100 protein-coding genes (1 of these 100 running past the window's edge) are annotated in these 115343 nt (G+C 38.2%); 40 read left to right on the top strand and 60 right to left on the bottom strand.

The window, feature by feature from the left end; genetic code table 11:
- The 6 genes from J8L70_RS03490 to J8L70_RS03465 form a co-directional block, all read right to left on the bottom strand.
- A protein-coding gene (locus tag J8L70_RS03490; RefSeq protein WP_211054091.1) for a glucan biosynthesis protein D crosses the window boundary here: on the bottom strand, window positions 1-427 show its start. Its footprint begins 1112 nt before the window's first position; 427 of the gene's 1539 nt are visible here — the first part of the coding sequence; the start codon lies at window positions 425-427; its stop codon lies beyond the left edge, outside the window.
- A 221-nt stretch (window positions 428-648) separates the two neighbouring features.
- Window positions 649-1077, bottom strand: coding sequence for a hypothetical protein (locus J8L70_RS03485; protein ID WP_211054090.1), 429 nt, complete (start codon window positions 1075-1077; stop codon window positions 649-651).
- A 256-nt stretch (window positions 1078-1333) separates the two neighbouring features.
- Window positions 1334-1810, bottom strand: coding sequence for a GreA/GreB family elongation factor (locus J8L70_RS03480; protein ID WP_211054089.1), 477 nt, complete (start codon window positions 1808-1810; stop codon window positions 1334-1336).
- A 100-nt stretch (window positions 1811-1910) separates the two neighbouring features.
- A complete protein-coding gene (gene secF, locus J8L70_RS03475; protein WP_211054088.1) occupies window positions 1911-2846 on the bottom strand; it encodes a protein translocase subunit SecF in 936 nt (311 codons plus the stop codon).
- On the bottom strand, window positions 2839-4668 hold the full coding sequence (secD, locus tag J8L70_RS03470) for a protein translocase subunit SecD (protein ID WP_211054087.1): 1830 nt from the start codon (window positions 4666-4668) through the stop codon (window positions 2839-2841). The genes secF and secD overlap by 8 nt, the downstream gene beginning before the upstream one ends.
- A 227-nt stretch (window positions 4669-4895) precedes the next feature.
- Window positions 4896-5390, bottom strand: coding sequence for a hypothetical protein (locus J8L70_RS03465; protein WP_211054086.1), 495 nt, complete (start codon window positions 5388-5390; stop codon window positions 4896-4898).
- Window positions 5391-5568: 178 nt separating this feature from the next.
- On the opposite strand from J8L70_RS03465, the gene J8L70_RS03460 reads away from it, so the two are divergent.
- Both J8L70_RS03460 and J8L70_RS03455 read left to right on the top strand, forming a co-directional pair.
- The gene (locus tag J8L70_RS03460; protein ID WP_211054085.1) at window positions 5569-6282 is read left to right on the top strand and encodes a YebC/PmpR family DNA-binding transcriptional regulator; all 714 of its coding nucleotides are present in this window, start codon (window positions 5569-5571) and stop codon (window positions 6280-6282) included.
- Window positions 6283-6361: 79 nt separating this feature from the next.
- A complete protein-coding gene (locus J8L70_RS03455) occupies window positions 6362-7660 on the top strand; it encodes a leucine-rich repeat-containing protein kinase family protein (RefSeq protein ID WP_211054084.1) in 1299 nt (432 codons plus the stop codon).
- A gap of 108 nt (window positions 7661-7768) precedes the next feature.
- Here J8L70_RS03455 and gap read toward each other — a convergent pair whose 3' ends face one another.
- From gap to J8L70_RS03425, 6 genes are all read right to left on the bottom strand, one after another.
- Window positions 7769-8773, bottom strand: a complete 1005-nt coding sequence (gene gap / locus J8L70_RS03450; RefSeq protein WP_211054083.1) for a type I glyceraldehyde-3-phosphate dehydrogenase — start codon at window positions 8771-8773, stop codon at window positions 7769-7771.
- A gap of 9 nt (window positions 8774-8782) precedes the next feature.
- Complete coding sequence (eda, locus tag J8L70_RS03445) at window positions 8783-9403, bottom strand: bifunctional 4-hydroxy-2-oxoglutarate aldolase/2-dehydro-3-deoxy-phosphogluconate aldolase (protein ID WP_211054082.1); 621 nt, start codon at window positions 9401-9403, stop codon at window positions 8783-8785.
- Between the two features lie 33 nt (window positions 9404-9436).
- Window positions 9437-11287, bottom strand: a complete 1851-nt coding sequence (gene edd / locus J8L70_RS03440; RefSeq protein WP_211054081.1) for a phosphogluconate dehydratase — start codon at window positions 11285-11287, stop codon at window positions 9437-9439.
- A gap of 314 nt (window positions 11288-11601) precedes the next feature.
- Window positions 11602-12615: a LacI family DNA-binding transcriptional regulator gene (locus J8L70_RS03435; RefSeq protein ID WP_211054080.1), complete on the bottom strand. Its 1014-nt coding sequence runs from the start codon at window positions 12613-12615 to the stop codon at window positions 11602-11604.
- A 43-nt stretch (window positions 12616-12658) separates the two neighbouring features.
- Window positions 12659-13648, bottom strand: a complete 990-nt coding sequence (gene glk, locus J8L70_RS03430; protein ID WP_211054079.1) for a glucokinase — start codon at window positions 13646-13648, stop codon at window positions 12659-12661.
- 314 nt (window positions 13649-13962) lie between these two features.
- Complete coding sequence (locus J8L70_RS03425) at window positions 13963-14229, bottom strand: hypothetical protein (protein WP_211054078.1); 267 nt, start codon at window positions 14227-14229, stop codon at window positions 13963-13965.
- 554 nt (window positions 14230-14783) lie between these two features.
- Here J8L70_RS03425 and J8L70_RS03420 point away from each other — a divergent pair.
- Entirely contained in the window at window positions 14784-18644 is a 3861-nt protein-coding gene (locus J8L70_RS03420; protein ID WP_211054077.1) for an AAA family ATPase, read from the top strand.
- Window positions 18645-18727: 83 nt separating this feature from the next.
- Here J8L70_RS03420 and J8L70_RS03415 read toward each other — a convergent pair whose 3' ends face one another.
- The 13 genes from J8L70_RS03415 to J8L70_RS03355 form a co-directional block, all read right to left on the bottom strand.
- Window positions 18728-19372: an MOSC domain-containing protein gene (locus tag J8L70_RS03415; RefSeq protein ID WP_211054076.1), complete on the bottom strand. Its 645-nt coding sequence runs from the start codon at window positions 19370-19372 to the stop codon at window positions 18728-18730.
- Window positions 19373-19828 (bottom strand): molybdopterin synthase catalytic subunit MoaE, encoded by a 456-nt coding sequence (moaE, locus tag J8L70_RS03410; protein ID WP_211054075.1) that lies wholly within the window; start codon window positions 19826-19828, stop codon window positions 19373-19375.
- The gene (locus tag J8L70_RS03405) at window positions 19828-20106 is read right to left on the bottom strand and encodes a MoaD/ThiS family protein (RefSeq protein ID WP_211054074.1); all 279 of its coding nucleotides are present in this window, start codon (window positions 20104-20106) and stop codon (window positions 19828-19830) included. The genes moaE and J8L70_RS03405 overlap by 1 nt, the downstream gene beginning before the upstream one ends.
- Window positions 20087-20557, bottom strand: a complete 471-nt coding sequence (moaC, locus tag J8L70_RS03400; RefSeq protein WP_211054073.1) for a cyclic pyranopterin monophosphate synthase MoaC — start codon at window positions 20555-20557, stop codon at window positions 20087-20089. The genes J8L70_RS03405 and moaC overlap by 20 nt, the downstream gene beginning before the upstream one ends.
- 1 nt (window position 20558) lies before the next feature.
- Entirely contained in the window at window positions 20559-21098 is a 540-nt protein-coding gene (gene moaB, locus J8L70_RS03395; protein WP_211054072.1) for a molybdenum cofactor biosynthesis protein B, read from the bottom strand.
- 32 nt (window positions 21099-21130) lie between these two features.
- Window positions 21131-21697 (bottom strand): molybdenum cofactor guanylyltransferase, encoded by a 567-nt coding sequence (locus J8L70_RS03390; protein WP_247664676.1) that lies wholly within the window; start codon window positions 21695-21697, stop codon window positions 21131-21133.
- Between the two features lie 2 nt (window positions 21698-21699).
- A complete protein-coding gene (gene moaA, locus J8L70_RS03385) occupies window positions 21700-22671 on the bottom strand; it encodes a GTP 3',8-cyclase MoaA (RefSeq protein WP_211054071.1) in 972 nt (323 codons plus the stop codon).
- A gap of 1 nt (window position 22672) precedes the next feature.
- Complete coding sequence (locus J8L70_RS03380; protein WP_348772127.1) at window positions 22673-23689, bottom strand: glycosyl transferase family protein; 1017 nt, start codon at window positions 23687-23689, stop codon at window positions 22673-22675.
- Window positions 23690-23706: 17 nt separating this feature from the next.
- On the bottom strand, window positions 23707-26400 hold the full coding sequence (locus tag J8L70_RS03375) for a nitrate reductase (protein ID WP_211054069.1): 2694 nt from the start codon (window positions 26398-26400) through the stop codon (window positions 23707-23709).
- A gap of 50 nt (window positions 26401-26450) precedes the next feature.
- On the bottom strand, window positions 26451-27971 hold the full coding sequence (locus J8L70_RS03370) for an FAD-dependent oxidoreductase (protein WP_348772124.1): 1521 nt from the start codon (window positions 27969-27971) through the stop codon (window positions 26451-26453).
- Window positions 27972-28129: 158 nt separating this feature from the next.
- Window positions 28130-29308 carry an alginate export family protein gene (locus tag J8L70_RS03365; RefSeq protein ID WP_247664675.1) on the bottom strand — a complete coding sequence of 393 codons (1179 nt, stop codon included), beginning with the start codon at window positions 29306-29308 and terminating at the stop codon, window positions 28130-28132.
- 14 nt (window positions 29309-29322) lie between these two features.
- A complete protein-coding gene (locus tag J8L70_RS03360) occupies window positions 29323-31047 on the bottom strand; it encodes a bifunctional protein-serine/threonine kinase/phosphatase (protein ID WP_211054068.1) in 1725 nt (574 codons plus the stop codon).
- 12 nt (window positions 31048-31059) lie between these two features.
- The gene (locus J8L70_RS03355) at window positions 31060-32523 is read right to left on the bottom strand and encodes a NarK family nitrate/nitrite MFS transporter (RefSeq protein WP_211054067.1); all 1464 of its coding nucleotides are present in this window, start codon (window positions 32521-32523) and stop codon (window positions 31060-31062) included.
- Between the two features lie 269 nt (window positions 32524-32792).
- Between J8L70_RS03355 and moeB the strand changes: the two genes are divergently transcribed.
- Window positions 32793-33548, top strand: coding sequence for a molybdopterin-synthase adenylyltransferase MoeB (moeB, locus tag J8L70_RS03350; RefSeq protein WP_211054066.1), 756 nt, complete (start codon window positions 32793-32795; stop codon window positions 33546-33548).
- On the opposite strand, the gene J8L70_RS03345 is transcribed toward moeB, so the two are convergent.
- From J8L70_RS03345 to modA, 3 genes are read right to left on the bottom strand one after another with little or no spacing between them, the layout of a single operon-like run.
- Window positions 33545-34561 (bottom strand): ATP-binding cassette domain-containing protein, encoded by a 1017-nt coding sequence (locus tag J8L70_RS03345; protein ID WP_247664674.1) that lies wholly within the window; start codon window positions 34559-34561, stop codon window positions 33545-33547. The genes moeB and J8L70_RS03345 overlap by 4 nt on opposite strands.
- A 10-nt stretch (window positions 34562-34571) precedes the next feature.
- Window positions 34572-35243 (bottom strand): molybdate ABC transporter permease subunit, encoded by a 672-nt coding sequence (modB, locus tag J8L70_RS03340; protein ID WP_211054371.1) that lies wholly within the window; start codon window positions 35241-35243, stop codon window positions 34572-34574.
- Entirely contained in the window at window positions 35230-35979 is a 750-nt protein-coding gene (gene modA / locus J8L70_RS03335) for a molybdate ABC transporter substrate-binding protein (RefSeq protein ID WP_211054065.1), read from the bottom strand. Before modA ends, modB begins: the two co-directional genes overlap by 14 nt.
- A 43-nt stretch (window positions 35980-36022) precedes the next feature.
- On the opposite strand from modA, the gene glp reads away from it, so the two are divergent.
- Window positions 36023-37240, top strand: coding sequence for a gephyrin-like molybdotransferase Glp (gene glp / locus J8L70_RS03330; RefSeq protein ID WP_211054064.1), 1218 nt, complete (start codon window positions 36023-36025; stop codon window positions 37238-37240).
- 85 nt (window positions 37241-37325) lie between these two features.
- Here the strand turns inward: glp and J8L70_RS03325 are convergent, their stop codons facing one another.
- Window positions 37326-37577, bottom strand: coding sequence for a DUF2999 family protein (locus tag J8L70_RS03325; RefSeq protein WP_211054063.1), 252 nt, complete (start codon window positions 37575-37577; stop codon window positions 37326-37328).
- 88 nt (window positions 37578-37665) lie between these two features.
- Window positions 37666-38628, bottom strand: a complete 963-nt coding sequence (locus J8L70_RS03320; protein WP_211054062.1) for a zinc-binding dehydrogenase — start codon at window positions 38626-38628, stop codon at window positions 37666-37668.
- Between the two features lie 988 nt (window positions 38629-39616).
- On the opposite strand from J8L70_RS03320, the gene J8L70_RS03315 reads away from it, so the two are divergent.
- Window positions 39617-40417, top strand: coding sequence for a hypothetical protein (locus J8L70_RS03315; protein WP_211054061.1), 801 nt, complete (start codon window positions 39617-39619; stop codon window positions 40415-40417).
- On the opposite strand, the gene J8L70_RS03310 is transcribed toward J8L70_RS03315, so the two are convergent.
- Window positions 40409-40957, bottom strand: a complete 549-nt coding sequence (locus J8L70_RS03310) for a dienelactone hydrolase family protein (protein ID WP_211054060.1) — start codon at window positions 40955-40957, stop codon at window positions 40409-40411. The genes J8L70_RS03315 and J8L70_RS03310 overlap by 9 nt on opposite strands.
- 340 nt (window positions 40958-41297) lie before the next feature.
- Here J8L70_RS03310 and J8L70_RS03305 point away from each other — a divergent pair, with 340 nt between their 5' ends.
- On the top strand, window positions 41298-41465 hold the full coding sequence (locus tag J8L70_RS03305; RefSeq protein ID WP_211054059.1) for a hypothetical protein: 168 nt from the start codon (window positions 41298-41300) through the stop codon (window positions 41463-41465).
- A 60-nt stretch (window positions 41466-41525) separates the two neighbouring features.
- On the opposite strand, the gene J8L70_RS03300 is transcribed toward J8L70_RS03305, so the two are convergent.
- From J8L70_RS03300 to J8L70_RS03290, 3 genes are read right to left on the bottom strand one after another with little or no spacing between them, the layout of a single operon-like run.
- Window positions 41526-42365 (bottom strand): ScpA family protein, encoded by an 840-nt coding sequence (locus tag J8L70_RS03300; RefSeq protein ID WP_211054058.1) that lies wholly within the window; start codon window positions 42363-42365, stop codon window positions 41526-41528.
- 5 nt (window positions 42366-42370) lie between these two features.
- Window positions 42371-42991: an L-threonylcarbamoyladenylate synthase gene (locus tag J8L70_RS03295; protein ID WP_211054057.1), complete on the bottom strand. Its 621-nt coding sequence runs from the start codon at window positions 42989-42991 to the stop codon at window positions 42371-42373.
- A 2-nt stretch (window positions 42992-42993) separates the two neighbouring features.
- Window positions 42994-43842 carry a PHP domain-containing protein gene (locus J8L70_RS03290; protein ID WP_211054056.1) on the bottom strand — a complete coding sequence of 283 codons (849 nt, stop codon included), beginning with the start codon at window positions 43840-43842 and terminating at the stop codon, window positions 42994-42996.
- A gap of 436 nt (window positions 43843-44278) precedes the next feature.
- On the opposite strand from J8L70_RS03290, the gene J8L70_RS03285 reads away from it, so the two are divergent.
- The 6 genes from J8L70_RS03285 to trpA are packed head-to-tail and all read left to right on the top strand — an operon-like array spanning window position 44279 to window position 50859.
- Window positions 44279-45847, top strand: a complete 1569-nt coding sequence (locus J8L70_RS03285; protein ID WP_211054055.1) for an anthranilate synthase component 1 — start codon at window positions 44279-44281, stop codon at window positions 45845-45847.
- A 1-nt stretch (window position 45848) separates the two neighbouring features.
- Complete coding sequence (locus J8L70_RS03280; protein WP_211054054.1) at window positions 45849-46451, top strand: aminodeoxychorismate/anthranilate synthase component II; 603 nt, start codon at window positions 45849-45851, stop codon at window positions 46449-46451.
- A 21-nt stretch (window positions 46452-46472) separates the two neighbouring features.
- Window positions 46473-47492: an anthranilate phosphoribosyltransferase gene (trpD, locus tag J8L70_RS03275; RefSeq protein ID WP_247664686.1), complete on the top strand. Its 1020-nt coding sequence runs from the start codon at window positions 46473-46475 to the stop codon at window positions 47490-47492.
- A complete protein-coding gene (gene trpCF / locus J8L70_RS03270) occupies window positions 47485-48849 on the top strand; it encodes a bifunctional indole-3-glycerol-phosphate synthase TrpC/phosphoribosylanthranilate isomerase TrpF (RefSeq protein WP_211054052.1) in 1365 nt (454 codons plus the stop codon). The genes trpD and trpCF overlap by 8 nt, the downstream gene beginning before the upstream one ends.
- A 7-nt stretch (window positions 48850-48856) precedes the next feature.
- A complete protein-coding gene (gene trpB, locus J8L70_RS03265; protein WP_211054051.1) occupies window positions 48857-50041 on the top strand; it encodes a tryptophan synthase subunit beta in 1185 nt (394 codons plus the stop codon).
- Window positions 50038-50859, top strand: a complete 822-nt coding sequence (gene trpA, locus J8L70_RS03260; RefSeq protein WP_211054050.1) for a tryptophan synthase subunit alpha — start codon at window positions 50038-50040, stop codon at window positions 50857-50859. The genes trpB and trpA overlap by 4 nt, the downstream gene beginning before the upstream one ends.
- A 165-nt stretch (window positions 50860-51024) precedes the next feature.
- Here the strand turns inward: trpA and J8L70_RS03255 are convergent, their stop codons facing one another.
- On the bottom strand, window positions 51025-51297 hold the full coding sequence (locus J8L70_RS03255; RefSeq protein ID WP_211054049.1) for an HU family DNA-binding protein: 273 nt from the start codon (window positions 51295-51297) through the stop codon (window positions 51025-51027).
- A 159-nt stretch (window positions 51298-51456) separates the two neighbouring features.
- On the opposite strand from J8L70_RS03255, the gene J8L70_RS03250 reads away from it, so the two are divergent.
- A complete protein-coding gene (locus tag J8L70_RS03250) occupies window positions 51457-52029 on the top strand; it encodes an inner membrane-spanning protein YciB (RefSeq protein WP_211054048.1) in 573 nt (190 codons plus the stop codon).
- 389 nt (window positions 52030-52418) lie between these two features.
- Here the strand turns inward: J8L70_RS03250 and J8L70_RS03245 are convergent, their stop codons facing one another.
- A complete protein-coding gene (locus J8L70_RS03245; RefSeq protein ID WP_211054047.1) occupies window positions 52419-53843 on the bottom strand; it encodes a sodium-dependent transporter in 1425 nt (474 codons plus the stop codon).
- 612 nt (window positions 53844-54455) lie between these two features.
- Between J8L70_RS03245 and J8L70_RS03240 the strand changes: the two genes are divergently transcribed.
- Genes J8L70_RS03240 through J8L70_RS03225 form a run of 4 tightly spaced genes read left to right on the top strand, consistent with a single transcriptional unit; the run spans window position 54456 to window position 57119 of the window.
- Window positions 54456-54719, top strand: coding sequence for a PepSY domain-containing protein (locus tag J8L70_RS03240; RefSeq protein WP_211054046.1), 264 nt, complete (start codon window positions 54456-54458; stop codon window positions 54717-54719).
- Window positions 54720-55394, top strand: a complete 675-nt coding sequence (locus tag J8L70_RS03235; RefSeq protein ID WP_211054045.1) for a response regulator transcription factor — start codon at window positions 54720-54722, stop codon at window positions 55392-55394. It abuts the gene before it with no gap.
- Window positions 55388-56725, top strand: a complete 1338-nt coding sequence (locus J8L70_RS03230; RefSeq protein ID WP_211054044.1) for an ATP-binding protein — start codon at window positions 55388-55390, stop codon at window positions 56723-56725. The genes J8L70_RS03235 and J8L70_RS03230 overlap by 7 nt, the downstream gene beginning before the upstream one ends.
- Complete coding sequence (locus J8L70_RS03225) at window positions 56712-57119, top strand: lysozyme inhibitor LprI family protein (protein ID WP_211054043.1); 408 nt, start codon at window positions 56712-56714, stop codon at window positions 57117-57119. Before J8L70_RS03230 ends, J8L70_RS03225 begins: the two co-directional genes overlap by 14 nt.
- Before the next feature lies 1 nt (window position 57120).
- Here the strand turns inward: J8L70_RS03225 and J8L70_RS03220 are convergent, their stop codons facing one another.
- Window positions 57121-57999, bottom strand: coding sequence for a LysR family transcriptional regulator (locus J8L70_RS03220; RefSeq protein WP_211054042.1), 879 nt, complete (start codon window positions 57997-57999; stop codon window positions 57121-57123).
- Window positions 58000-58196: 197 nt separating this feature from the next.
- On the opposite strand from J8L70_RS03220, the gene J8L70_RS03215 reads away from it, so the two are divergent.
- The 7 genes from J8L70_RS03215 (at window position 58197) to J8L70_RS03185 (ending at window position 66387) form a co-directional block, all read left to right on the top strand.
- Window positions 58197-58961, top strand: a complete 765-nt coding sequence (locus J8L70_RS03215) for a haloacid dehalogenase type II (RefSeq protein WP_211054041.1) — start codon at window positions 58197-58199, stop codon at window positions 58959-58961.
- Window positions 58962-59150: 189 nt separating this feature from the next.
- Window positions 59151-59759, top strand: a complete 609-nt coding sequence (locus J8L70_RS03210) for a PilZ domain-containing protein (RefSeq protein WP_211054040.1) — start codon at window positions 59151-59153, stop codon at window positions 59757-59759.
- Between the two features lie 57 nt (window positions 59760-59816).
- The gene (locus J8L70_RS03205; protein ID WP_211054039.1) at window positions 59817-60866 is read left to right on the top strand and encodes an agmatine deiminase family protein; all 1050 of its coding nucleotides are present in this window, start codon (window positions 59817-59819) and stop codon (window positions 60864-60866) included.
- Entirely contained in the window at window positions 60866-61759 is an 894-nt protein-coding gene (locus J8L70_RS03200) for a carbon-nitrogen hydrolase (protein ID WP_211054038.1), read from the top strand. Before J8L70_RS03205 ends, J8L70_RS03200 begins: the two co-directional genes overlap by 1 nt.
- A gap of 38 nt (window positions 61760-61797) precedes the next feature.
- Entirely contained in the window at window positions 61798-65271 is a 3474-nt protein-coding gene (gene mfd, locus J8L70_RS03195) for a transcription-repair coupling factor (RefSeq protein WP_211054037.1), read from the top strand.
- Window positions 65271-66110, top strand: a complete 840-nt coding sequence (locus J8L70_RS03190; protein WP_211054036.1) for a peptidoglycan binding protein CsiV — start codon at window positions 65271-65273, stop codon at window positions 66108-66110. The genes mfd and J8L70_RS03190 overlap by 1 nt, the downstream gene beginning before the upstream one ends.
- 25 nt (window positions 66111-66135) lie before the next feature.
- Window positions 66136-66387: a DUF3862 domain-containing protein gene (locus tag J8L70_RS03185; protein ID WP_211054035.1), complete on the top strand. Its 252-nt coding sequence runs from the start codon at window positions 66136-66138 to the stop codon at window positions 66385-66387.
- Between the two features lie 48 nt (window positions 66388-66435).
- Here J8L70_RS03185 and J8L70_RS03180 read toward each other — a convergent pair whose 3' ends face one another.
- From J8L70_RS03180 to J8L70_RS03170, 3 genes are all read right to left on the bottom strand, one after another.
- Window positions 66436-67797, bottom strand: a complete 1362-nt coding sequence (locus tag J8L70_RS03180; RefSeq protein WP_211054034.1) for a hypothetical protein — start codon at window positions 67795-67797, stop codon at window positions 66436-66438.
- A 101-nt stretch (window positions 67798-67898) separates the two neighbouring features.
- On the bottom strand, window positions 67899-70481 hold the full coding sequence (locus J8L70_RS03175; protein WP_211054033.1) for a TonB-dependent receptor: 2583 nt from the start codon (window positions 70479-70481) through the stop codon (window positions 67899-67901).
- Window positions 70482-71161: 680 nt separating this feature from the next.
- The gene (locus tag J8L70_RS03170) at window positions 71162-71590 is read right to left on the bottom strand and encodes a hypothetical protein (protein ID WP_247664673.1); all 429 of its coding nucleotides are present in this window, start codon (window positions 71588-71590) and stop codon (window positions 71162-71164) included.
- 337 nt (window positions 71591-71927) lie between these two features.
- Between J8L70_RS03170 and ccoN the strand changes: the two genes are divergently transcribed.
- From ccoN to ttcA, 11 genes are all read left to right on the top strand, one after another.
- A complete protein-coding gene (ccoN, locus tag J8L70_RS03165; RefSeq protein WP_211054032.1) occupies window positions 71928-73361 on the top strand; it encodes a cytochrome-c oxidase, cbb3-type subunit I in 1434 nt (477 codons plus the stop codon).
- A gap of 12 nt (window positions 73362-73373) precedes the next feature.
- Window positions 73374-74048, top strand: a complete 675-nt coding sequence (ccoO, locus tag J8L70_RS03160) for a cytochrome-c oxidase, cbb3-type subunit II (protein WP_211054031.1) — start codon at window positions 73374-73376, stop codon at window positions 74046-74048.
- Window positions 74049-74053: 5 nt separating this feature from the next.
- A complete protein-coding gene (locus tag J8L70_RS03155) occupies window positions 74054-74239 on the top strand; it encodes a cbb3-type cytochrome c oxidase subunit 3 (protein ID WP_182701396.1) in 186 nt (61 codons plus the stop codon).
- The gene (locus J8L70_RS03150) at window positions 74236-75270 is read left to right on the top strand and encodes a c-type cytochrome (protein ID WP_211054030.1); all 1035 of its coding nucleotides are present in this window, start codon (window positions 74236-74238) and stop codon (window positions 75268-75270) included. The genes J8L70_RS03155 and J8L70_RS03150 overlap by 4 nt, the downstream gene beginning before the upstream one ends.
- Before the next feature lie 148 nt (window positions 75271-75418).
- Window positions 75419-75910 (top strand): FixH family protein, encoded by a 492-nt coding sequence (locus tag J8L70_RS03145; protein WP_211054029.1) that lies wholly within the window; start codon window positions 75419-75421, stop codon window positions 75908-75910.
- 7 nt (window positions 75911-75917) lie between these two features.
- The gene (locus J8L70_RS03140) at window positions 75918-78293 is read left to right on the top strand and encodes a heavy metal translocating P-type ATPase (RefSeq protein WP_211054028.1); all 2376 of its coding nucleotides are present in this window, start codon (window positions 75918-75920) and stop codon (window positions 78291-78293) included.
- Window positions 78290-78457 (top strand): cbb3-type cytochrome oxidase assembly protein CcoS, encoded by a 168-nt coding sequence (ccoS, locus tag J8L70_RS03135; RefSeq protein ID WP_211054027.1) that lies wholly within the window; start codon window positions 78290-78292, stop codon window positions 78455-78457. Before J8L70_RS03140 ends, ccoS begins: the two co-directional genes overlap by 4 nt.
- Window positions 78450-79124 (top strand): sulfite exporter TauE/SafE family protein, encoded by a 675-nt coding sequence (locus J8L70_RS03130; protein ID WP_211054026.1) that lies wholly within the window; start codon window positions 78450-78452, stop codon window positions 79122-79124. The genes ccoS and J8L70_RS03130 overlap by 8 nt, the downstream gene beginning before the upstream one ends.
- Before the next feature lie 10 nt (window positions 79125-79134).
- Window positions 79135-79872, top strand: coding sequence for a fumarate/nitrate reduction transcriptional regulator Fnr (fnr, locus tag J8L70_RS03125; protein WP_211054025.1), 738 nt, complete (start codon window positions 79135-79137; stop codon window positions 79870-79872).
- Between the two features lie 89 nt (window positions 79873-79961).
- Entirely contained in the window at window positions 79962-80888 is a 927-nt protein-coding gene (gene uspE, locus J8L70_RS03120) for a universal stress protein UspE (RefSeq protein ID WP_211054024.1), read from the top strand.
- A gap of 88 nt (window positions 80889-80976) precedes the next feature.
- Window positions 80977-81891 (top strand): tRNA 2-thiocytidine(32) synthetase TtcA, encoded by a 915-nt coding sequence (gene ttcA / locus J8L70_RS03115; protein ID WP_211054023.1) that lies wholly within the window; start codon window positions 80977-80979, stop codon window positions 81889-81891.
- A 73-nt stretch (window positions 81892-81964) separates the two neighbouring features.
- Here the strand turns inward: ttcA and recD are convergent, their stop codons facing one another.
- The 4 genes from recD to J8L70_RS03095 form a co-directional block, all read right to left on the bottom strand.
- Window positions 81965-83950: an exodeoxyribonuclease V subunit alpha gene (recD, locus tag J8L70_RS03110; RefSeq protein ID WP_211054022.1), complete on the bottom strand. Its 1986-nt coding sequence runs from the start codon at window positions 83948-83950 to the stop codon at window positions 81965-81967.
- Complete coding sequence (recB, locus tag J8L70_RS03105; RefSeq protein ID WP_211054021.1) at window positions 83947-87525, bottom strand: exodeoxyribonuclease V subunit beta; 3579 nt, start codon at window positions 87523-87525, stop codon at window positions 83947-83949. Before recB ends, recD begins: the two co-directional genes overlap by 4 nt.
- Window positions 87512-90835: an exodeoxyribonuclease V subunit gamma gene (gene recC, locus J8L70_RS03100; RefSeq protein ID WP_211054020.1), complete on the bottom strand. Its 3324-nt coding sequence runs from the start codon at window positions 90833-90835 to the stop codon at window positions 87512-87514. The genes recB and recC overlap by 14 nt, the downstream gene beginning before the upstream one ends.
- A 157-nt stretch (window positions 90836-90992) precedes the next feature.
- Complete coding sequence (locus tag J8L70_RS03095) at window positions 90993-92036, bottom strand: alkene reductase (RefSeq protein ID WP_211054019.1); 1044 nt, start codon at window positions 92034-92036, stop codon at window positions 90993-90995.
- A gap of 236 nt (window positions 92037-92272) precedes the next feature.
- Here J8L70_RS03095 and J8L70_RS03090 point away from each other — a divergent pair, with 236 nt between their 5' ends.
- A complete protein-coding gene (locus tag J8L70_RS03090) occupies window positions 92273-92650 on the top strand; it encodes a DUF2750 domain-containing protein (protein WP_211054018.1) in 378 nt (125 codons plus the stop codon).
- A 206-nt stretch (window positions 92651-92856) separates the two neighbouring features.
- Here J8L70_RS03090 and J8L70_RS03085 read toward each other — a convergent pair whose 3' ends face one another.
- From J8L70_RS03085 to J8L70_RS03070, 4 genes are all read right to left on the bottom strand, one after another.
- Window positions 92857-93267 carry a GFA family protein gene (locus J8L70_RS03085; RefSeq protein WP_211054017.1) on the bottom strand — a complete coding sequence of 137 codons (411 nt, stop codon included), beginning with the start codon at window positions 93265-93267 and terminating at the stop codon, window positions 92857-92859.
- A gap of 25 nt (window positions 93268-93292) precedes the next feature.
- Window positions 93293-93895, bottom strand: coding sequence for a DJ-1/PfpI family protein (locus tag J8L70_RS03080; RefSeq protein WP_211054016.1), 603 nt, complete (start codon window positions 93893-93895; stop codon window positions 93293-93295).
- A gap of 75 nt (window positions 93896-93970) precedes the next feature.
- Window positions 93971-95335 carry a serine hydrolase domain-containing protein gene (locus J8L70_RS03075; RefSeq protein WP_211054015.1) on the bottom strand — a complete coding sequence of 455 codons (1365 nt, stop codon included), beginning with the start codon at window positions 95333-95335 and terminating at the stop codon, window positions 93971-93973.
- Window positions 95336-95389: 54 nt separating this feature from the next.
- Window positions 95390-97648 (bottom strand): GGDEF domain-containing phosphodiesterase, encoded by a 2259-nt coding sequence (locus J8L70_RS03070; RefSeq protein WP_211054014.1) that lies wholly within the window; start codon window positions 97646-97648, stop codon window positions 95390-95392.
- A gap of 268 nt (window positions 97649-97916) precedes the next feature.
- Here J8L70_RS03070 and J8L70_RS03065 point away from each other — a divergent pair, with 268 nt between their 5' ends.
- Entirely contained in the window at window positions 97917-98498 is a 582-nt protein-coding gene (locus tag J8L70_RS03065; RefSeq protein WP_211054013.1) for a hypothetical protein, read from the top strand.
- Between the two features lie 53 nt (window positions 98499-98551).
- Complete coding sequence (locus tag J8L70_RS03060) at window positions 98552-99463, top strand: M14 family metallocarboxypeptidase (RefSeq protein ID WP_211054012.1); 912 nt, start codon at window positions 98552-98554, stop codon at window positions 99461-99463.
- Window positions 99464-99530: 67 nt separating this feature from the next.
- Here the strand turns inward: J8L70_RS03060 and J8L70_RS03055 are convergent, their stop codons facing one another.
- The 7 genes from J8L70_RS03055 to J8L70_RS03025 all read right to left on the bottom strand — a co-directional run bounded on the left by J8L70_RS03055 (window position 99531) and on the right by J8L70_RS03025 (window position 108054).
- Window positions 99531-100094, bottom strand: a complete 564-nt coding sequence (locus J8L70_RS03055) for a DUF1439 domain-containing protein (protein ID WP_211054011.1) — start codon at window positions 100092-100094, stop codon at window positions 99531-99533.
- Between the two features lie 66 nt (window positions 100095-100160).
- The gene (locus J8L70_RS03050; protein WP_211054010.1) at window positions 100161-102842 is read right to left on the bottom strand and encodes a DUF349 domain-containing protein; all 2682 of its coding nucleotides are present in this window, start codon (window positions 102840-102842) and stop codon (window positions 100161-100163) included.
- Complete coding sequence (locus J8L70_RS03045; protein WP_211054009.1) at window positions 102832-103113, bottom strand: DUF1315 family protein; 282 nt, start codon at window positions 103111-103113, stop codon at window positions 102832-102834. The genes J8L70_RS03050 and J8L70_RS03045 overlap by 11 nt, the downstream gene beginning before the upstream one ends.
- Before the next feature lie 2 nt (window positions 103114-103115).
- Window positions 103116-103442 (bottom strand): hypothetical protein, encoded by a 327-nt coding sequence (locus J8L70_RS03040; protein WP_211054008.1) that lies wholly within the window; start codon window positions 103440-103442, stop codon window positions 103116-103118.
- A 59-nt stretch (window positions 103443-103501) separates the two neighbouring features.
- The gene (locus J8L70_RS03035; protein WP_211054007.1) at window positions 103502-105169 is read right to left on the bottom strand and encodes an AGCS family amino acid carrier protein; all 1668 of its coding nucleotides are present in this window, start codon (window positions 105167-105169) and stop codon (window positions 103502-103504) included.
- A 184-nt stretch (window positions 105170-105353) separates the two neighbouring features.
- Complete coding sequence (locus J8L70_RS03030; protein WP_211054006.1) at window positions 105354-106481, bottom strand: M14-type cytosolic carboxypeptidase; 1128 nt, start codon at window positions 106479-106481, stop codon at window positions 105354-105356.
- Window positions 106482-106611: 130 nt separating this feature from the next.
- The gene (locus J8L70_RS03025) at window positions 106612-108054 is read right to left on the bottom strand and encodes a glyceraldehyde-3-phosphate dehydrogenase (protein ID WP_211054005.1); all 1443 of its coding nucleotides are present in this window, start codon (window positions 108052-108054) and stop codon (window positions 106612-106614) included.
- 142 nt (window positions 108055-108196) lie between these two features.
- Between J8L70_RS03025 and J8L70_RS03020 the strand changes: the two genes are divergently transcribed.
- Window positions 108197-108997, top strand: coding sequence for a DUF2989 domain-containing protein (locus J8L70_RS03020; RefSeq protein WP_211054004.1), 801 nt, complete (start codon window positions 108197-108199; stop codon window positions 108995-108997).
- A gap of 61 nt (window positions 108998-109058) precedes the next feature.
- Here the strand turns inward: J8L70_RS03020 and ihfA are convergent, their stop codons facing one another.
- The 5 genes from ihfA to J8L70_RS02995 all read right to left on the bottom strand — a co-directional run bounded on the left by ihfA (window position 109059) and on the right by J8L70_RS02995 (window position 114585).
- Window positions 109059-109352, bottom strand: coding sequence for an integration host factor subunit alpha (ihfA, locus tag J8L70_RS03015; RefSeq protein ID WP_211054003.1), 294 nt, complete (start codon window positions 109350-109352; stop codon window positions 109059-109061).
- 2 nt (window positions 109353-109354) lie between these two features.
- Window positions 109355-111742 carry a phenylalanine--tRNA ligase subunit beta gene (gene pheT, locus J8L70_RS03010; RefSeq protein WP_211054002.1) on the bottom strand — a complete coding sequence of 796 codons (2388 nt, stop codon included), beginning with the start codon at window positions 111740-111742 and terminating at the stop codon, window positions 109355-109357.
- Between the two features lie 15 nt (window positions 111743-111757).
- Entirely contained in the window at window positions 111758-112738 is a 981-nt protein-coding gene (gene pheS / locus J8L70_RS03005) for a phenylalanine--tRNA ligase subunit alpha (protein WP_211054001.1), read from the bottom strand.
- 84 nt (window positions 112739-112822) lie between these two features.
- Window positions 112823-113533, bottom strand: a complete 711-nt coding sequence (gene hda, locus J8L70_RS03000) for a DnaA regulatory inactivator Hda (protein ID WP_211054369.1) — start codon at window positions 113531-113533, stop codon at window positions 112823-112825.
- Window positions 113530-114585: a DUF2066 domain-containing protein gene (locus J8L70_RS02995; RefSeq protein WP_211054000.1), complete on the bottom strand. Its 1056-nt coding sequence runs from the start codon at window positions 114583-114585 to the stop codon at window positions 113530-113532. The genes hda and J8L70_RS02995 overlap by 4 nt, the downstream gene beginning before the upstream one ends.
- Window positions 114586-115343: the final 758 nt, after the last annotated feature.

Genomic DNA, 115343 nt, shown 5'->3' with positions numbered 1-115343 from the left:
GTCGCATAATTCTAAATCCAGCAAAGCCAAACCCTTGTGGAAGATCGTGGGCTGGGCTATCCGCTGGCATGTCAAAAAATTTATTACTAAATGGCACCTCTTCTACGCTACCTTTATCGTCTCTCATATAAATACTGACCGGCTGAGGAAAATATCGACCAGGGTAAAATAACTGCACTGGCGCTTGCGAACCACTGGGGTAGAAAGTCTCTTGTTCTTTAAAACGTATTTTCCAGTGTTGGTCGTAAGATATTTTGTCAATTAAATCTGGGGCAGGAATTGCGCCTGGAGAGTAAGGCTTTTTGGCAGCGGCTTTTGCAAGTGCTTTTAAGTCTTCAAATGTAAATTTTGATTTATCTTTGGTTTCTGCCGCTTGCAACGACAATGAACTCATCAAAACAATGGTAATAAAAAACGTTAACTTCATAAATACTTTCCACTTACTCAATAGAGTTTAATTAGAATTGGCGCTCTTAACAAACGCACGCTTAATTTAAATACTGACAAAGATTCTACGCAACGAAATATGAACTCACGTTTACTAAAATATACATACGTTGCAAAGTTAAGGTTTAAATTGTTTAGCAGAAGAAAAATGATATGTCATTGCAATGACGATTAAATAAAGAAATAAGTCGTGCAGCAACACTAATCTGTGATGGGTGTATTACACACCCGATAGTCAAAATTATCAGGGACGTTGTGAGGCATTTTATCAACTTGAAAATAGCCCCATATAGCAAACGATACAAAAAACAAAGGGATAAATAGGTGAGATAGTGATTTAACCTTCCCTTTCCAGCCCCTTTGTATTTTAGTGGGTCTATATACTTTCATCCCTTGCGGTGGAAATTGCTGTTCAATAAGTCCTTTGTAGCCAATTGGGATAGTAAAAACACCTATTATAAGCGAAGCCAAAAGAGGTAACCCCACAAATAACGAATACCACAGCACGCTAACCCCTGAGTAACCAAACGGTGTTTGGCAATAAACGGTACTCACATACCCATTTACAAAAGGAAGATACCATTTATGATTAATAATCAGCCCCAGAGTTGCTAATAAAATAAACAGCAATACTCTCTTTTGTTTTTCTGGCTTTGTAAACTCTTCTGCATATTCGATAACTCTCTCCTTAAATAAAACATAATCCTTAAAATAAAAACCAAGTCGAGCTTGCTAGCTGCTAATCTATCTCTTTGATAAGTATTTTATAAATAAAGGTATCACTATTTTAATGATACCGTAAATCTCTTAAGGCGTGCTTGCACCTAACGTTGTAAACAACAGAGGTAAGTAGCGAAGTGGCGTAACGCGATTAACACATGTTTGACTATAAAATTGTATCAACGATATAGTGTTGAGCTACACCGGCAAGCGTTAAAGTAATTTCATCATCTTGCATTTTATTTAACAGAGCTATCCCCATAGGAGCGCTGGGCGTGACCACATGAATCGTGTTGTTTTTTACCTGTACTGATAATCCTCCCGATGCAGGGCCTAAAAAAAACCATTTATGCGGGGCATGGTCTTGCTCTAAACACACTAACGACCCCACAGTAACTTTATTGCTACACGGCTCTTTAAAGCAGCTTTCAAACTGTTTAATGCTGCTGTAACAGTCATTGACTCGCTCGGCTTGGCCTTGGGCTAAATAAGCGGCTTCTAATCCGAGAGTATCGTATTGGGTTTCTGCCACGCTTTCTTCGTGTGTGGCAGCATCATGTGCAGCTTGCGCTGCTTGCTTGGCGTTATTTAATTGTGTTTCGAGGGCAAATTTTAGGTGTTCTATAACATGTGATTTATTCATCAAACGCTTACACTACAATGACAGTAAATAATCCTGCTATGTTACCGAGTTTAGGCGTTTAACTCCATTATTTTAAACGCCTAAACGAAGACCTTATCGTTTATGGTAAATCGAGTAGTTGCTGAGTATGAGCATCTATTTTTTGCGCATAATTTTTAACGCTCAAGCCAAGCATTTCGGGCAAGGTCGCGGCAATACAAATTGACGAAAATGTCCCCACGACAATCCCAACAAATAAGGCAATGGCAAATCCCTGTAAAGGGACGCCTGCAAGTATCCATACACAAGCAACTGTCGCTAAAGTGGTACCAGAGGTGATTAATGTACGTGTTAACGTACTTTTTATAGCACTGTTTATAATACGGCCTGTGTTAAGCGTATATTTAGTATTTAAACGCAGTAATTCACGAACTTTATCGCCCACTATAATCGAGTCATTTAGTGAATAACCAATAATGGCAAGTAAGCTTGCTAAAACAGTTAAATTAAAGTTTATTTGTAAATACGAAAACACACCCAAAACAAGTACTAAGTCATGCATTAATGCAACCACAGATCCAACAGCCAAACGCCATTCAAATCGCACCGCTAAATACAGCATAACCACCACCATAGCAGTAAATAATGCTAAACAGCCTTGATCAAATAATTCATCGCCTACCTGTGCCCCTATATACGTAGACGATAACACGGTTGCATTAATGTCTGCGCTATTGCTCAGCGCCTTTTGCCAGTCTTTGCTTATTGCGCTGCTATTACTCTTTGCCATTTGTGTTAGTTGATAATGTTGATTACCTTGATAGCTTAAGACAAATTTCCCCTGACTGTGATCACTAATAACCTGATTTAAAGTAGCCAAATCCACCGTTTTATTAGTGGTAAATTCGGTTAAATACCCACCGGTAAAATCAAGACCAAAATTCAACCCCTTTTGACTTAAGGTGACTAATGAACACAACACTAATATTGCACTTAAGATGAGACCTACATAGCGTAAACGAGTGCCTTTGCCGGCTTTTTTTAATGTATTAAGCATGCGTTTGCGCTCCAGTTTTGTTACAACGTTTTAAATACAAAGTTTCAGTTAAAATTTTTGATACGTATACCCCTGTAAACACACTCGTTAACAGCCCTAACGCTAAGGTGATGGCAAAGCCTTTTACCGGCCCATACCCAATCGCATATAAAATAATTGCAGTGATTAGAGTGGTAATATTGGCATCAAGTATGGTGTTACTCGCTTGTTTATAACCCTCTTGTATTGCCTGATAAGGCGAACGCCCTTTGCGTTTTTCTTCTTTAATTCGTTCAAAAATAATGACATTAGTATCCACCGCCATACCTATCGTTAATACAAGGCCTGCAATACCCGGCAAAGTTAAAACAACACCGGGTAATAATGACATTAATCCGACTAACGATGATAAATTAAGTAATAGAGCGACATTCGCAATCAAGCCTAGTCGGCGATACCACAACGCCATAAATGCCAATGTAATCCCCATACCTAACATTAATGCGGCTAATCCGTTATTTATGTTTTCACTACCTAAGCTTGGGCCAATAGTTTGTTCGTGCACTATAGTAACCGGCGCTGTTAACGACCCAGCTCTAAGTAATAAAGCTAAGTCGGCGGCGGCTTGCTGGCTTTTCATATTTGTAATACTAAATCGCGAACTTAAATGTTGTGCAATATTAGCTACATTGATCACTTCACTGGTTTTTATTACATTACCTTGAGCGTTTTGTTCGTATTGCGAATACACTGTGGCCATCGGTTTACCAATATTGGCTTTTGAAAACGCCGACATTGCCTCACCCCCTTTAGTATCTAAACTAAGTTGCACAAGGGGTTTGCCCCAATCATCACGACCAATATTTGCATTATTAATATGCTCACCAGTAAAAATAGGTATCGGGTCGAGTTCAATGGTGCCCCCAGATTGCATCGTAAAGGTTTGTCCGCCAGTGTCTTTTAATTGATAAAAACCAAGTGTTGCTGTGGCACCAATGATACGTTTTGCTTCACTGGGGTCTTGTACTCCGGGTAACTCAATACGAATACGGTGCTTACCTTGTCGCTGAGTAACGGCTTCAGTAATACCTAACTCTTCTATACGTGAACGAAGCGTGGTGAGTGTTTGACTCATAATTTGATTATTAAATACATTAATCTTGTCGGGGGTATAGTTAAAATTAATAACCATTAAATTGCCATTATTAGTTTGTAAATGGCTTAAATTAGTAAACTGTTGAGTCAGTTCGCTCAGCACCGGTTGTAATTTATTTTGCGCACTGTCTAGTACGTTAATTGCAAACCCAGTGCGCGTCTTTATTGCTTTTAATCCATGAGCCTTTTGCTTAACAATGATTGATTTTGTTTGTAAATAAGCACTGTTTATTTTTTCTTCAAGTGCTTTATCTAAATCGACATCAAGCACAAAAAGCACCCCGCCATTTAAATCAAGTCCGAGCTTTATCGGTGATAAGCCAAACTGTTGTAACCAAAATGGGCTGGTAGCATGCTCTACTATTTTTACTTTTGTATTAGGGTATTGGGCTTTAAGTAATGCTTGCGCTTGTGCGCTGGTTTTAGGGTTTTCGAGCAATAGACTAAGCTGCGATTGTGCATCACTGCCTTTTTCAACCATAAAGCCATGATTATTTAAAAACGGGATCACCTCATTAGTCTTTATATTTAAGGTGTTTTGTTGCTCATTGCTAATGTGTATCCACGATTTATTAGGATAAAGGTTGGGTAATGCGCTAATGCCAAGCAAAATTAATACAATAAGCATTGCAACATAGCTTAATTTAAATTTTGTCCGCAAGGCAGACGATTTTTTACGTTCTAACATCTCTTTTCCTTATTACTGGCAGGCCAGTAACGACTCAGTGTAAGCGCTGGTCGTTTTATTCCAATTTGTTATTCTTTTGCACAATTAAGTAATTAAGCGCATACCCTGTTTTAAACTCGCATCTAAAAAGCTAAATTAAAGCTATTAATAACAAAGGGTTAAATAACAAGTACAGTTTTAAGCTTAAGACCATAAGACTTAAGCGATAAAATAAAATATAAGAAAAATTAAACGTGGTAGGTATTAGCCGCTTTATAAAGCAGGTTTGCGTCTTTCCAATAACTTAAACGCGAGTTCTTACGCTTACCTTGCATCGTATACCATGCAGATATGATATCCGTTGCAGTTGGGGAGAGAAATATCTGCCTTTGCAGGGGTTGTGCAAAAAATTCAAAAACAACATCGTACTGCGGCTCATTTTGAAAATGGTGTAAAAAGTAAAATGTATTACTGGCCGTTAAGCGGCTTTGATGAGCGGTATAATCAGTATTAGGTAATTTTTTATTGGGTTGATGAAGCCTTGTTACCGCTTTAGCTTGCAATGAAGGGTGATCCGAGAGCCTTAGTAGTTGTAAGCCATGTATATCGGTTTGTACCATAGTGTGTGTTAAAAGTAAGGGCGCTTGTTCAGTGTTATTAACTGTACTTGCATTTACATTTTGTACACTAAAGAGTGTGGCAAAAAACAATGCAACAATAAGTAACAACCTCAACTTAAACATTTATTTCAACTTTAACATCAACACATTACTAATATTGGGTCGATGCCCAATAAAACAATAGTCATTTATTATAAAACTAATTATTAACGCCATATACTAGCGATACCGCGCGTTTACCTTTAGAATACAGCAACAAAAATTTATTTAATTATTTAATTTATATTAAGGCGAAACGCAGATGGGAAGAGCTTACCAAAACAAAAAAGATTCAATGGCTAAAACTGCGGGTGCTAAAACTAAAGTTTATTCTAAGTACGGTAAAGAAATATACATATGCGCTAAAAATGGCGGTGTTGATGTAGATGGAAACCTTGCTTTACGCCGTTTAATTGAACGCGCTAAAAAAGATCAAGTACCTGCGCACGTTATTGAACGCGCAATCGAAAAAGCAAAAGGCGGCGGCGGAGAAGACTACGCAGCAACACGTTACGAGGGTTACGGCCCGGGTAATTGCATGATTATTGTTGATTGTTTAACCGATAACAACAAGCGTACTTTTGCCGATGTGCGTGTGTGCTTTACCAAAGCAAATGCTAAAATTGGTGCGCAAAATTCGGTATCCCATTTATTTGATCACCTTGCTATCTTTGTATTTAACGGTGATGACGATGAAACCGTGTTAGAGGCCCTAATGATGGCCGATGTGGATGTTACCGATGTAGAAGTTGAAGCAGGTAAAGTCACCGTTTTTGCTCCGCACACGGAGTATAACAACACCCGTACCGCGCTTGAAGAAATGGGAATTACAGAGTTTGACGAAGACTTAATTGCATTTGTACCGCAAGTAGAAGCCCCAATTGAAGGCGAAGATGTAGAAGTTATGGAGCGCTTTTTAGCTATGCTAGAAGATTGTGACGATGTACAAAATGTATATCATAACGCCCAGTTTTAAACTCGGTTGTTAATACATTTAAAAAGCCAACTCTTTGTTGGCTTTTTTCGTTTTAAGACTTTAAATATGGCCTGAACCTATGCAAACCTTAGCACAACTGCGCGCTGGCACTTTACGTGGCACGACACATTTACAGCTAGTAGAACACTTAACTGACTTTCCAAGTGATATTTTTACCTTAGCCGACACACTTGAAGTACTCGATTTATCGAATAATCAGTTAAGTGATTTACCCGATGAATTTGCCTGTTTACAAAAATTAAAACGCGTGTTTTTATCATTTAATCAATTCACCCATATCCCTAAAGTGCTTGCTAAATGCCCTGCTCTGATTATGGTTGCGTTTAAAGGAAATAAAATTAGTGCGTTTGCCCCAAACAGCTTGCCACAGAATATCCAATGGTTAATTCTTACAGATAATAAACTCACTGAGCTACCCAACGACTTTGGTAATTATACACAACTTAAAAAGTTAGCTTTGGCGGGAAATCAGATCAAACAACTTCCTAGTAATATGGCTAATTGTAAAGCGCTAGAGTTAATAAGGTTGTCGGCTAATAACTTAACAAAGCTAGATAACTGGTTGTTTGAACTACCAAAACTAGCATGGCTTGCCTTTGCTGGTAATCAATTTAATCAATCAAATAGCCTTACACAATGCTCGCTTAGCAATACATCTCTGGCGCATTATAAGTTAATAAAAGAAATAGGCCGTGGCGCTTCGGGGATTATTCATTTAGCTAAAACACAGCACACTACTGTGGCATTAAAGCTATTTAAAGGTGCTATCACCAGCGATGGCTATCCGCTTGATGAGGTTAATTGTTGCTTACAAGCTGGGGATCATAAAAATTTAATTAAGGTGTTTGCCTATATCGAACAGCCACAACAATTAGGGTTGGTTATGGAGCTAATAGATACCGACTTTAAAAACTTAGGCTTACCACCAAGTTTACAAACTTGTACGCGTGATACATTTAGTCCTAATTGTCATTATTCTGTAGAGGAGATTTATAAAATTGCCTTACAAATGCTCGATACATTGACCCATTTACACGCAAATAAAGTAAGCCATGGTGATATATACGCGCATAATACGCTTATTAATAAACAGGCTGATATATTATTTGGGGATTTTGGCGCTGCGACTAATTTACAGACACTGAGTGAATATCAGCAAAAACAAATGCAATTAATTGAAGTATTCGCCTTTACTCGCTTAATCGAAGATTTGCTGAGTACGGTTCCAGCTCATGATAAACAAGGTACATTGTTTACTTTATTAATGGATATAGTGAAAACCACCGAACAACAGCCAATAAGTAATCGCCCGTCGTTTGCTACGCTATTATTAACTTTACAAGCAAATAAATCTTAATCCGCCCTATAAAACGCGCTTAAGTTTACTATTAATATAATTTACGCATTAAAAAAGCCACGATAAACGTGGCTTTGGTGGATAAAGCTTAAATTGTTACATGTCCGCTTATAGGTAAGCGCCTAATGCTTTTACTTGGTCTAACATGCGGTTTGAGAAACCCCACTCGTTATCGTACCAAGCCATAACTTTAACTAATTTACCATCAGCTTTAGTTTGTGTTGCATCAAAAATTGAAGATGCAGGGTTATGGTTAAAGTCGATAGATACAAGCGGAAGCTCGTTAAACTCTAAAATACCCGCCATAGAACCTTCAGCAGCTTCTTTCATTACGCTATTGATTTCTTCAGCCGTTGTGTCACGTTTAGTAATAAACGTAAAATCAACTAAAGAAACATTGATAGTAGGTACACGTACAGACATACCGTCTAATTTACCAGCAAGCTCAGGTAAAACTAAACCAACGGCTGCCGCAGCACCTGTTTTAGTTGGGATCATAGACTGAGTTGCACTACGCGCACGATATAGATCTGGGTGGTAAACGTCAGATAAGTTTTGATCGTTCGTATAAGCATGAATTGTTGTCATGCTACCTTGTTCAATACCGACTGTGTCGTTAATTGCTTTAGCAATAGGTGCTAAACAGTTTGTTGTACACGAAGCGTTTGAAATAATAGTGCTATCAGCATTAATCTCACCACTATTTACGCCATGTACTACTGTCGCGTCTAAGCCTTTACCTGGTGCCGATACGATAACTTTTTTAGCGCCTGCTTCAATGTGTTTAGCTGCATCTTCACGTTTAGTGAAAAAACCAGTACATTCTAAAACGATGTCTACGTTTAGTTCTTTCCACGGTAAGTTTGCAGGATCACGTTCTTGCGTTAGTGTGATTACATCATCACCAATTAACATTGTGCTATCTTGTAATGTTACTTTTTGTGCAAATTGACCATGTACAGAATCGTACTGTGTTAAATGAGCATTTACGTTAGCTGGTGCTAAATCGTTAATTGCTACAATTTTGATTTCGTTATTTTGTGCTGACTCATAAAGAGCGCGAAGTACGTTACGACCAATACGGCCATAGCCATTAATTGCTACATTTATCATTATAAACTCCTATTTAACTTCACTTGCTTGGCGAGCAAGCGCTTCAATGGCTTGCCAGTCTTTGTTTTGAATTAATTGTTTATCTAGCATCCACGTACCACCAACACATATAACATTGTTAAGTGCTAAGTAATCTGGCGCAGTTGCTAGGGTTATACCGCCAGTTGGGCAGAATGTAATTTGAGGTATTGGAGCACCAATCGATTTAAGCATCGCGGTACCACCGGCAGCCTCTGCCGGAAAAAATTTTAAAAACTTAAAACCATGGCTAGCAAGCGTCATCACTTCACTTGGAGTCGCAGCGCCAGGTAAAAAAGGAATATCAGAGCTTTTAGCAAGGGTAATTAATTCTTCATTAACACCTGGACTAACCATAAAGTCAGCCCCAGCTTCAACCGAAGCATCAAAGCTTGCTTTATCAATAACAGTGCCAGTACCAACATACGCTTGTGGTACCGCTTCTTTCATTAACTTTACAGCCTGTGCTGCAATAGGTGTACGCAACGTAATCTCTAAGGCTTTTAGGCCACCGTTATACAGTGCTTTAGCTAGAGGGGCTGCATCTTCTAAATTGTCAATCACCACCACTGGCACAACCGATGCCGAAGCTAAAATTTTCTCTATACTCATTAATTATTCCTCATTACCCAGTACGGCTAATTATTATTCGAGTCCGAAAGAACTTGCACCTAAATCGGCGCTGCTTACTATGTTTCTAAACCCTTCAAACAACTCACGGCCAGTTCCGTATGTTTGCGGCGGTTGGCTAAGTTGTAATTCGCGTTTTTCTAATTCTTCATCACTTACATGAACCTTCACTATACCATTAGGTGCATCTAAAGTGATGACATCGCCATCAAGTATTTTAGCGATAATACCGCCTTCTACCGCCTCTGGTGCTAAATGAATAGCGGCAGGTACTTTACCTGATGCGCCAGACATACGGCCATCAGTAACAATAGCAACTTTATAACCTTGGTCTTGTAAGGTTGCCATTACTGGCGTTAACTTATGTAGTTCAGGCATCCCTTTTGCTTTAGGGCCTTGCTCTTTTAATACCGCAATAAAATCTTCATTTAACTCATTACGGCTAAATGCGTCTTGTAATGCAGCTTGCGAGCTAAATACTTTCGCCGGAGCAGTAACCACTTGATGCTCTATCGCTACAGCAGATACTTTAATAACCGCTTTACCAATATTACCAGTTAATAGCTGTAAACCACCTTGCTTGCTAAATGGATTATCAATTGGGCGAAGAACTTCTTCATCAAGTGAGTTTTCTGGACAAGGTACCCATTTAATTTTAGATGGGCCTTTTGCGTCACTCATAATCAAGCTATCGTCTTTATCTAAGCGTGGTTCGCTCATATATGGGGCTAAACCTTCGCCTAACATGGTTTTTACATCAGTATGTAAAAAGCCACCTTTGGCAAGCTCTTTCATTAAAAAGCCCATACCACCAGCTGCTTGAAAGTGGTTAACATCAGCAGAGCCATTTGGATAGATACGAGTTAATAGCGGTACACATTGAGAAAGATCAGACATATCTTTCCACGTAATTTGTACGCCCGCTGCTTTTGCAATCGCAACTAAATGAATTGCATGGTTAGTTGAACCACCTGTAGACAGCAAGCCAACTAAACCATTAATAATGGTTTTTTCACTAATTACGTCTGCTAAACAGGTTAATTCACTGTTTTGTGTTAAATCTTTAAGCATGTTTTCAACAGCATTACCTGTTAAACCATCACGTAACTCGGTGTAAGGGTTTACGAAAGAACTACCTGGTAGGTGTAATCCCATTATTTCCATTAACATTTGGTTTGAGTTAGCAGTACCATAAAAAGTACATGTACCCGCACTATGATACGAAGCACTTTCAGCTTCTAGTAAATCTTCACGAGTGACTAAGCCTTGCGCAAACTGTTGGCGTATACGTGCTTTTTCTTTATTTGGGATACCTGATTGCATTGGGCCAGCAGGTAAGAAATAAACAGGTAAATGGCCAAAAGATAATGCGCCAATTAATAACCCTGGGACAATTTTGTCACATACACCTAAACAAAATACACCGTCAAATACGTCGTGCGATAACGATATCGCTGTCGACATAGCAATCACATCACGAGAAAAAAGCGATAATTCCATGCCGTCACGCCCTTGCGTAACACCATCACACATTGCTGGAACGCCGCCGGCAACTTGTGCGGTAGCATCAAACTTAGTAGCAATGTCTTTAATTAAATCTGGGTAGTCTTTGTACGGCACATGGGCCGATAGCATATCGTTGTACGAGTTGATAATAGCTAAATTTGGCTGTTCATCAGCCTTAAGGCGAGCTTTATCATCTGAACTACAGGCAGCCATTACATGAGCAATATTGCCACATCCTAAACCAGCACGAACTCTTGTTTGTTTTTTTGCGTGTGATATGCGTTCTAAATAGGCTTGGCGGGTGGCTTGACTGCGTTCAATAACGCGTTGTGTAACTTCTTGAATTCGAGGATGTAACATAATTGTCTCTACTGTATTTAGTTAGAGGATAAAGGCTCAGTAGCAATTAAAGACTCCACGAAATTAATTGTACTGAGCTGCTTTGATTTACCCGTTCAAAGGTACGTTTTCAGGGACGCCTCTCACAACAGCCCTGACACCGGTGTCAGGTATTAACGCACGAGCGTGACACCGGTGTCAACCCTGAGCATTAAAAATAATATACTTTTTTAAAAGTACCTATAACCTGAACCTATACTAACAGTTAAACACAAAATAAAAAAAAGCCCAAATAAGCATCACTAAAATTCAGGCTGTGTTGAAAAAATAAACGTTTAATTTATTTTAGCGGTTGATTCTCGTGTAATTAACTCAGCCTCTAAGGTTAGCTGATACGGCTCCTCTTGTGGCTGCGAAATATGCGAAATTAACTGCGTTACCGCCTGTTTTGTCATTTCTTCAACAGGCTGCGCTATAGTGGTTAACCCAGGCCAAATATGGCGTGCAATAGGCGCATTATCAAAACCCGCTATTGAAATATCATCGGGTACATTTAATTTACGTTGGCTGGCCAGCTTTAATACCGCAGCTGCCATGTAATCATTTGATGCAAATACCGCCGTAGGTCGAGGCGATAAATCTAAAATACTACGAGCACTATCAACCCCCGAGTGATAACTAAAGTTACCCTCTTCCACGAGCTCATCTTTAAATTCAATATTATTTTGTGCTAAAGCCCGTAAATACCCTTTAAAGCGCTGTGCAGTTGCACTGTGATCGGGGTGACCTTTAATAAAAGCAATTTGTTTGTGACCTAACTCAATTAAGTGTTGGGTGATTTCAAATGCCCCCTGCTCGTCATTACTTCTAACAGTAATAGAGTCATCTTTTAACGTTGCAGAGGCAACTCTGGCATAAGGAATATTTTTTGATTTTAAAAACTCGACCACTTCAGCAAAGTCTGAAAACGGCGGAGTTAATACAATGCCATCAGGACGTGATGTTTGAAATAACTGCTGAATGTTCTCTATTAATGCCTCACCGCGTAACTCACACGGATGTATTAACAAGTTATAATTATTCTCTTGGCAAGCGGCTAAAGCACCTGTTTGCACACGTGTAATGTAGCTTTTACTTGGATTATCGTAAATACAACCAATAATAAAGCTACGATTTTGCGCAAGCCCTCTTGCAATAGGGCTCGGTGAGTAATTTAGCTCTTTAAACGTATTAAGTACTTTTTCTCGTGTGCTCGCGCTAACATTTGGTTCGTTATTTAATACTCTCGACACGGTTTTTTTAGATACACCGGCATGGCTTGCAACGCTATTTATTGTTACTTTTTTCATCAGTGATGACCTTAAAGGTTAACCTATCTAAACGCCATTATGATTAACTGTTATGCAAACACGCTGCAGCACCAATCAGTGGGATATTATCTTGCGTTACTAACGTAACCGGAATTTGCGCTGTATATTGCGACATAATCCCTTTTTGTGAAAAACGCTCTACAAACCGGCTTTCGAGCAAACGTCCTTGCATGCGAGGTAATATCCCCCCACCAATAAACACACCGCCCAATGCTCCAAACGTTAATGCTAAGTCACCGGCAACACTACCAATCCAGTCACAAAACTGATTTAAAGTTGCATCACACACTTCACATTCACCACTATTAGCAAGTGCACTAATTTGTGCCGCATCGATTGGTTTGGCTGATACACCTTTAACAGCACACATTGCTTGATATAAATGCGCAATGCCGGGACCTGAAAAAACGGTTTCTATAGAAACATGCGGGTGTTGCTGCTTTAATGCCGCAATTAATTGGGCATCTAGCTCAGTGACACTGGCCAATGAAATATGGCCGCCTTCACAGCTTAAAACAGCACGTGATTGAGCCGTTCGTACCAAAGCAGCGGCACCAAACCCGGTACCAGGCCCCATTACGGCAATATTCGCATTATCGTCTGCTTGGCCTGCTTTTATAAGACTATTTTTAGATTTATCTAAAAATGGTGCAGCATAAGCAAATGCTGCAAAATCATTGATAACTTCAAGTTGGTCAAAGGCGAATTGCGCTTTAAAGTCAGCCACACTAAAATGCCAACCTAAGTTGGTTAAATTAACTTGACCTGCTTTTATTGGCCCTGCTACAGCCAGACATGCACGTTTTGGAGAAATATGAGCGATTGTGCTTAAGTATTTTTGTGTCGCACTTTCTAAAGATGAAAATTCAGCACTAGGAAAGGTTTGATTATGCTCTATAACAAACTGGTTTGTTTGTTCATTAAAATCGGTAATTAATGCAAACCGAGCGTTGGTTCCCCCTACATCGGCCACTAAAACAGCTGAAAAATTTTTATTAGTCTGTGAACTCATCGCCTTATCCTTTGGTGTAAGTAATGCTTTATTATTTGTTATATTAGCTATAAAATTTAAGATTGTCTGAAGTAGACTATGCAGCCAATGGTTTTAATAACAAAAATGAATAAACGTAAACATTATGACACCGGTGTCATAATTAAAGCAATAACTAAATTCGTTTAAATGTAATAAACCTAGCAGCAAATGCCGCGCCCCTTTCTTTTATATTCACAGCATTTAAATAAAACGCGTGGTTACACTAAAATTTTGTTGGTGTGTACTCAAAATACAGGCACCGAATAAACATGCTCTTCGCTATAAAGGATAAATTAACGGTGGATTTTAAAATAGATAATCGCTCCAACCAATACCACAACTAGGTAACAGATAAATATTATCGCCGATTTTCTAAACCTTTTAGCACATTGGTGCACTTTTTCATTTGTAGCCGTACGTAAAAGCTTTTGTTTTTTGTTCGAGATAAATAAAAACGGGATCATAAATACGGTCGGCTTGGCAATAGCCATCCAAATTTCAGGCTCATAAACCTTAATACTTTGATAATATTTATATTCTGCTACAACGCACTTGAACATTAATACTCCCCATATTGTTACTAAAATAATAAACATATCACCTAACTTAATTTTTAATTTAGATCATTATAAAACTTCATTGCATTGATTAAATAACGCACTTGGCTAAGCAGAACACGCTCGGCGGATATGATATTTATACCGAGAAACTATATCGTAGCGCCGTCTTTCTGCGCACATTATAACTATAGTGGCAAAGCACACTTTAGGGTATTTGATTGATGTAATCATGCAGGTAATCTCATTTACGCACATGGTTATAAACTAAAAAACGGTCTCTATCTTATGTGTACCCTGTTGTTAAAACATCAATTTATGAGTCACTATTATTACCTCTGTTTGATTATTTTTTATGATAAAAATAAACCCATATTCCCTTTCACAATCCTGTACACTATATTCATACAATGCGTTACAAGCGATTGATAACTATGTTTAATTAATGATTAATGCTGATATTTAATAGCGTATACATTACACATTAAACACGTTGTTTTATTACTGTGTACTGCATTTATCATCTTAGTTTTATTCTATTTTAACGGATTAATTTTATGTCTTTAAAGCAATTTATTTTTCAGTTTTTTCACCAAAAAGAAATCATTTATAAAAATGATCCCCTGCCTTTTAGTAGTTTATCCGATGAAGATTGCTTAACCCCCGTGCTCATGGCTTTAATTGATTGGACATTAAAAGATACCCCATTAGAAAATAAGTTAATTAGTTTTAAGCTTTATAAAACAGCCAATTCATTACTTGGCGTTAGCGCACAAGACATTCAATTTATTGATGAAGACACACTTTTACACTTACTTGCAAACGTGTCGTTATATTTACCAATTGTTTCACCATTGGATGAAAATACGTTATCGATGGATCACTTTTTTGATAGCAAAAATTTCAATGCATCCGATGTAAAAGAAGGTGAGCCGATTTCAGTCATGCAGTTACTGAATAATTTTTTTCCACAACTAAAACCGCTTTCCTTGGCAAAACCACTGTTAGATGACTTAATACACAGTAATAAAAAACATAATGAATCAGCACGACAAGATTTTTTTAACGAACTATCAAACAACCTGTTAAATAATAAACCACAAAAATCAGTGATATTACCGTTTGATATTAAAAAGCAATATTCCCAGCTTGATCCGATTGCAAAAGAGTTGATAGATGAGATAGCACTTGTATCAACGGCGCAATACCTAAGTGAAAATGCCAGTAAGAGTATATCCGCCAATGACTTTTCTAATTTAAAGCTCGCGCAAGTTAATTACGATGTGATTTTTGCCGCCATTTTAAATATGCCAGAAATGCTCTCTTCATTAGCCCACGCATTTGATTGTCACGAATATCAAATACAATTTGCCCCATCGGTATATGCACTACGCACAAATATTAGTGAGCACGTTGATATTCGTACGTTTGATTCAGATAAAGGAAATACCACAAACTGGTATGCACAAGCGAAACGGACCGTTTTTAACCTTGATTTCAGTATGCCTATTTCACAAAGCTTATCGCACGCACTAGCGCACAATACACTTGACAGTGATTTGCTAATTTCTTTATTACTCAAGATTAATGATGAATACATCAGTGATTTAATAAGTACAAATAAAGTCATAAACCGCAGTGTAAAATCAATTAAGCTTTCACAATCATTACAACACGATCTTGGTGAATCAGTGAAGGGTCAAAAGTTGGCCCTAGAAGGCGTTGCGCGTGGGTATTTATCTTCGTGCTTACATGTATCGTATGGGCCTCGGACTATTTATACTTTTGCCGGGCCATCAGGGGTAGGAAAAACCTATACAGCCAATTTATTTGCAGAGCAACTGAATAAATTAGAGCAGACAGGCTATAGTTTTAGCACCTTTAATATGGAACATTTTACTCATAAAGACGATGCAAAAAAACTAATGGGATCAGGTAATCAATATACCGATGCTGCCTTAGGTTTGTTAACTAACATGGTACGCGCACAGCCCCGACATATTATTTTATTTGATGAAATAGAAAAAGCGCATCCTAATGTTATCCAATCTCTTTTGAGTATTTTAGACTCTGGCGTCACCATAGATTCAACGAGCAGCGAGCGTGTTGATTTTCGTCAAACGATTATTATTTTTACGACTAATTTAGGTCAAGATTTATTTACCGAACATCAAAACACTCATCAGGTTGATGTATTTGATGTATTACGTACCTCTAAAAATGGACAAACAGGACAAGGTTTATCGCCTGAATTTGTTAGCCGTTTATCAAAAGGCTACCCTGCCTTGTTTGCTAATTTAAAAATTAATCATTTTATTAAAACCGTAGAAGAGACATTGAAAAGTGAAAACACCCACATCTCGGGTATCACATTTAATTGGCCTGAGCATTTTGCGAGTTTTTTACTTAAAACATTATCCCCAGAAATTAATATGCGGTTAATACAAGGCGCATTAAGTGAGTTGCAAGCCAGCATTTTGCACAAAGCCATTGTATTACTTGATGAACAACAAACAAACACCGTGTTAAATGTCACCGTCGATAGCATAAATTCTAACGCCGACAAAAGTAAAGTGCTGGTACTTGACGATGACCCTAGAGTATTTGATGTCCTTACCGGCTCCTTAGTTAATGAAGAAATTGTTTTATGTAGTCACCCTTCACTGCTTTGTGATGCATTAAAAGTTAACAGACCCAGTACACTACTAATTGATGTAGATACGTTAGATCACAATAGCTTTGCCCAATTAGTCGATGAGTTAGTATTACAAAACCCCGCTCTAATTATCTTTACTTATCAGCTAGAAAGAGACGAACCCCATGCATTTTATAATTATCAGCACGAAGAAATCAGAGAGCATTTTTATTTAAATTCTTTGTTATTAAACAAAGAATTAACAGCTATGTTTACGCGCGTTAATTACTACATTGAAACCGAAACAAATTTAGACAAAATGCGTAAAAAGAATCAAATGCTGAACTATCAAATATCGGTAGATACTGCGGATACGACAATAAATGTCACGTTACATGAGCAAAGCACAAAACAACTTGTTCACTCTGATGACCTTCGTAATGGCGATCTGTTTAAACACTCTATTCCTGACACAAAACTAGATGATGTTATCGGTTTAGATCGTGCTAAAAAGCGTTTAAAAGATGTTATTGGATGGCTAAAACACCCATCGCAACTTAACCATTTTGGCATCAGTGTTCCTTCAGGTTATTTGTTTGCAGGCCCTTCAGGTACAGGAAAAACCTTACTTGCTCGCGCAGTTGCAGGTGAATGTGAGTTACCTTTTTTTGCTATATCAGCGGCAGATTTATCTGCAGCACATCATGGGGGCACAACACACAATATTAAAAAGCTGTTTGCTACAGCACGAAAGTATGCACCCGCCATTATATTTATTGACGAAATTGATGCGATTGCCAGTGCTCGCACCAGTAATAGCAGTGGCGCAGCCCTCGATGCTAATTTAACCGTCAATACCTTATTAACTGAAATGGATGGTTTTGATGATACCAGCCAGTTATTTGTACTCGCTGCCACTAATCACCCAGAGAAACTTGATAGCGCAATTACACGCCCAGGACGATTTGACGAAACCATCTATTGTGATTTGCCAAATACCGACGCCCGAACTCTGTTTTTTACCCGCTACGCAGCACTTCATAATTTACACTGGAGTGAACAACAACTATTAAACTTAGTCGCTCTTGCGCAAGGCATGTCGCCTGCCCAGATACAACAAGTTTTAAAAGAAGCCATTCAATTTGCCGTTTCAAATAATCAACAATTAAGTGAAACCTTAGTTGAGCAAGCCATGGTACGTGTGCGTTATGGCTCACCTTCTGAACACTTGTTTTTAAGTGGTGATGAAAAACGTAGAACGGCCTATCATGAAGCAGGTCATTTAATTGCGTACCATTTATTGTTCCCCAATAAGCATATTGATTTTATTACTATTGAACCACGTAATCAGGCCTTAGGCTTTGTTGCTACCCGTGCAAGTACGCACTACGATAGCGCCTCTAAGGTTACAATTATGCGAAAACTTCAAGTTTTATTAGCCGGACGCGTTGCTGAAAAACTGTATGCGGGTAGCGCTGATGAAATAAGTACCGGCGCAACGAGCGATATAGACAAAGCCACTAAACTTGCTATGCATGGCGTGTATTACGCAGGAATAGAGCCCGCCATTGGCGCTGTTAATATCGCAATATTAACTAAGTTTGAAGAAAGTGATTTACTAGCAACAGCACAACAAGCGGTAAAACGTTGGATAGATACGGCTGAGCAAGAATGTGAAAAACTATTAACCGAGCAATTCGATTTACTTAAAAGCGTAGCGCAAGCATTAATAGAAAAAGAGTCATTAATGGGTCACGAAATAGATCAATTACTCAACAAGTAAGTACTTTTGATGATACAAAACACTAAACAGGCTTAGATGATATAAGTCTGTTTAGTGACTTATTAAGTAAATATTACTCGTGTTTACACCGACAGCTTTTTTTGTAACTTTAAACGCCATTCTTGTGCTAGTTCGGGAATGGTTAATGCGTGATGTAAAATGGCTTCTTTGTCTGGGTATGTATTATCAAAATAAGCCTGAAACAACGTCATAACAGACACACTCTGCTGTGCTTTTTTTTGAATAATCACAGAGTCTCCTGTTTTAGCTTGGCCAGGCTCTAATACTCTAAAATAGACTCCGGTGCGATAATAACGAGTAAACAACTTTAAGCTGTCTTTATTATCAAGCGCGATTGCCAACTTAAAACACGGTACACGTGGTTGACTCACTTCAAGTAAAGCACTGCCTATTCGGATTTTATCACCAATGGCTATTTGCGCTTCATCGAGCTTAGAAATCGTAAAGTTTTCGCCAAACACGCCATAACGCAGTTGCGGGTTATTAAGTGTTTTTCGCCAATAATCGTAATGCCCTTCACTAAAGGCATACACGGCTTTATCAACCCCACCATGATTAACTAAGTCGCCCTGTTCATCACCTACAATATGAAACGTGTTTATATCAACACTTTGTTCAGTGGGTTGCTTAAATATGCCTGTTTTAACTATTTTACCCTTGTACTGTAGAGTTTTAACGGGTGAAATATTCGTTGATATTATGCGCATTTATGACTTCCACTTATCCAGTGCATGTTTATCACTTTGTTTAAATTCAACCCACTTTGAACTGTGTTCAAAATGCTCTTTTTTCCAAAAAGTAGCCTGGTTCTTTAAATAATCCATAATAAATTGCGCACCTTCAAATGCCGCCAATCGATGTTGACTACTCACACCAACAAACACAATTTGCTCACCCAAAGGTAAATACCCAACTCGATGTACAATCACTATTTTACCTAACGACCAGCGTACTTTGGCTTGCTCGGCAATCTTAAGCAGTAGTTGCTGCGTCATGCCGGGATAGTGTTCAAGTTCAAGGGCAATTACGTTATCGCCTGCGCTAAATTCACGCACTAATCCAGTGAAGGTAACAATTGCGCCATCACGTTTGTTGTCGCTTAAGCTCTTGTGTAAGTCGCCTTGATCAAAATCTTCGCTTTGTACTTTTATTAAAATGCTCATTAACCACCTGTTACAGGTGGAAATAAGGCAAGTTCATCACCACTGTTAACCACGGTATCGTTACCGACCATAGTTTGATTAAGTGCCGCTAATAGCTCTCGCTCGCAAAGCCAAGGTTGCCAATTAGGCTGCTGAGAAGCTAAATCGAGTTTAATTGCCTCAATTGTCGCGGGTTCAGTTAAGGTATATACCAATGAGTCGCAGTTTAAACGCTCTTTTAATTGACCAAAAAACAGTAAGGTCACTTTGCCTGTGCTGTTAATCTCGCTGCCAGTCACCGTGTTTGCCTCCGCTTTTTTGTGTTACTTGTATACCATGGATTTGCATTGTCGGATCGGCTGCTTTACACATATCAAACAAGGTTAGCGCAGCAACAGAGACCGCGGTTAACGCTTCCATTTCAACCCCTGTTTTACCGGCTAATTTACAATAGCTGGTTATTTTTATTTGCGTTTTGGCCTTGTCTATTTCAAAGTCAACGGCCACCTTGGTTAATGCCAACGGATGGCAAAGAGGTATTAAATCGGCACATTTTTTTGCCCCTTGAATGCCTGCGATCCGTGCAACCCCCAGTACATCCCCTTTTTTATTTTCGTTTTGAATCACTTGCTCAAAAGCAAGGCGGCTCATACTAATAAACCCCTCTGCATGCGCTTCACGTAGGGTAATGTCTTTAACAGACACATCGACCATATGGGCTTGACCGTTCTCATCGACATGACTCAACATGTTATTGCTCCCGTGACTCACATTTTTTACCTATCGTAATGTGCGGGGCAAAATTACAAGGCCGATGACTTGAATCAAGTTGATCTTCGATGATACCCGTCCATGCTGTTTTGCACGCACCGGTGGAGCCCGGCATACAAAATATAACCGTGTTATTCGCCAAACCAGCTAAAGCACGAGATTGAATCGTTGAGTTACCAATTTCACCATAAGAAATATGCCTAAACAATTCGCCAAAACCATCTACCGACTTATCAAATAAAGGAGCAAATGCCTCTGGGGTTGAATCGCGCTCAGTAAATCCTGTGCCACCCGTAACCAAAATAGCGTGAATTGTATTATCGGCAATCCACTGTGAAGCAACGGCGCGCATTTGATAAACATCGTCTTTAACAATGCTTTTATCGGCTAATGTATGCCCTGCACCTTGTAATGCTTGTACTAAGTAATTACCGGAGCTGTCGGTTTCATCATTACGGGTGTCGCTGACTGTTAATACCGCAATATTTAATGAAGTTTTATCTTTTGTTGTATGAGTCATTATTTCTTCTTTTTGTCTAGGATGTGCGTTAATTAAACCAAAGGAGACGCTAGCACATCGTTAAATTGTTGTGGTGTATTGGTGTTTATTAAGGTGTGCGTTTCGTTGCATATCACTGATTGTACACCAATAGTATGTAAAAAATATTTAATCGACTTACCGCCGTGTTTATTAAGTAAAATTGCACTTAGTTGCTGTTTTACCGCTTGAGTGTTTTTTATATACACCGGCAGAGGCTCATTATTTAGCTGCCATGCGTTCATATCATTCGCTTGTAAAGTTGCAGCATTGGCTAAATTAATTAGCTGTGCGGGGGTTAATAATGGCATATCCACTGCACTTATCAAAACATCTAATGGGCTTGCCATTAACGCAGAGTAAATACCACCTAGCGGGCCCTTATTTGGGTAAATATCGCTGATATATGCAGGGTTTTTACTATTACTGTTGCGACTAACTAACACTTCACTGGCCCCAGCGCGTCGCAATAATGTTACGCTATTATCAAGTAACGATTTGCTGTTAAATAATAAAGTGGCTTTATCTTGCCCCATGCGTAACGATTTACCTCCTGCAAGCACAACCCCAACAAAAGCCAAACTTAACCACCTAACATAGCTAAATGAGTGGTGGCGCCCGTTAAGCGTTTATCTAACTCATGACTAATGTGTTTATTACTCATTGCCGCTTCTATCGCTTTAGCGGTACCAGGAATATCTTGTTCTGTAAGCAGTGAGCGTAAATCAATACCTTGCTCGGCAAATAAGCATAAATGCAGTTTTCCTAGTGCTGATACACGCAGGCGATTACAGGTTTTACAAAAATCTTTACTGTAGGGCATAATTAAACCAATACGTCCCTGATACTCAGGATGAAAGTACTCCTCTGCTGGGCCGTTTAATTTACCTCTAACAACTTGTAACCAACCTTGTGCTAATAATTCATTTTTAATGGTTTGGCCACTCAAATGGTTAAGTTCAAAAAATTCACTTGTGTACCCTGTTTCCATTAATTCTATAAATCTAACGGTCACTTTATTGGTTTTTATCCAGTGTAAAAAGTCGCTTAATTGATTTTTATTGAATTGCTTAGCAAGCACTGCATTAATTTTTATATCTTTAATACCTAACTGCTGCGCTCGCTCAATCCCTTTAATAATTTGCTGCAACTTATCGTGGCCGGTGATCAATTTAAACATACTAGGATTTAAACTATCAATACTGACATTTAATGCATCTAAACCCGCTTCTGCAAATTCATCAATTTTATTGATTAAATTAAAACCGTTGGTTGTAATCGCTACTTTTTCTATATTTGGGGTGTTTTTACACAATTTAATAATATCGGTAACATCTTTACGTAAACAAGGCTCACCGCCGGTTATACGTACTTTTTTTGTACCAAGTTGTGCAAAAGCATTCACTAAAGTGGTTATTTCGTCTTTAGATAAAAAGTCTCGCGGGGTGTCACATTGATACCCATCTGGTAAACAATAAGTGCAACTAAAATTGCAGACATCGGTGATCGACAACCGCAAATAGTTAAACTGACGACCAAATTTATCGTTTAACATGTTATTTGCTCCTTTGTGTTTGTGCGTTTTTATCACGCTGCTGCCATAGTTGTTTGGCTTTATTTAAACACATTTCAACCGAATTAGGGGCGATTAAATACAACATCACGGCAATAGTCCCAATAATCGCAGCTTCACCGTATTCATCACTTTGCTGTGCAAGCCACACTTGCTCAAGCTTAGCACTTGATAGTTCACGGTCTTTAGTTTGCCAGCTAGGTAATAATTGCGGGAACGTAATGCTTTCAATATGGTTATTAAACACCCGATGTACAATGCATTCTCGTTCAGGGTTAAGTTCAATTTCGCCACCATCACCACGAAAACATGCCACATTATTTTCATTTAATAATTTAGCGACTTCAATATGACGCAAATCAAAATCACGATGATACACGCCGTGTAAACTTACCGCAGCGTTAGACGGGTTTAACATACGTGCTAATGTGTTAGCGCAAGAACGCAGGCCTAAGGTTTCACGTAGCTGAATCAATTCATCAAGTGCTGGATTGATCACCGCTAAATCCATGTAACAAGCGCCAACGGTGGCAATCATTTTATTGGCGTGCTCTACGGTAGTCGATACTTCGTAGCCAAGTTCTTGCCATACTTGTTTTAAATACAAACGCTGCGAGTGTGGCTCACTGGTTCCATGTAAAAAAAAGGTATATCCATGCTGTACCATGGTTTTAATAGCCAACATTAACCAAAATTGGTGGCGTCTTTTTCCGGCATAACAACCTAAATCAATATCAACCGGTGTAAGCGAACTTAAACTACGCATTGTTTTGGTTTTAGTGGCCGTTAAAAAACCAGCTAATTCTTGTTCTGATTCTTCACGTACCCGCAATAGCATTAAAAAAGCACCAACCTGTTCTGCGGTGGCTTTTTTTTCAAGTACCGCACTCATGGCATCTTGTGCTTGTTGAAAATCTAAATACTTACCTGCTTTTTTACCTTTTCCTATCAATTTTATATATTGACTGAAGTCATTACTCATAGTTTTCCTATTTTTAATGCGACTTTAAATGCACGTTAAGATAAAACAGCCACATCAATTATTTCTTCTGTATATAATCTACCATGTTGTTTAACCAATTGGCTAAGCTCTGTTTTACATGAGCCACAATTCGTTCCACACTTTAATTGTTCACCTAATAATTCAACACTGTTACAACCAGTTTTTATTGCTTCTATAATAGGGTTTTCTCGTACCTTAAAACAACTACAAATTTGTCGCCCTTGAGTAAACTCTGCATCTGGGGTTGCACTTAGTAGACCCTGCAATTGCACATAACTTAACGTGTTTTGTGAAAATAAATGGTTTACCCACTCAAGTGACACCACCTGTTGCTGCTGCGTCATTATGGCTGCAAACACTAAGCGATTATTTTGTAAACATTGAATATGTGTTCCCTGCTCAGTACTTTGTCCTGACCACTGTCCTTGTAAACCACTGACACTTTGACACCAATAAAGTAAATCATCTTCGGGTTTTATCAACGCAAGTTGATAATTAACACAATTATTTGCGATTACTTTAAGCCAAAAATCTGCAGTAAACGTTAAACTTTGATTCACAAAAATTTGCATATACTGGCTATATTCAGCACGCTCTATATTCACCGCGGCGTGTTTACTCTCAGGTTGCCCTGAGATTGGATCAGCAACCGATTGGTACAATTGGCTTACATTCGCGGATGACGCAAACTGTTGATTCCAATGGATCGGCATAAAGCACTCACCTTTGCGCACTGAATCACTCACTTTTGCATGTGCTGTAACTCGCCCGGTTATGGCGTTGGCGTGTACTAAATCATCGTGCTTTATTGCTCGCTTTTTCGCATCTTCAGGGTGTATTTCTATGTAAGGCCGAGTTACGTGTGACGCTAAGGTCGCGGCTTTTCCAGTACGAGTCATCGTATGCCACTGATCTCGTACCCGCCCTGAATTCATAACAAAGGGGTAATCAGCTGAGGTTTTTTGCTCAGGTAATTTAGGTGTAATCGCAATAAAGTGGGCTTTTTTATTGTCGGTACTAAAGCGTAAATCGCTAAATACTTGGCCATTTAAGTAAGGTTTATCAGCATTAACAGGCCATTGTACTGGTTTAAGTTGATCATACTGCTGAGCGGTTAATTGGCTCAGACCTGATAAGTTAAGTTGACGTTGGCCGTTATTTTCAAACGCCGTCATACTCGCCCACTCGGCAAATATTTCACTGGGTTGATTAAATTCAAACCCCGAAAAACCCATTTTTTTAGCCACTTCACACATAATTTGCCAATCGTGCTTTGCCCCTGCATAAGGCGCTACTAAGCCGCGCTGCCTTGAGATCCGACGTTCAGAGTTAGTCACCGTCCCATCTTTTTCAATCCAGCCTGTAGCGGGTAACACAACATTAGCATATTCAAGCGTGTCGTTTTTAGCAACACAGTCAGACACGACCACTAGCTCGCAACTAGCAAGAGCCTGTTTTATCGCTTGCCTATTGGGTAAACTTACCAAGGGGTTTGTAGCCATAATCCATACTGCTTTAATTTTACCTTTGGCTATCTCATCAAACATATCAATGGCTTTAGCGCCGGCTTTGGTGGCAATTGTGGGTGATTGCCAAAAGCGTTTGACTAATGATTGATGGTGCGGGTTTTCTATATCTAAATGGGCGGCTAATTGATTAGCTAAGCCCCCGACTTCACGCCCCCCCATGGCATTTGGCTGACCGGTAATTGAAAATGGACCACTACCCGGTTTAAATATTTTTCCCGACGCTAAATGTGCATTGATAATCGCATTACATTTATCAACCCCTGTATTAGATTGATTAATCCCCATTGAATAAAAAGTAATAGCACTGTCGCTTTGTGCAAACATTTGATAAAACGTAGTCACTTGCTCAACACTTAACTCACAAAACTCAGCAACCTTTGTAATCGACCACTCACTTGCTTGTAACAGCGTTTGTTTAAACCCCGATGTATGCTGCTCGATAAATGCATCATCAGTTTGATTTTGTTTATGTAAATACATTAACAAACCATTGTATAGTGCTGCATCGGTGCCTGGTTTTAACTGTAAAAAATGATCGCTAAGCTCAACAGAGTCGGTTTTACGTGGGTCAATCACGATAACTTTCATCGCGGGATTTAACCGTTTTGCTCGCTCCATACGTTGAAATAATACCGGGTGAGTCCATGCAGCATTAGAACCAATTAAAATTAATAGCTGTGTTTGTTCTAAATCATCATAACTACAAGGCACAACATCTTCACCAAACGCCCGTTTATAACCGGCCACGGCCGATGACATACATAAGCGTGAGTTAGTATCAATATTACCCGAGCCAATGTAGCCTTTCATCAGCTTATTAGCAATGTAGTAATCTTCTGTAAGTAATTGACCTGAAACGTAAAATGCTACACTATCAGGGCCGTGCTCAGCGATAACATCGTTAAATCCTTGAGCCACATGATCTGTGGCTTCGTGCCAACTCACCGCTTTATTATTAATACGCGGAGCAGTTAAACGGTTGTCATTACTGGTTGTTTCGAGTAAATGCGTACCTTTAACACATAAGCGACCAAAATTAGCTGGGTGATCAACCATGCCCACTAATTTTGTCGGCGTATTATTTGTAAGGGTAATGTCAACGCCACACCCTACGCCACAATAGGCACAGGTCGTTTGTTTTAAACTAGGGCTCTGTTGCTGTGTTATGTTATTAGCCATGGTCATCTCTTTTAAATTTTTTACTGGGGTTAAGCACTTTTCAGTGATGTTTATACAGGAGTATGCGTACTTAGCTCTAACGATTGCGCTAAGGTATGGTCAATCACGCTTTGCACTAATTTTTCACACCCACCACACCCTGTACTGGCTTTTGTTAAATGTTGAATTTTGGCTAAGTCGTTATGCCCTGCTAACACGCCATGGGTAATACTTTGTTTATCTACTTTATGGCACGCACAGATAATGGCATCATCGGGTAAATCGGCTGCACTGAGTGTGGCAACTTCTGCCGCTAATGGCATGATAAGCGATTCGGGCGCGACGGTTAATTCTATCGAATTTAGGTGATATAACAGTAAATTATCGTAATCACTGGTATCGCCGACTAACACTGCACCAATTAATTTTGTACTTTGCGCATTCGTGACTACTTTTTTATACACGCCTGTGAGTTGATCTTCAAAAAAGAAGCTCTTTGCTCCCGGGGTTTTAGCATGCGCATCGCCAATAGAGCCGACTTCTACCCCCATGAGTTTTAATTTTGTACTCATGTCGGCACCTTTAAACTGTGCGTCAGAGTGTGTTTGGCCTATATGCTCTGCGGCCACTTTAGCCATGCTGTAACCAGGGGCAACTAAGCCAAAAATAAAATTATTCCACAACGCGCATTCGCCAATTGCATAAATATCGGGGGTTGATGTTTGGCACTGATCATTAATCACAATACCGCCACGTGGGCCTACTTCAAGATTAAATTCACGCGCTAAATTATCAAAAGGACGAATCCCTGGCGAAAATAAAATCATGTCGGTTTCAAGGGTCTCTCCCCCTTTAAAACACATTTTATAACGGGCGTTATCTCCATTAATTATATTTTCTGTCGCCATTGAGGTGTGTACATGCACGCCTAATTCATTAATTTTTTGCTTTAATAACCGACCACCAGCACTATCGACTTGTACACCCATTAATTGTGGTGCAAATTCAATTACATGTGTGTCTAGGCCTAATTTTTTTAAGGCATTAGCCGCTTCAAGACCCAGTAAACCACCGCCAATCACAACACCGACTTTACTATCTGCTGCTGATTTTTTTATGGCATGTAAATCGTTTATAGTGCGATACACTAAACAATGTTTACCATCACTACCTGGGATAGGCGGTACAAAAGGAAAAGACCCCGTAGCTAATACTAATTTATCGTAAAAAAATTGCTCACCTTGGGCTGTTGTGACTGACTTAGCTGATTTATTAATGTGGGTTACTTTTGCATTAACAGCAAATGTGACCCCCCAATCAGCATAAGTTTGTTCATTCGTTAATGCTAAATCAGTTTCGGTTTTGCCACTAAAAAAAGACGATAATTGTACGCGATCATAAGCGAGTCTATCCTCTGCGCTTAACACGGTAATATCTAAATGATCTGTTAGTTTATTTTGCGTAACAAGTTGTTGCACTAAATGATGCCCAACCATACCATTCCCAACAACTACGACCCGTTGCTTACTTGGCATTATTTCACCTTCTCGACCCACTTTATGCTTGCTAGTTAATACGTAGCGATAGCTCACTTATATACTTTTAAATTGCAAGTACTAAGCCAGTAAAAAATAAAAATAAAAACATTAAAAATCATATGTTTAATTAAATAAAACCACAAAGCAGCACCAGCAAAACGCATGCATTGCACCACTTTGTGACACTGCTTTATTAATTGTGAGTGATCAGTTTAAAACTTAGCTGAAACCCACACCCATAACTTTTGCGTATCCACTTTATTGGCACCGCTATCACCTGCTGAATAATCGGCATATTTAACACCCACGGCATATTTTTTAGCGATTGGTTTTACATACTGAATATTAATTTCACTGCCTAAATCATCAACGGTGCTGGTGGCTTCATTGGCAGAGTAATTATGATAAGCCACTAACCATTTACCTTTAAACGCTTTACCCGTAGCACTAACATACAAGTCATCTAACCCTTGCGCGGGGGTCGTTAAAAATGTATCAGCCCAACCATTAAATTTATGTAATGTGGCCAGGGGGGTTGAAAAACCATAGTTAGCATCATCTGAACCTAATGACTCAAAACCTAGCTTTGCAGTGATCCCTTTAAAGCCATACCCAACTTCTAACATGTAATAGTTTGCATCAAACTCAACGCCAGCGGTTTCAGATGACTGTGTTGCTATCTCACCTGAATAAAGTACAGTGCCGCTATCAAGTTTTTTCTTTCCTTTAAAGCTCGCACCAAAAGTATTTAAGCTATTATCTGTTAAATCATCGTCACTAAGCAGGTAGCTATACACAACAAACTTTGCAAAGTCTGTGTTAAAGCTGGCATTAATTAAATGATCGGTTGAATCAATATCTCGTGTATCGGCAAAAATACGATTGCGTTTGTTTATAAAGCTATACTGTAGGGCAATATCTTTAGAAAACGTGTAATTTAATGTCGCTGCATCAAATGTTTGTCTATCTTGTCGCCACCCCACATCACCGACAAAACGCACGCCATCTAACTTAATAACCTGACGCCCTACTTTGGCACTAAATGCATCTTTTTTATATTGAATAAATCCCTGATCAAGCTCTGTACCTTTAGGATCAGCAATCACTGAATACTCAGTGTAATCGCCTTGAGTGTTGTTATAGTCACTCACGCCTAATAAGGTTCTTACATCTTCAAATTCAACCACACCAGAGAAGCCGTTATACTCATCGGTTTTATGTGTCAAACGAGTCCTTAGTGTTAATCCGCTAGCATCTTTTGCTGTATTATCTTGTTCTACACTTTCAAAGCGTAATCTAAAATCTAGATCAGTTTGAGCTGCCTGCACCGCAGGGACGCTTAACAAAGCGAAAGAAATAGCAATTGATAAACGTGTTTTTACTCTAAGCATGGTTGGCCTCATCATTAGTTTGGTTTATATATAAGTACAAAAATTAGTACCACCGATAAACACAACGATATTAATTTCCACACCATCACGGGGGAGCGTTGCAATAAAGGCGGTTTATTCACGTTGATTTGTAAATTTGGGTTAGGTTTAGTGATATCGTAAACAAATTCTGAAAACGCTTGATACCTATACTCAGGTTTAGGTGCCAGCGCTTTCATTAAGGCTTGATCAAGCCAAAACGGGATATCCGAACGATATTTTCGAATGCTAGTATATTGCCAATGACTGTAATCATTTTTTAATGCTTGGCTGGCTAACACCGGTTTATAAGGTAATCGTGAACTTAAAAGCTCATATGCAATCACCCCTAACGAAAATAAATCGCTTTTAAAATCGGCGTGCATCGTCAAAATTGTTTCTGGGGCTGTATAATCAGCAGTGCCTTGTGGGCAATCATCAGCTAAAACTTTTACTGATTCATTCATGGCACCAACACTCACCGTACCATAATCAATTAATGTCACTTTGCCGTGAGCATCAATCATTATGTTATCGAGTTTTAAATCGCGGTGTATCATATCAAGGCGTTGAAAAGCACGTAAAGCGTGTACAATTTGGGTAATAATACTTCTAACTTGAACAATTTCTAAATACGGTTTGTCGTGTTTATATTCATCTAATGTTTGGCCATCCATATATTCACACACATGGTATAAAAACTGGCTATCAGCTGCGGTTGACAACACTTTCATGACATTTGGATGATTAATTCGTTGTCCTACCCAACCTTCTCTAATAAAACCTTGTAAGTAATGAAGATCTTCTTCGAAATACACCGATGGCGTTTTTAAAACCATCAAAGGTTCTTGGGGTGAGGTTTGTACTAAATAAATATGCGAACGAGCACTTGCGTTTAGCACCCTAACAACTGTGTAGTGATCTATTGTATCGCCAACATTAAGTACATTCGGTATTTTACGTCGGGTAAGCGCTTGATAAAGTTCATCTAAATTGTGCTCAGGTAAGGCATTTATTTTAACTAATAAGCAGCTAACGTTATCATCGCTACCTTGCGTTTGGGCTAAATCAACAATCGATTGTGCCGCATGCTCTAAGTCGTCGTGTTTATTTATTTCATCGGCTAACTGTTGTTGCGTTAAAAAATCATGCACTCCGTCACAGCTTAAAATAAAAATATCATTTTGTTTTAATTCACATTCGAATACATCGACTTCTTGATGAAGCTCAGCGCCGAGTGCTTTGGTTAAACTGTTATTAACTTTATGATCACGCGTTAAAGGCTCAATCACTGATGCGCGTAATCGCGAAATACGGGTATCACCTAAATGAAAAATATACCCTGTGGTCGATTTTAAAATAAGCGCACTGAATGTCGTCATCCAATCAGCTTGCCTGTGATTTGTATAACGTTGATTAACTGACTGCGAATAAAGCCATTGGTTTAAGCTTGTTAGCACTTTAGAGACAGACTTTTTAACCGACCAACTATCGGGCGTATTTAAATACTCAGTTATAAAATGAGTAACCGAAATAGTCGCCGCTTCCTTTGCATACTTAGCCGATGAGCAACCATCGGCTAAACACGCAATAACCCCTTTATTTTGCTTTTCTTGTGCTTTTGTATTGAGTGCTGCAAACGCATCTTGGTTTAGCTCCTTAATACCTTTGCTGGTTACGCCACCAAAGCTAACTAGCAAATCGTTGGGGGTATTGCTCATTTTATCGCTCACTTAGGTTACTGAAATCAGCTCAACAGAGCCATCTTCGTTTACTTCAGTGATATGCCCTTGTGGTTCTTTCATAAAGAATAAAGCCACTAAACCAACCAAGGCACTGGCGGCAATAATAAAAAAGAACGTTTGGTAATCAACTAACGACAAGGCTGTTAAATACACCACCGCCCCCACATTCCCATATGCCCCGGTCATGCCAGCAATTTGGCCTGTTAAACGGCGTTTAATTAATGGTACCGCCGCAAATACCGCTCCCTCACCGGCTTGTACAAAGAATGAACACGCCATTGCTGCAGCCACTGCCAACCATAATGGCCATGACGCATCAACCAATCCCATTACAAAATAACCTGCAGCTAAACCAGTTGTTAATACAATTAAGGTAACACGACGACCGCAACGGTCAGATATCCATCCTCCTCCCGGTCGTGAAGCTAAATTCATAAACGCATAAGCTGAAGCTAATAAACCGGCATACACCATATCTAATGAAAATACATCGCTAAAAAATAATGGCAGCATAGATACCACCGCTAATTCAGATCCAAAGGTTGTAAAGTAAAGAATGTTTAATACCGCAACTTGTTTAAAGTCATAACGCTGTGCTTCGGGTACCGGTTGTTTGAATACATGCGCGTTTATTTGAATCGTTTTATAAACTTCGTACAAATAAAGTAAAACTAAAAATATATAAGTGGCAATTACAAAGTTAGCAGAGAGTAAACTCGCCCCACTTGGTGAAAGCTTCCATGTTAAAAGCGCCAATGCGCCATACATAGGCAGTTTCATAATGAGTAATAAAATAAAATCGCCTTTGCTGGTTACTTCCATTGCGCCAATTTGTTTAGGTTTGAAGTAAGTGGCTCCTTTAGGTGTATCGGTTACATTTAAGTACCAAATAACCCCAAATATGACACTTAATACCCCTGTGAGACCAACGGCATAACGCCAGCCATCATCACCACCAAAAAACAAAGCAATTAAGGGCAGCGACATAGCTGCTGCCGCTGAACCAAAGTTACCCCAACCACCGTAAATACCTTCCGCGGTGCCCAGTTCATTTGCGGGGAACCATTCACTCACCATGCGAATGCCAACAACAAAACCCGCACCAATAAAACCTAAAGCAAAACGGGCAATGGCTGCTTGCTCAAAAGTGGTTGATAACGCAAACATAAAACAGGGAATACTACATAGGATAAGTAATGCTGCATAAACAATACGAGGACCAAATTTATCGGTCAGCATGCCAACAACAACACGGGCGGGTATTGTTAAGGCAACATTTAAAATAAGTAATGTTTTCACTTGTGCCATGCTAATCCCTAAAGAATTAGCAATAGCGCCTAAAAGAGGTGCATGGTTAAACCATACAAAAAAAGAAACAAAAAATACCATCCAACTTAAATGCAGTATTTTCATTTTTCCATTAAACGAAAGTAACTTGAACCCTGATTGCATTGTAAAATCCCAAACATCTATTTAATTAAATAATCGCTACTAATTTGTTAATTATTAGTAAATATCAACATTTACCACACTGCAAATACCACGCCAAACCTTTTAATTATTTAATATCAATAAGTTAGTTAATTAAAGGAAATAAATATCGTCACATCGCACCAACTTAGTGAAATCGCAATATCACAATTGGTGCAAAGAGAAAATTATAAAACACCTTGCTCTAAGTTTGGGCTAATTGTTATGGTGCATAAAAAATAAGGACTACCATGAACAAGCCCCCTTTAACGTACCAACAACAACTACGCTATTCGCGTCATATCATGCTGCCTAGTCTCGATATAGCGGGACAAGAAAGGTTATGGCAAAGTCATGCTGTCATTTTAGGTGTCGGCGGGTTAGGCTGCGCTGTAGCGCAATACCTCACAGCATCGGGTGTGGGCGAACTGACTTTGATAGACAACGATATAATTGAATCACACAATTTACAGCGCCAAATATTATTTAACGAGCAACATGTAAACCAATCTAAGTGTGAAGCCGCCAAACAACAGCTAAATCAACTCAATAGTGAAATAACCATTAATGCACTCACTCACGCGCTGTCCGACGATTCACATCATGAAGAATTAATCTGCCGAGCTGATATTATTATTGACTGTAGCGATAATTTAGAAACTCGTAACTTATTGAATGAATTGTGCTTTAAATATAAAAAACCATTAGTTTCAGGCTCTGCAATACGCATGGAAGGTCATGTTGCTTGTTTTACTATGCAACCTGATAGTCATTGCTATGGCTGTATTTCACAATTTATTAGCGGACAAAGCCAAAGTTGTTCCGAATCGGGCGTGTTGTCGCCTGTTGTCGGCTTGATAGGCAGCGTACAAGCCACCGAAGCAGTAAAAATATTAGCGGGGTTACCCTGTGGGTTAAGCGAACATTTGTTGTTACTTGATGCACTCAGTATGAGCTTTAATAAATTTAAAATTACTAAAAGCCCCCAATGCAGTGTGTGCAGTTAGCTCTCTAGCTGCACGGTGGCCAGTACATCATCACCGATACTTAAAGGGGTTTTATCCCATACGATTAGGGGTAACTGACAATATAAATCTTGGCCATCCACGGTGAGAGTTAAATAACAGTCATTATCATGAATTTCCCACTCAACTAAGCGTGCAACTAACGTATTAAATTCATATATACCCGAGTGCTTGAGGCCAATAGTGATACCTGAACTTGGGATCACTAATCGTTTACCTAATTCAGCCGTGGCTTTTGAAACAACTAATGATTGCTCACTATTAGTGAGGAACATACGATACATGTTGTATTGCTCAACACGCTGTATAGACTCACAATGAATAATGTTGTATTTCGTATAGGTTTGCTTATCTAATGACTTAACAACTTGCGACAGTTCACCTGCGTTAACCACGTGCCCTAATTGTAATTGCACTAAGGTATCACAACAATAAACAAGTTCCTTTAACGAATGACTGACAATGACAAATCGAATATCGTAATCAATTGAAAAATCTATTAAAGCTTTTAGTGTTTGATAACGGGCCTGCCAATCTAACGCGCTAAAAGGCTCATCAAGTAGAATAGTTTTTTGCCCTGTTAATAGGGTACGGGCAAACACAACTCGTTGCTTTTCACCCCCAGATAAATTATCTATTTTACGCTCAAGCAAATCATGTAAACCAAGTCGATTCACTACCTCGGCAATACTGACTGTGTTTTGTTGTTTTGTGTGTTTAAAAATAAAGTTTAAATTGCCGGCCACATCTAAATGTGGAAATAGCGGACACGCTTGCAATTGTAAAGCAATACCGCGCTTATCAATGGCGACATCTGATAAAACCTGGTTATCAATTTTAACAAACTGGTGCTTTTCAAGCCCAGAAATACACCGTAAAAGTGTTGATTTTCCAGAACCTGACGGGCCAAACACACCGATTATTTTGGCTTTGTAAAGGTCTAAATTAATATCTAGATTAAATTGCTCAAGCGCTTTAAATAATTTTAGTATCATAATTTTACTATCACTTACCTATCGCTTGTTTATTAAATTTAAACAACATAACTAACGAGAAAAACGACAACCCTAGTAACACTAAAGACAGCTGATGTGCTGCGCTATAATCAAGTGACTCAACATGATCATACAAGGCTATCGACACCACTTGGGTTTCGCCAACAATATTACCACCAATCATTAACGCTAAACCAAACTCCCCTAAAGTATGGGCAAAACCCAGCGCAAAAGCGCTTAAAATACTTGGTTTTAATAAAGGCAATACCAAATAAAAAAACCGTGTAATACCATTTAGGCCCAATGCCATAGCGGCTTCGTTGTAGGTGCTATTAACTTGCTTAAACCCAGCTAGCAATGGCTGCATAACAAATGGCAATGAGTAAAATAAAGATGCGATTACTACACCTTGAAAACTAAATGCCAATGGCGAGCCGGTTAACCAAAACCAGAATTGGCCAAACGCATGATCTGGCGAAAACAAAACCAATAAATAAAAGCCCAATAAGGTGGGTGGCAGCACTAAAGGCATTGCTATTAACGCCTCGATCAATGCTTTAAAACGCCCATTATAATAACTTAACTTATAGGCTACAGGCATACAAAATACTAATAAAATACAAGAGGTTATTAGTGCAAGCTTAATGGTTAGCCACAATGCTGTAATATCACTTTGTAACATCATGACGCTTTATTTTATACCCTAGTTTAACTAAGGACTGTTGGCTGCTTTCGCTCATTAAAAAGTCCATAAACTGTTGTGCGGCTTGTTGATTTGCTGAATTTAAAATAACGCCTTGTTGTAAAATTGCCGGATATTTTTTTTCGTCAAGCAATTGATACTCTTTGTATTTATTGTTGTTTGTTTTCTCATAAGCGCTAATAAGTGATGAGTAAGCCACTATGCCTTTACTGGCATTACCACTGTCTACAAATTGAAACGCATGGGTAATATTACTGCCATATACATACTCAAATGAAGCACTAAAACTGTGTTCTAAAAAAGCTTTGGCTGCTTTGCCGTAGGGCGAAAAGCGAGGATTCGCAATTGCCATTTTGTTACCTTGCAATGGGCTAGTTGGCTGCCAAAGAGCCAATTGCCCTTGTGCATACGTTACTAAACTAGCGTGTGCAGCACGCTGATTTGCAATTAGGGCCTGCGCGCGTTCTTCGTCAGCTGAAAGAAAAATATCAAAAGGTGCGCCATGCATAATTTGTGAAAATAAAACACCACTTGAAGCTGCTGACATTTTTATTTCAAATTGCGGTAAAGCCCCGTTACTTAACAGGGTTTTAAGTGCGGGTTTAAAGTTACTCGCCACCGCAATATGAAGCACTTCTTTAGCCTGTAAATCACACCCTAACACACTGCTTACTAACAAAAAATAACCGAGTAATGTATTGTAAACCTTTGCCATTGTAAGTATTGTTTTAATAAATTAATTTAAAGAAGCAATATATATGAACGATGTGTGTAATGCACCCGGTTTATTGCCCGTAGAGCAAGCAATTAGCAATATCCTCAACAGTATTTCGGCCACGACATTACAAGAAACCCTTGATATACATGACTGTTTAGAAAGAATATTGAGTACTGACATTGTTTCTACACTAAATGTACCTGCTTACAATAATTCTGCAATGGATGGCTATGCTTTGTGCATACAACCTGACAATTTGGTTTATAAACAAGTCGGTGCGGTGTTTGCTGGCGATACCTACTCAGATAAACTCTCACCAGGACAGTGTGTGCGTATCATGACCGGAGCCGCATTACCGCAAGGGGCTAATGCGGTAGTAATGCAAGAAAATACCAGTGTTGATAACGATAATATTACGATTACAGCCCAACCAAAAATTAACGAAAACGTCCGTTTTGCCGGTGAAGATATTGCACTTAATCAAGTGGTATTAGCTAAAGGCTGTAAGCTAAAAACAACCGATATAGGTTTACTCGCCTCACTAGGTATAGCCACTGTCAGTGTGTTTAAAAAAGTGAAAGTAGCCGTATTTTCAACGGGTAACGAATTAACGTACCCAGGCGAAACGTTAAAACCAGGTGCTATTTTCGAAAGCAACCGTGCCGTGCTTATAACGTCATTAAAATCACTTGGCGCAGAAGTCATTGATTTAGGAATAATCCCAGACGATAAAGCATTGATCACAGAGGCGTTTAACACCGCAGATACGCAAGCCGACGCGGTTATAAGCTCAGGGGGGGTCTCGGTTGGCGAGGCTGATTTTACTAAAGAAGTATTAGAACAAATAGGTCGCATTAATTTTTGGAAAATAGCCATGAAACCCGGCAAGCCTTTTGCTTTTGGTAAACTTCCAAATAGTTACTTTTTTGGCCTACCCGGTAACCCAGTATCTGCCACTATTACGTTTAAACAGCTCGTTGTGCCGGCTCTTGAAAAGCTTGCAGCACAGACGCAGATAGCTAAAAAAATGCGTTTTAGTGCTAAAGCCACAACACGCATTAAAAAACGCCCAGGTAGAACCGACTTTCAACGTGCTATCGCCGAGGTATCTGAAAGTGGTGAATTACTCGTCACCCCGTTGGCAAAACAAGGCTCAGGGGTTTTATCATCAATAAGCCAAGCAAATTGCTTAATAATCTTACCCGCACAATCGGCGAGTTTAGATGCAAATAGCATGGTTAATATTGAGTTTTTATAACATAGGTCACCCATAAAAAAGGCTGAACAATCAGCCTTTTTTAACGTAACAAAATACTGCATTTCAATTGCAGATACTATTTATGCTATTGATTTAACTTTTCTTTTGCTTCTTTCACTTTCTCAAAATCTAAACCAAGCTCATCTGTTGCTTCTTTAATTAAGTGAGGTTGAGTCATCACAACAGCCATTAACTGCTGTAGTTTTTCAGGTGCAATTCCTAACGTTTGAATTTGTGCCATGGCTAGCATTGGGTTTTCACTAAATGCTTCAAATAAAGATGTTACTTGTTCGTTGCTTACATTATGCTCTTGTAAAATCGCGATAATCGGATTCATATTTGACCTTTTATAAATTACTTGTGCTAATTACTCTAGTTTATATGGGCGCTACCATTAAATAAAAACCCTTTAAAATAAAAACTTATCAAGAGGTAACTAACACGACCTTGCCTGCATTTTCATTGGCTTCTAATATATCATGTGCTTGGCTAGCTTGTTGCCAAGCCACTGTTTTATAGACATTGAAATCAAATACTTTATCTACTAACTGTTGATAAAAACGTTTCATAAAGTCATTACGTAACTTACGCTTATACTCAATACTACGATTTCTTAAGGTTGATGCATGAAATGATATTCGCTTAGCCAATAATAAAGCAAAGTCTACTTCACTGTAACGGCCATCTAAAAATGCTAACATGATAATTTGGCAATCCATAGCAGCAATGGCGGCATTTTTATTTAGGTAACGCCCTGCTACTGGGTCAACAATGACATTTGCGCTCAGCTTATTTTTTTGCATATAGTCAACAAAATCTGTCGTGCGATAATTGATTGTATGATCAGCGCCTAATGCCTTTGCATGGGCACACTTTTCATCACTCCCGGCGGTGATAACCACGTTTGCCCCTACACTTTTTGCCATTTGTATTGCAGCGCCACCAACGCCACTGGCTCCGGCATGAATTAAAGCAGTCTCACCTTGCGCTAATTTACCTAGCCCAAATAATGCACCATAAGCAGTGAGGTACACTTCACTGATGGCAGCGCCTTCAACCATACTAATATTATCAGGTAAAGGCATTAATTGCAGTGCATCTACAGCAACATATTCACTGTAAGCGCCACCTGCGCATAAGGTAAACACACGTTTATTTAGCCACGCTTTATCTACATCTACGCCTATCTCAACAACCTCTCCTGCACATTCTAACCCAAGAATAGGACTATCACCTTTTGGTGCGGGGTATTTACCTTGGCGCTGCATACAATCAGCTCTGTTAACGCCAATGGCAGCAACTTTAACCAATACTTCGTTATCTTTTACTTGCGGTAATGCTGTCTCATTCATTACTAACGTGTTGTCTTCATGACTAATGTATTTCATGCCCTCTCCTATTACCCGTTTAATTAAAAGCGTTTAAGCGTGTACTTTAAGCTAGTAGCTCAATGGCTAAATGTAGATTCAATCGTTAAAAGTAGAATTACACGCATTAGTTTGATTTAACTTTCGCTTTTATAAAAAATGACTACTTGGATATGACATGGGGTTGTTCGCACTTTCATCAAGTATCATTGCGATGTTTTACTAAATTAATCTATCTTCGCAATAATTATTTAAGCCTGCACCAATTTAAAATAAAACAATAAAAAAACACATTTAAAAAATAAATACCGCACCAACTAAGTGCAATAAAAACAGATTACACACATGTAATATATAGGAGTAAAGTCGTTTTATTAATGATATTTATTGCACTAATAGCAATAAATGGATTTCTATCAATTTTTAACACTTCGCACTATTCATATTCAGCCCCTACCGTTTTTTGTTAATTATGTTTAAGTGTTACTTAATCTCATACGACGATAGTCGTTATTTTTTAAGCAAAAAAAAACGCCTACTCAATTACTTTTTGCAAAGTAATTGGGTAGACGTCTTCGTCTGGAAAAACACATTGTATGGAGTACCTGATTATTAAAGCAATATCAATGCCAGTACAGCATTAAATTAAAAACCATTTAAATTCAGTGCTTTACAATATTAATGATCGTTTGAATAAAGTGGCTCGCGCTATATGCGTGCAAAATATAAATTTTTCGCACCATTTTATCTCTATTTTTTACTCATTTTTAAAGTAACAGACACGCTAACATTCAAAGATTAAAGCAAAGCATATAATCAACAGACAAACCTGTACGATCACCAAGAGAAAGTAGCGACTCACTGTCTAAACGACAATACCAGGGATTAATAAAGTAATATCGGCCATAGTATAAATTTTTAAAAACAACATAAGCACGATTTATTTGAATAATTTTGATGAATCACAAGGTCTAATGTATTAACTTTGCGTAAAACGTAATGAATACTTATGAAATTACTATTTGTTTTATTGTTGCTTATACCTTTACACGTGTGTGCGCTTGAGGCGACCTTACATAATTTATCTTCATTGTCTCAAGCGGGGCAACAAAAAATCACTTTATGGATTAATCAAAGTATTGAAAAAACACAAAATACGCTAGGGCCTTTAAAGCAAACACAATTACCTATTTATTTAAAACCACGTTATGTTGCATTCGAACCAGTTCCTTGGGCTAAAGTTAAACGTACCAACCCCGATGGACTAGAATTACATATTGATCGGTATGCAAGTTTAAATGCATTTACTCGTGATTGGACTTTATATCATGAGCTATCTCACCTTTATTTGCCTTTATTGCCCTATACTGGTTTTTGGTTAAGCGAAGGATTTGCCAGTTATATGCAAAATGTCATTATGCGAGATAATCAGGTTATTACCCAAGCTGAATTTGTACAACGCTTAAATGCAGGATTTGAACGAGCACGTTTACAAACGAAAACTAAACAACAACCTTTAAATAAACTGTCAGCAGATATGTGGAGACAACGAGCTCAACAACGAGTTTATTGGAGTGGTGCAGCCTACTTTGTAGAAGTTGATTTACTTTTACGACAACAAAATAAAACCGTTGCACAGGTGATTGCGAGCTATCAATTATGTTGCAGGCCAGCTCGCTCAACTGCCAAACAATTTATTAGTTCACTGGATAAACTCTCTAAAAGTAATGTGTTTTCACTGTTATATAATAAATACAATAAACGCACCGACTTCCCTACGATCACAAAAGAGCAACTCAATTTACTTTAAACTACATAAATAGTGCAGATACTCACGATAAGCTTGTGCATTATAATTTTCCGATTTCGGGTTCATAAAACCATGTAAGTAATCTGCTTTAGTGCAGTGCACTAAGGATTTACTGCTCAATTTTGACATTACCTGCACAACATTAAAATGGTGTTCAGATTGAGCAAAAATAAATTCACAAGGTATCTTCGCATCGAGCGCAACATCATCGCGTATTTTTGAAGGATAAAAACCGATTATTTTTTTAAGGTGTGCATTTGTTGTTAATAACTGCGCACGCCAAGCAGCACTTGCCCCAGCACTAAACGCAATACATATGCTCTGTTCAGTGAGCGAATTAAAACAGTTAAGTACTTTATTAGTATAACCAGGGTGAGTACATTGCTTTATAAACTCATTATAATAATCAGCTTCATTTTCAATGCCTTGTATTGTTTTACTGTACGGGCTTATAATTGTACAAGCGCTATTTAAATCAGTACAAAACTCATTTAAGTGACTTGTTAATCCATAAATATCACTAATAATAATGTAATGCATAAATACCTTTTAACACATGTTGATAATTTAATTATAATAAAATGATAAAATAGCTTGCATATCACTTTTATTAAAGGTAAATTCCCTCTCTGGTTTTAAAAAACCGTAGCGGTTACCTTTTTACCCTGATCCAGTAATCCCCGCAAAACGTATATTCAAAAGCTAAGTTATTGTACGGCGAGAACCCCGATTAATACATGATGATTTATTTTTTATCAATCATCGCAAAAGTGTCATAAAGATCGTCAACACTGTAATGAAGCTAAACACAACATGGTCATCTAATTATTGGTGCTAAAAATTAGCAAAATTAGATAACAAGAATAAAGTGAGTTTTATTATGTCTTATAAATATAACGGATCTATGATCCAAATTGCCCATCCGGTGCAATCAATTTCGGTTAACAAGCAACGTGTTATCTTTAGTGATACGCAAGGCTTAAAAAATACATTATTTCAAAAAGCATCAGATGCTCGTGATTTTGTAAAATGGTTAAAAGCAAGCTAAGCGCTTGTGAAAATACAAAAAGCCAACATTAACGTTGGCTTTTTAGTGTCTAAAGAAATCTTATTTATTCTCATCGTTCAAACTGACATAAATTAAACTTTCACTGTTAACTTGTAAGCAACTAATAAGCCCCTCTTTGATCAGCTCAAGTATGGCAATAAAACTCACCACAACGCCACTTCGCCCTTCATTAATACTAAATAATTCGCTAAAAACAACCGGCTCTGGTGCATTCGACAAACGTTGTAAAATTTGGCTCATACGTTCTCTTGTCGATAAGACCTCTGCGCTAATTTGATGACTTTGCAGAGTTTTTGCCCTAGCCATAACCTCACTTAATGCGATCATTAAATCTTTAAGTGCTATATCGGGCTGCGTTATTGTTTCACTTGTTGCTGTAGGTAGCACAGCATGAGCAATAAAAATATCTCGTCCAACTCTATCTATCACATCAAGGTTTTCTGCTGCCGTTTTAAATTGCTCGTATTCTTGTAATCGCTTGATCAGTTCAACTCGTGGGTCTTCTTCTTCCTCAAGCTCTTCGTGCACCGGTAACAATAATCGTGATTTAATTTGCGCTAATAAGGCAGCCATCACTAAATATTCGCCCGCAAGCTCTAATTGAAACTCGCCCATCATTTCTACATAGTGCACGTATTGTTCTGTAATACTAAAAATAGACAGATCAAGTATATCTAATTTGTGCTTTTTAATTAAATACAACAGCAGGTCCAAAGGGCCTTCAAATGTTTCTAAAATGACTTCTAACGCATCAGGGGGAATATATAAATCTTGTGGCTTGTCGACGACCGCTTTACCATGCAAAAAAGCCAGCGGCAGTTTTACCTGCGCAGGCTCATTTACTTTTTTTGTCACAATAGAGGCGTCAGTTGGACACATATAACCTACTCAAAAGGGGATGTATCACCACAACCTACACGTAAAATATTAATATCGTCTTCTGATAAATCGATTACGGTGGTTGCTTGCTCGGCTAAGTAGCCGCCATGGATAATCAAATCGACATGTTTATCTAATCGCGTCAGTATATCGTCAGGATCAGATTCGGTAAATTCTTCACCGGGTAAAATCAACGAACACGACATTAAAGGTTCGCCTAATTCTTGTAATAACGCACATGCTATTGGGTGTTCAATTACACGCATACCAATGGTTTTTTTCTTTTCGTTTAATAAACGTTTAGGCACTTCTTTTGTGCCTTTAAAAATAAACGTATAAGGCCCAGGTGTATTATTTTTTATTAACCGAAATAACTGGTTATCTACACGAGCATAAGTGGCCAGCTCAGATAGATCGCGGCACACTAATGTGAAGTTATGATGTTTTTCAATACCACGTATACGTTCAATTCGCTCTTTGGCTTGTTTATTACCCAGATTACAGCCTATAGCATAGCCAGAATCGGTAGGGTACACCACCACACCGCCTTGCTTGATAATATCGACCGCTTGCTTAATTAATCTAGGTTGCGGATTATCTGGATGAATATGAAATAATTGACTCATGCTTAAATGCCCTCTTGTGCTTGCCATAATTGCCATACACCTTGGCAATCCTTTGGTAAATATAAGTTTTTACCGAGTTCTAAGTAAGTTGTCGGAAAATGAAAATCAGAACCTTGCGAACAAAGTAAATTATATTCACGACTTAGTTCACCTAAAAATTGTCTTTCTGTTGGCGCTTGTTGTGGTTGCGCTACTTCCATCGCATCCCCGCCATCATTTTTAAATTGCGTTAACAGTTTCCGTAACCATTTATTAGACATTTGGTACCGGGCTGGATGCGCCATAACGGCTTGTCCACCACTGGCATGGATAGCAGCAATGGCTGTTTGCATATCACACCAATTGCTTGGTACGTAACCTGTTTTACCGCGGCCCAAATACTTTTTAAAAACCCCTGGGAAATTTTTAGCTACCCCACGCTCAATCAATGCTCGTGCAAAATGTGCACGGGTTATTTGAGCATCTTGTGCTAAGGCTTGGGCTTGTTGATAGATGCCATCAAAACCATTTTTTTCAAGCCTGCGCCCTATTTCTTGCGCCCTAATTTGCCTTTTTTGTTGTTGTATTGATAACAGCTCGGTAAGCGCATTGTTATCTACGTCAATATTTAACCCTACAATATGTATTTCGAAACTTTCCCACTTTGTCGATATTTCAACCCCGCTTATCAATGATAACGGAAGTTGTTGCGAGGCAATAAACGCTTTAGCGGGTTTAACCGCTGCGATGGTATCGTGATCGGTGATGGCAAAAACATCTATGTTTTTTTCTACTGCGCGAAGCAATAGCTCTTCTACCGTAAGTTGCCCATCTGAGTGTGTTGTATGGCTATGTAAATCGTATTTTATCAAAACAAAACTGCTTAAAATTAGGGCTTAGTGGTTTAATTGTTATTATAACAAGTTTTTTAACAAAATTGTTTTAAATAAACACTTGACACTAAAGCACAAGATACGCTTTACTGTAGCCACTTAAGACACATAAAGAATTAAAAACAAATGATAAATTCAATTCATATCACAATTTGGTGGTGGCACTCGTAATTTCGGGTGATGAATTGTCGTGTCTAAACAAAATTCAAAACCCGCAAATTTGCGGGTTTTTTTATAACTAAATTTTATTAATATATTTTGAGGCAGAAATACATGAATAACGGTCTTACTCATACACATTGTTGGTGGCGTCTGCATTAATGCGGAAGCAATAACCTGTATGTAATATACACCACGTTATTCAAACCCCGCACTGCACCGCATTGTGGGGTTTAATTTTTTGAGGGAATGAGGTTTGATTTTTAGTCATATAACTACAACACCAGGCGAAGTAACCAGCATTACGCAAGTACGTAACTATATTAGTAGTCCTCTTGCTTTGTATGGCGCACTCAACAAGCCTAATTCGCTTTTATTAGAATCGGCCGAAATAGATTCTAAAGACAGTGTAAAAAGCTTAATTTTAGTAGATTGTGCATTGCGAATTGTGTGCCAAGGTAAAAATGTCACCATTACTGCACAATCTAATAATGGTCAGCAGTTACTTAGCTACTTGCAAAGTCATGTTAAAAACTGCACCACAGAGCTTAATGACACGGTGCTAACACTGACATACAATAACAACAGTGAAGGTATTGACGAAGCAAGTAAATTGGTTGCAGATAATGCATTTAGCGCATTACGCACATGTATTAATAGTATAAAAAGCACCACCGACAACCCGTTTTCATTATTTTTAGGTGGCGTATTTGCCTACGACATGGTGGCAAACTTCGAACAGTTAATGCCGGTACCCGATGGTGAAAACAGCTGCCCTGATTATGTATTTTATTTAGCTGAAACATTAGTGGTGATCGACCATCAAAAACAAACCACCGAACTTATTGGCAATGTATTTAATGGCCCTGATGTTCATGCAAATTGTTTTGAAGTAGGTAAACAGTTAGAGCATTTAAATCATTTATGTGACAGCACACCGCCTTACACGGCCTCTTCTCAAACCGGTCCGTGTGAGGTAAGTGTTGATATTTCTGATGCAACCTATTGCGAGCAAGTGGTTGCATTAAAAAAGAATATTGTTGATGGTGATATATTTCAAGTTGTGCCATCGCGTACATTTTCACTGCCTTGTGCAGACTCGCTACATGCCTATAGTAAATTAAAACAGCAAAATCCAAGTCCATATATGTTTTATATGCGCGATGAAGACTTTGCATTGTTTGGTGCCTCACCTGAATCGGCACTTAAATACTCTGTTGAAACCCAACAAGTTGAAGTTTACCCCATTGCTGGGACACGTCCTCGTGGCAAATTTGCTAGTGGAGAAATAAATCCTGATTTAGATAGCCGAATAGAACTTGAGCTTCGTAATGATCAAAAAGAACGTGCTGAGCATTTAATGTTGGTTGATTTAGCGCGTAATGATGTTGCCCGAATTAGTGTACCGGGTACTCGCCATGCAAAAGAGTTATTAAAAGTAGACCGTTATTCTCAGGTTATGCATTTAGTGTCGCGTGTAGTTGGAACACTCAAACCTGAGTTAGATGCGTTGCATGCATATCAAGCCTGTATGAATATGGGCACATTGGTCGGCGCACCTAAAGTTCGTGCTGCTCAGCTAGTGCGTAAAACCGAAGGCAAGCGCAGAGGAAGTTATGGCGGGGCCGTAGGTTATTTAACCGGTGATGGCGCAATGGATAGCTGTATTGTTATCCGCTCAGCGTTCGTAAAAAATAATACAGCCTATGTACAAGCTGGTGCTGGGGTTGTGTTTGACTCTGATCCGCAATCTGAAGCAAATGAAACTCAAGCCAAAGCGCAAGCTGTGATAAATGCAATAAAATCAACTTACGAGGCGCGTTAAGATGAGCACAATCAAACCTATTAAAATTTACTTTTTAGATAACTTTGATTCTTTTAGTTATAACTTAGTTGATGAACTGTCATTACTAGGCTGTGAGCTTGTTGTTTATCGTAATAATATCGCTGCCCAAGTCATTTTTGATAAAATGCAACAAGAGCAAAGTGACGTATTATTAGTTCTTTCACCAGGCCCTGGTACACCTAGCGATGCTGGATGTTTAATGCAACTAATTGAGCTATGTAAAGGTAAGTTCCCCATGCTAGGAATTTGCTTAGGGCAACAAGCATTAACACAAAGCTATGGTGGAGTAATAGGCCATGCAGGCGAAACCGTGCATGGAAAATCGTCAACGATTACCTTAAGCCCGCATCCTGTATTTGCCGATATGGGCACTACGATGCCCGTCGCGCGCTATCATTCACTTATGGCAACAAAAGTACCTCAAAACATTGATATTATTGCGCATTATGAAGATATTCCGATGGCGATTTACCATCATGAAGACACGGTACTTGGTTATCAGTTTCACCCAGAATCAATACTGACGCCTAATGGTGCAAAACTGCTTGAACAAAGCATTACCTATTTAACGCGTGCTCAATAAGAGGTTAATATGATTGATAACATGAATATAACGGCACCTGAAGCAATCGAACAACTTAGCAATAAAACGTCGCTTTCGTATGAACAATCCACCGCATTATTTGATCAAATAATGCAAGGTAATATGAGCGAAATAGAGCTTAGTGCTTTACTTATAGCATTAAAAATTAAAGGCGAAGTGAGTGATGAAATAGCGGGTGCAGCAGCGTCTATGCGAAAAAACGCTAAAGCATTTAATACCCAATGCACTCAACTTGCTGATAGTTGTGGTACAGGTGGTGATGGTTCTAATACTATTAATATAAGCACCACCGCTGCAATTGTTGCCGCTGCAGCGGGAATTAATATGGTCAAGCATGGTAATCGTAGTGTCTCTAGTAACTCAGGATCTGCTGACTTATTAATGGCATTGGGTATTAATATTGATATGCAGCCTGAGCAAGCCGCACAATGTTTAGCGCAAACACACTTTACGTTTTTGTTTGCTCCGCATTATCACAGTGGTGTACGCCATGCGATGGGTGTACGTACCACTTTAAAAACCCGCACCATTTTTAATATATTAGGTCCCTTAGCCAATCCAGCTGCTCCACAGGTTCAATTACTTGGCGTGTATGATGCAAGTTTATGTTTACCGATGGCGCAAACTTTAAAAACCTTAGGGACGCAACGAGCAATGATTGTACATGGCTCTGGTACCGATGAAATCGCTTTGCATGGCCCAACGCAAGTTGTTGAACTTAAACATGGCGAAATAACTCAGTATACGTTAAACCCAGATGATTTCGACCTTGCAAACTATTCACTTGAACAACTAGCTGGTGAAGGCCCACAATACAACGCCGATGCAAGCTTAGCTATTTTGCAAGGCAAAGGGACACCGGCACATAATGCCGCTATTATTGCCAATGTAGGGGCATTACTGTATTTAAGTGAAAAAGTAAACTCTTTAAAAGAAGGTGCTGCACAAGTAAAAGCCCTACTGAGTTCAGGAAAAGCAATGGATACACTAAATAAAATAATTGAGGTAAGTAATGGCTAATGTGCTAGACAAAATTGTAGCCGATAAAAAATTAGAGCTTATTGAACGTAAAAAACAACGTCCTCTGGCAAGCTTTAAAGATCAAGCTGTGCCGACAACACGTAGTTTTTATCAAGCACTAGCTGCACCTGGTACACAATTTATTTTAGAGTGCAAAAAAGCTTCGCCATCTAAAGGTTTGATCCGTGAACCATTTGATTTAGTCGAAATAACCCAAGCATATAAACAACATGCAAGCTGTATGAGCGTACTCACGGATGAAAAGTACTTTCAGGGGAGTTTTGATTACTTAGAATTTGTCCGAAGTCAGGTAGATCAGCCTTTAATATGTAAAGATTTTTTTATTGACGAATACCAAGTTTATATGGCGCGTATTTACGGCGGTGATGCGATTTTATTAATGTTATCGGTATTAGATGACGAACAATATAAAGCATTACACCGTGTAGCCGATTCGCTTAATATGTCGGTGCTGACCGAAGTAAGTAACGAAGAAGAAGTCGCGCGCGCACTTAACTTAAACGCACAAATTATCGGTATAAATAACCGTGATCTGCGTGATTTAAGTACAAACTTAGCCACCACCGAGCGTTTACGAACACTGATCCCAAAAGATAAAGTTGTTATATCTGAGTCGGGTATTTATACCCACAAAGATGTAAAACGTTTAGCACCTTTATGCGATGGCTTTTTAATAGGTAGTTCTTTAATGGCCGAAAATAACTTAGAGCAAGCGTGTCGTAAAGTTATTTTAGGTGAAAATAAAGTTTGCGGATTAACTTCCCCAACCGATGCACAAGCAGCTTATAATAGCGGCGCAGTGTTTGGTGGGCTTATTTTTCATGAAAAATCACCGCGCAATGTATCACTTGAACAAGCAAAAACGATTGTTGATGCAACAAGCCTTAAATATGTAGGTGTATTTGTTAATAACGAAATAGAAAACGTGGCACATTATGCAAATACTCTTAATTTAGCAGCCGTGCAACTGCACGGACAAGAAGATGCCAGCTATATTGCTCTTTTGCGTCAGGCAATACCAAAGCACTGCGAAATATGGAAGGCGCAGGCTATAAAAGACTCTTTACCCGCACCTGTTGCTGGGGTAGACCGTCATTTATACGACACCCACAGTGATAGCCAAGCTGGCGGTACAGGTATCGCTTTTGACTGGTCATTACTGAAAACGGCCAGTACCGAGTTTATGCTCGCTGGTGGACTAAATTCAGACAATATTAAAGATGCACTTTATCAAGGCGCACTAGGCTTAGATTTAAATTCGGGCGTAGAGCTTTCACCGGGTAAAAAGTGCCCTAACAAATTAAAAAATGCTTTTACCAGCATTAGACAATACTGAGGTAAAAATGCAAAATCCAGCCTATTTTGGTGAGTTTGGTGGTATGTTTGTACCAGAATTACTCGTCCCTGCGTTAAAGCAGTTAGAAAATGAATTCAATAAAGCACAACAAGATCCAGAGTTTCAAAAAGAATTCACTCAATTACTCGATGAATATGCCGGTCGCCCTACGCCGCTTACACTCACTCGTAATTTAGTAAAAAACCCTAAAGTTAAACTTTATTTAAAGCGCGAAGATTTACTTCATGGTGGCGCACATAAAACAAACCAAGTATTAGGCCAAGCGTTATTAACAAAACGTATGGGTAAAAAAGAAGTTATTGCCGAAACGGGTGCTGGCCAACATGGTGTAGCCACTGCACTGGCGTGTGCATTATTAGGTTTAAAATGCCGTATTTACATGGGAGCTAAAGATGCTGAGCGTCAACAGCCTAATGTATTTAGAATGAAGTTAATGGGTGCAGAAGTCATTCCTGTCACCGCAGGCTCAGGCACTTTAAAAGATGCGGTAAATGAAGCATTACGCGATTGGTCTGCTAATTACCAAGAAGCTCATTACTTATTAGGTACCGCGGCAGGCCCCCACCCTTTCCCTACGATTGTGCGTGAATATCAAAAAATAATTGGTGAAGAAGCGAAACAACAAATATTAGCCGCAGAAGGACGTTTACCAGATGCTGTGCTTGCCTGTGTAGGCGGTGGTTCTAATGCAATAGGCATGTTTACTGACTTTATTGACGAGCCTAGTGTAAAACTTATTGGTGTGGAGCCTGCAGGTAAAGGGCTTGATACAAACCAGCACGGAGCCACTATTTGTAAAGGTACTAAAGGGATTTTACATGGCACATACACTTATATTATGCAAAATGACGATGGTCAAATAGAAGAGTCTTATTCTGTTTCGGCGGGACTTGATTACCCAGCGGTTGGACCACAGCATGCCTTTTTGCACGAAACAGGCCGAGCCCAATATGTGGGTATTACCGATACCGAAGCCCTAGATGCATTTCAGGCTTTAGCGAAAAACGAAGGGATTATTCCAGCACTCGAATCAAGTCATGCACTTGCTTATGCACTTAAGTACGCAGAGCAGCAAACCGAAGAAAGTATTTTAGTGGTCAATCTAAGTGGTCGTGGCGATAAAGATTTAGCACACGTACACAATGTATTATCGCAAGGAGGTAAATTATGAGCCAAGTGAATGAGCAACGTTACGATCGCACTTTTGCCAAGTTAAAAGATAACAACCAAGGTGCGTTTGTTCCCTTTGTAACTATTGGCGATCCGGGTAAAGAGCAAAGTATTGCCATTATAAAAAGCCTGATTGATGGCGGAGCTGATGCGCTAGAACTCGGTATTCCTTTTTCCGATCCTATTGCTGATGGCCCCGTGATACAAGCTGCAAATATACGTGCACTTGAAGTGAGCATTAATACCCAAGATTGTTTTGATATCATTAAAGAAGTTCGTGAATATAACGCCGATATTCCAATTGGTTTATTACTTTACTCTAACCTTGTGTTTAAGCGCGGTCTTGAAACCTTTTATAAAGAGGCAAAAGCGGTCGGTGTTGATTCTATTTTAGTGGCTGATGTTCCTTTGCATGAATCTAAAATGTTTAGAAAAGCGGCGATGGACAACGGTATAGATCCTATTTTTATTGCAACGCCTAATGCCGATGACGATACTCTGCGTCAATGTGCATCTTATGGTCGTGGTTATACCTATTTGCTCTCGCGCGCCGGCGTAACAGGTACAGATACTAAAGCACAAATGCCAGCAAGTAATATTGTTTCTAAGCTTAGTGAATATCACGCAGCACCGGCTTTATTAGGATTTGGTATCTCGACACCAGAAGATGTAAAAGCGGCGTTAAATGCAGGAGCTGCAGGGGCTATTTCAGGTTCGGCAGTAGTAAAAATTATTGAAAATAACTTAAATGATTTACCTGCGATGACCGCTCAATTAACTCGTTTTGTTGCTCAAATGAAAGCGGCTACAGAGTTATAATTGACTAATATAATAAGGGCATTTATGCCCTTATTATATTAAAACTCGCCGTGTATATCAGTCGTATATACAACCATTAATTGTGTATAGCACACACCACAATGACCTGTGAGTTCATAAATATACACGACACTTCATTCCCTTATTTATAAGTACTCATATTAACTATTGCACTAAATCTTTCAATGCTTTCGCGCTTTTAAAAACCGCTTTATTGGCACCTTCTATTTCTATAATCTCACCCGTTTGAGGATTACGACCACTGCGTGCCGGATAATAACTTAAAGCAAATGTACCAAACCCTGCGATTTGTACTTGATCCCCTTGCGATAAAGATATTGTAATTACCTTTTGAATACTGGTTAAGGCTTGTTGCATTTCCTTTTTTGTAGAATGACTATGCGACGCCATTTGTGTAACTAATTGTGCTTTATTCATAAAATGCTCCTAAATACCCACAAAACAAAGCTGTAATGTGTGAGAAAGAATGTAAAGTGCTGCAGGCTAAGGCTTAGTAAGGCTTAAGTCAACCTTGTTTATTTTTCAAATTGTGGTAAAAAACCAGTTGATTTTTCTTTTGTATAATTTAGGTCGTATATGCACGCATTAATTGAATATATTCCGCTGATTTTGTTTTTTGCGGTGTTTAAACTGGTTGATATTTATTGGGCTACTGCACTATTAATTAGCACTACGTTTATTCAAGTTGCTTATAGTTATATTAAATATAAAAAGGTCCCGACCAGACAATGGATATTTTTTGCCATTGCTGCAGTATTTGGGACCTTAACGATTGTGTTTCATGATGAGCAGTTTATAAAATGGAAAGCAACGATGATATATGCAGGCTTGAGCATGACATTGTTAGTGAGTCGATATGTATTAAACAAAAATTTAGTTAAAAAAGCTCTTTCCACTATTTTAGATAATGCGAACGAATCAGCACAACCCGTTATTATTCCTGAGCCTTTATGGAATAATTTAAATTTGTTATGGGTGATGATCACAGCAGGTATCGCTGTATTGAATATTTATATTGCCTATAATTTTTCGCTCGACTTTTGGGTCAATTTTAAAGTGTTTGGTTTAATGGGAATTACCTTTGTCAGTATTTTAATCACTATCTTTTGTTTATTTAAATACTTACCAGAAGACGAAGAAATAAAATAACCTTAAATATAACAATGATAAACGTATTAAATCGAGCTCCTCTACCAAGCCTGCCCGCTTAACTTAGTCAACTTATAAAACGCTAAGTTGAGACGGCTTGATACTCTAATCATAATCGTTTTTTAAACGTTGTTTGTGTACTTTAACCTTACCGAGTTTAAGCGTTTGTATTGCGATAATTAAACCAAACGCTCTATCAATAGCTTAGATTTAAAATCAACCGTTGTTAAGCGATTGTGTAATTGGGCATAGTAATAGAGGTTGTCGCTTTTGTTGCGCTGAAGATTGATTGTGGTTTTAAATCGGGGTTTTAGCGGCTTCTTAAATACTTAATACACACTAACCTCAGTAATTGACACTTCAATTACTGAGGTTATTTTTATGTGAAATTAAAAACCAAATAAGCTTACATTAAAAAACTTAGTCGCTACGGTATTAATAAAAATAACTAACAGTATGATAGGTATGAAAGTAGATAATGAAAAGTTTACATAACGCTCAATTAAGCTACCTGCATAATTTGGTGCTCCTTGACTTAACTCTGCAGTTAAACGGGCTTTTTTCCATCGGTACATTACAAATAAACACACCATTAATCCGTTTAGCGGCAAAATAGTGTCGTAAAACACATCGTAAACAATATCAAAAAAGCTTTTTGAGCCACTGCCATAAGACGTCATCGATGTTAACCAATCAACCATACCAAACGACATTGTACATAACACGGTTAACAAACCTGTTGCTAGAGTTAAAATGCCCAACGCTTTTTTACGGCTAATATTTTTACGATCGCACAAGGTCGCAGTCGGTACTTCAACAATAGAGACTAATGAGGTTATTGCAGCAAAAAATACTAATAAAAAGAATGAAAACGCCACTGCCGACGCACCAAAGTAGCCAATGTCATTTTGTAGTGCTAATAAAATTTTTGGCAAGTAAACAAAAATCATCGACACAGATGAGTCGGATAACTTGGTGGGATCAGTTGATGGATCAAAGCTAAATATTGCTGGAAGCACCATAAGGCCGGCAACGAATGCGACTAATGAATCGGTTATTGCGACCATTTTTGCACTACCAACAATGTCATCTTTTTTAGAAATATAAGAGGCATAAGTCATTAAAATACCCATACCTAACGACAACGAGAAGAATGCCTGGCTAAGTGCGCCATTTAAAACACTCGCATTCATTTTTGAAAAATCAGGAATAACGTAATACTTAACACCTGCCATTGCATTATCTAACGTTAATACATAGCCGACTAAAACCAATAACATAACAAATAAAGCAGGCATTAAAAACTTAGCTGCTTTTTCTATACCTTGTTTTACCCCACCTAGCAAAATCAGATTAACAATTAAAACAACAACCGCCATATAACCAAATACGGTGTAACTATTTATAAAATTATCAAAGTGACTTGGCGTTGCAAGTAAATCTAAATTCCCAAATAAGGTTTGGCTTAAGTAACCAAAAATCCACACCGTAATAACCATATAAAATACCGCTATCATAAATGGGGTGAGGACTGCCAAAAAGCCAGCTATTTTCCAATTACTTTTTTCGCCAGCCAGTGCTTTATAGGCACCGAGTGGATCTTTTTGCGCATTACGTCCCATTGCCATTTCAGCCATCATGACTGGCAAACAGATAAACGCAACAAATAAGGCATAGACCAGCAAAAATGCCCCGCCGCCATTTTTAGTAGCAGAGACCGGAAAACCAACCAAATTACCTATACCCACAGCCGACCCCGCCGCGGCAAGAATAAACCCGAGTTTTGAACTAAAGTGTTCTCTGTTTTCGCTCATTAACCTACACCTTATTATTTTTTTAATGTGCACGACTCTACCAGTGTTTAACAGGCCTTTTCAAGCAATTACAACTTAAAAATGAACAACTGCTGTAAACTTAAGCTTAAACGCTTTATTTATTACAAAATAAAGCAAATCTATACTTAACATGGCTCTTGTATACTTTATCTACGTTGGTTAACAGCATAAAATTTAACTTAGGCTAAATATTCACTTTTATCCAAATTAACAACAATAAAAATGATGCACTAGCGCCTCATAACTGCTGTAAAATACACTGACTAACATTTTTCCACTGCAGGTTCCTCTATTTTATCTTTTACATGTCGAAAAATGACGCAGGTTTTAGATATTTTATCAACACGAGTGAATTTTGTTATTTAAAAAGAGCATTATAATGGACGTTAAGTGATCTTTATTGTCGCCATGTTCGTAGGGTGTATAGCATTACTGAACCCCATCAGGTTTACTAAGTTTTAGTAGTTAATTCAGTGTTGGTTCACCGCTTATTAAATAAGATAACCAAAGTAAAATGTTGTTCGAATTTTTTACTTGAATTTTAACTACTTAGTTATTTAAACTAGGTGGGTCTGTTTTAGGAGTGTTGATATGCGCGCAGTTTTTGTTTTTGTTTTAGTTAGTATTTTTAGCTTTAGTGTGCCGCTATCTGCAAATACAGTTAATAACCATGATAAGAATACGCAAGTTAGTAAAAAGAAAGCGGTTTTTTTAGCAAAAAAAAGCACGCAAGGGAAAACCCTAAAAATTACCGAACACAAACAATTTTACACGGTACGAATTTTAAAAACTGATGGCCATGTAGTTGATTTACAAATTAATAAAAAGACTGGCAAAGTCAAAAAGGATCAATAAATGCGAATTTTAGTAATTGAAGATGATTTACACTTAGCTGATAATTTACGTAATGCATTAGAAAAAGAGCGTTACAGCGTTGATTTATGCCATGACGGTGAAGCAGGTTTATTTCATATTACTGAGTATCCTCTGGATATGGCCGTTGTTGATTTAGGTTTACCTAAAATTGATGGCATTGAGCTTATTAATAAAGCCCGTGCACAAGGGGTGACTATCCCTATTTTAATTTTAACAGCGCGCGATAGATGGCAAGATAAAGTAGCAGGTCTTGATGCCGGTGCTGATGATTATTTAACAAAGCCATTTCATGTAGAAGAGTTAATAGCGCGCTGTAATGCATTAATTCGTCGCAGTGCAGGTAAAGCAAACCCAGAGATGACGGCAGGCCCAATAAAAATACATACACGTTCGCAGCAGGTGTGGGTAGATGATAAAGAGCTTACTTTAACCGCTTACGAGTACAAAGTGCTTGAATATTTAATGGTTAATCCGCAAAAAGTGATTTCTAAATCAGAACTTACCGAACATATTTACGATCAAGACTTTGATTTAGACTCGAACGTTATTGAAGTATTTGTACTGCGTTTACGTAAAAAGCTAGACCCTGAGGGCACATTAAATCCAGTAGAAACCCTTCGTGGACGAGGTTATAGGCTAAAAAGTCAGTGGTAACCGACAAAATATCTCTTAAAATAAGGCAAGGATTTATCCTTGTCTTTGTTTTGTTAGTTGCGTTACCTATTTTGTTTTATTCGATAGGTAAGGCTTACTATACAACGCTAGTTGATGCGACAGAAAAAAACCTCGAAACCCATTTATACTCCCTCATTTCTGAAGTTGATATTACTGATGAAGGTATTATTATGCCCAGCAGTATTTTAACGCCAGAATTAAACAGCTTAAACTCTGACACCTATGCCATGATATATCGCGGTAGCGAAGCTATTTGGCACTCTGAATCAGCTGTAAATGTTAACTTTGTACCTGATTATATTGAGCCTCAAGCCGGCGATGCTGATTATCGCCAAGTGACATATAATAATACGGTTTATTGGCAGCTAAGTTTAACTGTTATTTTAGGTAATATAGATAAAAACGAACAAACTCAATTTATTCTATTAAAGCGTAACGATGCATTAGTTAAGTTAATGGATGGTTTTAAACAAACCTTAATGGATTGGATGTTTATAATGGGTATTGCCATTGCTGGGTTAATTGCAATCGGGTTTATTTGGAGCGCAAGACCCCTACAACGACTTGATAAAGAAATAAAAGCCATTGAATCGGGTGATATTCAACAAATTAAGGGCTTATACCCTGTTGAACTACAAACAATAAAAGCCGATTTAAATTTATTATTAGAATCTCAGCAACGACAAAAAGAGCGTTACAGAGCTTCATTAAGTGATTTAGCTCACGCTTTAAAAACCCCTTTAGCCGTTTTAAAATCGAGTCCTTTAGCAAATGACGCCGATGCACAAGAGCAACTTAATCGTATAAACGTCATGATTGAGCACCAATTAAAACGTGCAGCTAGTGGTGCATCCGATACTTGGAAAAAACAAACGCCCATTAAACCTGTGCTCGATTCAATTTTAAATGCTATGAGCAAGGTATATCGCGATAAAGACATTATTTTTAATGTTATTGGCAATGATCAAGCGTATTTTCTAGGCGATCAAACTGATTTAATGGAGTTATTAGGCAACTTAGTCGATAACGCATGCAAAGCATGTCGTTCACAAGTTAGCATCGATATTCAACAAAAAAATAAACTCATCATATCTATTCATGATGATGGCCCCGGCGTCCCTGAAGATAAAAGAGAAACCTTGTTAACCCGTGGCACCCGTTTAGATACTTACGAAAATGGACATGGTGTCGGGATGGCTATTGTATCAGACCTAGTTACTTCGTATCATGGGCTTTTAACAATTGACCGCTCTAACATATTAGGCGGCGCGCACTTTATATTAGAGTTTAATTATAATGCTAAAAAATAAAGCCTTTTTTATATTATCTGTGGCTGGTTATTTCTTCTCTTTATCTGTTTTTGCACAAGGAAATTGTAGCTTAGTAAAATCAGCCAGCCCGACACAAGCAAAAAGCTATATTCAATGTTTAGATTCAGACATAAACACCGCCAAGCGGATTCGCTCAACCTGGATTGAAAAACGCACTTACGAGCTTACCGAAAATCAGCAAACGACTGGCAACACGCAAATTTTACCTTTGTTTAAAAAAAGTTTATTAAGCTACGACAAGTTTATTGAACAAAGTTGTCAGTGGCGGTATATATTAAAAATGCCTAATGCCACAAAAGCCGCCATTACATATAAACACTGTGAAATAGCGTTGATCAATGCACAAATAGAGCAACTTAAGTTAGCATTATAAGCTACGAAAATAACGACTTCATAAAGTCGTAAAACACATCTGTTTTACGTGTGGTTAAACTATTTTGTGCTCTTAAAAACCACACCGGCGCGTCATTTTGTGCCAATGCCCCGGGCATAACCTCAACTAATCTTCCAGATGTTAGGTCATCATTAATGGCAATCTTAGATTTAATGGCAATCCCATGACCTGCTATCGCTGCTTGTGTCATATTATCTGAATTTGAAATAGTGAAGCGAACATTAGCATTAAATTGTTGTACTTTATTGTTCTCATCAAAAAGTTTTAATTGACGCTGCCAAGGTAAGCACACCCAATAATGTTGTGCAAGTTCAGCTAAGGTCGTTGGCATTGAATACTTTTCTAGGTAACTGGGGGCTGCGCATAAAATACGATGATTATTAACAATTTTGCGAGAGATTAACCCTGAATCAGTTAATTGCCCTACCCTTATTGCGACATCCTGTGCGTCGTTTACGACATTAACAAAATGATCAGTAATTAAAAAATCTAACTGTAAGCTTGGGTAACACCTTTCAAATTCATTTAGTTTAGGCATAACATATTTTGAGAAAATCCATGGAGGCATTGTTACTCGTAATAAACCACTGACCGATGAGCTTCGTGCCCCAATACTATGCTCCGCATCATGCAAGGCTTCAATAATAGTACCTACTCTGCGATAAAATTCATGGCCTTCAGGGGATAACCTCACTCGTCGACTGTCCCTAAATACCAACACAGTTGCGAGCTCTTTTTCTAGTTTACTCAGTCGATGACTCACGGTAGCCGCTGATAAACCTTGCTGACGAGCCGCGGCAAGAACCCCTTTATTTTCAACAACAGCAATAAATGTTTCTAAGTCAGATAAGTTATACATTTAATATATTTCATGATTTATTAGTATTTAATATTTTCGAACCTAGCTTTCGGTTTTGCAACCTTTATTTAATTAAATAAAACAATATAATGAGAATCACTATTATTTTTGAATAATATTGCGGCACTAAAAATTACATTATTAGTTAATTTCACCGTGATTATTTACTTTATAAAACGATTCTTATAGGAGTCTTTATGTCATTAATTTCATCTTTGAAAGTTATTTCATTGTCACTGGTATTGAGCATAGTACCGAGCATTTCACAGGCCCATGAGGGTCATCAGCATAGTGAAAAACCTAAAGTACTTATTTTTGACGTAAATGAAACACTCCTTGATTTAACCTCTATGCGTGAATCAGTGGGTAAAGCATTGGGTGGCCGCGAAGATTTATTACCTTTATGGTTCTCAACCATGTTGCATCATTCTTTAGTTGATACTGTGAGCGGTAGTTATCATGATTTTGGCCAAATAGGCGTAGCTGCGTTATCTATGGTAGCTAAAAATAATAATATTGCGATTACTAACGAACAAGCTAAAACAGCCATTGTTACACCTCTATTATCTTTACCGCCTCATGCTGATGTAAAAGCAGGCCTAACTCAGTTAAAAGCAATGGGGTATAAACTTGTCAGCCTAACTAACTCGTCAAATAATGGTGTTAAAACACAATTTGAAAACGCAGGTTTAATGTCATTTTTTGATGCGCGCTATAGCATAGAAGATATTAAAATCTATAAACCCGATCTTCGTGCATATGAATGGGTAATAAAAAAATTAAACATTGAGCCAAATCAAGCCATGATGGTGGCTGCACATGGTTGGGATGTTGCAGGTGCTAAAGAGGCCGGGTTACAAACCACATTTATTGCACGCCCGGGTAAAACACTTTACCCATTAGCAAAAAAACCTGATCACATCGTGAAAGATTTATCTGAATTGGTCGCTCTACTTAAGTAGTACATTAAAACAAATCAATACCCAAGCGGTAAATATCAGGATGATATTTGCCGCTTTTTTCTTTGCGTTTAGTAAAAAATTCATTATAAACAACACGCTCTCACATTTTTAAAATACTATCAAACCTAGCTATTTAGTAACTACCTAGCTAATATAATGATTTAGGTTTAACTATACTGGAACAAATAAATGAACAATGAAAAAATAAGTGAGTTTGAACAATATTTTCAAATTGACGAAAAAATACAAGTTAATTTATTTGCCGTTGATAACGCTCAGATCCCAAAAACACAAATCGATTTAGAAGATGACATCCCACCTTTATTTAAACTTGCTAACGAAGTAAGCGAATTAGAGCAAAGTTCTTTACGCCCTCTTCGTGGGTTAGGTGATATGGCACAAGAGCTGGCTGCTTTTTTACAAGTTCAATCGAGAAAAATTGATTTGATTATGAGCCATATTTTGGCATCAGAACAAGCTAACGATAGTGTTAATCAGTGTGACAGTTATGGTGGTGGTGGATTACGTTTTACAACAACCTCTATCTACGATATGGGCCAAGCATTTAAAACCAAATTATTTCTACATCATGAAGCTTCGGCCGTTTATTGTTATACCCAAGTCGTTGCAATCGAAAAGCACGCTGATGAGCATTATCAGTACACTTTATTATTTACAGCCATTCGAGATACTGATCAAGAATTAGTTGTTAGAGCAAGTTTACATGCTCAAACTAGGCAATTAAAAAAGAGACAACAATTAGAGCAAAGTAAAAACGATTCTGATAGTGAGAAATAGCTGACATCTGAGCCTAAAATGCTAAACTAGCGACACTTCAATTTTTATATTAATTTCATGAACTTTAGACTTTTACCAGAATGGGCTAAGCAAGATGCTGTCATGCTAACTTGGCCACATAAAGAGACTGACTGGGCTGATAATTTAGCACGTGTTGAACCTGTATATCTGCAACTTGCTACGCATATTGTTGCCCAGCAACAATTAATCATTGTAGCTCACGATATCAACCTTAAAGCCCATATTCAAAATCGTTTACAAAATGCCAATATTAATTTAGAGAAGGTACATTTTGTTATAACACCAACTAATGATACCTGGGCACGCGACCACGGCCCACTTAGTTGTGGTGATATAAATAACCCCACCTCTTTAAAAATTCATGATTTTACGTTTAACGGCTGGGGTAATAAATTTGCCAGCGAGTTAGACAATAAAATAAATAGTCAATTGGTTACATCACTATGCACCCGCGCACAGTATCAACAACATAGTGTGGTACTTGAAGGCGGTGGTATTGAAATTAATGAGCATGGCGTGTTACTTACCACCCGTGAATGTTTGCTCAATCCGAATCGAAACCCGCACTTAAGCCAAAAAGATATAGAAAACTATTTAACTGAACACCTAGGCGCAAGCGGTTTTTTATGGGTTGACCATGGCTTTTTAGCCGGCGATGACACAGATAGCCACATTGATACTTTGGTTCGTTTTGCTCCTAACAATACACTTGTCTATGTGCAGTGCGACGAGCCAGAAGATGAACATTACCAAGCCTTAACGGCCATGGAAAACCAGCTAAAACATTTTACCACACTGCAAAATGAGCCTTATCAATTAATTGCACTGCCGTGGCCTAAAGCGGTTTTTGATAGTGAAAATAATCGTTTACCAGCTACCTATGCTAACTATTTAATTATTAATAATGTGGTATTAGTACCCACTTATGATGATGACAACGATGAACTTGCAGTACAACAAATTCAAAAGGCATACCCTGAACATAAAATAATTGCAGTTAACTGTTTAGCAATTATTGAACAATTTGGCAGCTTGCACTGTATCACCATGCAATTGCCCAACGGCTTTCTAGCAGGAGCACAGTAATGACATCCCCTTCGACGTTAACGGTTGCATTAGTACAACAAAGTAATAGCTGCGACAACGAGAAAAACTTATCAGCCTCAATAGCGGGTATAAAAAAAGCAGCCGAGCAAGGTGCAAAACTCATTGTCTTACAAGAATTACACCGCAGCTTATATTTTTGTCAAACCGAAGATGTTAATACGTTTGACTTAGCAGAAACTATCCCAGGACCCACAAGTAATACATTAGCGACCTTAGCAAAAGAGTTAGGTGTGGTGATTGTTGCTTCTTTATTTGAAAAACGAGCTGCGGGTTTGTACCACAATACCGCAGTCGTGCTTGAGCAAGATGGCAGCATTGCGGGTAAATACCGTAAAATGCATATTCCTGATGATCCTGGTTTTTACGAAAAATTTTACTTCACCCCAGGGGATTTAGGTTTTGAGCCTATTCAAACCTCGGTAGGTAAATTAGGGGTATTAGTATGTTGGGATCAATGGTTTCCTGAAGCGGCTAGGCTTATGGCAATGGCAGGGGCTGAAGTATTAATTTACCCAACCGCGATTGGCTGGGATCCACGTGATGATGACGCTGAGCAAACCCGACAAAAAGATGCATGGGTTATTTCTCAACGTGCTCACGCCGTCGCTAATGGTGTACCTGTTATTAGCTGTAACCGTGTAGGGCATGAGAATGACCCAAGTGGGCATAGTGCGGGGATTACCTTTTGGGGCAATTCATTTATTGCAGGTCCTCAAGGTGAGCTATTAGCCGAGGCAACAAATGATAAAGAACAGGTTTTAACAGTAAATATTGATCAATCTCGCTCAGAAAACGTAAGACGTATATGGCCATTTTTACGAGACCGTAGAATTGACCAATATCAAGATTTAACAAAAATTTACCGTGACTAATTATTGCGCTAATAAGCGAATGAACTGTGGAGTATTAAATGGCGTTTGAGCAACTGGCAGCCCTGCCTTGGGTAAAATCTCAAAAAGATAAAATTCAATGGGGGCAATTAACTGGCAGTGGCCTTAGTTTGGCAATTGCCCAAGGAGTTAAGCAACACGATGATCTGGTGTTGATTGTAACACCCGACACACCCAGTGCCTTGCGCCTAGAAACAGAACTTGATTATTTATTGCCCGATCATCCTGTGATGGTATTCCCTGATTGGGAGACTTTACCTTATGACCATTTCTCGCCACATCAAGATATCATTTCGGCACGGTTAGCCACATTAAATACCCTAAAAAATGAACAACGTAGTGTATTAATTGTCCCTGTATCTACTTTAATGCTGCGTACAGCTCCGGCCTCATTTATTTACGGCTCTACTTTAAATTTTAAAGTAGGCGATAAGTTAGATAGCCATTTACTTAGGCAAAATCTAGAACAAGCGGGTTATTTAAACGTTCAGCAAGTTATGGAGCACGGTGAATACGCTATTCGCGGCTCAATTGTTGATTTATACCCTATGGGTAGCCCTCACCCATTTCGTCTTGATTTTTTTGATGACGAGCTAGATAGCATTCGATTATTTGATGTTGAAAGCCAACGCTCTGACGAAAAAGTAGATAAAATAGAGTTACTTCCTGCTCATGAGTTTCCCACTAATGATGCCGATATTGAGCGATTTAGAATAAATTATCGCGAAAAATTTGGTGCCAGTTCAGAGCAAGACTCAGTTTATATGCAAGTCACTAAAGGGACCTGGCCTGCTGGTATTGAATATTACATGCCATTGTTTTTTGACCAGTTGGCTAATATTTTTGATTATTTACCTCCCTCTACAACCGTCATGCAGCTGGGCGATTTAGAGCACGCAGCAGATAACTTTTGGCACGATGTTAATGTCCGATATGAAAATCGCCGTGTAGATCCTCTACGCCCTCTGCTTGCACCCAATGAGCTTTATCAACCAATTAATGAGCTATTTGGAAACTTAGCTAACTTTTCACGTATTCGATTATCTCAGGCAAAACTGGCAACAAAAGCAGGGAATAAAAATTTAGCCGTAAGCGAATTACCCCCTATAAGAATTGATCATAAACAGCATGAACCCTATGGCGACTTTATAAAGTATGTCAGTGAGATAAAAAAGAAAAAAAGCCGCATAGTATTAAGTGTAGAGTCTGATGGACGACGCGAATCGCTGTTAAATGTGATTAAACCAAGTGGGTTAAAATTAAAAGAATTTGATTCTTTAGAACTGTTTTTACAAAGCAGTAACGATGTTGGCCTGATTGTCAGCCCTCTTGAACAAAGTGTTGTTATAGGGACTAAACCAAGCCTGAGCATTATTACCGAGCAAGAATTGTTAGGGATAAAAGTATCTCAGCGTCGGCGCCGAAAACATAAATACGAAGCGAGCCAAGATGCATTAATTCGTAATTTAGCAGAGCTTAAAGAAGGTCAGCCAATTGTCCATCTTGATCACGGTGTTGGTCGTTATCAAGGTTTACAGACTATTGATGCAGCAGGTGTTGTAACTGAGTTTGTTACAATTACCTATGCGGGCGAAGCTAAATTATATGTCCCTGTATCGGGGTTGCATATGTTGAGCCGTTACTCTGGTGGACAAGAAGAAACCGCACCACTGCATAAATTAGGCTCAGATGCATGGGATAAAGCTAAAAAACGAGCGGCTGAAAAAGTACGAGATGTCGCTGCCGAACTTTTAGATATTTATGCCCAGCGCCAAGCAAAACCGGGTAATAAATTTGCTTTAGATGGCGCGTCATATAGACAGTTTAGCGACAGTTTCCCATTTGAAGAAACGGACGATCAAAGAAATGCAATCGAGTCAGTGCTCGGCGATATGCAATCAAAACTAGCCATGGATAGATTAGTGTGTGGTGATGTTGGCTTTGGTAAAACTGAAGTAGCCATGCGCGCAGCGTTTGTTGCAGTGAATGATAATAAACAAGTCGCAGTATTAGTGCCAACCACCCTATTAGCTCAACAACACTTTGAAAACTTTAAAGACCGATTTGCCGACTTTCCTATTGAAGTTGGTGTGCTTTCTCGATTTAATTCAACTAAAGAACAAAAAGAAACATTAGAAAAAATGGCCAATGGCAAGCTTGATATTGTCATTGGTACGCATAAACTGATTCAAGCTGATATTAACTTTCATGATTTAGGTTTATTAATTGTTGATGAAGAGCACCGCTTTGGAGTTCGTCAAAAAGAAAAAATAAAAGCGCTTCGTGCCGATGTCGATATTCTAACGCTTACAGCCACCCCGATACCTCGTACCTTAAATATGGCTATGAGTGGTATGCGAGATTTATCAATTATCGCCACGGCCCCGGCAAAGCGTTTAGCGGTTAAAACATTTGTTCGTCAACGCGATAGTGACTTAATTAGAGAAGCGGTACTGAGAGAAATTAAACGTGGTGGACAAGTATACTTTTTACATAACAATGTAGAAACCATCGAACGTGTTGCTCAAGAAATTAGTGAATGGGTGCCAGAAGCCAGTGTCACAACAGCACATGGCCAAATGCGCGAACAAACTCTTGAACATATTATGAGTGATTTTTATCACCAAAAATATAATGTATTAGTGTGTACCACTATTATTGAAACAGGTATTGATGTACCTACCGCTAATACCATTATAATGGATCGTGCCGATAAACTGGGTCTAGCACAGTTGCATCAGTTACGCGGACGAGTTGGACGTAGTCATCATCAAGCTTATGCTTATTTATTAACAGGAAATCCCAAAGCGCTTTCAAAAGATTCGGTTAAACGATTACAAGCAATTGAATCCCTAGAAGATTTAGGTGCCGGTTTTGCCCTAGCAACACATGATTTAGAAATACGCGGTGCGGGTGAGCTACTTGGTGATGATCAATCAGGACAAATGCAAAGTATTGGTTTTACCTTGTATATGGAAATGCTAGAACAAGCAGTCAATGCATTAAAAAATGGCAAAGAGCCCACGCTTGAAAACCTTTTACAACAACAAACTGAAGTCGATTTAAAGTTACCTGCATTACTCCCTGATGACTACATATACGATGTAAATGCCCGATTAGGCATGTATAAGCGGGTTGCAAGTTGTGCTAGTGTAGCCGATATGGACGAATTGCAAGTTGAGCTTATTGATCGCTTTGGATTATTACCTGATGCCACTAAAAACTTATTTAGTTTGCAGCAACTTAAAATTCGCGCCAGTGAATTAGGCATTAAAAAGATTGAAGCGAATCCAAAAGGCGGCTATTTTGAATTTAGCCAAAATACCAAGGTTAATCCTAGCTTCATTATAGGCTTGATACAAAGTGCACCTAGCGTGTATAAAATGGATGGTGCAAATAAATTGCGCTTTGCAATTAACGAGCCTAATGCTCGTGAACGCTTAAAAATGGTCACTGCAATGATTGCAGATTTCGAAAAAAAGGTTAGCCATTAATGTTGCTAAGAAATGTATGTTTAATAATGTGTTTAGTTGCCAGCAATAGTGTATTTGCTGAGCGTTGGTTTGAAGTTGAAGTGTTAATATTCAAACAACGACCAGCGCCGTATTTACAAGAAGACTTTACACTAAAGCATGAGGCAATAAGTGATAAAAACACTCTCGATTTACTCACCCCAATATTTAACGAACAAGCAATGCAAGCCTGTATTAATGGGGATAGTAACTTTATAAAAAAACAGCAATCCGCTATTTTCCCTAATCATACAGATAGCTTATGTAACAGTAACTTAGAACCGGTACAAGGCTTTAGTCAGTTACCCGTATTGCCCTTAGCGCCGGCATTAGATTCAATGGATAAGCCCTATTTACTCGCTCCAGAACAGTTACAGTTTGTTGCACAAAAGCGCTCCCTCGATCGTAAAGGTTTAACACCTTTGCTTCACACGGGTTGGCGTTTTGAAGGGCAAAGTAAAAGCCGTGCACCGAGTATACATTTATATGCAGGTAAGCAGCTAGAAACACTTCAAGCAGCTAGTTTCCCCCAAGATGATAAATATAACACTGATTATATTAGCTTAATTAACGCTCACAGTGATAATGAAGACAGAGATAATGACACGGCCCCTAATTGGGAGCTTGATGGTCTTTTTAAGATCCATTTACGCCATTATTTATACATAACGGCAAACTTTGATATCAAGCAACCTTTAGACAATGGTGATATTGAACTTGCTCGTTTTTCTCAATTTAAGCGTGTTATTAGTTCACAAATACACTATTTTGATCACCCTCGTATGGGCATGATTGTACAAATTAGAAAGTTTAAACATTAATAATGACAATACACAGGATTTTAAAATGAAAAAATTAGTGATGGTCGCAGCACTATTAACACTTACAGCATGTTCAAAAGTAACGCTAGAGAACTATGATAAAATTAGTCCCGGTATGAAAATGTCCGAAGTTGAAACCATTTTAGGTTCGGCTGATGAATGTATCGAAAAAACCTTACACACAAGTTGTGTTTGGGGTAATGAAGATAAAAACGTAGAGATCACCTTAGTTTCAGATAGAGTGACACTTTATAGCCAAAATGGCTTAACAAAATAATAAACAATGCATTGAAAGCAATTTTGATTTCAATGCTTTATTTACTATCTATACATCACTCTCTTTAGAGTAAATTAGCTCAATATTTACAATTTTACTACGATTTAATGTGATTTTATAACGCTGATGTAAGGTGCTATTTTCTTTAGCATGTACCAGTACCATATTAATTTGGTATCGGCGCTCTACCCCTTGCTTTGATATTTTATTCCCTTCTAAATGGTATAACTTCCCCTCACCTTTTTTTAAATAACGTACAAAGGGGGCTAAATTAAAATGCAATGTTTGATAAAGGGTATCGTATCCAGGTAAAAATTCTTTCGCGCTCACGCGTGTTTCACTGGCAAAATGTAACCATTGCGAGGCTAATTTATTTTGTTGCCGACGCTTTGAAAAAATACTTCTAACCGGTTTAGGAATATCATCTAACTTTATATACTCTAACCAAATAAATTGATTAGCAATGCGCTCTTTCGTGATATTGTTTTTAAATATAAATCGCCATTTAGGGCGCCCTTTTACAATTGCCCGCCAAATAACCCGGGTCAGATCATCTTTAAATATTTCTCGTAATCCATACACCACCCCTAAAATCAGAATTAATGTAGCCGTTATCTCTGTAAATGAAGAGCGAGCATTTAAAATAACCACCATTACAAATGCCATAATCACCGCAGTGACGGTTCCTTTGACTATCCGTTTTAAATAACTATTTAAGTGTCGTGTACTGCGCTGTAAAATCACACCGTGTTCAATGAGTCGCTGCAAAAGACGCATTTTATTAGTGATTCGATTGGCATCTTGTAAAGTGGTTTCTGAGTTATAGTTTTGATTACTGCGGTATGAATTTTCTTCTTTGCAGAACTGTAATAATTCGTTCCTTTCTTTAGCATAATCACTACTTCTTGGGCCTTCATCTAATAATTTTAAAAATGACTGCTCTATATGCCAACTAAGGTAATTATCTGCATTTGTGTAAAAGGGAATGAGTTTTTTATCATCCGGTGTATAGCGGCGTAGCTTCTTTAATAAGCCCTCAGTTTGCTCTAATAACTCTAATGAATGCGTAAAGAATATATCGACTTCTTTTATTTTTAATGTGTCTTTTATATCTGCATCAAGCGCTAACCGTACTTGATAACAATATAAATTAAGGTTTTGTCGGTAATCTTTTTGTTCGCCTTTATTTTTACTCACAAAACGACTTCGTACTAAAGGTAAGTGAATGTTATTGGCGTTATATGCTAAATTAGATTTAAAATTATTATTAAAATACGATTCTTCAGGAAGGGTTTGCGCGTTTATTCCCATTTCATTAGGAATAGAAAAGTACAGGTCAATACGCTGATCGGCGCGCGGCGATAATTCAGGTTCAATGACAAAAGATAAATTTTCGTCTTGTTTTAACAACCAACTCTCCTTTTTCTCAAATCATAAGTGTACCTATCCCTGTAATTTTGTTCAATAAAAAAGGCCCAGTAAAACTGAGCCTTGTTTAAATTATTCTAAAATTAGAACTTAACGTTTACACCCGCAAATACACGACGACCAATAACATCGTAAGTATAAGCATCGGTGTTTGAATCATTATAACCACTGTAATAAGGTGGTTGCTTATCAAACAAGTTAGTGACACCTGCATTTAAAGTAACAATGTCATTTAACATGTAACTACCGCTTACATCGTGGTAAATCACAGTAGGTGTTGATGGCGCGTAACATGAAGCTTCATCACCTAAACAGCTATAGCTATCTAAGCCTGCAATGTAGCGCGCTTTATAGCTAGCTGTCCAGTCATCACCGATAACCGCTAGAGCGAAGTTTGCTTTAACATCAGCATAACTACCAATACCCGAAGTGATTAAACCAGCATAATCAATGCTTGAGTCAACAACATCAACAACATATTCATCTAGGTAGGTTACATCTAATGATGAGTTCCACGCCAGACCTGCAGCATCAAACTTATAGCTTAAGTTTAAATCATAGCCTTTCGTTTTCTCAAAACCAATATTTTGTACTTGGTTGTTAAAAGCGATACGTCCAGTTGTTTGATCAAACGAAATGTCTGCTGAACTACATAGTGAAGAACTTTGATTTGCTAATGAGCCATCGGCTGCAAGACAGTTATCAACTATGTATTGGTTGTTTACTGTAGCAATGGCATTTTCAATTTCAATGTCGTAGTAATCTAGTGTCATTGAGAAGCCTTCAAACCACTGCGGCTCATACACTACGCCTAAAGTAACAGTATCAGCAAGCTCTGGAGTAAGCTGATCGTTACCACCAACGGTTACTTCAGCTTGATCTTGAGCGCCCGTGAAGCTAATTGTTTCATAAGACGGCGAATCACCAGAGTACAGCTCAGCCACTGTTGGCGCACGAAATGCGGTAGAACGAACACCACGAAGCATTACTTCATCGTTTACACGCCATGTTAAACCTAATTTCCAAGTTTCATCAGAACCAAATGTGCTGTAATCGAAGGCACGGATCGCTGTACTTAATTCTACACTTTGTGCTAAATAAGTATCGGCTAATAATGGAATAGCCAGCTCTAAGTACGCTTCATTAACATCAAAACGACCACTGGTTGCATCTACAATTGGATCATTCGCTAAACCCTGTGAGGTGAGTGAATCAGGTATATACCATGCTTTCTCTTCACGGTGTTCAACACCGGCTGCAAAACCAATATAACCCGCTGGTAATTCCATTACTTCACCACTAAGTGATGCGGTATACATCAGTAATTGGCTACCACCTGAGTTTTGCTCAGTATATAGGTATTCATTTAGGTTTTCTGAAGTCCATGCTGATTGGTCAAGTGGGTTGAAATTTCCCGCTTCTATGTCATCTTGAATCGAGCCAATGTTATGTAAATTAGTTAAGCGGTCAACTGAATCGTTACGGCCAAAAATAACCGAAACGTCCCAATCATAACCGCTTTCTAAGTAGCCTGAAGCCCCTACAACAGAACGAACAGTATCAACAACTTGTGTTGAATTACGAGTACCTGTGTCAACCATACGGCGGCCATATGAAATAGAGTCACCGTAGTCGATACCATGACTTAGTAATGAATCACCCATTTCTTGTGTATAATCAAAGTCGAACCAAACTGGTTGCGCAGCTAACTGCTGTTCTGACCAACGTTTAGAGTAGGTAAATTCTGAATATAACTGCGTATCATCAGTTAAATCAAAGCTACCAATTCCTGTTAGGTTTAAACGACGCATTGGCGTATACAGGTAGCTTTCTGATGAATAATTATAGGCATCATCAGAAGTAAAGTCATGCCACTGACCATCAGCTTGGCCTTGTAATGACTCATCACCAGACCAAACATGGCCATTTGGCGTATATGATGAACCCGCACAATATGGTGCAGAACCATCATAATCTTCCGTTAATGGACAATCAGAGAAACTACGGTCTGCTTGAGAAGCATCACCACGATCGGTGTATTGCAATCCAATAACAACATTACCACGACCAAAGTTTCCGCCCATAGTAATATCAAAAGATGTTTCATCGGCATCACCTTCCGTCGTGATCCCTGATTTTAGATTTAAATCTAAACCTTCAAAATCATCTTTTAAAATAATATTAACCACACCAGAAACCGCATCGGTGCCATATACAGCAGATGCACCATCTTTTAACACTTCAATATGTTTTATCATTGATACTGGAATGGTATTTAAATCAACGGTAGAAGCAGCGCCTGTACCTGAGTTGATCATACGACGGCCATTTAAAAGAACTAAAGTACGTTGTGAGCCTAAACCACGTAGATCAACCGATGCGTTACCACCAGAGCCATTGTTAATACCCGGGTTTGTCATTGCCCCCCCGGTCGCAGTCATTTTTTGTAATACCGAATCAATTGAAACCGCACCTGATGCTGCAATATCGTCAGCACCAATAATGGTAACTGGGCTTGCAGTTTCCATATCAGCACGCTTAATACGTGAACCTGTTACTTGAATTTTTTCAATCGTTTTTACAGCATCATCTGCTGCAAAGGCAGAGGTACTTGAGAATGCAGGTATAGCTGCTAATACAGCTAATCCTATTAAAGATTTATTCATGGGAAAACCTTAGGTTGTTATAAAAAATGTAAAAATTTTATGCCCTAATTTATTCGCTTTAGGGTCATGGCAGGCAACTTAGGCTCATTTAACTGAATTGAAACTGAACGGGGGGATACAATTAAATCAAAAAATATTTATTGCGTTAACTGGTTACAAACCATCGACAACTCATTTAAATGTTAATTTTATAATACAGATAATTTTCAACAGCTAATGAATTATTGAAAACAAATATTTCACCTTTGAAATTAAATGAAATCAATTTGTAATGAAGTGTAATCCAACTCTACACTTGAAAATAAGTTGCATTTAATTTGTTAACGAAGTGAATGGTAGGTTATAGATAACAAAAGGTCTTTAGCGAGATTTATACTTTATTAACGACTGAAATAAAGCTTAAACGTGAAATGATGCACTTTAAAATATAAACACAATAAAGCTACATATTAGTGACAAAACAAAAAATAATTTCTTGCAATATACTTTGTTATAATAAAGCGATAAAAACAAACATTTTATACACTTATTATTTACAAATATCGCACAATACAAACAGTGTAATTATTAAACAATTTACATTTATAAAGCTAGCACGACAAAAAAGCCAGACGTGATTAATAGACAAATAGGACATCCTCCTCGCATCGCTTAAACTGTTTTACGTAAAACAATATTAACTACTGTTTTACGTAAAAATAATAATCGAGTGTATGCTGTGTTTGATTGTCGATTTGCATTAATTCGACTTCTAAATTCCACAACATGTTTTCTTGTGCGCACACGCCAACCATTGTGTCGCTTTGCCAAAATGCTCCCTTTTGTTTAAATTGCTGTGGAATATAGCCCATATACATAGTGATCCCCTCTAGCCGGCTATTCGTAATTTTATAGTGCGCGGGTAAATCAATAAAAATACTAAAAGGTGTTTCTGGTGATAATTGGGTATCGCTGAGCCAAATTTTCACTTCATTTAAAAAAAGACAGCTTTGGTTAGCAGCGCATTGTGCATTTAATAAAGCACGGTTATCTGAACTTGCCATGTCATCGCAGCCGTTAAGTAAATATAGACACGCGATTAAGCAAGTTAGTTTTTTAAAAAACATCATTAATTTCCAGTAAATAAAAGCAAATATTAAATTTCATCTAAAATAAAAACAATGTATTGCTGACTAAGTTGGTAAAAAAATAACCATTTCATAGCAAAAAACATACAACAAAGTCACAAACTTTGATTGATGTCATAAATTTGTGTATTTGAACTATCTTTTTTAGGTCAAAAAATTTATCATTTCGATCGCAAAAATAAGGGTTTCTCGAGTTTGTTTTCTGAAGTATTCAAGTTTTGAAGATTTTAGATAACACGCTTGTGAAAAATAGTAGGCCCCACTTGTTAAAAGTGGGTAATTCATTTCTAAACGCATTTATTGCAGCGGAAGCCAGAAAATGAGCCAAACAGTAGCATCACAAACTGAGTACAATTATAAAGTTGTACGCCAATTCGCTATTATGACAGTGATTTGGGGCATCGTTGGCATGAGTATTGGGGTTCTGATTGCTGCCCAATTAGCTTGGCCAGCACTTAACTTTGATACACCATGGTTAACTTACTCTCGACTACGTCCGTTACACACGAACGCAGTTATTTTCGCCTTTGGTACAAGTGCTTTATTTGCGACGTCTTATTACGTCGTACAACGCACTTGTCAAACGCGACTTTTCTCAGACAAACTAGCCGCCTTTTCATTTTGGGGTTGGCAGCTTGTTATTGTCCTTGCGGTAATTACATTACCACTTGGTATTACCAGCTCTAAAGAATATGCTGAACTTGAGTGGCCAATTGATATTTTAATTGCCGTTGTATGGATAGTTTATGCAGTTGTCTTTTTTGGTACGCTTATTAAACGTAAAGTATCGCATATTTATGTAGCTAACTGGTTTTATGCTGGCTTTATTATTACTGTAGCTGCATTGCATATTGTTAATAGTATGGCAGTACCAGTATCATTAACTAAATCATATTCTATTTATGCCGGTGCTGTAGATGCAATGGTTCAATGGTGGTATGGGCACAACGCCGTAGGTTTCCTACTTACAGCTGGTTTCTTAGGTATGATGTACTACTTCGTACCAAAACAAGCTGGTCGTCCTGTTTACTCTTACCGTTTATCGGTAGTTCACTTTTGGGCGCTCATCTCATTATACATTTGGGCTGGTCCTCATCACCTTCATTACACTGCGCTACCAGATTGGACGCAAAGCTTAGGCATGGTGATGTCAATTATCTTATTCGTACCGTCTTGGGGTGGGATGATTAACGGTATTATGACCCTTTCTGGCGCATGGCATAAATTGCGCACAGATCCAGTTCTTCGTTTCTTAGTTGTTTCATTATCTTTCTATGGTATGTCTACCTTTGAAGGCCCGATGATGGCTATTAAATCTGTAAATGCATTATCACATTATACAGACTGGACTGTTGGCCACGTACACTCAGGTGCGCTTGGTTGGGTTGCTATGATTTCTATTGGTGCTATTTACCACCTTATCCCTGCATTATTTGCACAAGGTCGTATGTATAGCGTTAAGTTAGTAAATACCCATTTCTGGTTACATACTGTTGGTGTTGTACTTTACATTGTTGCTATGTGGATCTCTGGTGTTATGCAAGGTCTTATGTGGCGTGCAGTGAATGAAGACGGTACGTTAATGTACAGTTTTGTTCAGTCTTTAGAAGCTTCACATCCGTTTTACATCATGCGCTTCTTAGGTGGTGTGTTTATTGTAACGGGTATGTTAGTTATGGCTTATAACGTTTTACGTACTATTTCAGCTGAAAAAGAATCACTGAAGTTAGACGCACAAGCACAATTAGCATAACGGAGTGAGATAATGAGCAATAAAAATTCACAAAATAAACATGAGATAGTAGAAAAGAATGTTGGCCTTATGGCTATTCTAACTGTATTTGCTATCAGTTTTGGTGCATTAGTAGAAATTACTCCATTGATGTTCCAAGACGACACTACCAAGCCTGTTGATGGTCTACGCCCACTTAACGCGCTAGAAATGGAAGGTCGTGATATCTACGTGCGTGAAGGTTGTTACAACTGTCACTCTCAAATGATTCGCCCATTTCGTGACGAAGTTGAGCGTTATGGTCACTACTCTGTCGCTGGTGAATCTGTTTGGGATCATCCATTCCAATGGGGTTCTAAGCGTACAGGTCCTGATTTAGCACGTGTTGGTAAACGCTATTCAGATGACTGGCACTATGCGCACTTAGTTGACCCACGTGATGTGGTTCCTGAGTCAAATATGCCTGGTTTTCCATGGTTAGCAGAGACAACCGTAGATACCAGTTTAACGCTTAAAAAGCTGCAAATATTTCGTGATACATTTGCTATTAACCCAGAAAATCCAAAACATCCTGGATTAGGTTATGGCAGCGATGCAGAACTTCAAGCTGATATAGACAAAGTCAATGCAATGAATGACGGTAAAGGTGCAACAGAAATGCAAGCACTTATCGCCTATTTACAGCAGCTTGGCACACACTTGAAGTAACTATTATGGATTACGGAACATACAGAGGCATTTTAACTCTGGTAATTTTAGTATTGTTTATTGTGATTGTTGTATGGGCATACAGCAAGCGTAGCAAAACTCGTTTTGATAGCGCCGCTAATGCCATTTTTGAAGATGAAAAAAAACATAACAACACACTCTCTAACGAGGAAAAGGAGTCTGAAAAATGACTAGCTTTTGGAGTATTTGGGTTATTGTTTTAACCCTTGCATGTTTATGCATCATCTTTGGCTTATTAGTTTGGAATCTTAAAAACTATGCAGGCGTAAAAGAAGGTGAGAGCTGCGGTCATGAATTTGATGGCATTGAAGAGCTAAATAATCCACTACCTAAATGGTGGACTTATATGTTCTTTGCAACATTTGTTTGGTCCGTTTATTACCTTGCAGCATTTCCAGGTTTAGGTAACTGGGAAGGCCTAGGTAAGTGGACGAGCTCTAATCAAGGTATCACTTCTTTAGCTGAATCTAAAAAGGCAGTTGAAGAGGCTAAAGCAAATGGTGAATTTGTACAACTTGATGTCGAGTACCGCGCTGCTGAAGAACGTTTTGGCCCAATTTTTAATGAATTGGCTAAAATACCTGTTTTAGAGCTTATTAAGTCTAAAAATGCAGGGGATGCAGCACAAAAAGTCGCTTTAGAAAACGATGAGAAGCACGAGCAAACACAAGGCCAATTAGCAATAGAAATCGGTCAGCGTTTATTTGCGCAAAACTGTGCGCAATGTCATAGCTCTGATGCGCGTGGTGGAACTGGTTTTCCTAACTTAACCGACAAAGATTGGTTATATGGCGGAACACCTGACAAAATTAAAGAAACTATTTTATATGGGCGTGTTGCCGCTATGCCACCGTGGGGCGCTGCCCTTGGTGAACAAGGCGTTAAAGAAATGACCGCTCATGTATTAAGCCTTTCTGGTCGTACAGTTAATCAAAAAGATGCAAAAGCCGGTGCTGCTAAATTTGCAATGTGTGCTGCGTGTCATGGTGCTGATGGTAAAGGATCTGTTGCTCATAACTTACCATTTGGTGCACCTAACTTAACCGATAATATTTGGTTATATGGTGGTTCACAACGTGCGGTTGAAGAAACACTAAACCATGGTCGTGCAGGCGTCATGCCAGCATGGAAAGAGATCTTAGGTGAAGATAAAATTCACTTATTAACGACCTACGTTTACAATTTATCACAAGATAAATAAGCGATTAGTTAATTAGGTGTTTATAAATTAGTTTATTTATATCAATTAATTAATCGAAATCAAAAAAGCCTCCTCTTGGAGGCTTTTTTTTAGTTTTTTAACCATAATTACGATAAAATAACTTATCAAAACTAATTTTAGAGTCACTATGCAACCTACTCCTTGGTATAAAAACTTCTGGCCTTGGTTTTTAATCGCCTTCCCTTTAGCCGCTATTATTGGCTGCGTTACTTTAATTTTTACCGCGATTGGTAATGGACCAGACATGGTGATTGATGATTATTATAAAGAAGGTAAAGCGATAAATTTAGAGCTAAGTAAGTTTGAAAAAGCCAAAGCACTTTACCTTCACGGTGATTTAAACATCACTGACGAACGCATTAGCTTTAAATTTAATAAAGGTGATAGCACTAAAGTAACCGCTTTAAAAGTCTCGTTTTATCATAGAACGATTAAAGCTCACGATTTTTCAGCGACATTAACTAAAAATGCTAACCAAGAATTTACAGCCTTATTAGATGCATACACGCCAGGTGCTTATTCAGTTTTTATTGAACCCATCGACCAAAGCTGGAAACTAAAAGAAAATGTACTATTACCAACCACCGAAGTCGTAGCTGTTACCCCTAAGTATAAGTAATCAATCAATGAGTAAACTCTGTTTTCATTGCTTAGAGCCTATTCCTAAAGGCTTTAACGAATCGGTCATTATAGATGATGTATCACAGCCAATGTGTTGTATTGGCTGTCAGGCCGTAGCGCAAAACATTGTTACTCAAGGGATGACCGATTATTATAAATACCGCACCGTTACTGCGGGTAAAGTTGAGCAGTTGGTCCCAGAGCAACTGCAATTTATAAAAAGCTATGATAACGAAGATATTCAAGATGAGTTTATTGCCACCAACCAAGGCATTTCAGAAGTATTACTCAGTGTTGAAGGTATTACATGTGCTGCGTGTGCTTGGCTTATCGAGAAACAGTTACTGAGCTTAAACAGTGTGAAACGCGTTGATGTAAACACATCGACTAATCGCGCAATGATCCAATGGGATAAACACACAACTCCATTAAGTGAAATTATCACCGCACTCGCTCAAATTGGCTATAAAGCCTACCCTTTCCAATCAGATATAGAAGCACAACAAAAACAACATGTTGCTAAAGCATATATCCGCCGCCTTGGTGTTGCAGGGTTGATGACGATGCAAGTCATGATGTTTGCATTCGCTATGTATTTTGGCATGTTTTCAGGGATGGAAAGTAACTTTGAGCAATATTTTAGATGGATTAGTTTAGCATTAGCTACACCGGTTGTACTTTACAGCGCACTACCCTTTTTAACTAATGCAATCAATGGCTTGAAATCAAAGCAGCTAAATATGGACCTACCCGTATCACTGGCTATTTTTGGTGCATATAGTGCCAGTTGTTACGCTACCTTTATGCAAGTCGGTGAAGTGTATTTTGAGTCTGTATGTATGTTTACCTTTTTGCTTTTATTAGGTAAATACCTTGAATTTAGAGCCCGGTTAAAAGCGAGTGAATTTACCGCTAATTTGCAAAAATTATTACCCCTTACGGCTCGTACACTTAACGAGCAAGGTGTCGAGCAAATTATTGCTGCCAAAAAGCTAAAACTTAATGACATTGTATTGATAAAAGCCGGTGAAACTATTCCAGCCGATGGCGAGCTGATCGCAGGAAATACCACGGTCGATGAATCAATGATGACAGGAGAACACCAACCTGTTAATAAACATATTGGTCAAAATGTTTATGCTGGGTGTGTTAATCACGATGGTGTGATCACAATACAAATTAATAAAATTGGTCAAAATACGTTATTAAACCAAATTATACGTTTACAACATAATGCCTTAACCAAGCGACCTAAATTAGTTGAAATCACCGATAAAGTTGCCCAGTGGTTCGTTGCAGCATTACTTATCTTTGCTTCTCTTACTGCAATTGGCTGGTATCAACTAGACCCAGAGCATGCATTTTGGATCACCATCTCTGTGTTAGTCGCCACCTGCCCTTGTGCACTTAGTTTAGCTATTCCAACCGCGCTGACCTGTGCTGTGGCAACGCTCACACAAAAAGGTATTTTAATTAAACAAGCACATGTACTTGAAACTCTGCCTAAATTAACCCTTTTTGCCTTTGATAAAACGGGCACATTAACACAAGGTAAGTTTAGTTTAGATGCGGTCGATGTTATTCATAGTGACTACAGCAAAGAGCAAGTATTAACTATCGCAGCGCAATTAGAGCGTTACTCTGAACACCCTATCGCCACTGCATTTTTAAAATATGATGATTCATTAACTCAAGTAAATGATGTAAAAGTGCACCCAGGACAAGGCATTAGTGCATTTATTGCAGGGACACATTATGCCATTGGTAAAAGTGGATGGTTTGACAGTGAAAAATCAAATGCTCAAGCGAGTTTATATGCAAATAAACAACTGATCGCCCGCTTTTATTTTAAAGATAATATCAAACCTGATGCGGCTAACTTAATTGCGTCATTACAAAAACAAAATTTAAGTTGCCATATGCTCACCGGTGATGCCTCTGATGCGGGAGCTCGAGTAGCAAAACAATTGCAATTAAATAGCCAGCGCAGCGCCTGTTCACCGCAAGATAAACAACGTGCAGTTGAGCAATGGGCCTCGCAACAACATATCGTTGCTATGATTGGGGATGGTGTGAATGACAGCCCTGTATTTGCAAGCGCCCATTTATCTATTGCCATGGAAACCGGCGCTGATATTTCTAAAAATGCCGCAGATGTACTGCTACTTAACAGTGATTTAGCATCAATCGATCATTTATTAAAGGTTGCTAAGCAAACTCAACGTATTATAAAACAAAACTTAGCCCTGTCGTTATTGTACAATGGCTCAATATTACCTTTAGCTGCTTTAGGACTTGTTGCGCCTTGGATGGCAGTCATTGGGATGTCTGCAAGCTCAATCATTGTGATATGTAATTCATTAAGGTTATTAAAGTTATGAGTATTATTTATGTGTTAATCCCCATTGCGATTCTGTTTGTGCTCATTGCGATTGGGGTCTTTTTTTGGGCAGTTAAAAGTGAACAATTTTCTGATTTAAACAAACAAGGTCATAGTATTTTGTTTGAAGATGACAAAGAACAACATAAAAACAGTAATGATTGAATCTATTTATGCCAGTGCATTTATTATGGGCCTAATCGGCAGCGGGCATTGTGTTGCTATGTGCGGCGGTATTGCAAGCTCCCTACAATTGGCTGCTAATAAAAAGCAAAGTATTTTATATTCAGTTTGTTACAACATCGGCCGGGCATTAAGCTATATGTTAGCTGGCGCCTTAGTGGCCGGAATAAGCAGTGAATTTGCAAAACAAAACCATTTTTTTTCACTCGCATTATCTTTTATAGCGGCGTTCTTTATCTTACTAATGGGCATTTATATAATACGATTAGGGGCAAGCCTACAATGGATTGAAAGATTTGGAAAATGGCTTATCTGGCAACACTTGGTTAAATTAAACAGTTATTTTTTACCCGTTAACTCGCCGTTTAAAGCCGTTGGGTATGGTGCATTATGGGGTTGGTTACCGTGTGGCTTAGTATATTCGGCTTTAACATGGGCCATGACCAGTCCAAGCGCTATCGATGGCGCAATCACCATGTTATTTTTTGCTTTAGGTACATTTCCTGCAATGATCACCGTTGCCATAATGGCGCAACGTTTAAATAAGCTTATTAATCATTTTTGTACCCGTATAGTGTTCGGTAGTATTTTAATTTGGTATGGTGTTTACTTATTAATAATAGCAACTGACAAATTGCTGCAAGTATAGGTTTAAAGGTATGGAATTTTCTCAAAACCGCGCTAAAAGTAACTGCGCAATTAGTTGTAACAATTGTAGTATTAGTCAACTTTGCTTGCCTTTTTCATTAAATGGCCAAGAAATGGATAAGCTTGACGAAATCATAGAGCGTAAAAAACCGCTCCATAAAGGCGATTACCTGGTTAAGTCAGCGATGCCGCTGACAGCTATTTATGCTGTGCGTTCTGGCTCGTTTAAATCTTATACCCTATCAGAGCAAGGTGAAGAACAAATTACCGGCTTTCATTTAGCCGGTGATTTAGTTGGTTTTGATGCGATTAATAAAATGGCACATCAAAGCTTTTCGCAAGCGCTCGAAACCGCGATGGTTTGCGAAATACCTTTTGATACATTAGATGAATTAGCAGGAAGGTTACCTAAATTACGCCAGCAAATTATGCGTTTAATGAGTAGTGAAATTAACTATGATCAGCAAATGTTGTTATCGCTCAATAAAAAAACAGCCGAAGAGCGAGTAGCGAGTTTCATTTTTAACTTATCTGAACGTTTTGGTGAGCGTGGTTTTTCGCGCAAAGAATTTAGATTAACCATGACACGTGGTGAAATTGGTAATTATTTAGGCCTTACAGTAGAAACAATTAGCCGTTTATTGAGCCGTTTTCAAAAAGAAGGCTTTATAAAAGTTGAAGCTAAATTTATTACGATACTTGATGCTGATATTTTAGCGCAAAAAGCAGCAATTAAGCCGTCTTGTTGATTTAAAACAATTAAACGTTTGCTACTACTTTAACTAAACTGAATTTGCGTTACACTCAAAGTGCATCAGTTAAGTAGATGGAGTAGCACATGAACACGATAAAAAATATATTAGTGGTTATTGATCCCACTAAAGATGATCAACATGGTTTATCTCGCTCAATAGAACTTGCAAAAAAAACAGGCGCTGCAATCACCGCCTTTATGACTGTTTACGATTTTTCTTACGAAATGACCACCATGCTCTCCTCAGATGAACGAGAAGCAATGCGAAATGCTGTCATTAAAGATCGCGAACTCTGGCTAGAAGATTTAATTTCCCCATATAGCCAACTCAATATCACCACTCAAGTGCTTTGGCAAAACCGCCCATTCGAAGCAATTATAACCACAGTGATAGAGCAACAGTTTGATTTAGTTATAAAAAGCACACATCAGCACGACACCTTAAAATCGGTTATATTTACTCCCACAGACTGGCACTTAGTTAGAAAATGCCCCACTCCAGTGTTATTTGTAAAAGAAATGTCTTGGCCAGAAAATGGAAATATTTTAGCCTCGGTTAATGCCGTTAGTGAAAACCAGCAACATCGAGACCTAAATAAGCGGATAATTAAAGATGCTCTGTTTTTGGCTGATTTAGCGGGCGCAAACTTAAACCTTGTTAATGCGTACCCAGCCACGCCTATTAATATTGCAATTGAAATCCCCGAATTTAACCCTTGTGATTACAATGAATCAGTTAAAAATCATCATATCGCCTCGACCCATAAACTCGCACATGAGTTTAATTTAGGCCCTCATCAATGTTATATAGAAGAAGGCTTACCCGAAGATGTTTTACCTCATGTAGCCAAACGCTTAAACAGTGAGCTGGTTGTTATAGGGACCGTCGGACGTACTGGTTTAAGCGCCGCATTAGTCGGTAACACTGCTGAGCATGTAATCGATAGTTTAGATTGCGATGTTTTAGCATTAAAACCCGATGGTTATATCAGTCCGTTAGCAAAATCATAAATTGATTTTGCTACACGCCAATTTAAGCTTATAATACGCCCCTTTATTTTACCGATAATTTTGCCGCATTGTTATATAAGGGGGCGCTGTGTCTAATTCAGCCCAAGCAAAAGCTCAATACAACTTTAATAAGCTAGAAAAACGCCTACGTCGCCTAACCGGTCAAGCGGTTATGGACTTCAATATGATTGAAGAAGGCGATCGTATTATGGTGTGCTTATCTGGAGGCAAAGATAGCTACACAATGCTTGATATGCTCAAACACCTAAAACGTGTAGCCCCTATTAATTTTGAATTATTTGTGGTTAATCTTGATCAAAAACAACCTGGGTTTCCTGAGCATGTGTTGCCAGAGTATCTTGATCAACAAAACATCGAATATAAAATTGTAGAAGAAGACACCTACAGTATTGTCACCGATATTATTCCTGAAGGTAAAACAACCTGTTCACTTTGTTCGCGTTTACGTCGAGGCATTTTATACCGTACAGCAAAAGAATTAGGTGCCACTAAAATTGCATTAGGCCACCACCGTGACGATATGATCGAAACACTCTTTTTAAATATGTTTTATGGCGGAAAATTAAAAAGCATGCCAGCAAAACTAATGAGTGATAACGGCGAACATATGGTTATTCGTCCTCTTGCTTATTGTAAAGAAGCCGACATTACTACATATGCTTTTAGTCAAGGCTATCCTATTATTCCGTGTAATTTATGTGGTTCGCAGGAGAACCTACAACGTAAACATACAAAAAATATGTTAGCCCAATGGAACAAAGACCATCCTGGGCGAATTGAAAGTATATTTACGGCGATGCAAAATGTAGTCCCTTCGCATTTAGCCGATACAAACTTGTTTGATTTTGAAAACTTACAAACCGGTGACGTTGTCGATGGAGGGGATATTGCTTTAGATAAACCTGATATACCTAAACAACCTGTCAATACACCCGATGAGTCAACACTCAACAACGATGTTGTAACAATAAACTTAAGTTAAAAATAAGCAGGGTTTGCTATTAGCAAACCCTGTTTTGTTATGTAAGTTGAGTCATTTTAAATCGTATAATTGCTCAGTTTAGTATTAACCTTTCATAAAGCCCCGAAGCTCTTGATACGCTTTTAGCCATGGCTAGCTGCAACACTTTTTTATCCGCCACCAGCTCAAATGTATTTTTTGCGCGCGTGATCCCTGTATACACTAATTGCCTATTAACCCCTATGTTTGCTTGTTTATATGGCGGCAATATCATTGCTGTGTAGCTAAATTCTGAGCCTTGTGATTTATGAATGGTCATCACGAACACTTTATCGTGGGCGGGTAACCGAGCCGGAGAGAATGCGCGCACACTGCCTTTCTCATCAATAAACAGGGCTTTTAATTGTCCCATTTCATCAGGCATTAAAATACCAATATCGCCATTAAACAGTTTTAATTGATAATCATTTTGGCTCACCATAATAGGCATACCTGTATAATGGCGCTGATCGCCACTAAAGCTAATTAAACCTTGTTGTTGCAGTGTACGTTCAATCCGGCTATTTAAACTGTTAACCCCATAATCACCTTCGCGTACAGCTGCAAGTAATTGATAATCTGAAAATGCGGCGTGCACTTGTAACGCACTGGCTCCTTGATGAATTAACTTTAAATAGTGTGAATAGTGCTGCGCAGCTTTATTAACCAGCTTTTCAATTGGAGTAGCTACAAAGTCGTAATCAAAGATCACATCGTTAAACGTTTTATTTTTCACTTCTTGCTCAACATAACGCAACATACCTTGATCGTTATTATTAACAGCACGGGCGAGTTTACCTATGCCACTATCATTATCAAAACGATAACTATGCTGTAAAAATGCAATACAATCGGCAAGCTTAAAACAACTGTGTTCGTTGTGCGCTATTAATTTTCGCCCTGAAAAACATAATTCATTTAGTTCTTCACAGCGTGAGCTTGAATAATTAGGCGATTTCCCCATTACTAATCCTTGGCACAAATCGCTCATTACACTTCCGGTATCAACCGAAGTGAGTTGATCTTTATCACCCAGTAATATTAATCGTGCATGGGCAGGTAATGCTTCAATTAATTTAGCCATCAGCGATAAATCAACCATAGACGCTTCATCGATAATCAACACATCAACATGCAGTGGGTTTGTACTGTTATGCCTAAACTTATTAGTAAATGGTTTTACCCCCAACAATCGGTGAATCGTTTGTGCCGTTTCGGGAATAAGTGCTTTAATCTCTTCAGCGGTCTCTTTGAGTTTGCCCTTTGCCCCAAGTATAGATTCACTTAAACGAGCAGCCGCTTTACCAGTAGGCGCCACCAGCTTGATATTTAGCGGCACCTGTTGATATAGCGATTGCAAAATAGCTAATAGCTTTGTCACCGTGGTCGTTTTACCTGTTCCAGGGCCTCCGGTTATTACACTAAACCCTTTAGTCGCAGCAATTGCACACGCCACTTTTTGCCAATCTATATCGGAGTTATTAGTCTCGTCTTTATTTGGAAAGTACGTATTTAACAACTTAGTTAACAAGGAGGTATCAATATTTACCTTGCGATCGCTCATACTAATTAAACGTGCCGCAATTGTTTGCTCATAAGTCCCTAATCGAGAGAAATATAATCGTCTTGCAAATAATTGTAAGGGTTTATCATCCCCGACACACGTTTGTTGGTTTAAATAATTAATTGCTAACTCTGTGGTAAACGTGTCTTTAAAGGGGCTGATTATATCCGGTGTAGGTGTACTCATTTGTGCATCGCTCGTAAAACGTAAATTAAACGGATTTTGCCAATTAATGTCATCTAGTGTTAAGCAGCTGTGCTGACTTTGCTGCGAAATACTAAGCAATAATATAATGTAAAATAATTCAGTTTTTTGCTCTGAGCTGTCGCATAGTAATTCAGCAAGTTTAATATCCACAACACGGATAATATTTTCACTTAATAAATATTGCTCTAAACTAAGCACCGGGCCTTGGTTGCAAGCAACCTCAGTGTTAGATAATTCACTACTATGTGTGACAATTGACGACTCATTCATAGCATTGTTCCTTGAGTAAATAAGCTATCTAAAATTAATACTTGTTCTGTGGTTAATTTTTTAAAATACACACCTTGTCCTGCGGGCATACCGCGTAAAAATGTGTAATACACACCGCCTAAATGCGTTTCTATCGTGTAATCGCTTATCCTTTGCTTTAATAGCCTATGCAACGCCACTGTATATATTAAATACTGTAAATGGTATTGATGGCTCGTCATCGCTTGCTCTAACAAATCGTGTTGATAATCTAAAGGCGTATTTCCTAAGTAATTAGATTTATAATCTAAGATGTAATACTTACCTTGGTAACAAAAAATTAAATCAATAAAACCCTTCAGCAAACCTTTCACATTGCTAAAATCAAGCTTACTTTGTGTAAAACCAAAATGTTTAATTAACACCTCATTTAAAGCTGGAGCGGTCAATTTAGTTAATGGCAAATTAAATTCCATTTCAACCAAACATTCTTGTGGTGCTAATTTACTTAAACTTAAATCGGTATTGCTATCTAAAGGGCACGCCAATACATCTAAAACCCACTGCTCTGTTATGTCTTGCCAGGTTTCATTGATATTATATTTTTCTAAGGTATTTTTAATCACTTCAGATAAATTGTGCTGTGGATTAGTCGGGTGAGTAATGGGACTGGTAAAGTCAATTTGCTCAAAAATTTCGTGTAAACAGCTACCTGGTTTTGCGCCTTTTGGAAAACTATATGGGCTAGGGATTTCTACTTGTAGTTCAGCAAACTCGTCTTTATCGTGATCCTCGTCACTGCGCCCAGGCGCAAGTTGCTCACTGTGTTTGTTAAACGTTAATGCACTAAAACTGGTTGCTCGCCAATGACGCTCTATTGCAACGTTTAGCGATTTAACATTTAAATCTAGCGTTACATCATCATCACTTGTAAGCAATAACACCCCTTCATCTAACAACGTTTGTGCCGTAAACTCGTTATATTGCATTGCGTGATTTTGTTGGCAAAATTCGGCTAAATGAGTTCGCCATATTTGACTACTGGTTAACGCTAAATCACTAAATAAAACATGGCCTAATGCACTTTTTTGAATGGCTAAATGCTTACTTTGTCCTAACCCTATGTTATAAACCCCCAGTGAACAAAAGTGTACTGCCCGCGTTAAAGCTACATATAATAACCGTAAGTCTTCGGCTAAGCGTTCTTCTTCAGCTTGTTGTAATGCACTTTCGCTTTTACTTAAATCAAATATTAACCTTGTATCATCATGATAAAGCGCTTCTTTAGCTTCTCTAAAGCCACTTGCAAATGGCATAAATACTAAAGGATATTCAAGGCCTTTAGAGGCATGCATAGTGACAATTTTGACTAAGTTCGCATCACTTTCAAGTCTAACTTGTACTGTTTCACCTTCTTGCTGGCTAACTTGCTGAGCAAACCAACGTAATAAGCGTAATGTCCCTTCAAGCTCAATCTGCTTTTGTTGTAATATTTCACCTAAATGCCTAAAGTCGGTTAACCAACGTTCAACGTTATACCCTAATCCCTGCCATTTTGCGCTGAGTTCATTGTGGCTAAGTAAACGCTCCAGCATTGCCATTGCGCCTTTGCTATGCCACATATCATGAAGCTGAGCAAAGAAGGTTAAATGAGCCTGCCACGCATTTTCGTCGCTGTTTAGTGCGTAAATATCATTGTAGCTTAAACAAAACAACGGACCGGCCAACACACCTCGTAATAAAGCTTCGTTGTATTGACCATGCAAAGCCGTTAAAAAATTAAGCAAATGATGGCTCAATGCTTGGTTAAACACACTCTCTCGCGATAAATAAACACTGGCTACATTCGCTTTATTTAGTGCCGTTTTCATTAACTGCGCTTCGACCCTATCTCGTACTAAAATACAAATATCGGCGGCGCATACGGCTTTATCACCAATACAGGCGTGCCCCTGCTTCGCTTGTGTGAGTAAAGACACTATTTTATTGGCAAAATAATTAGCCAGTTGTGTTTGTCCATGGCTTTTGCTGGTTGGTTTGCCTAACTCGTCAGCGGCTTCATCAACAAATACGTTAAACTCGAAAGCGGTGGCAGCTTTGCCATTAATAAAGAAGGCCTCGCTGGCTTTTTTACCCTTAGCAGCGACTTTATTAAACGGGATTGCATCATTATAAATAAAGCTATTAGTATGTTTATTAAAAATATTATTTACACTGTTAACGACATCACTACTGGAGCGAAAGTTAGTACCCAGTGTGAATTGTTTATTTTTATCTACCGCTTCTTTTGCGCCAATATAAGTAAATATATCTGCGCCTCTAAAGCCATATATAGCTTGCTTAGGATCGCCAATCATCGCCAATGTAGTATCTTCTTGGCCATAAATATGGCTAAAAATACCATATTGGATCGGGTCGGTATCTTGAAATTCATCAATCATCGCCACTGGAAATAACTGCGCTATTTTAGTGGCTAATGTATCTCCTTGTTCACTTTGTAAGGCGGCATGTAAATTTGTAAGTAAATCATCGGGAGTGATTACACTTTGCTCTTGCTTACGCAGTTTTACATGCTTTTTAACCCAGCGTGCAGCATGCTGTACTATCGCAATCTTTAAGCCATCATCTATGGCTTCGCTTAAAGCAGCTAACTTATCAAACATTTTTAGTAGCGGGTGGCTAAACAGCGATTGGTTTTTTTTATAATTAGTTAAATCAGATAAACTCTCTGTACTCCACACCGCAAACGAATAGTTTTTAGTACCAAATTTAAAAAATACATCACCACTATGACAAAAACTTTCTAATGCAGCCAAGCTCCCTTTTCGTCCGGGCGTTTTTGATCCACTTAATCCTGATTTCAATACAGCTGCAATAAATCCTTGATCGATAACCGCCTTTTTAAAATCAGTAATTAAACTTAAATATTCTTCACGCGCCTTAAATACGTCGGCCAACTCTACTTGTGGTGTAATTTCGGCGTTGCCTTTATTTAAAATACTACTGACTTGTGCAAATAATGATTCGGGCGCCGAAAATGCCGATAAAACGGCATCCGTTTTATTTTTATCGAGGGGATAAACAAAACTGCGCCAAAAATCCTTTAAGGTATCGAGTAAAATATCTCGCTCTTCTAAGATAAAAGCTAAATTAAACGCCACCCCCGACTCAAATGCATGCTGTTTTAACATACGTTGACAAAAACCATGTATCGTAAAAATAGCCGCTTCGTCCATCGATTTTGCAGCGGCATCGAGTAGATCAAATGCACGGTGTTTATCGGTAATTCGGGCAATGATACCTTCAATGAGTTCATCGTTAATTGCTTGACCAAGTAATGCATCGCGGGCAGCAATGATACGGCTTCGCACACGCTCTTTTATCTCTTCGGTGGCAGCTTCAGTAAAAGTTACAACCAGAATTTGCTCTACAGTTAATGCTTTATTTATATTGCTATGATCATCGCCGGGTAATTGCATTCCTAGCAAATAGCGAAGGTATAACCCCGTAATCGTGTAGGTTTTTCCTGTACCGGCACTGGCTTCAATTAAGCTTTTTCCGATCAGTGGCATCGTTAGTGGATCAAGCGCTTGCATAACGGCTCTCCTTCGCGTGTTCGTGTAACGGAGCCAATAGTTTTTCGCTTAAGGCTATAAATTCATCTTGGCATTGCGACAGCGACTGCACCGTTAATTTAATATAGGGGTCCTCCCCTTCACCACGACCAATATACTGGGGACTAAATTTATTCATCGCTTTTGACATATCATTATTACTTTTAACATACTCGTAGCCACTGGCAGGAAAAAACGCCACAGGCGACTTGATGAGTGCACTGTATAAATTAAGCCAATCTATTAACAGACTATCGGCTTGGCTTTTCGCTATGGGTGCAAACGTTACTTTTTTATCCAGGCCTAATAGCACCGTGGTTACATTAAGATCTAAACTCTGTGCAATTAAATGGTGAATAAACCCTTTAATTAAGTCTTTAGCTTTTATACTTGCACTTCGATAAAACACTTGTTGATTAATGTAAATATGGTTAAGCCAACCTTGTAGCTTCATATTATTAATAGAGAGTTTGACCTCTATCGGCTCATTTTTGCCCACTTGTATATGCTCTTTAACCTGCCCAGCTAACGCATCAACTCTATGTTGCATGCTTTCAAACACCAAATCGCCAACATGAGCTTGTGGCAATTCGCCACGTTGTAGCATTTGTTCACGACTAACTTCTTGCTCGTTAATAGTCGATTCGAGGATTTCGTCTAGGTAAAAATAGCGCCTTAATGCATCTAAACTAAAAGGTTCTTCGTCTTTTTCTATTTCATTAAATTGGGGTAAGCGCAATCCTAACGTTTGCTGATAAAAACTTTCGTGGGCATGGCATACACTTCTAATAAATACCGCTATTTCAAGCTCTGTCGGGGCTGGTATATCAATTGCACTGATCGGTTCAGGTATAATGACATCACTTGGCAACCAAATTGGATTATAGCTATGATGACTTAATACCGGTATTTTTTGCTTAACGCTTTGATAGTTTTCGCAATTAAAGGGTTGTAAATGCGATTTAGAGACCAAACAACTTGGTAAGGTCGCAATGTGGGTGTTGGGCTGCGTAGGGCCCATAATATTATCGAGCACAAAACTACGGCCAATATATTCTAACAGCTCACTCACTAAGGTAGAGGGCATGCGTGGTTGGTTATCAAAACACGACCGACCGATGTAACTAATATATAAATTTTCTCGTGCACTAAGTAGCGCTTCTAAAAACAAGTATCGATCATCGAGCTTTCGTGACCTATCGCCTTTTTGCTTTGTCGAATAGGGAACTAAATCAAAACCGATAGGCTGTACTGTACGCGGATAATCAGCATCGTTGAGCCCTAGCATACATACCACTTTAAAAGGGACAGCACGCATAGGCATAAGTGTACAAAAATTAACTTTGCCAACTAAAAACCGCTGCCCTACGCCTTTTTCTTGAATCCCTTGTTTTATTAAATAACTAACAATGCGTTGCGATACCCGTGCATCATAATCGCCATTTTCATAATGCTTTTTAAGCTCATCAATAACATGGTGTAATACCAGTAAATCCCAGCTCTCTTCACCTTCGTTGTTATACATTGCATTGAGTAAATCGATTAAAATATTCGCTTTATTTTCAAGCGTGTCATTATCACTCAATCGCTCTTTAAATGTTTGTAATACATCAATAAAGTGAACTAATTTATTGAGTGTATCAAGCGCCATTCCTTCGACTTCATCCGCACTGTAAATACCATTAAATGGGCATTGCTCATCGCGCATAGCAACCCCTAAAACCAAACGATTAAGACCATGCTGCCAGGTATTTAAATCAATGGCTGGTAAATCAAAACTGCTTTTGTGTTCCGCGTTAATCCCCCACTTCACACCAACACGCTCTAACCAATATTGGATCTGCTCGTATTCGTGGGCTTGTACCGAAAATTTTTCAGCAATTTGTGTCACTTGCAATAAGTCTAAAATATCCGACACACCAAAGCGTGAAAACGGTAAATTAGCTAAACTAGCAAACGAGCTTAACACCGGTTTTTCTTGTTCTATTGCCAAATCGGCCAAGGCATAAGGAATAAAGCGCTTCCCTTGCGCCCCACCAAAAACCGACTCAATATATGGACTGTATGTGCCTACATCGGGCATCATTACAATAATATCTTTCGGTGTGAGCCCAGGATTTTGTGCAAATAAGTTAAGTAAATAATCGTGTAAACGCTCAACCTCACGTAATGGAGTATGACAATCAGATAAAACAATACTGCTATCGGTGGCACTAACAGGAAGCTTACCTTTATCGTTTATAAACCATTGCTTATCTGTGGTTAGCGATTTACCTTTAAAGGCGAGTTGATAAATTTCGCTTTGTATTTGCGACAATAAACAAGTATCAAAATCGTTAATAAAACCGTCTATCCAACGTGCATCTAATTGCACTAATTGTTCAAAATAATCACGTCCTAATTTCCCCCATGACGATAACAGAGGATTACCAATAAAGTAGTAATCGTCATCTGGGTGTGTCGTTTGTTTGTTATGGGCTTCTACAAGGGGCATTTTTGCATATTTAGCCGTTATTTTTGCAGCCGTTTTTTCATCAATAATATCCCCCCAATAGTGCTCACTGGGGTTAAAAAAGAATAAAAACACAGCGGTTTTTTCACTTAATGCTTTAAACACCTCCAGTTGCGAGCTGGCGATTGCCGAAATACCAAATAAACAAATCCGTTTGGGGAGTAAATTGCTATCCATATTCTCAAGTGCTGCCAATAATTTCCCTTGCATATTGGCACGATGAAACTGACTTTGGCCGAGTGATTTACTATAGGCGACTATTTTTCGCCATAAATCGCTTTGCCATGGCGCTATGTTAATATCAACATCTGCTAAGGTATCTTTACCACTATCCCATGTCGCTATCCAATGTGGACGATACATTAAATATTGATCATACACATCGGCTATTTTTTCACATAAGGCAAACGTTTTTTGCCCATCAATATCGCCCTCTAAATAAGTTTTTAAAGGTAAATATAATGGCTCATCAATGCACGTGGGCAAAATGGCAAACAGCTTCCACGCCAAATTAGCTTTATTAAAAGCCGACTCTTTAGGGACATCTGGCAACAGTTGTTGATATAACTGCCAAATAAAACTCGACGGCAGAGGAAAATCTACTTGTGCTGCTACGCCTAAGCTTTCACTTAATCCTATTTTAAGCCATTGTGACATGCCGGGAGATTGCACCAACACCACTTCCTTATCAAACGGGCTTGATAATGGCTGTACTTTTAATAGCTGATTAAACTGCGCCTGAAGGGCTTCCATTCGGTTTGATTGAATAATATTGAGCATATGCCACGGTCCTTGCTTGAGATAAAACCAGTGTAAAATATTTTCATTAGTAGCGGTAGCAATAAAGGGGATTTGATTAATTAAAATCAATTGGTTAGATGTTTTTTAAACAGTTAGGCACTTACCTAACTGTTTACTATATAAATATAACTTGGTGCTATACTAGCTCAGCTAACATATCATCGTTATAGGGAATTAATGGTTGATGACTTTTAATTTTATTAATGTAATCAGGGTTGGCAATAAGTGCACGGCCGATAGCAATTAAGTCGAATTTGTTGTCGTTAATAGCAGTTCTCGCGCTTTCAAAACTGTAACTCCCCACACCCACTAATGTCCCGTTATAAGCTGCGCGTAAATACTGCGAAGTGGTTTTGCCCGCCAGTGATGCGAACTGCATACTGTCATCAAAAATACCACCATGTAAGTAAGCCAAATGACGTTTTTCAAGCTCAGGCAGTAAATAGTCAAATACCGCTTTGTCACGACTATCTTCTTGCATATTAAAATACGCACCCGGTGTTATCCGAATCGCTGTACGCTCATTGCCAATAGCGTCAATAATGGCGTCGGTGACAGCCAACGCAAAACGTGCCATATTTTCAGGCGATTGTCCGTATTCATCAGTTCGGGTATTGGCGTCATAATGTAAAAATTGATCAATCAAATAACCATTTGCGCCATGAATTTCTACCCCGTCGAATCCCGCTTCTATGGCATTTTTAGCCGCAGTAGCATAATCGGCTATCAGGGTTGTTATATCATCAACGGTAGCGGCTTTAGGTGTCACATAGGTCAGCTCACGCATACGCGGTACTGACCCTTCAATACCAATTGCTGAAGGGGCTAGTACATCACCATCAAAAAAATGAGGATGGGCCACACGCCCGACATGCCAAAGCTGTGCAAACATTTTTCCTCCATTGGCGTGCACTGCATCGGTCACTTTTTTCCAGCCTTGTATTTGCTCACGACTAAATAATCCCGGTGTATTTGGGTAACCTTGTGCATCAGGGCGAATAATCGTGGCTTCACTAATAATAAGCCCGGTATCTGCACGACGCGCATAATACTCAACCATAGCTTGCGTAGGCACTAAATTATCATCAGCCATACACCGTGTCAGCGGCGCCATTAAAACGCGATTTTTTAGTTCGATGCTATTATTTAGCTTAAAGGGAGCCAGTAAGTCAGTTGCCATTTGTTTATCCTTTTTTAAAGTATTATTAATACAATGCGGTCAATTTAAAAACATTCAAGAATAATTTTTGAATGACTGCTCAACTTATTCATCTTAAGTTATACTTAGTCATTAAATAATACGATCGCCTGTCATAAATTTTTTGCCAATTATTCACCCCTGTGTCATATAACTCGATATACTGCTGTGCATATAATTATGCAAACACTATTAATAGTATTAAAAGCGAGCCAATCATGACAACTGCAAATACACCCGAGCAAAACGCTCAAATTTTAGGCTTAGGCGCAAAAAAACGACTCACTTACTTATTTGAAACCGTAAAGCAGTTTAAACAAGTATGGATTTTGAATGATAACGACGGGTGTGTCATGCTCACCAGCGAAGATGATGACTGCGTACCTGTTTGGCCAACCCGTGAGTTCGCACAAGCATGGGCAACAGGCGAGTGGGAAGGCTGCTCACCTAAAGCCATTCCTATCAATGATTGGTTTAGTCGCTGGACCCCTGGTCTTGAAGACGATGACTTACTTATTGCCGCCTTTCCGACAGAAGACGATGATGGGACGATTCTGTTTGCTGATGAATTTGAAAAACAGCTAAAAAGATTTTAAAAAAGAGCCCTCCTAATTTAAGGAGGGCATTTAAAGCATTAACCACCAATACAAGACCCTCACTACTGAACATCATTACATTCGTGGCTTAATAAATATTTTTTCACTTTAAAGAAATTCGTATTAATAAATAAACATTAAGCTCTTTTTATCGTCAACACCCTAATCCGGTATAGCGATAAAACAGCATAGCCGTTTTAAATTTATTAACCCCTTCGGCTTGGTTCAAAGCTGTCAAACCTTGGTAACGCTGCATCTAATTCATCCCAATCCGCCTTAGAAGATACAAAGTTATGAGATAGCGGTCTTTGTGTTATTTCTGAGTCTAAAATACCTAAACGAATTCGTAATTTAGATGGATTATCACTGTTTGAACTGAAAATAGGTGAAGCGCACACAGAGCAGAAGTGTCTATGTTTACCGGGTTTAAATGCGTAATAAGTTAGTTTATTTTGTGGATCTATAACCTTAAATTCATGGGTATTTATAAATCCATTAGTTGCATATGCGGTGCCACTACTTTTTCTACATAATGAGCAGTGACAATGAATAATACTGGTAATAGGCCCTAACAATTCAACCTTAATTACGCCACATAAACATGAACCTTGGTACATTTTCAATCTTTCCTCTTTAAAAATATTATGACAGTGAGCAGTGTGGCTTGTTTTTTCTCCAACCAAACTCCATTTTTGAGGCTGTTTTTTCTGCTAAATCATTTGAATATAACTTACTGACCAAGTGCAAACTCATATCAATCCCTGCCGATATACCGCCTGAGGTAATAATATTTTCTTCATCAACCCAACGTACATCTTTTACTACCTCAAGCTTTGGGAACATAGTTTGTAAAGCAGGAATATCTTCCCAATGAGTGGTTACTTTGTGGCTTTTAATAACGTTTGCTTTAGCTAACAAAAATGCTCCGGTACAAACCGAAGCAACAATGCGTGACTTACTTGATTGTAATGCAATCCAGTCAATAACCTCTGGTTTGTTAATTTCATCACTATGATCGCCACCAGCGATAAGTAAAACATCAATCTTTTCATGATTATGAAAGCCATAGTTAGGCAATACTTTATAGCCTGCTCGGGCAGTCACTATATCACCTGTTTGACTGATCAAAAATGCATTAAATGGCGTGTTGTGCGTACATACTCGCGATGCTGTAGAGAACACTTCAAAAGGACCTGAAAAATCCAAGACCTCTGCGTTATCATAGATATAGATCCCAATATTCATAATATCCCTTTTAAATGATCAATAAACGCTAAAACAATGATAAAGAAATAAACCGGTAAAATGATAATTCTTGTTTTACAATTTTAACAATGGTTTTTGCTCACCTTGATACAGTTTCACAGGAACCAATTCGGTGGTGCCATTTTGCACTCTTAGCTGAAAGTAATTTTCAGTACATTCGTAAGAAAACGCATTATTTTCTCGTGCGATAAGCTTGCGTTTACTTTCACCTTCGTATTGAGAATAAAGGGTATTGTGTTCAAATGAAATCGTTAATATTGTCGAATCGGGGGTTTTATACCGACCAATTAATGAAGCAGCCATCCTCTTTGCTGTTTGTACGTTAACGGGTTTAGGCGATAAGTTTAACTGTACTGCGATCATATCTAATAAAGCAGGCCCGGGATGTTTTGTATCATTATTGGTTAATGCTGTCGCTGTTAAATCTTCATTTGGAAAATAAACATGCCAAGCAAAAAAACCAGGAACCTGCCCTTGATGACTCACACTGTGAAGGCCACTAATTGGGTAAATATCAACCCCATATCCATAATTAATAGGTTGGTTGTTATTTAATTTAGCGCGGGTGGTCATTAATCGATAACTCTGTGTCGAAATAATATTTCCAGATTTTAATGCTTTATACCAAAGGCTCATATCAGCCAAAGTAGAAGCAATAGCGCCTGCAGAATAGATCCAACTACGGTCAACATTCCATGCTCTTTGTGTTAATTTTTCTGGATTAAGGTAGGTTTTAGGGGCGTTGTGATTACTTGTATACCCATGAACGGCCCCAGCAGAAGTCCCTTTAGTGAGTACAAATGTATCATCCATTTTTAATGGTTTAAAAAATGATTTAGCCATAAATTGCGCATAAGACATCCCCGTGACAACCTCAATAACGTGTCCTAGTAGCACATACCCTAAATTTGAATAACTATATTTTTGTCCCGGCTCAGCCATGAGGGGCTGCTTAGTAATGCTGTGAATAACTTGATCAATCGGTGCATAGTTATCATAAACCTGAGTTATTTCAGGATCGTTTAAATAATCAGCGAGTCCTGCGGTATGACTTAAAAGTTTATCTATGGTTAAATCTTTATAGTCTGGATTAATCTCTTTGAGGTGCTGCCCTAACGTATCGTGTAACGATAGCTTTTTATCTTCAGCAAGTTTTAATATTGCTACAGCGGTAAATGTTTTTGTAATAGAGCCAATTTGAAATATATCGTCTGTAGTCAGCGCACGCATAGTTTCGATATTTTTTACCCCAATAGCTCCTTTATAAATAAGCTCACCTGAGTGCTCTAAACTAACCACCATACCGGGTGCGTCATTGTCGTTATAGCATTGTAAAATTGTATCAAAGTCATTTTTGTAAGCTGCTTCGCTGCATGTGCTAACACTTATAATCGCAGCCAATAATATATTTTTATACACGTTTAAAACTCCTTTTACTCGGGTAAGCTTATACACAAGGTTTGGCCTTATTTTTTATTCCATGCGTTGTTTTTTTCTCGAATTGAAATATAAGCCATGTTTAGCTGTATGCTTATCTAACTGCTCAACAGTTATTGGCTTAGAAAAATAGAACCCTTGAAACTCTTTACAGCCCATCTGATGCATTATTTTAACTTGCTCTTTGGTTTCAACACCCTCTGCAACACAGGTTACATTTAACGCTTCGCACATAACATGAATGGCTTTTACTAAACTTTGTTGCCTACTAGAGTTAGTAACTTGGCTTATTAATGAGCGGTCTAACTTGAGTTTATTAATTGGGTAATCTGCTAAACGAGAGATATTTGAATAACCAACCCCAAAATCATCTACTGATATAATAAAGCCCCACGATTGCAACGTTTTAATAAGCGCCAATGAATGGGTTTGCTGTGACTCGAGAGCAGTTTCGGTCAACTCTAGCTCTATTTGTGATGGGTTGACATTAAAATCGGCCAAGTACTTTACCAGTTTCGACATAAAATCACTTTGGCTAAAATCAATAAGTGAAATGTTTATAGCTACCGGCATAACAGGCGACCCTTGCTTAGACCATGTTGCTATTTGTGCACATACCTTTTGAATAATAAGTTCGGTTAAACGGCTTATCATTTGGTACTCTTCAGCAATAGGCACAAATACACCAGGTGAAACGACACCTAACACTTTACATTGCCAACGAGCTAATGCTTCAAAACCGATACACTTGCCGGCTGCATTTACTTTTGGTTGGTAAACGACATCAATATCGGCGTTAGTTAATGCTTCATCTAATAACATCGAAATTTCGTGTTTCTCAATAAAAGCTTGTGAGTGTTGTTCGTCATATTGATTTATCGGATGAGTGTGAACATTAGCAAGCTTTAAAGCCCCAATAGCATTGTTCAGTGTCGCTTTTAATGACTTACCATTTTCTGGGTAACAGGCATAACCCAATAAAAATAACTGCGAGATACTTTCGCCATAAATTAAATAATCAGTATCTAATTGAGCTTTTATTGCAGGCAAATGCGTATTGTGAAGATCGGTTTTAGAGTGTGAGGTTACAATAAAGGCAATTTGTGCCTCACCGATATGGGCACATAAAATGGGGGCTTGTGTTGTTTCTTTTAAGCGTTTATACACTTTTCGTAGTAGGTGTTTCGTTTTTTCTTGGCTAAGCGTTAAGTTTAAGTAGTCATTATTTGCACTTTGCATTACAACAACATAAAAATGCTTTCTATATTTTGTAATTAATTTTTCGCATTGCAGCTCAAACCAATCCCTATTTGGCAGCTGGGTATGATTATCGCAGTATCTTAGCCGCTTATTTTCTTGCTCCATTGCAGTTAAGTTCTGCTTAATATGTTCTTCATGAGTACAATCTGAAAAATCATAAACACTTAATTGAGAGTCAGTAAAAAAATAATGGCTGACACGCAAGAATTGATTTTTATATTTAATGATCTGATCACTTTGCAATGTTTGCAGTGGCAAGTCAGTATTTAAAAGTGTCGCTAAATTTTCAGGTACTTTGGTAATTGAAAATAATAATAAAGCTTGCTCATTACAATCTGTTATTAAGCCATTTTTATCCGCAATAATTTTGGCTTTGGGAGATTGACTAAAAAAAGTACGGTAAAGTATTTGCTTTTGATTTAAGTATTCATTCGATTGTATTGTTTTTTTATTTAAACGCTTCGCGGCTACAATTGTGCGTGCAACAGCAAGAGGGATACAAATATTAAAAAATAAAAAAATCAATCCAGTAATATAAATACTAGCACTTGGCAACTGCTGGTTTATATCCGTTATTGATGATAAGTCGATATTATTTATAATCATGTAAAAAGGAATTATATTTAGCACAGCATAAAATAAAGCACTTTTATACCCGACTAACATCAAAGCAATGATAGGACACGAATACATATACATTGAACCGACTTTAGCTAGCTCTAAATCGGTTAAATATAAGTTCATAAATACACTGGCTAAAACAATAGTCACTAACAGACTATGCGAACACACCACATAATATCGTTTACTCGCTATGACTAGAATAAACATCAGTATAAAGAAGCCAACACTGAGTACTATTGCGTATATTAAATTAAGACTCATTGCTTTTGAGAAGATATGTAGCGCAACCGCTAAACATAACAACATACCAGAGCAAACAATGATACGTAACGCACTTATTCGCCAATTTGCAATTTGATTATTGGTATTAGGTGGATCATCTAACAATAAGTAACTACGTAGTAAATTCATTATTTATATTTATTAAATAACAGAGTCATAATTATCAATATAGCATCAAAAAAATCAATAACATAGATTGTATTATTAGAATAATTTATTGCGTATTAAAAACGCCTAAAGCTTAACTTAAAATTAACATCAACACACCCTTTAGAACCAACAAGCTGGACTTTAGTGCATATATATTGTTAAAGTATATAGGCGCTTTACATACCTATACAATTTATTAGCACTGAGATATTCAATTGATTTTTCATAACCTAAAGAAGAGTAATTAATGATGTTAACTGATGAGGAATTAAATTTTATAGCTAATATTGTAACAAAAGAATCAACAAGCGATAATTCGCCGTCACTGAAAGTAAAACCTAGTTTGCCAAACACGTTAAAAAGTATTTTAAATAATGCAACATTAACGTTATTAGCTGAACTTGGCGATTATCAATTATGGTTCCCTCTAGAGTTAAAAGTCGATCACTTAGGTCAATTTACACCCATTTTAGCAGCCCCTGAAGTGATTGAAAAACAAGGCGTGGAGCGTAGCTGGCGATTTTCTCAAACACACATAGAAAATGACGAGTTTATAATTCAATCATTATCAAGTACAGGTATTGTATTAAAGCCTAAACAGCGTCAATTTACTGTAAATACGCCTCACTCTATTTCGTTTACACTCCCTCACAGAAAGCTTGTTCGGTTGTTAATTCAACCAATTCGTAGTACCCCCTCAGGTATAGCCGCAAAAATAATAAGTATAAAATCAGGACGAAGATCATTACGTAAGTTTTTATTTGATCAACATAAATTACAAAATTCATCTCTTTACGCACAAAGTGAACACACCTTCAGCGCATTTTAGTTGCAGTTAAAATTAGCGCCAGTTAAGCTTACGCTTTTTATGCAAGGTTTTTTATGAATACCCCTTCTTACCCTATCGGCTTATTTGGCGTACCTTGGACTCAAAGCGAGAAAAAGCAATGGTTATCACTGCAAACAATAAAGCGTAGTTATCACGACGAAGTGCTTAGTGTGCTTGATACATTAAAATCCACTACACATATCTCTCAATACGCATCGCTTAATTACACAGACAATCAATACCCTCTTTTTGTGATCCAAAATAAAGTACCCGATACCAGTAAGCCTTATGTTTTAATTACTGGCGGGGTGCATGGTTACGAAACCAGTGGAGTGCATGGTGCGTTACGTTTCGCACAAACAACAATGCAAAAGTATTCAAGCGAATTTAATTTTATAATAGCGCCTTGCATTAGCCCTTGGGGGTACGAAACTATTAACCGCTGGAACCCTGAGGCGATAGACCCTAACCGCTCTTTTTATGATAACAGCCCTGCACCAGAGTCGGCGCATATTATGGCATTTATCAACTCCCTTAATGTAGATTTAATTGCTCATATTGATTTACACGAAACAACAGATACAGATAACACAGAGTTTCGCCCAGCGTTAGCGGCTCGCGAAGGGACAATAAATAAAAATTGGAATATACCCGATGGTTTCTATTTAGTAGCTGATTCAACGAAACCGGAAAAAAATTTTCAAACCAATATTATTAAACAGGTGCAAACGGTTACTCATATTGCACCAAGTGATGAAAATAATCAGTTAATTGGTGTCCCACAAGAACAATTTGGGGTTATTAATTACGATGCTAGAAAACTGGGTTTATGTATGGGCTTTAGTAATGCGCCGTATGTGACAACGACAGAGGTATACCCTGATAGTCCTTTAGCTAACAGTGAACAATGTATTTTGGCTCAAGTGGCAGCTATAAATGGGGCATTAGATTACATTTTAAAATAAAGCCAAAAAGCCAATGCAAAAATTAATATGCCTTTATATTTAAAGGCATATTAATGCTAAACAGCATTTATAAAGCGGGTATTAGCTTTATTGCCCCTTGGGTGACTTTCATATCAAGTGGTAATTTACTTAATAAAGCTATTTTAGGGTCATCGGTATTTAGCTTATAAACCGGATGTATTTGCAAAAATTGATTAATTATATCCATAACCTGATCATCTAAAGCCGAAATATTGCCTTTATAACCTGCCGCATCAATGCTTGAATCCAATAGATTTACATTACGTAAAAACACCGCTTTTTGTTGAGAATCATAATAAGGACTCCCCTGCACTTTAAGCTGTAATCTAATGGGGTAATTCAGTGCAAACACCGAAAGTTGAGCACTCGTATCAGCACCTAAAATAACAATGTCACTGTTATCAGGCCCTATTTCTACACTCATATCGTTTATATCTAATTGAACGGGCAATCCCATTAGCGTTATCTTTTCACTTAATTTAGGCAATTCGTCTGCAAGTAATGATTCTACATCACTGTTACTAAAGGAATAAAATGATAGCCCTGAATAACCCGTGGTACTGTTACATGCTGATAAAAATAAGGTTGCTAGTAGTAGTAAAGCTCGCATAACATCTCGTTTTTTTAATTATAAAAAAGCCGCACTTAAGCGGCCTTTTAGGGAAGTACTGGCGTTTTAATTTAAAAATATAGTTTTTAACTTAGTTATAGTATCAGCGCTAACTGAACCGTTGCTGAGTGCTAAAAACTGCTTTAAATAAAACTCAATATCTGCTTGTTCGCCTCGGTGTTTGTCATCTAGCATAGCGACTTGTTCAGCCATGCGTAAAGACATATCAGCACTGGGCATATTGGCTAAAATTTCAATTCTCGTTACTAACTGCTCTGCAGTTAATGAAGTAACTAAAGGCGTTTTGAATTCATCAATTACAGACTGCGATTGCTCAAGCGTAACGAATAAAGACTCAACGATCTGCTGCTGCGCTTTATCATTTAATATCTCAAGCTTAGCTGTAATCGCTGCTAATAATACGTTCACTCTTGATGTGAGTACTTTTTCATTCATAAAACCTTGAACTTTTACATATAGATCATGTAATTGAGCCTTTTCACTTACCTGTTCAAGTACTAGCTCAAGTTCACTAAAGTCAGATAGTAATTGTTGCTCATGTGCAGATTTTACATTTTTTTGTTGCTCAAACTCACTGCTGCGTTTTGCAAAGGTTGCATCGTTAATTTGTCTAAATTTTTGCCATAAAGCCTTTTCTGCTTTTAAGCCTGCAAAGCCAATATTTTGCCATTGCTGCTGTAGCTGCTTTAATTCTTGGCACGCTTGGGCTAAATCATCACTTTCACTTACTTGTGTCGCTTTTACTAACAATTCATTTTTAAGTTGTGAGTTAGCTTTGTAATAAGCGTTTAATTTTGCTGTAACAAGTTGTTGGGCACCCTTGTAGTCATCGTTTAAAGTACGGTACGTTTTTGGGTCAACTTTAGCAGCTGATCGCCATTGTTTATTTAGTTGGTTATAAGTACTTTCGTATTTTTTCCAATCAACTGGCTGCTCTGGCTCCTGTGCTGTGGACAGTTGCTTAAGTTGTGCAATAATGTCTTTTCGCTGCGAAATCGTGATTTCTCTTTGTGCTTCTTGCTCAGCAAAAAACGTCCTACATGGGGCAAACAATTGCTCTATTATAGTATCAAATTGCTCACCTTGTTGTTTTTCTTGTTCAGTGTCTAAGCGTCCTAACTCAGTCCAACGTTTACGAAAAACTTTAACTTGTTCGGCTCTTTGCTTAGGGTCGGTACAGGCTTCATTAACCATCGTCGACACTTCTTCTAAAAGCTCTGCACGTTTAGGGGTTGCTGCATATTTTTGCCAATCTTTAGCGTCTGCTAATTGTGTTTCTAAGTCTGATTTAACATTTAATAACGGCTGTTTAAAGTTCTCTGTTAAGCTATTAAATACGTCTTCGAATCCTTTAAACACGCCAAATGCAACATTAAAGCGCCCTTCTTCTATTAATCTTTTAACATCACGCGCTTTGCGTTTTGCCTGTGCCTGGCTTTTGTTTAATGTATTAGTTAATTCGTCCATTGCCGCTAAAAACTGCTTTTTATGATCATTAAGCTGTTTTTTAAATGCACTTTGTAAAGCACTATCAATTTTATTTAAATGCTGATGTATGGCTTTTAGCTCATTATTAAAATGGCTGAGCACAGCATCATAATCACTTAATTGTTTTGCTGGCGTTATTGATTGAAGTTGTAAAAATGCCGCTTTAAATTCGCTAATTGCTAGCGTCAATTCAGGTAATTTTTCTGCTTGTTTAATTAATTTATCAAGCTTAGTAGTAACGTGTTTGCTATTTAAATTACTCTCTAACTCAACCTCTGTCAGTGCTGTTTTTGCCTGACTAATTTTAGCATTTAACCAATCTTGTTGAATTTGCTCAGGGGCATCTAAGCCTACTTGCAATGCATTGGTTATTTCTTCACTTATTGCTTCTAAGTTTGCAAGTGCTAATGCTTGCTGTTGTTGATGCGCTAGTTGTTGTTGAACAACGTCATGCTGCTGCTTCAATTGCGATAAATGTTCATCAACTTTAGTTATGATTGAAGTGTACTTTTCGTCGACTTGTGCAATTATTTCATCGTTAAGCCATGTTAATTCAAGCGCTTGCCATTGAGCAATTAAATCATCTGACTGTTGCTTTACAAGCACATAATCAGTTTTTTCTTTTAATGCGTTTAATTTCGCTAAAATAATACGTGTACTATTTTGTACCTGAACGGGCATTTCAATAGCAAGGCGTTGGTTTTCTATATGTTCGTCAAGACGTAATTTAGCACCCTCGCTCGCATGCTTCAGTAATGATTTTGTGAGTTGATGGCTAATGACTAAATCAACTAACTCAAGCTGTAAACTCTCATTACCTTCTTTAAATGCTTTTTCTATTAACTTAGGGTTGGCTAAGCGTTTTAATAACTTAACTCGCGCTTTAATTTCTTTTTCAACAAATACTAATTTTTCTAACGTTTTTACCGGTGCGAAGCGTTCTATGTATTCTGTCTTTATATCACCAGCTAAGTCATTTTCATTGTTTAACACGGCCGTCGATATGTGATGCTCTGCAACATCTTTTAATGCATTATCTTGCTTATATGCTTGCCACCATAATGGTAACTGATTTAATTTTTGTAATGCTTTTCTGCGTATTTCTACTGAGCTATCTTGTAATGCTAAGGTTTGTAATATGGTTATATCTTGGCTTTTATCTAACTTTTCAATTGAATCAAGACGTACTTGTTGTTTTGGATGTTTCCACTTCGGGGTAAAAAGGTGCTTAAATATCATTTTCACTAAACCTAGCTATTTCGTTGTCTGCTTTAAATTCTTTTTGTAATTGTGCTTTTGTTTTTTGTATCATTTCACCATTAGCACCAATCGTAAATTGTTCATTAGATTGTGCTACTTTTGCTTGGTAAAGCATGACTAATTGAACTGTTTGTTCTTTTTGCTCTTCTGATAATTCGGTGCCATCTGGCCACTTTCCAGTGGCAGCACCATATTGCAAGCGCTCAAATAATTCAGGCGTTATATTGTTTACTAAGTTATCAATGTTCATATTTATTTTTTCTTTTTTAGGGTCACTAACATAATGCGGTTAATAAGATACCAAATACAACCCACACCAATTGCTACTGTATAGCCATACCATTCTATGCTCTTCTTTTCTGGTTGTAAGAAATACAAACAAAAAAATCCACCTAAAAATAAAATAAGGGCAATAAAAGAATGATTAATAAACATTTGCTGTTTTTTAATACGTTGTTCGCGTTGTAGCTGCTGAACTTGCTCGTTATTTAGCTCACCGATATTACTTTCGCAATGTGGGCATTGCTTATGTTTATCTGAAATTGACTTTGCACATTTAGGGCAACGAATAATCGCCATACTACTTCTCCAACATAGTCATAAAAAAAGCGCCTTTCGGCGCCTTTATTGTACGTGTTTTATTTGTCGTTGTCTTTTTTGAATTTCAACCAATACTCATCTATCGATTGTTTCATTTCTTTTCTTAATAACATAATGCCAAATAAGTTAGGCAAGGTCATAACAACAATAGCAACAGCTGCTAGCTTCCATACTAATGTAGTATCTGCAAATGAAGCCCAAAAGAATGCTGCTACGTAAAATACTCTATATGGCATCACTGAGCGATGACCCAATAAATAAATCATTGCTCTATCACCGTAGTATGACCATGCAATAGCCGTCGAAAAAGCAAATAGTAATAGCCCTATAGATACAATATATTGCCCGCTATCACCGAAGAAGCCCCGTGAGAATGCTTTAGTTGTAAGCTCAGCTGAATGTACCAGCGACTTACCTACTAAGCTAATACTGTCATCAGTTGGCATACCGTCTTTAATTTCAACAATACCGTTGTATTTATGTTTATCGGTAATACCAAATCGTACATCTTCTGCAATCGAACGAGAATGTAAAATAGTGTAACCATCGGTGGTAGATATACCATTTACAACCGTTATATCACCATTATACATTTTTACATTACTTGGTTTACCATTTAAGTAGTTGTATAGTTCTTGACGTTGGGCGTCATCCGTTTCAACGTAATCACCTTGTATCACACTCATAGAAGAGCGCTCAAAATGAGTTTCGAATTTTTCGTTCCACACACCCGACGACAAAATAACAAGACCGGTTAAAGTACAAATTATAATGGTATCGATGAAAGGTTCTAAAATTGACACCATACCTTCTGATACCGGATCTTCTGCTTTAGCCGAGGCGTGAGCAATTGGCGCCGAGCCCTGACCTGCTTCATTAGAAAATAAACCACGATTTACACCACGATTAAACGCATAGGCAAATGACGCCCCAATAAAACCACCCGCAGCTGCAGAACCGGTAAATGCATCCATAAATACAGAAGCAAATGATGGACCTATATTTTCAATATTATAAAAAATAACACCTAATGCACCAATGATATAAATTGCGGCCATTAAAGGTACTACACGTGAAGTAATGGCTGCTATACGTTTAATGCCACCTAATATAACCAGAGCTAATAAAACAGATAATACGGCACCGGTGGCCATAGGTGCAAAACCAAATGTAGCTTCCATACCTTGCGCAATATTGTTAATTTGCGGCAAGCTACCTGTACCAAATGAGCTGATCACCGTTGCAATTGCAAATAAAATAGCGAGCCATTTCATGTTTAATCGCTTATCCATGTAATACATTGGACCACCTGACATGGTGCCATCTTCTGTTTTTTCACGGTATTTATGCGATAGTGTTACTTCAACAAATTTTGTTGTCATACCAAAAAATGCAGTCATCCACATCCAAAACAATGCAGCGGGCCCACCAATCGAAATAGCAAGCGCAACTCCCCCGATATTACCAGTACCAACGGTACCTGATAATGCCGTAGCTAAAGCTTGAAAGTGAGTTGTGTCGCCTTCTGTACCTTTTTTATCAAACTTACCTGATACAACCTGACATGCATGTTTAAAAAAACGGATTTGTGGAAACTTTAAATAGATTGTGAAAAATAAACCGACCCCTAATAGTACATATGGAAACCAAAAGGCTCCCCCTAACATACCATCTAAACTATCAAGTAGTTGTCCAAATGCATCCACGCTGAATTCCTCTTATTATTTTAATTTTAAAATTGATTGATTCATTGTTAACTAAATTAAAGCACACTGGTGATTCTATTAATGTAATGACTTTAATTAGCTATTGAAATCGAGTTTTTATAATTATGTTGCGAATATAATAAAAAAGGGCAACATTTTTATGTTGCCCTTACCATATAACAAATTATCTTAGTTTATCAACGACATTTACGATTGCCGCTAAAGTATCTTGCCCAAATTGATACGAACGGCGATCTGACCAGCCATAATCTGGATCAGGCAAGTCATTATTATCTTTAAATGGCATCTCAATCGTATAAGCAAGCGCATTAAATTCTTGTGCGACTGCCGATGAACCAACCGTTAAATTTGCTTGGCCTGGCTCATCTTTGGGATAACCATGCTCATCTTGAAACTCAGGCGTGATAGTAAGTAACGCCGCTTTAAAACTTTCTTCTAAATCTTGCATACGTGTATCGTAAGCAGGAATACCTTCACTACCGGCTACAAAGTTATAAGGTATTGCTTCGTCACCATGAATATCTAAATGCATATCAAGGCCGGTTTCTCGCATTTTATTGAGTACGAGATAAACCTCTGGGCTGTTTTGCATAGTGGGTGTTTGCCATTCACGATTTAAGTTAACGCCTTTTGCATTAGTGCGCAAATGCCCTCTTACACTGCCATCAGGATTCATGTTTGGCACTATGTAAAACACCGCCTTAGATAAAAGTGCTGCTGCATGCGGGTCTTCATCATCGAGTAGTTTGTGTAGTAATCCTTCAACAAACCACTCTGCCATTGTTTCACCTGGGTGTTGACGAGCTGTAATCCAAATTGCTTTTTTATCATCACTTGGCTCACCAATGGTAAGCAAACTCATATCACGGCCATCAAGTGTGTGACCGAGTGTAACTAACTCACATTCGTCTTGGCTTTGTGACCATGCTAATAAATCTAAATGACGTTCGTAGCTGTAAGGTGCAAAATAAGCAAAATAAATACTGCCGCACTCAGGAGCGATTTCAAAGCTTAGTGTTCCATTTTCATAGCTAGAAGGAACACGGAACCATGTTAAACGGTCGTATGAGGCAACCGCATGATAATCTTCCCAACCATCAGGATAAGCCGATTTTTCTAAGTTATTAATATGCAGCTTATGAAGTTCATAAGGATTTGTTTCAAGGCGAAAATGGAACCATTGATAAAAATCAGATTGATGATCTTTATTGATCTCTAGTTGAATATTAAGTGGGTTTTTATCATCAACAACTTTAATATTGCCGCTGTCGAAATTACTGCTGATTTTCATATGTGAAACCTATTTTGAGTTTACTTGCTTGTTAGAAACGAGTATTAAAATACAAAGAAATTTTACCACACCTTTTTTATCTTTAAAAAAGTGAGAGAAAAGCCAGCGTCAGCTGGCTTTTCTGGTTATATTATCGCGGTAAACTTGGGAAAGAAACCTCAGCCATATCACGCATACAACGAACAACTTGGCAGCTGTAACCAAATTCATTATCGTACCATACGTATAGCACGACACGATTTCCTTCAACAATGGTCGCTTGCGAATCAACCACACCGGCATAACGGCTACCAACTAAATCGGTTGATACGATTTCAGTTGATGCGGTGTAATCAATTTGATCGCGTAAATCAGAATGAAGTGCGGTTTCGCGTAAAAATGCGTTTAATTCTTTAACTGTTGTACCGATTTCCAAATTAAGATTTAAAATCGCCAGCGATACGTTAGGTGTTGGTACCCTAATTGCGTTGCCAGTAAGCTTTCCTTCAAGTTCAGGAAGCGCTTTAGAGACTGCTTTAGCTGCACCGGTTTCAGTGATAACCATATTAAGTGCTGCTGCACGCCCACGACGCTCTGCTTTATGATAGTTATCAATTAAGTTTTGATCGTTGGTATAAGAATGCACCGTTTCTACATGCCCATTATTAATACCAAATTTATCATTTAATGCCTTAAGCGTCGGGGTTATAGCATTAGTTGTACAGCTTGCTGCACAGACAATTTTATCTTGTGGATTAATATCTTGGTTATTTACACCATAAACAATATTTTTAATGTTGCCTTTAGCCGGTGCAGTAAGTAACACCTTTTCGGCACCGACCGCTTGTAAATGCTGGCCAAGGCCTGCTTCATCTTTCCAAATACCCGTGTTATCAACAATTAACGCGTTTTCAATACCGTAATCGGTATAATTAACTTCACTTGGCGAGTTTGCGTAGATAACCTGAATGTAACTCCCATTGGCTTTTATGGCATTGCGCTCTTTATCGATAGTGATAGAGCCATTAAATGGCCCATGAATGGAGTCGCGGCGCAATAAGCTTGCACGCTTTTCTAAATCGCCTTCTTTACCACCACGTACAACAATAGCGCGTAAGCGAAGGTCGGCATAAGGCCCCGACTTTTCAATTAATAAACGTGCTAATAAACGACCAATACGGCCAAAACCATAAAGTACAACATCACGGGGCTCTTTCGCCTTCGAGTTCATAATCTCAGCTAGTTCGTCTTTTACAAACTCAACAATGCTTCGGCCATTGGCTGCATCGCTATATAAGTAGCGATAGGCAAGTTTACCAATATCTATACGAGCAGAGTTTAATTCCATTTCGCTAATTGCTTCTAAAAACGGATAACTTTCACGTAAACGTAATTTAGTTCCTTCAAATTGCGCCACTGTTTTATGCGACTTAATGATTTCAATGGTACTTGCATTTACCAAAGGACGACCATAAACAGCAATTTCAATACCTCTATTACGGTATAATTTACCGATTATAGGTTGCATACTTTCTGCGTAATCTTGACGTTCTTGCCAACTATTTGTGTATTCTAACTCGTGAGATGAGGTCATTTTATTTACCTAATTAATATTTTTTGAACGGATAGCCCACTTGGGCACAGGTATTCTAATTTAATATTGCATTATTCTCTACTGTTAGCCGTTAATTGATTGCGCTAGAATGGGGATGAATCGAGTAACTTAAGGGAAAAAAATGCGTTTAACTACAGCATTAATTATTAGCTTAACGGCATTAACAGGGTGTGAAAAGCCGTTAACTCTTGCGAATGTGTGTGAAGAAACACCAGGGTTTTGTAATGATTTAAATAAAGATAGTCATTGTAGAAAAGAACGCTCTGCCACGATATTAACTCGCTATATTGAGTACAAAGATCCTACTGATGAAAACAAGTATCAACTTTTAAAAAATTTCGAAAGTTATAATCAATGCATTAGTTTAGCAGCTCAAATTGAACATAAAAAATTAAAAAATAAAACAACGTCTCGAATCGACGGGCAGCTAACAAGCATAAAAGAGATAACACGCCTGTACCAAGATACTGAAAACACCGATCACCCAGGACTGTTGTATTATCATTGGTCACGAAATAACAAACAAAACGCATTAACTAAGCTGCTATCGTTAGAAAATACCCCAAGTGTGAAAGACAGTGCCGAAATGCAGTTTTTTTTAGCTTCTTACTATATAAAGTTTGATGAAGAAAAAACTATTAATTTATTATACAAAACACTCGAATTAACCAAAGCCGGTGAAACGCCAAATCCAGAAATATACACCAGTTTGATCAGCTTGTTTTATAAGCAAAATAAATTTAAGCATGCCTATATTTTCGCTAAAGTGGCGCAAATGGCAGAAGTGAAAAATATAGAGATAATTCCCATTGAAAATGAGCTATTAAGTGCAGGTAAGAATTTGTCGAGCTTAGAAGCTCTTGCACAAGAGACGTATCAACAAATTTTAAATGGTGAGTTTGTATCTCCTCGCGAGTTTTAAAAAATTAAAGTTCAAATAAAAAGGCAGCTTACGCTGCCTTTTTTATAAAACTGTACCTAAATTACTTATTTGTACCAACTTCAACTCGGGTTTTTAGCTTTTGCCCAGGTCTAAAAGTGACCACACGGCGTGCCGAAATAGGAATGTCTTCTCCAGTTTTCGGGTTACGGCCTGGTCTCTCTTTTTTGTCCCGCAGGTCAAAATTACCAAATCCAGAGAGCTTAACCTGCTCTCCTTTTTCAAGCGCTGAGCGGATTTCTTCAAAAAACGCTTCAACTAAGTCTTTGGCATCTTTTTTATTGATACCCAGTTTTTCAAATAGGTGTTCAGCTATGTCGGCTTTAGTAAGCGCCATATCTAGTCCCTCAACGATGCATTAAATTGTTCAGCCAATTCGGCCACCACGTTATCTACCACTTGGTTAATGTCTTTCTCTTCGAGTGTTCTATCAACCGCCTGCAGTGTTAGAGCAATCGCCAAACTCTTATAATTTGGCTCTATACCTTTGCCCTTATACACATCGAATAAGTTTAGGTCAACCAATTGATTTCCGCCAACTTTTTCTATGGTATTTAAAATATCACCTGATTTAACGCTGTCGGCTACTAAAATAGCGATATCGCGACGGTTTGAAGGGAACTTTGATACCCCTTGCGCTTGCGGTAAATTTCTTTTTTCAATAGCAGACATTTCTATTTCAAATACATAAGTTGTATTATTAATATCTAGTGACTTTTGCACTTGTGGATGCAATGCACCAAAGAAACCAACCTTTTTGCCTGCAACATAAATAACCGCCGATTGACCTGGATGTAAGCCATCTGATTGTTCGGCTTTAATTTCAAAGCGACTAATATCGTTAGTGATAGACAGTAGTGCTTCAACATCCCCTTTAAGGTCATAAAAATCAACATTACGTTTTTCTTCAACCCAATGTTCGCCATGTGATAAGCCAGTGATCACTCCACCTAATACGGCAACTTGGTGAACACCATTTTCAGCACTTTCGTCACTTAAAAACTTAAGGCCATGCTCAAACAAACGAATACGTGGTTGTTGACGATTTTGGTTATAAGCAACACTGGTTAATAAACCAGGCATTAAACTGACACGCATTACCGACATTTCAATTGAAATAGGGTGAGGAAGCACTAAAGGTTCACTTTGTGGATGAAGTACTTTTTGTACTTTTGGATCTACAAAACTATAAGTAATTGCTTCTTGATAACCGCGCGTAACCAGTGTATTTCTAAACTTATTTAGTGCAATTGTAGATTCATCGTGCGTTGTCATTTTTAATTTTGCAGTAGGTGCAACATTTGGAATACTGTTGTAACCATATACACGAGCAACTTCTTCAATTAAATCTTCTTCAATACGAATATCAAAACGGTAACTAGGTACGTCTGCACTCCAGGTATCGTTAGCATACTGCACATCTAGCCCTAAGCGAGTTAAAATGTCAGTCACTTTTTCATCGTTTATATGATGTCCAATAACACGGTCTAAGCGAGCACGACGAAGACGTACTTGGGTAACTTTTGGCAGTTTTTCTTTTGCAATCGCTTCTACTACAGGCCCTGCTTCGCCACCTACAATATCAAGTAATAAAGCAGTAGCACGCTCTATTGCATCGTGTTGTAAAGCAAAATCTACACCACGTTCATAACGATGAGATGCATCGGTGTGCAAGCCATAACTACGAGCTTGCCCAGCAATTGCGACCGGATTAAAAAATGCACTTTCAAGTAAAATATCAACCGTTTTATCGGTAACACCTGATTGTTCACCACCAAAGATACCTGCAATGGCAAGTGCTTTTTTCTCATCAGCAATGACTAATGTTGATTCACTTAACGTTACTTTATTGCCATCAAGCAAAACAAGGTCTTCGCCAGCATGAGCACTACGAACCTTTACACCACCTTCAAGCGCTTTTAAATCAAACGCATGCATTGGATGACCAAGTTCAAGTAACACATAGTTTGTTACATCAACGACAGGGTCGATTGAACGAATCCCACTACGACGTAATTTTTCAACCATCCATAATGGCGTTTCTGCGTCTAAATTAATGCCTTTAATTACACGACCTAAATAACGAGGACACGCGTCTTCGTTAACAAGCTCAATAGAGACTTTATCTGCAATTGTTGCAGCAACAGCAGGGATTTTAAGTTCGTTTACATCAATGCTGTTTAACACACCGACTTCACGAGCTAAACCTTTTATACCTAAACAGTCACCACGGTTAGGCGTTAAATCAACATCAATAATATTATCGTCAAGGCTTAGGTATTCTCGTATATCAGTGCCTACTGGCGCATCTAATGGCAACTCCATTATGCCATCGCCTTCTTCACTAATGCCTAACTCAACAAATGCACATAACATTCCATGTGAAGGTTGGCCACGAAGCTTTGCTTTTTTAATTTTAAAGTCACCTGGTAAAACCGCACCAACGGTTGCCACAGCCACTTTAATACCTTCACGACAATTTGGCGCACCACACACAATATCTAGTAACTCATCGCTACCGACATTGATTTTAGTTACACGAAGCTTATCTGCATCAGGGTGCTGCTCACAAGCTACTACTTCACCAACGACAACCCCATTAAAGGCTGCCGCGGCTGGTTCAACACCATCAACTTCCAAACCAGCCATCGATAACTGTTCCGAAAGAGCTTGCGTATCAATAGCAGGATTAACCCACTCTCTTAACCACTTTTCACTAAATTTCATTTTATATTTTCACTCTTAACGGAACTGGTTCAGGAATTTTAAGTCATTTTCAAAAAATGCACGTAAATCGTTTACGCCGTAACGCAACATCGTTAAACGCTCAACGCCCATGCCAAATGCAAACCCGGTGTATTTTTCAGGGTCGATACCGACTGACTTAAGTACATTTGGATGTACCATGCCACAGCCTAAAACTTCTAACCATTTACCGTCTTTACCCATAACATCTACTTCTGCAGATGGCTCTGTAAATGGGAAAAATGAAGGGCGGAAACGAATTTCCATATCTTCTTCAAAAAAGTTTCGTAAAAAGTCGTGTAATATACCTTTTAACTCAGTAAAGCTAACATCTGTGTCAACCATTAAACCTTCAACCTGATGAAACATCGGTGTATGAGTTTGGTCATAATCGTTACGATATACACGGCCCGGCGAAATAATGCGTAACGGTGGTTGCTCGGCTTCCATAGTACGGATTTGTACACCACTGGTTTGAGTACGTAATACCAATTTAGGGTTAAAATAAAAAGTATCATGATCAGCACGAGCTGGGTGATGTTCTGGGATATTTAGTGCATCAAAGTTATGAAAATCATCTTCAATTTCAGGACCTGATTTTACTGCAAAGCCTAGTTCGCCAAAAAAGCTTTCAATACGCTCAATAGTGCGTGTTACAGGATGTAAGCCACCACTTGGCATTTTTCGCCCAGGCAACGTTACATCAATCGTTTCCGCAGCTAACTTTTCTTCCAACGCTTTACTGGCTAACATTTCACGCTTGTCGTTAATTGCAGTTTGAACGTCTTGTTTAGCTTGGTTTATAACTTGTCCTGCTTCTTTGCGTTCTTCAGGAGCAATTTTACCCAATGTTTTAAGTAAGCTAGTGATTTCGCCTTTTTTACCAAGGTAATTAACCCTGATCTCTTCTAGTTGCGCGATTTCACTGGCACTGGCTACTGCCTCAAGTGCTTGCGCTAAAATATTTTCTAAGTTCATTCGATACCTGATCTGTCACAGAAGGTGATTGCTTTTAAGTAATGGCTTATGATAACTGAAATCAGGGGCTAGATTCTAGACCTACTACAGCTTTAACGTTGATTTTATGAAAGGAATTGTTAATTTTCGTTGTGCAGCCATCGATGCATGATCTAATTTATCTAAAACATCGAGTAATGCACGCATATCTCTACTTAAACGTGTCAATAAAAAACGTGCACATTCATCAGTTAATTCTAACCCACGCATATTAGCGCGTTTTACTAAGGCTTGGGCCTTATCATCATCACTCATTGAGCGAATTTGTAAAGTTGTGCCCCATTTAAGTCTTGATTCTAAATCAGGTAAACTAATATTTAGCATATCAGGAAGCAAATCTGCGGTGACTACAAGTATTTTCCCAGGCTCATTAAAACGATTAAAAAAATTAAACAACGCTTTTTCCCAAGCATCATTTCCCGCTACTAAATGAACATCATCAATGCATAATACATCTAACGACTCTAAGCCATCTAAAACCATGGGTCCAAAGCTTATAACCTCACGCATAGATAACAACATATTAGATAATCCACGCTCTTGTGCTTCAATGCATGTTGCATAAAGCAAATGTGATTTACCAGAGTCACCAAGGCCACAAAGATAAGTATATTGGAAATGTTGAGTATATTTAGTAAAGGCAATTTTCAGGTGGTTAACTTCTAAAGAGTCTTCACCACCAAAATAAGAGACAAATGTTTCATCATCTGGCAAGGTAACCGGCAATGCCATTTGCATAGGCTCATAGTGCATTATTGGGCATTCCACTGATACTCTAAGCTATCTTTGCTAACAACATGATAAAATGCTTGAGGGTCGACATACTCGACAAAATGAGTATCTAAACCAAGCGCTTTCTTTAAATTTTGTAAACTACCCGTATGCCTTAAACTAAATTGAACCGACTCTAATGTTTTGCTAATAATTTTAACCTCTGTGATTACGCTCAAAGCTGATAAACGGCGTTTAGCCAGTTCAATATCAGCAAAGTTAGCTGTATTTTTTAAGGTTAAAATAGCTTTAGATTGTTCATTATAGCTATTAGGATCAATTGCATATTCTTGTCTTAGTAGATAAACAATATCCTCAACCATTTGCATAACAACCTGGTGCTGATCACCCGATAAACGATTTGAATCGAATTGTTCATCATTAGTGAAGCGCCAATCAAGTACCCAATTTGTGCTTTGTGGTTCTAAATACATTCTTGCTGTCACACTTCGCTCTGCACGGTAACGTTTAGATGCTTGTTCAATAGGGCTTGAAAAATTACCCCATACTTCTGGAATACCAACAATGGCACGATCTTGAAGATCTAATAAAGGGATAACAACTGGCAGTCCTCGTTTATCTGCTACATCATAAATTAGTTGTTCTAACTGCGGGTAGCTTTCTTGTGTTACAAGTTCTCTTTGATAGTTGTCTTCTATCGCTAACCAAATAGCCACTAAAGGACGTTGAACTCCCCATAATGGCAACTGAAGCTCTTTAATTAATTGATTAATTTTGGTTTGTTCGAATTTAACTACAAGGTTAAGTTCACCGTTTCGTTTTTCGTCATATTCAAACTTAAGCATATAGTCTGAAATATTTTTTGTTTTAGTTCTAGCAATTTGGCTATCAGCGACATTTTCATCACCACTGACTTTAACCAATACGTTCAATAATGCTTCTCGACTAGCTGTTAAACGAGCATCTCGTGACTTATCATCTACCTGTAAAGTATCTTGATATAAATCAGATACTTCTACTGAGTAAACCGGCACAGCTGAAATAAAAAGTATAAAAGTAGCTAAAAATTTAAACACGGCTATTAGTTCTTGTTTTAAAGTAATTTGATCCTAAATCAAAGCAACTGACAAAGCAAAATTATATTCAAATGGATAATAATTATCTTACTATTAAATAAACATTTACCGTCATTCATGCAAATAAGCGCTTCGCTTTGGAGGTGTGATTGAGTGACTAAGCCATTACTTTTAATGTCTTTCATTTCTCATTTACCCTCATTTTCTTCTCTTTGTGAGCATGGGCTTTGTTTTTGGTGATTAAGACAAATTTGCACAAAGAGGCGATTCGCTTTGGAGACGCTGCGCTTTAGAGAAGTGACCTAGTGATTTAGTGACTATAACGCGTTTATGGCTTCTCATTTACCCTCATTTGCTTCTCTTTGTGAGCAATGGGCTTTTGTCTTTGGTTTTTAGTGATTAAGACATTTATTCACAAAGAGGCGTTTCGCTTTGGAGACGCTGCGCTTTAGAGTAGTGATTTAGGGACTAGAACGTGTGTTGGGCTTCTCATTTACTCTCATTTACTTCTCTTTGTGAGCAATGGGCTTTTGTCTTTGGTTTTTAGTGATTAAGACATTTATTCACAAAGAGGCGCTTCGCTTTGGAGACGCTGCGCTTTAGAGAAGTGACCTAGTGATTTAGGGACTAGAACGTGTTTATTGGCTTCTCATTTACTCTCATTTTCTACTCTTTGTGAGTAATGGGTTTGTTTTTAGTTATTAAGGGGTTGTGATTAGGTACGGGGCCTACTGAGTCGGTTTGGTCTATGACTATTT

Source organism: Pseudoalteromonas sp. MMG010 (assembly GCF_018100905.1).
Lineage (GTDB): Bacteria > Pseudomonadota > Gammaproteobacteria > Enterobacterales > Alteromonadaceae > Pseudoalteromonas.
The sequence above is the reverse complement of the archived record's forward strand: the minus strand, read 5'-3'. Positions and strand labels throughout refer to the sequence as shown.

Bases quoted from the DNA above. Each gene is read 5' to 3' on its own strand.
- J8L70_RS03030 (WP_211054006.1), bottom strand. From the start codon at position 106,481: ATGAAAATCAGCAGTAATTTCGACAGCGGCAATATTAAAGTTGTTGAT.
- J8L70_RS03155 (WP_182701396.1), top strand. From the start codon at position 74,054: ATGGATTACGGAACATACAGAGGCATTTTAACTCTGGTAATTTTAGTA.
- J8L70_RS03355 (WP_211054067.1), bottom strand. From the start codon at position 32,523: ATGCAATCAGGGTTCAAGTTACTTTCGTTTAATGGAAAAATGAAAATA.
- recD (WP_211054022.1), bottom strand. From the start codon at position 83,950: ATGAATGAGTCGTCAATTGTCACACATAGTAGTGAATTATCTAACACT.
- J8L70_RS03360 (WP_211054068.1), bottom strand. From the start codon at position 31,047: ATGAGCAATACCCCCAACGATTTGCTAGTTAGCTTTGGTGGCGTAACC.
- J8L70_RS03365 (WP_247664675.1), bottom strand. From the start codon at position 29,308: ATGCTTAGAGTAAAAACACGTTTATCAATTGCTATTTCTTTCGCTTTG.
- moeB (WP_211054066.1), top strand. From the start codon at position 32,793: ATGAACAAGCCCCCTTTAACGTACCAACAACAACTACGCTATTCGCGT.
- ccoN (WP_211054032.1), top strand. From the start codon at position 71,928: ATGAGCCAAACAGTAGCATCACAAACTGAGTACAATTATAAAGTTGTA.
- J8L70_RS03435 (WP_211054080.1), bottom strand. From the start codon at position 12,615: ATGAAAAAAGTAACAATAAATAGCGTTGCAAGCCATGCCGGTGTATCT.
- J8L70_RS03325 (WP_211054063.1), bottom strand. From the start codon at position 37,577: ATGAATCCGATTATCGCGATTTTACAAGAGCATAATGTAAGCAACGAA.
- trpB (WP_211054051.1), top strand. From the start codon at position 48,857: ATGCAAAATCCAGCCTATTTTGGTGAGTTTGGTGGTATGTTTGTACCA.
- J8L70_RS03095 (WP_211054019.1), bottom strand. From the start codon at position 92,036: ATGGCAACTGACTTACTGGCTCCCTTTAAGCTAAATAATAGCATCGAA.
- J8L70_RS03250 (WP_211054048.1), top strand. From the start codon at position 51,457: ATGCACGCATTAATTGAATATATTCCGCTGATTTTGTTTTTTGCGGTG.
- secF (WP_211054088.1), bottom strand. From the start codon at position 2,846: ATGCTTAATACATTAAAAAAAGCCGGCAAAGGCACTCGTTTACGCTAT.
- J8L70_RS03220 (WP_211054042.1), bottom strand. From the start codon at position 57,999: ATGTATAACTTATCTGACTTAGAAACATTTATTGCTGTTGTTGAAAAT.
- J8L70_RS03070 (WP_211054014.1), bottom strand. From the start codon at position 97,648: ATGAATTTACTACGTAGTTACTTATTGTTAGATGATCCACCTAATACC.
- J8L70_RS03310 (WP_211054060.1), bottom strand. From the start codon at position 40,957: ATGCATTACATTATTATTAGTGATATTTATGGATTAACAAGTCACTTA.
- J8L70_RS03255 (WP_211054049.1), bottom strand. From the start codon at position 51,297: ATGAATAAAGCACAATTAGTTACACAAATGGCGTCGCATAGTCATTCT.
- pheS (WP_211054001.1), bottom strand. From the start codon at position 112,738: ATGAACTTAGAAAATATTTTAGCGCAAGCACTTGAGGCAGTAGCCAGT.
- J8L70_RS03465 (WP_211054086.1), bottom strand. From the start codon at position 5,390: ATGTTTAAGTTGAGGTTGTTACTTATTGTTGCATTGTTTTTTGCCACA.
- J8L70_RS03415 (WP_211054076.1), bottom strand. From the start codon at position 19,372: ATGCGCATAATATCAACGAATATTTCACCCGTTAAAACTCTACAGTAC.
- trpA (WP_211054050.1), top strand. From the start codon at position 50,038: ATGAGCCAAGTGAATGAGCAACGTTACGATCGCACTTTTGCCAAGTTA.
- J8L70_RS03215 (WP_211054041.1), top strand. From the start codon at position 58,197: ATGTCATTAATTTCATCTTTGAAAGTTATTTCATTGTCACTGGTATTG.
- J8L70_RS03425 (WP_211054078.1), bottom strand. From the start codon at position 14,229: ATGTTCAAGTGCGTTGTAGCAGAATATAAATATTATCAAAGTATTAAG.
- pheT (WP_211054002.1), bottom strand. From the start codon at position 111,742: ATGAAATTTAGTGAAAAGTGGTTAAGAGAGTGGGTTAATCCTGCTATT.
- J8L70_RS03375 (WP_211054069.1), bottom strand. From the start codon at position 26,400: ATGGCTAATAACATAACACAGCAACAGAGCCCTAGTTTAAAACAAACG.
- edd (WP_211054081.1), bottom strand. From the start codon at position 11,287: ATGTTACATCCTCGAATTCAAGAAGTTACACAACGCGTTATTGAACGC.
- recB (WP_211054021.1), bottom strand. From the start codon at position 87,525: ATGCAAGCGCTTGATCCACTAACGATGCCACTGATCGGAAAAAGCTTA.
- moaC (WP_211054073.1), bottom strand. From the start codon at position 20,557: ATGTTGAGTCATGTCGATGAGAACGGTCAAGCCCATATGGTCGATGTG.
- J8L70_RS03320 (WP_211054062.1), bottom strand. From the start codon at position 38,628: ATGAAATACATTAGTCATGAAGACAACACGTTAGTAATGAATGAGACA.
- eda (WP_211054082.1), bottom strand. From the start codon at position 9,403: ATGAGTATAGAGAAAATTTTAGCTTCGGCATCGGTTGTGCCAGTGGTG.
- J8L70_RS03175 (WP_211054033.1), bottom strand. From the start codon at position 70,481: ATGAATAAATCTTTAATAGGATTAGCTGTATTAGCAGCTATACCTGCA.
- J8L70_RS03080 (WP_211054016.1), bottom strand. From the start codon at position 93,895: ATGAATATTGGGATCTATATCTATGATAACGCAGAGGTCTTGGATTTT.
- J8L70_RS03055 (WP_211054011.1), bottom strand. From the start codon at position 100,094: ATGCGAGCTTTACTACTACTAGCAACCTTATTTTTATCAGCATGTAAC.
- J8L70_RS03455 (WP_211054084.1), top strand. From the start codon at position 6,362: ATGCAAACCTTAGCACAACTGCGCGCTGGCACTTTACGTGGCACGACA.
- J8L70_RS03280 (WP_211054054.1), top strand. From the start codon at position 45,849: ATGAGCACAATCAAACCTATTAAAATTTACTTTTTAGATAACTTTGAT.
- moaE (WP_211054075.1), bottom strand. From the start codon at position 19,828: ATGAGCATTTTAATAAAAGTACAAAGCGAAGATTTTGATCAAGGCGAC.
- fnr (WP_211054025.1), top strand. From the start codon at position 79,135: ATGGAATTTTCTCAAAACCGCGCTAAAAGTAACTGCGCAATTAGTTGT.
- J8L70_RS03315 (WP_211054061.1), top strand. From the start codon at position 39,617: ATGAAATTACTATTTGTTTTATTGTTGCTTATACCTTTACACGTGTGT.
- J8L70_RS03245 (WP_211054047.1), bottom strand. From the start codon at position 53,843: ATGAGCGAAAACAGAGAACACTTTAGTTCAAAACTCGGGTTTATTCTT.
- J8L70_RS03300 (WP_211054058.1), bottom strand. From the start codon at position 42,365: ATGTGTCCAACTGACGCCTCTATTGTGACAAAAAAAGTAAATGAGCCT.
- J8L70_RS03040 (WP_211054008.1), bottom strand. From the start codon at position 103,442: ATGGCGATTATTCGTTGCCCTAAATGTGCAAAGTCAATTTCAGATAAA.
- J8L70_RS03480 (WP_211054089.1), bottom strand. From the start codon at position 1,810: ATGAATAAATCACATGTTATAGAACACCTAAAATTTGCCCTCGAAACA.
- J8L70_RS03145 (WP_211054029.1), top strand. From the start codon at position 75,419: ATGCAACCTACTCCTTGGTATAAAAACTTCTGGCCTTGGTTTTTAATC.
- uspE (WP_211054024.1), top strand. From the start codon at position 79,962: ATGAACACGATAAAAAATATATTAGTGGTTATTGATCCCACTAAAGAT.
- ccoS (WP_211054027.1), top strand. From the start codon at position 78,290: ATGAGTATTATTTATGTGTTAATCCCCATTGCGATTCTGTTTGTGCTC.
- J8L70_RS03305 (WP_211054059.1), top strand. From the start codon at position 41,298: ATGTCTTATAAATATAACGGATCTATGATCCAAATTGCCCATCCGGTG.
- J8L70_RS03225 (WP_211054043.1), top strand. From the start codon at position 56,712: ATGCTAAAAAATAAAGCCTTTTTTATATTATCTGTGGCTGGTTATTTC.
- recC (WP_211054020.1), bottom strand. From the start codon at position 90,835: ATGCTCAATATTATTCAATCAAACCGAATGGAAGCCCTTCAGGCGCAG.
- J8L70_RS03025 (WP_211054005.1), bottom strand. From the start codon at position 108,054: ATGACCTCATCTCACGAGTTAGAATACACAAATAGTTGGCAAGAACGT.
- J8L70_RS03235 (WP_211054045.1), top strand. From the start codon at position 54,720: ATGCGAATTTTAGTAATTGAAGATGATTTACACTTAGCTGATAATTTA.
- J8L70_RS03050 (WP_211054010.1), bottom strand. From the start codon at position 102,842: ATGATATTTAAGCACCTTTTTACCCCGAAGTGGAAACATCCAAAACAA.
- mfd (WP_211054037.1), top strand. From the start codon at position 61,798: ATGGCGTTTGAGCAACTGGCAGCCCTGCCTTGGGTAAAATCTCAAAAA.
- secD (WP_211054087.1), bottom strand. From the start codon at position 4,668: ATGTTAGAACGTAAAAAATCGTCTGCCTTGCGGACAAAATTTAAATTA.
- gap (WP_211054083.1), bottom strand. From the start codon at position 8,773: ATGATAAATGTAGCAATTAATGGCTATGGCCGTATTGGTCGTAACGTA.
- glp (WP_211054064.1), top strand. From the start codon at position 36,023: ATGAACGATGTGTGTAATGCACCCGGTTTATTGCCCGTAGAGCAAGCA.
- J8L70_RS03090 (WP_211054018.1), top strand. From the start codon at position 92,273: ATGACAACTGCAAATACACCCGAGCAAAACGCTCAAATTTTAGGCTTA.
- J8L70_RS03210 (WP_211054040.1), top strand. From the start codon at position 59,151: ATGAACAATGAAAAAATAAGTGAGTTTGAACAATATTTTCAAATTGAC.
- J8L70_RS03185 (WP_211054035.1), top strand. From the start codon at position 66,136: ATGAAAAAATTAGTGATGGTCGCAGCACTATTAACACTTACAGCATGT.
- J8L70_RS03065 (WP_211054013.1), top strand. From the start codon at position 97,917: ATGATGTTAACTGATGAGGAATTAAATTTTATAGCTAATATTGTAACA.
- glk (WP_211054079.1), bottom strand. From the start codon at position 13,648: ATGAGTTCACAGACTAATAAAAATTTTTCAGCTGTTTTAGTGGCCGAT.
- J8L70_RS03240 (WP_211054046.1), top strand. From the start codon at position 54,456: ATGCGCGCAGTTTTTGTTTTTGTTTTAGTTAGTATTTTTAGCTTTAGT.
- J8L70_RS03345 (WP_247664674.1), bottom strand. From the start codon at position 34,561: ATGATACTAAAATTATTTAAAGCGCTTGAGCAATTTAATCTAGATATT.
- J8L70_RS03170 (WP_247664673.1), bottom strand. From the start codon at position 71,590: ATGATGTTTTTTAAAAAACTAACTTGCTTAATCGCGTGTCTATATTTA.
- modA (WP_211054065.1), bottom strand. From the start codon at position 35,979: ATGGCAAAGGTTTACAATACATTACTCGGTTATTTTTTGTTAGTAAGC.
- J8L70_RS03420 (WP_211054077.1), top strand. From the start codon at position 14,784: ATGTCTTTAAAGCAATTTATTTTTCAGTTTTTTCACCAAAAAGAAATC.
- J8L70_RS03200 (WP_211054038.1), top strand. From the start codon at position 60,866: ATGACATCCCCTTCGACGTTAACGGTTGCATTAGTACAACAAAGTAAT.
- J8L70_RS03020 (WP_211054004.1), top strand. From the start codon at position 108,197: ATGCGTTTAACTACAGCATTAATTATTAGCTTAACGGCATTAACAGGG.
- ccoO (WP_211054031.1), top strand. From the start codon at position 73,374: ATGAGCAATAAAAATTCACAAAATAAACATGAGATAGTAGAAAAGAAT.
- trpD (WP_247664686.1), top strand. From the start codon at position 46,473: ATGAATATAACGGCACCTGAAGCAATCGAACAACTTAGCAATAAAACG.
- J8L70_RS03060 (WP_211054012.1), top strand. From the start codon at position 98,552: ATGAATACCCCTTCTTACCCTATCGGCTTATTTGGCGTACCTTGGACT.
- moaA (WP_211054071.1), bottom strand. From the start codon at position 22,671: ATGTTAAACGATAAATTTGGTCGTCAGTTTAACTATTTGCGGTTGTCG.
- J8L70_RS03460 (WP_211054085.1), top strand. From the start codon at position 5,569: ATGGGAAGAGCTTACCAAAACAAAAAAGATTCAATGGCTAAAACTGCG.
- J8L70_RS03130 (WP_211054026.1), top strand. From the start codon at position 78,450: ATGATTGAATCTATTTATGCCAGTGCATTTATTATGGGCCTAATCGGC.
- ihfA (WP_211054003.1), bottom strand. From the start codon at position 109,352: ATGGCGCTTACTAAAGCCGACATAGCTGAACACCTATTTGAAAAACTG.
- J8L70_RS03140 (WP_211054028.1), top strand. From the start codon at position 75,918: ATGAGTAAACTCTGTTTTCATTGCTTAGAGCCTATTCCTAAAGGCTTT.
- J8L70_RS03295 (WP_211054057.1), bottom strand. From the start codon at position 42,991: ATGAGTCAATTATTTCATATTCATCCAGATAATCCGCAACCTAGATTA.
- J8L70_RS03190 (WP_211054036.1), top strand. From the start codon at position 65,271: ATGTTGCTAAGAAATGTATGTTTAATAATGTGTTTAGTTGCCAGCAAT.
- J8L70_RS03205 (WP_211054039.1), top strand. From the start codon at position 59,817: ATGAACTTTAGACTTTTACCAGAATGGGCTAAGCAAGATGCTGTCATG.
- J8L70_RS03085 (WP_211054017.1), bottom strand. From the start codon at position 93,267: ATGTACCAAGGTTCATGTTTATGTGGCGTAATTAAGGTTGAATTGTTA.
- J8L70_RS03150 (WP_211054030.1), top strand. From the start codon at position 74,236: ATGACTAGCTTTTGGAGTATTTGGGTTATTGTTTTAACCCTTGCATGT.
- modB (WP_211054371.1), bottom strand. From the start codon at position 35,243: ATGTTACAAAGTGATATTACAGCATTGTGGCTAACCATTAAGCTTGCA.
- J8L70_RS03045 (WP_211054009.1), bottom strand. From the start codon at position 103,113: ATGAACATTGATAACTTAGTAAACAATATAACGCCTGAATTATTTGAG.
- trpCF (WP_211054052.1), top strand. From the start codon at position 47,485: ATGGCTAATGTGCTAGACAAAATTGTAGCCGATAAAAAATTAGAGCTT.
- moaB (WP_211054072.1), bottom strand. From the start codon at position 21,098: ATGACTCATACAACAAAAGATAAAACTTCATTAAATATTGCGGTATTA.